Origin of the sequence: Haloterrigena sp. H1 (genome assembly GCF_005938085.1) — an archaeon.
GTDB lineage: Archaea > Halobacteriota > Halobacteria > Halobacteriales > Natrialbaceae > Natrinema.
The window spans coordinates 57,672-171,097 of record NZ_SMZK01000002.1 but is presented as its reverse complement, the minus strand read 5'-3'; the positions used below and the strand labels follow the sequence as shown (position 1 = coordinate 171,097).

At 55.3% G+C, this 113,426-nt stretch carries 109 protein-coding genes, 16 pseudogenes and 1 CRISPR repeat array (2 of these 126 cut by a window edge); of the genes and pseudogenes, 46 read left to right on the top strand and 79 right to left on the bottom strand.

What is annotated here, in order from left to right; genetic code table 11:
- The 3 genes and pseudogenes from E2L06_RS22040 to E2L06_RS22035 form a co-directional block, all read right to left on the bottom strand.
- Positions 1-31 carry the 5' end (the start) of a hypothetical protein gene (locus E2L06_RS22040; RefSeq protein WP_171052410.1) on the bottom strand. It extends 134 nt beyond the left edge of the window, so 31 of the gene's 165 nt are visible here — the first part of the coding sequence; it begins with the start codon at positions 29-31; its stop codon lies off the left edge, out of view.
- A 158-nt stretch (positions 32-189) separates the two neighbouring features.
- Positions 190-749 (bottom strand): annotated as a pseudogene (locus tag E2L06_RS16175) (hypothetical protein).
- Between the two features lie 437 nt (positions 750-1,186).
- Positions 1,187-1,363, bottom strand: a complete 177-nt coding sequence (locus E2L06_RS22035) for a hypothetical protein (RefSeq protein WP_212750792.1) — start codon at positions 1,361-1,363, stop codon at positions 1,187-1,189.
- A 95-nt stretch (positions 1,364-1,458) separates the two neighbouring features.
- On the opposite strand from E2L06_RS22035, the gene E2L06_RS16170 reads away from it, so the two are divergent.
- A protein-coding gene (locus E2L06_RS16170) for an IS630 family transposase (RefSeq protein WP_212750790.1) occupies positions 1,459-2,588 on the top strand; the annotation gives its coding sequence in 2 pieces (ribosomal slippage) (positions 1,459-1,894 and positions 1,894-2,588; 1,131 coding nt in all).
- A 329-nt stretch (positions 2,589-2,917) separates the two neighbouring features.
- Here the strand turns inward: E2L06_RS16170 and E2L06_RS16165 are convergent.
- Positions 2,918-3,193 (bottom strand): hypothetical protein, encoded by a 276-nt coding sequence (locus E2L06_RS16165; RefSeq protein ID WP_138782702.1) that lies wholly within the window; start codon positions 3,191-3,193, stop codon positions 2,918-2,920.
- 158 nt (positions 3,194-3,351) lie between these two features.
- Between E2L06_RS16165 and E2L06_RS16160 the strand changes: the two are divergent.
- Positions 3,352-4,172 (top strand): annotated as a pseudogene (locus E2L06_RS16160) (IS5 family transposase).
- A 317-nt stretch (positions 4,173-4,489) separates the two neighbouring features.
- On the opposite strand, the pseudogene E2L06_RS23015 reads toward E2L06_RS16160, so the two are convergent.
- Positions 4,490-4,669: pseudogene (locus E2L06_RS23015) on the bottom strand (hypothetical protein); the annotation flags it as partial.
- 226 nt (positions 4,670-4,895) lie between these two features.
- Here E2L06_RS23015 and E2L06_RS16150 point away from each other — a divergent pair.
- The 3 genes from E2L06_RS16150 (at position 4,896) to E2L06_RS16140 (ending at position 6,752) form a co-directional block, all read left to right on the top strand.
- Positions 4,896-5,570 carry a TrmB family transcriptional regulator gene (locus tag E2L06_RS16150; RefSeq protein ID WP_138782700.1) on the top strand — a complete coding sequence of 225 codons (675 nt, stop codon included), beginning with the start codon at positions 4,896-4,898 and terminating at the stop codon, positions 5,568-5,570.
- A gap of 232 nt (positions 5,571-5,802) precedes the next feature.
- Positions 5,803-6,294 carry a DUF3592 domain-containing protein gene (locus E2L06_RS16145; RefSeq protein WP_138782699.1) on the top strand — a complete coding sequence of 164 codons (492 nt, stop codon included), beginning with the start codon at positions 5,803-5,805 and terminating at the stop codon, positions 6,292-6,294.
- Positions 6,295-6,479: 185 nt separating this feature from the next.
- A complete protein-coding gene (locus E2L06_RS16140) occupies positions 6,480-6,752 on the top strand; it encodes a hypothetical protein (protein WP_138782698.1) in 273 nt (90 codons plus the stop codon).
- A 209-nt stretch (positions 6,753-6,961) separates the two neighbouring features.
- On the opposite strand, the pseudogene E2L06_RS22800 reads toward E2L06_RS16140, so the two are convergent.
- A pseudogene (locus E2L06_RS22800) lies at positions 6,962-7,174 on the bottom strand (TRAM domain-containing protein); the annotation flags it as partial.
- Positions 7,175-7,309: 135 nt separating this feature from the next.
- On the opposite strand from E2L06_RS22800, the gene E2L06_RS22225 reads away from it, so the two are divergent.
- Together E2L06_RS22225 and E2L06_RS22220 are read left to right on the top strand one after the other, a co-directional pair.
- Positions 7,310-7,795, top strand: a complete 486-nt coding sequence (locus E2L06_RS22225; protein WP_212750788.1) for a helix-turn-helix domain-containing protein — start codon at positions 7,310-7,312, stop codon at positions 7,793-7,795.
- Positions 7,743-8,456 carry an IS630 family transposase gene (locus tag E2L06_RS22220; RefSeq protein ID WP_212750810.1) on the top strand — a complete coding sequence of 238 codons (714 nt, stop codon included), beginning with the start codon at positions 7,743-7,745 and terminating at the stop codon, positions 8,454-8,456. The genes E2L06_RS22225 and E2L06_RS22220 overlap by 53 nt, the downstream gene beginning before the upstream one ends.
- A gap of 1,107 nt (positions 8,457-9,563) precedes the next feature.
- On the opposite strand, the gene xseB is transcribed toward E2L06_RS22220, so the two are convergent.
- From xseB to E2L06_RS16075, 11 genes are all read right to left on the bottom strand, one after another.
- On the bottom strand, positions 9,564-9,764 hold the full coding sequence (gene xseB, locus E2L06_RS16125) for an exodeoxyribonuclease VII small subunit (protein WP_138782697.1): 201 nt from the start codon (positions 9,762-9,764) through the stop codon (positions 9,564-9,566).
- Positions 9,761-10,798: an exodeoxyribonuclease VII large subunit gene (xseA, locus tag E2L06_RS16120; RefSeq protein ID WP_138782696.1), complete on the bottom strand. Its 1,038-nt coding sequence runs from the start codon at positions 10,796-10,798 to the stop codon at positions 9,761-9,763. The genes xseB and xseA overlap by 4 nt, the downstream gene beginning before the upstream one ends.
- A gap of 16 nt (positions 10,799-10,814) precedes the next feature.
- Positions 10,815-15,336: a CRISPR direct-repeat array (repeat unit 30 nt; unit sequence GCTTCGACCCCACAAGGGTCCGTCTGAAAC).
- A gap of 112 nt (positions 15,337-15,448) precedes the next feature.
- Complete coding sequence (gene cas2 / locus E2L06_RS16115; protein ID WP_138782695.1) at positions 15,449-15,712, bottom strand: CRISPR-associated endonuclease Cas2; 264 nt, start codon at positions 15,710-15,712, stop codon at positions 15,449-15,451.
- 2 nt (positions 15,713-15,714) lie between these two features.
- Entirely contained in the window at positions 15,715-16,707 is a 993-nt protein-coding gene (gene cas1b, locus E2L06_RS16110) for a type I-B CRISPR-associated endonuclease Cas1b (protein ID WP_138782694.1), read from the bottom strand.
- Between the two features lie 2 nt (positions 16,708-16,709).
- Positions 16,710-17,270 carry a CRISPR-associated protein Cas4 gene (gene cas4 / locus E2L06_RS16105; protein WP_138782693.1) on the bottom strand — a complete coding sequence of 187 codons (561 nt, stop codon included), beginning with the start codon at positions 17,268-17,270 and terminating at the stop codon, positions 16,710-16,712.
- Positions 17,267-19,846: a CRISPR-associated endonuclease Cas3'' gene (locus E2L06_RS16100; protein WP_138782692.1), complete on the bottom strand. Its 2,580-nt coding sequence runs from the start codon at positions 19,844-19,846 to the stop codon at positions 17,267-17,269. Before E2L06_RS16100 ends, cas4 begins: the two co-directional genes overlap by 4 nt.
- Positions 19,846-20,634, bottom strand: a complete 789-nt coding sequence (gene cas5b, locus E2L06_RS16095; RefSeq protein ID WP_138782691.1) for a type I-B CRISPR-associated protein Cas5b — start codon at positions 20,632-20,634, stop codon at positions 19,846-19,848. The genes E2L06_RS16100 and cas5b overlap by 1 nt, the downstream gene beginning before the upstream one ends.
- A gap of 3 nt (positions 20,635-20,637) precedes the next feature.
- Complete coding sequence (gene cas7b / locus E2L06_RS16090) at positions 20,638-21,693, bottom strand: type I-B CRISPR-associated protein Cas7/Csh2 (RefSeq protein WP_138782690.1); 1,056 nt, start codon at positions 21,691-21,693, stop codon at positions 20,638-20,640.
- Positions 21,686-23,806 (bottom strand): type I-B CRISPR-associated protein Cas8b/Csh1, encoded by a 2,121-nt coding sequence (gene cas8b / locus E2L06_RS16085; protein WP_138782689.1) that lies wholly within the window; start codon positions 23,804-23,806, stop codon positions 21,686-21,688. Before cas8b ends, cas7b begins: the two co-directional genes overlap by 8 nt.
- The gene (gene cas6 / locus E2L06_RS16080) at positions 23,799-24,605 is read right to left on the bottom strand and encodes a CRISPR-associated endoribonuclease Cas6 (RefSeq protein ID WP_138782688.1); all 807 of its coding nucleotides are present in this window, start codon (positions 24,603-24,605) and stop codon (positions 23,799-23,801) included. Before cas6 ends, cas8b begins: the two co-directional genes overlap by 8 nt.
- A 505-nt stretch (positions 24,606-25,110) precedes the next feature.
- The gene (locus E2L06_RS16075; RefSeq protein ID WP_249361473.1) at positions 25,111-25,353 is read right to left on the bottom strand and encodes a winged helix-turn-helix transcriptional regulator; all 243 of its coding nucleotides are present in this window, start codon (positions 25,351-25,353) and stop codon (positions 25,111-25,113) included.
- A 174-nt stretch (positions 25,354-25,527) separates the two neighbouring features.
- On the opposite strand from E2L06_RS16075, the gene E2L06_RS16070 reads away from it, so the two are divergent.
- The 3 genes from E2L06_RS16070 (at position 25,528) to E2L06_RS22030 (ending at position 26,872) form a co-directional block, all read left to right on the top strand.
- Entirely contained in the window at positions 25,528-25,833 is a 306-nt protein-coding gene (locus E2L06_RS16070; RefSeq protein WP_138782687.1) for a hypothetical protein, read from the top strand.
- A complete protein-coding gene (locus tag E2L06_RS16065; protein WP_138782686.1) occupies positions 25,830-26,459 on the top strand; it encodes a hypothetical protein in 630 nt (209 codons plus the stop codon). Before E2L06_RS16070 ends, E2L06_RS16065 begins: the two co-directional genes overlap by 4 nt.
- A 260-nt stretch (positions 26,460-26,719) precedes the next feature.
- Positions 26,720-26,872 carry a hypothetical protein gene (locus tag E2L06_RS22030; RefSeq protein WP_171052399.1) on the top strand — a complete coding sequence of 51 codons (153 nt, stop codon included), beginning with the start codon at positions 26,720-26,722 and terminating at the stop codon, positions 26,870-26,872.
- On the opposite strand, the gene E2L06_RS16060 is transcribed toward E2L06_RS22030, so the two are convergent.
- Entirely contained in the window at positions 26,861-27,718 is an 858-nt protein-coding gene (locus tag E2L06_RS16060; protein WP_394348734.1) for an IS5 family transposase, read from the bottom strand. The two genes, E2L06_RS22030 and E2L06_RS16060, sit on opposite strands and share 12 nt — an antisense overlap.
- Before the next feature lie 123 nt (positions 27,719-27,841).
- Here E2L06_RS16060 and E2L06_RS16055 point away from each other — a divergent pair.
- From E2L06_RS16055 to E2L06_RS16040, 4 genes and pseudogenes are all read left to right on the top strand, one after another.
- Positions 27,842-28,534 (top strand): annotated as a pseudogene (locus E2L06_RS16055) (hypothetical protein); the annotation flags it as partial.
- A 330-nt stretch (positions 28,535-28,864) separates the two neighbouring features.
- Positions 28,865-29,203, top strand: coding sequence for a DUF6516 family protein (locus E2L06_RS16050; protein WP_138782685.1), 339 nt, complete (start codon positions 28,865-28,867; stop codon positions 29,201-29,203).
- A 24-nt stretch (positions 29,204-29,227) separates the two neighbouring features.
- Complete coding sequence (locus E2L06_RS16045) at positions 29,228-29,677, top strand: hypothetical protein (RefSeq protein ID WP_171052409.1); 450 nt, start codon at positions 29,228-29,230, stop codon at positions 29,675-29,677.
- Positions 29,678-29,760: 83 nt separating this feature from the next.
- On the top strand, positions 29,761-30,033 hold the full coding sequence (locus E2L06_RS16040) for a hypothetical protein (RefSeq protein WP_138782684.1): 273 nt from the start codon (positions 29,761-29,763) through the stop codon (positions 30,031-30,033).
- A 271-nt stretch (positions 30,034-30,304) separates the two neighbouring features.
- On the opposite strand, the gene E2L06_RS16035 is transcribed toward E2L06_RS16040, so the two are convergent.
- Both E2L06_RS16035 and E2L06_RS16030 read right to left on the bottom strand, forming a co-directional pair.
- On the bottom strand, positions 30,305-32,032 hold the full coding sequence (locus E2L06_RS16035) for an ATP-binding protein (RefSeq protein ID WP_138782683.1): 1,728 nt from the start codon (positions 32,030-32,032) through the stop codon (positions 30,305-30,307).
- Positions 32,033-32,073: 41 nt separating this feature from the next.
- Entirely contained in the window at positions 32,074-34,332 is a 2,259-nt protein-coding gene (locus E2L06_RS16030; protein WP_138782682.1) for an AAA domain-containing protein, read from the bottom strand.
- Positions 34,333-34,529: 197 nt separating this feature from the next.
- Here E2L06_RS16030 and E2L06_RS16025 point away from each other — a divergent pair, with 197 nt between their 5' ends.
- On the top strand, positions 34,530-34,850 hold the full coding sequence (locus E2L06_RS16025) for a hypothetical protein (RefSeq protein ID WP_138782681.1): 321 nt from the start codon (positions 34,530-34,532) through the stop codon (positions 34,848-34,850).
- Between the two features lie 98 nt (positions 34,851-34,948).
- On the opposite strand, the pseudogene E2L06_RS22460 reads toward E2L06_RS16025, so the two are convergent.
- From E2L06_RS22460 to E2L06_RS16000, 5 genes and pseudogenes are all read right to left on the bottom strand, one after another.
- Positions 34,949-35,172, bottom strand: a pseudogene (locus tag E2L06_RS22460) (HalOD1 output domain-containing protein).
- Positions 35,165-36,100 carry an ArdC-like ssDNA-binding domain-containing protein gene (locus tag E2L06_RS16015; RefSeq protein WP_138782680.1) on the bottom strand — a complete coding sequence of 312 codons (936 nt, stop codon included), beginning with the start codon at positions 36,098-36,100 and terminating at the stop codon, positions 35,165-35,167. Before E2L06_RS16015 ends, E2L06_RS22460 begins: the two are co-directional and overlap by 8 nt.
- 180 nt (positions 36,101-36,280) lie before the next feature.
- The gene (locus E2L06_RS16010) at positions 36,281-36,715 is read right to left on the bottom strand and encodes a PIN domain-containing protein (protein ID WP_138782679.1); all 435 of its coding nucleotides are present in this window, start codon (positions 36,713-36,715) and stop codon (positions 36,281-36,283) included.
- Entirely contained in the window at positions 36,716-36,967 is a 252-nt protein-coding gene (locus E2L06_RS16005) for an AbrB/MazE/SpoVT family DNA-binding domain-containing protein (RefSeq protein ID WP_138782678.1), read from the bottom strand. It abuts the gene before it with no gap.
- Positions 36,968-37,150: 183 nt separating this feature from the next.
- A complete protein-coding gene (locus E2L06_RS16000; protein WP_138782677.1) occupies positions 37,151-38,356 on the bottom strand; it encodes an FAD-dependent monooxygenase in 1,206 nt (401 codons plus the stop codon).
- A gap of 84 nt (positions 38,357-38,440) precedes the next feature.
- On the opposite strand from E2L06_RS16000, the gene E2L06_RS15995 reads away from it, so the two are divergent.
- A complete protein-coding gene (locus E2L06_RS15995) occupies positions 38,441-39,097 on the top strand; it encodes a helix-turn-helix domain-containing protein (RefSeq protein ID WP_138782676.1) in 657 nt (218 codons plus the stop codon).
- A gap of 164 nt (positions 39,098-39,261) precedes the next feature.
- Here E2L06_RS15995 and E2L06_RS15990 read toward each other — a convergent pair whose 3' ends face one another.
- Both E2L06_RS15990 and E2L06_RS15985 read right to left on the bottom strand, forming a co-directional pair.
- Positions 39,262-39,681, bottom strand: coding sequence for a transcriptional regulator (locus tag E2L06_RS15990; protein WP_138782675.1), 420 nt, complete (start codon positions 39,679-39,681; stop codon positions 39,262-39,264).
- Between the two features lie 32 nt (positions 39,682-39,713).
- Positions 39,714-40,019: a DUF6516 family protein gene (locus E2L06_RS15985; RefSeq protein ID WP_138782674.1), complete on the bottom strand. Its 306-nt coding sequence runs from the start codon at positions 40,017-40,019 to the stop codon at positions 39,714-39,716.
- A gap of 136 nt (positions 40,020-40,155) precedes the next feature.
- Here E2L06_RS15985 and E2L06_RS15980 point away from each other — a divergent pair.
- The 3 genes and pseudogenes from E2L06_RS15980 to E2L06_RS22025 all read left to right on the top strand — a co-directional run.
- Positions 40,156-40,405 (top strand): annotated as a pseudogene (locus E2L06_RS15980) (restriction endonuclease); the annotation flags it as partial.
- A 411-nt stretch (positions 40,406-40,816) separates the two neighbouring features.
- Positions 40,817-42,262: an IS701 family transposase gene (locus tag E2L06_RS15975; RefSeq protein ID WP_138779080.1), complete on the top strand. Its 1,446-nt coding sequence runs from the start codon at positions 40,817-40,819 to the stop codon at positions 42,260-42,262.
- A 243-nt stretch (positions 42,263-42,505) separates the two neighbouring features.
- The gene (locus tag E2L06_RS22025) at positions 42,506-42,670 is read left to right on the top strand and encodes a hypothetical protein (RefSeq protein ID WP_171052408.1); all 165 of its coding nucleotides are present in this window, start codon (positions 42,506-42,508) and stop codon (positions 42,668-42,670) included.
- Positions 42,671-42,734: 64 nt separating this feature from the next.
- Here E2L06_RS22025 and E2L06_RS15970 read toward each other — a convergent pair whose 3' ends face one another.
- Together E2L06_RS15970 and E2L06_RS15965 are read right to left on the bottom strand one after the other, a co-directional pair.
- Positions 42,735-43,736 (bottom strand): potassium channel family protein, encoded by a 1,002-nt coding sequence (locus tag E2L06_RS15970; protein WP_138782673.1) that lies wholly within the window; start codon positions 43,734-43,736, stop codon positions 42,735-42,737.
- A 341-nt stretch (positions 43,737-44,077) separates the two neighbouring features.
- Positions 44,078-44,863, bottom strand: coding sequence for a sulfite exporter TauE/SafE family protein (locus tag E2L06_RS15965; protein WP_138782672.1), 786 nt, complete (start codon positions 44,861-44,863; stop codon positions 44,078-44,080).
- A 288-nt stretch (positions 44,864-45,151) separates the two neighbouring features.
- On the opposite strand from E2L06_RS15965, the gene E2L06_RS15960 reads away from it, so the two are divergent.
- The 4 genes and pseudogenes from E2L06_RS15960 to E2L06_RS15945 all read left to right on the top strand — a co-directional run bounded on the left by E2L06_RS15960 (position 45,152) and on the right by E2L06_RS15945 (position 47,569).
- The gene (locus E2L06_RS15960) at positions 45,152-46,936 is read left to right on the top strand and encodes a bifunctional metallophosphatase/5'-nucleotidase (protein WP_138782671.1); all 1,785 of its coding nucleotides are present in this window, start codon (positions 45,152-45,154) and stop codon (positions 46,934-46,936) included.
- Positions 46,937-46,947: 11 nt separating this feature from the next.
- Positions 46,948-47,106: pseudogene (locus E2L06_RS15955) on the top strand (MBL fold metallo-hydrolase); the annotation flags it as partial.
- A 15-nt stretch (positions 47,107-47,121) separates the two neighbouring features.
- Positions 47,122-47,250 (top strand): annotated as a pseudogene (locus E2L06_RS15950) (multicopper oxidase domain-containing protein); the annotation flags it as partial.
- A 130-nt stretch (positions 47,251-47,380) separates the two neighbouring features.
- Complete coding sequence (locus E2L06_RS15945; protein ID WP_138782669.1) at positions 47,381-47,569, top strand: hypothetical protein; 189 nt, start codon at positions 47,381-47,383, stop codon at positions 47,567-47,569.
- A gap of 209 nt (positions 47,570-47,778) precedes the next feature.
- Here the strand turns inward: E2L06_RS15945 and E2L06_RS15940 are convergent, their stop codons facing one another.
- Positions 47,779-47,970 carry a hypothetical protein gene (locus E2L06_RS15940; protein ID WP_138782668.1) on the bottom strand — a complete coding sequence of 64 codons (192 nt, stop codon included), beginning with the start codon at positions 47,968-47,970 and terminating at the stop codon, positions 47,779-47,781.
- A 136-nt stretch (positions 47,971-48,106) separates the two neighbouring features.
- Between E2L06_RS15940 and E2L06_RS15935 the strand changes: the two genes are divergently transcribed.
- The 4 genes from E2L06_RS15935 to E2L06_RS15915 all read left to right on the top strand — a co-directional run bounded on the left by E2L06_RS15935 (position 48,107) and on the right by E2L06_RS15915 (position 51,910).
- The gene (locus tag E2L06_RS15935; protein ID WP_138782667.1) at positions 48,107-48,463 is read left to right on the top strand and encodes a helix-turn-helix domain-containing protein; all 357 of its coding nucleotides are present in this window, start codon (positions 48,107-48,109) and stop codon (positions 48,461-48,463) included.
- A gap of 1 nt (position 48,464) precedes the next feature.
- Positions 48,465-48,812: a hypothetical protein gene (locus E2L06_RS15930; RefSeq protein WP_138782666.1), complete on the top strand. Its 348-nt coding sequence runs from the start codon at positions 48,465-48,467 to the stop codon at positions 48,810-48,812.
- 164 nt (positions 48,813-48,976) lie between these two features.
- Positions 48,977-49,516 (top strand): twin-arginine translocation signal domain-containing protein, encoded by a 540-nt coding sequence (locus E2L06_RS15925; RefSeq protein ID WP_138782665.1) that lies wholly within the window; start codon positions 48,977-48,979, stop codon positions 49,514-49,516.
- Between the two features lie 1,887 nt (positions 49,517-51,403).
- Positions 51,404-51,910, top strand: coding sequence for a helix-turn-helix domain-containing protein (locus E2L06_RS15915; protein WP_138782663.1), 507 nt, complete (start codon positions 51,404-51,406; stop codon positions 51,908-51,910).
- A 379-nt stretch (positions 51,911-52,289) separates the two neighbouring features.
- On the opposite strand, the pseudogene E2L06_RS15910 reads toward E2L06_RS15915, so the two are convergent.
- The 6 genes and pseudogenes from E2L06_RS15910 to E2L06_RS15885 all read right to left on the bottom strand — a co-directional run.
- Positions 52,290-52,896, bottom strand: a pseudogene (locus tag E2L06_RS15910) (Cdc6/Cdc18 family protein); the annotation flags it as partial.
- Positions 52,824-53,681 (bottom strand): ArdC-like ssDNA-binding domain-containing protein, encoded by an 858-nt coding sequence (locus tag E2L06_RS15905; protein WP_249361471.1) that lies wholly within the window; start codon positions 53,679-53,681, stop codon positions 52,824-52,826. The pseudogene E2L06_RS15910 and the gene E2L06_RS15905, both read right to left, overlap by 73 nt.
- 178 nt (positions 53,682-53,859) lie before the next feature.
- Positions 53,860-54,369, bottom strand: a complete 510-nt coding sequence (locus tag E2L06_RS15900) for a hypothetical protein (RefSeq protein WP_138782662.1) — start codon at positions 54,367-54,369, stop codon at positions 53,860-53,862.
- Positions 54,369-54,872, bottom strand: coding sequence for a winged helix-turn-helix domain-containing protein (locus E2L06_RS15895; protein WP_138782661.1), 504 nt, complete (start codon positions 54,870-54,872; stop codon positions 54,369-54,371). Before E2L06_RS15895 ends, E2L06_RS15900 begins: the two co-directional genes overlap by 1 nt.
- 139 nt (positions 54,873-55,011) lie before the next feature.
- Positions 55,012-55,260 (bottom strand): annotated as a pseudogene (locus tag E2L06_RS15890) (hypothetical protein); the annotation flags it as partial.
- Positions 55,261-55,777: 517 nt separating this feature from the next.
- Entirely contained in the window at positions 55,778-56,245 is a 468-nt protein-coding gene (locus E2L06_RS15885) for a hypothetical protein (RefSeq protein ID WP_138782660.1), read from the bottom strand.
- 257 nt (positions 56,246-56,502) lie between these two features.
- On the opposite strand from E2L06_RS15885, the gene E2L06_RS15880 reads away from it, so the two are divergent.
- Positions 56,503-57,474 (top strand): hypothetical protein, encoded by a 972-nt coding sequence (locus tag E2L06_RS15880; protein ID WP_138782659.1) that lies wholly within the window; start codon positions 56,503-56,505, stop codon positions 57,472-57,474.
- A 93-nt stretch (positions 57,475-57,567) separates the two neighbouring features.
- On the opposite strand, the gene E2L06_RS15875 is transcribed toward E2L06_RS15880, so the two are convergent.
- The 4 genes from E2L06_RS15875 to E2L06_RS15860 all read right to left on the bottom strand — a co-directional run bounded on the left by E2L06_RS15875 (position 57,568) and on the right by E2L06_RS15860 (position 59,240).
- Positions 57,568-57,786, bottom strand: a complete 219-nt coding sequence (locus tag E2L06_RS15875) for a hypothetical protein (protein WP_138782658.1) — start codon at positions 57,784-57,786, stop codon at positions 57,568-57,570.
- A 124-nt stretch (positions 57,787-57,910) separates the two neighbouring features.
- Positions 57,911-58,234: an ArsR family transcriptional regulator gene (locus tag E2L06_RS15870; RefSeq protein WP_138782657.1), complete on the bottom strand. Its 324-nt coding sequence runs from the start codon at positions 58,232-58,234 to the stop codon at positions 57,911-57,913.
- A gap of 133 nt (positions 58,235-58,367) precedes the next feature.
- Entirely contained in the window at positions 58,368-58,733 is a 366-nt protein-coding gene (locus tag E2L06_RS15865; RefSeq protein WP_138782656.1) for a hypothetical protein, read from the bottom strand.
- Positions 58,734-58,739: 6 nt separating this feature from the next.
- Entirely contained in the window at positions 58,740-59,240 is a 501-nt protein-coding gene (locus tag E2L06_RS15860) for a hypothetical protein (protein ID WP_138782655.1), read from the bottom strand.
- A gap of 494 nt (positions 59,241-59,734) precedes the next feature.
- Here E2L06_RS15860 and E2L06_RS15855 point away from each other — a divergent pair, with 494 nt between their 5' ends.
- From E2L06_RS15855 to E2L06_RS15835, 5 genes are all read left to right on the top strand, one after another.
- A complete protein-coding gene (locus tag E2L06_RS15855; RefSeq protein ID WP_138782654.1) occupies positions 59,735-60,154 on the top strand; it encodes a hypothetical protein in 420 nt (139 codons plus the stop codon).
- A gap of 244 nt (positions 60,155-60,398) precedes the next feature.
- Positions 60,399-61,085 carry a CPBP family intramembrane glutamic endopeptidase gene (locus tag E2L06_RS15850; RefSeq protein ID WP_138782653.1) on the top strand — a complete coding sequence of 229 codons (687 nt, stop codon included), beginning with the start codon at positions 60,399-60,401 and terminating at the stop codon, positions 61,083-61,085.
- Between the two features lie 79 nt (positions 61,086-61,164).
- On the top strand, positions 61,165-62,082 hold the full coding sequence (locus tag E2L06_RS15845; RefSeq protein ID WP_171052406.1) for a CPBP family intramembrane glutamic endopeptidase: 918 nt from the start codon (positions 61,165-61,167) through the stop codon (positions 62,080-62,082).
- A gap of 288 nt (positions 62,083-62,370) precedes the next feature.
- Entirely contained in the window at positions 62,371-63,060 is a 690-nt protein-coding gene (locus E2L06_RS15840; RefSeq protein WP_138782651.1) for a PH domain-containing protein, read from the top strand.
- Between the two features lie 13 nt (positions 63,061-63,073).
- Positions 63,074-63,646, top strand: a complete 573-nt coding sequence (locus E2L06_RS15835) for a PH domain-containing protein (protein WP_138782650.1) — start codon at positions 63,074-63,076, stop codon at positions 63,644-63,646.
- Here E2L06_RS15835 and E2L06_RS15830 read toward each other — a convergent pair.
- Entirely contained in the window at positions 63,643-64,392 is a 750-nt protein-coding gene (locus E2L06_RS15830) for a hypothetical protein (protein WP_249361470.1), read from the bottom strand. The genes E2L06_RS15835 and E2L06_RS15830 overlap by 4 nt on opposite strands.
- 196 nt (positions 64,393-64,588) lie before the next feature.
- On the opposite strand from E2L06_RS15830, the gene E2L06_RS15825 reads away from it, so the two are divergent.
- Positions 64,589-65,473, top strand: coding sequence for an IS1595 family transposase (locus E2L06_RS15825; protein WP_138782648.1), 885 nt, complete (start codon positions 64,589-64,591; stop codon positions 65,471-65,473).
- A gap of 70 nt (positions 65,474-65,543) precedes the next feature.
- Here E2L06_RS15825 and E2L06_RS15820 read toward each other — a convergent pair whose 3' ends face one another.
- Together E2L06_RS15820 and E2L06_RS15815 are read right to left on the bottom strand one after the other, a co-directional pair.
- Positions 65,544-65,870, bottom strand: a complete 327-nt coding sequence (locus E2L06_RS15820; protein ID WP_138782647.1) for a hypothetical protein — start codon at positions 65,868-65,870, stop codon at positions 65,544-65,546.
- Positions 65,871-65,957: 87 nt separating this feature from the next.
- Entirely contained in the window at positions 65,958-67,082 is a 1,125-nt protein-coding gene (locus E2L06_RS15815) for a M48 family metallopeptidase (RefSeq protein WP_138782646.1), read from the bottom strand.
- Between the two features lie 299 nt (positions 67,083-67,381).
- Here E2L06_RS15815 and E2L06_RS15810 point away from each other — a divergent pair, with 299 nt between their 5' ends.
- Both E2L06_RS15810 and E2L06_RS15805 read left to right on the top strand, forming a co-directional pair.
- Positions 67,382-67,711: a hypothetical protein gene (locus E2L06_RS15810; RefSeq protein ID WP_138782645.1), complete on the top strand. Its 330-nt coding sequence runs from the start codon at positions 67,382-67,384 to the stop codon at positions 67,709-67,711.
- Between the two features lie 2 nt (positions 67,712-67,713).
- Positions 67,714-68,253 (top strand): metalloregulator ArsR/SmtB family transcription factor, encoded by a 540-nt coding sequence (locus E2L06_RS15805; protein ID WP_138782644.1) that lies wholly within the window; start codon positions 67,714-67,716, stop codon positions 68,251-68,253.
- 103 nt (positions 68,254-68,356) lie between these two features.
- On the opposite strand, the gene E2L06_RS15800 is transcribed toward E2L06_RS15805, so the two are convergent.
- The 7 genes from E2L06_RS15800 to E2L06_RS15765 all read right to left on the bottom strand — a co-directional run bounded on the left by E2L06_RS15800 (position 68,357) and on the right by E2L06_RS15765 (position 75,056).
- On the bottom strand, positions 68,357-68,902 hold the full coding sequence (locus tag E2L06_RS15800) for a hypothetical protein (protein ID WP_138782643.1): 546 nt from the start codon (positions 68,900-68,902) through the stop codon (positions 68,357-68,359).
- Positions 68,902-69,189 (bottom strand): thrombospondin type 3 repeat-containing protein, encoded by a 288-nt coding sequence (locus E2L06_RS15795; RefSeq protein WP_138782642.1) that lies wholly within the window; start codon positions 69,187-69,189, stop codon positions 68,902-68,904. Before E2L06_RS15795 ends, E2L06_RS15800 begins: the two co-directional genes overlap by 1 nt.
- Positions 69,173-70,042, bottom strand: a complete 870-nt coding sequence (locus E2L06_RS15790) for an FAD:protein FMN transferase (protein WP_138782641.1) — start codon at positions 70,040-70,042, stop codon at positions 69,173-69,175. Before E2L06_RS15790 ends, E2L06_RS15795 begins: the two co-directional genes overlap by 17 nt.
- Before the next feature lie 2 nt (positions 70,043-70,044).
- Positions 70,045-70,344 (bottom strand): hypothetical protein, encoded by a 300-nt coding sequence (locus tag E2L06_RS15785; RefSeq protein ID WP_138782640.1) that lies wholly within the window; start codon positions 70,342-70,344, stop codon positions 70,045-70,047.
- Positions 70,345-70,486: 142 nt separating this feature from the next.
- Complete coding sequence (locus E2L06_RS15780; RefSeq protein ID WP_138782639.1) at positions 70,487-71,377, bottom strand: hypothetical protein; 891 nt, start codon at positions 71,375-71,377, stop codon at positions 70,487-70,489.
- 1,026 nt (positions 71,378-72,403) lie between these two features.
- A complete protein-coding gene (locus tag E2L06_RS15770) occupies positions 72,404-73,300 on the bottom strand; it encodes a replication factor A (protein WP_138782638.1) in 897 nt (298 codons plus the stop codon).
- A gap of 898 nt (positions 73,301-74,198) precedes the next feature.
- Positions 74,199-75,056 (bottom strand): IS5 family transposase, encoded by an 858-nt coding sequence (locus E2L06_RS15765; RefSeq protein ID WP_394348734.1) that lies wholly within the window; start codon positions 75,054-75,056, stop codon positions 74,199-74,201.
- 785 nt (positions 75,057-75,841) lie between these two features.
- Between E2L06_RS15765 and E2L06_RS22020 the strand changes: the two genes are divergently transcribed.
- Positions 75,842-75,979, top strand: a complete 138-nt coding sequence (locus tag E2L06_RS22020) for a hypothetical protein (RefSeq protein WP_171052402.1) — start codon at positions 75,842-75,844, stop codon at positions 75,977-75,979.
- A gap of 200 nt (positions 75,980-76,179) precedes the next feature.
- On the opposite strand, the gene E2L06_RS15755 is transcribed toward E2L06_RS22020, so the two are convergent.
- The 21 genes and pseudogenes from E2L06_RS15755 to E2L06_RS22445 all read right to left on the bottom strand — a co-directional run bounded on the left by E2L06_RS15755 (position 76,180) and on the right by E2L06_RS22445 (position 97,822).
- Positions 76,180-76,626, bottom strand: a complete 447-nt coding sequence (locus E2L06_RS15755) for a peptidylprolyl isomerase (protein WP_394348747.1) — start codon at positions 76,624-76,626, stop codon at positions 76,180-76,182.
- A 795-nt stretch (positions 76,627-77,421) separates the two neighbouring features.
- Entirely contained in the window at positions 77,422-77,694 is a 273-nt protein-coding gene (locus E2L06_RS15750) for a PadR family transcriptional regulator (RefSeq protein WP_138782579.1), read from the bottom strand.
- Positions 77,695-77,882: 188 nt separating this feature from the next.
- Positions 77,883-78,176 carry a PadR family transcriptional regulator gene (locus E2L06_RS15745; RefSeq protein WP_092936115.1) on the bottom strand — a complete coding sequence of 98 codons (294 nt, stop codon included), beginning with the start codon at positions 78,174-78,176 and terminating at the stop codon, positions 77,883-77,885.
- A 153-nt stretch (positions 78,177-78,329) separates the two neighbouring features.
- Positions 78,330-79,459 (bottom strand): IS630 family transposase gene (locus E2L06_RS15740; protein WP_138778477.1). Its coding sequence is split into 2 segments (ribosomal slippage): positions 78,330-79,033 and positions 79,033-79,459, totalling 1,131 coding nucleotides; the frame shifts between segments, so codons are not numbered across the junction.
- A gap of 69 nt (positions 79,460-79,528) precedes the next feature.
- Positions 79,529-80,658 (bottom strand): IS630 family transposase gene (locus E2L06_RS15735; RefSeq protein ID WP_212750783.1). Its coding sequence is split into 2 segments (ribosomal slippage): positions 79,529-80,223 and positions 80,223-80,658, totalling 1,131 coding nucleotides; the frame shifts between segments, so codons are not numbered across the junction.
- A 120-nt stretch (positions 80,659-80,778) separates the two neighbouring features.
- Positions 80,779-81,291, bottom strand: coding sequence for a hypothetical protein (locus tag E2L06_RS15730; RefSeq protein WP_138782637.1), 513 nt, complete (start codon positions 81,289-81,291; stop codon positions 80,779-80,781).
- Positions 81,292-81,594, bottom strand: coding sequence for a hypothetical protein (locus E2L06_RS15725; RefSeq protein ID WP_008452507.1), 303 nt, complete (start codon positions 81,592-81,594; stop codon positions 81,292-81,294).
- Positions 81,595-81,686: 92 nt separating this feature from the next.
- Positions 81,687-82,012 (bottom strand): annotated as a pseudogene (locus E2L06_RS22455) (hypothetical protein).
- Positions 82,012-82,302 carry a hypothetical protein gene (locus E2L06_RS15715; protein ID WP_138782636.1) on the bottom strand — a complete coding sequence of 97 codons (291 nt, stop codon included), beginning with the start codon at positions 82,300-82,302 and terminating at the stop codon, positions 82,012-82,014. Before E2L06_RS15715 ends, E2L06_RS22455 begins: the two are co-directional and overlap by 1 nt.
- Before the next feature lie 142 nt (positions 82,303-82,444).
- Positions 82,445-82,888, bottom strand: coding sequence for a hypothetical protein (locus E2L06_RS22450; RefSeq protein ID WP_249361469.1), 444 nt, complete (start codon positions 82,886-82,888; stop codon positions 82,445-82,447).
- 6 nt (positions 82,889-82,894) lie between these two features.
- A complete protein-coding gene (locus E2L06_RS15705; RefSeq protein WP_138782635.1) occupies positions 82,895-83,449 on the bottom strand; it encodes a hypothetical protein in 555 nt (184 codons plus the stop codon).
- 376 nt (positions 83,450-83,825) lie between these two features.
- The gene (locus tag E2L06_RS15700; RefSeq protein ID WP_076611011.1) at positions 83,826-84,230 is read right to left on the bottom strand and encodes a transcriptional regulator; all 405 of its coding nucleotides are present in this window, start codon (positions 84,228-84,230) and stop codon (positions 83,826-83,828) included.
- A gap of 23 nt (positions 84,231-84,253) precedes the next feature.
- Positions 84,254-84,559, bottom strand: coding sequence for a DUF6516 family protein (locus E2L06_RS15695; protein WP_138782634.1), 306 nt, complete (start codon positions 84,557-84,559; stop codon positions 84,254-84,256).
- Between the two features lie 127 nt (positions 84,560-84,686).
- Positions 84,687-85,151, bottom strand: a complete 465-nt coding sequence (locus tag E2L06_RS15690; RefSeq protein WP_138782633.1) for a hypothetical protein — start codon at positions 85,149-85,151, stop codon at positions 84,687-84,689.
- A 282-nt stretch (positions 85,152-85,433) separates the two neighbouring features.
- Positions 85,434-86,654 carry a hypothetical protein gene (locus E2L06_RS15685; RefSeq protein ID WP_138782632.1) on the bottom strand — a complete coding sequence of 407 codons (1,221 nt, stop codon included), beginning with the start codon at positions 86,652-86,654 and terminating at the stop codon, positions 85,434-85,436.
- A gap of 414 nt (positions 86,655-87,068) precedes the next feature.
- Positions 87,069-91,151, bottom strand: coding sequence for a conjugal transfer protein (locus E2L06_RS15680; protein WP_138782631.1), 4,083 nt, complete (start codon positions 91,149-91,151; stop codon positions 87,069-87,071).
- Positions 91,138-93,330: a VirB4 family type IV secretion system protein gene (locus tag E2L06_RS15675; RefSeq protein ID WP_171052405.1), complete on the bottom strand. Its 2,193-nt coding sequence runs from the start codon at positions 93,328-93,330 to the stop codon at positions 91,138-91,140. The genes E2L06_RS15680 and E2L06_RS15675 overlap by 14 nt, the downstream gene beginning before the upstream one ends.
- The gene (locus E2L06_RS15670; RefSeq protein ID WP_138782630.1) at positions 93,327-94,427 is read right to left on the bottom strand and encodes a hypothetical protein; all 1,101 of its coding nucleotides are present in this window, start codon (positions 94,425-94,427) and stop codon (positions 93,327-93,329) included. The genes E2L06_RS15675 and E2L06_RS15670 overlap by 4 nt, the downstream gene beginning before the upstream one ends.
- Positions 94,428-95,573 (bottom strand): hypothetical protein, encoded by a 1,146-nt coding sequence (locus tag E2L06_RS15665; protein ID WP_138782629.1) that lies wholly within the window; start codon positions 95,571-95,573, stop codon positions 94,428-94,430.
- A gap of 94 nt (positions 95,574-95,667) precedes the next feature.
- Complete coding sequence (locus E2L06_RS15660) at positions 95,668-97,347, bottom strand: hypothetical protein (RefSeq protein WP_138782628.1); 1,680 nt, start codon at positions 97,345-97,347, stop codon at positions 95,668-95,670.
- 64 nt (positions 97,348-97,411) lie between these two features.
- The gene (locus E2L06_RS22445; RefSeq protein WP_138782627.1) at positions 97,412-97,822 is read right to left on the bottom strand and encodes a hypothetical protein; all 411 of its coding nucleotides are present in this window, start codon (positions 97,820-97,822) and stop codon (positions 97,412-97,414) included.
- A gap of 480 nt (positions 97,823-98,302) precedes the next feature.
- Between E2L06_RS22445 and E2L06_RS15650 the strand changes: the two genes are divergently transcribed.
- Complete coding sequence (locus E2L06_RS15650) at positions 98,303-98,980, top strand: helix-turn-helix domain-containing protein (protein ID WP_138782626.1); 678 nt, start codon at positions 98,303-98,305, stop codon at positions 98,978-98,980.
- A 70-nt stretch (positions 98,981-99,050) separates the two neighbouring features.
- Positions 99,051-99,407, top strand: a complete 357-nt coding sequence (locus E2L06_RS15645; protein WP_138782625.1) for a HalOD1 output domain-containing protein — start codon at positions 99,051-99,053, stop codon at positions 99,405-99,407.
- 88 nt (positions 99,408-99,495) lie between these two features.
- On the opposite strand, the gene E2L06_RS15640 is transcribed toward E2L06_RS15645, so the two are convergent.
- Positions 99,496-100,839: an ISH6 family transposase gene (locus E2L06_RS15640; RefSeq protein ID WP_138782593.1), complete on the bottom strand. Its 1,344-nt coding sequence runs from the start codon at positions 100,837-100,839 to the stop codon at positions 99,496-99,498.
- A gap of 184 nt (positions 100,840-101,023) precedes the next feature.
- On the opposite strand from E2L06_RS15640, the gene E2L06_RS15635 reads away from it, so the two are divergent.
- A complete protein-coding gene (locus E2L06_RS15635; RefSeq protein ID WP_138782624.1) occupies positions 101,024-101,365 on the top strand; it encodes an ArsR family transcriptional regulator in 342 nt (113 codons plus the stop codon).
- 100 nt (positions 101,366-101,465) lie between these two features.
- On the opposite strand, the pseudogene E2L06_RS15630 reads toward E2L06_RS15635, so the two are convergent.
- The 4 genes and pseudogenes from E2L06_RS15630 to E2L06_RS15615 all read right to left on the bottom strand — a co-directional run.
- A pseudogene (locus E2L06_RS15630) lies at positions 101,466-101,918 on the bottom strand (DEAD/DEAH box helicase family protein); the annotation flags it as partial.
- Between the two features lie 258 nt (positions 101,919-102,176).
- Positions 102,177-102,527: a calcium-binding protein gene (locus E2L06_RS15625; protein WP_138782623.1), complete on the bottom strand. Its 351-nt coding sequence runs from the start codon at positions 102,525-102,527 to the stop codon at positions 102,177-102,179.
- Between the two features lie 105 nt (positions 102,528-102,632).
- Positions 102,633-103,730, bottom strand: a complete 1,098-nt coding sequence (locus tag E2L06_RS15620; protein WP_138783006.1) for a CNNM domain-containing protein — start codon at positions 103,728-103,730, stop codon at positions 102,633-102,635.
- A 94-nt stretch (positions 103,731-103,824) separates the two neighbouring features.
- Complete coding sequence (locus E2L06_RS15615; RefSeq protein WP_138783005.1) at positions 103,825-104,931, bottom strand: CNNM domain-containing protein; 1,107 nt, start codon at positions 104,929-104,931, stop codon at positions 103,825-103,827.
- Between the two features lie 97 nt (positions 104,932-105,028).
- On the opposite strand from E2L06_RS15615, the gene E2L06_RS15610 reads away from it, so the two are divergent.
- A complete protein-coding gene (locus E2L06_RS15610; protein ID WP_138782622.1) occupies positions 105,029-105,460 on the top strand; it encodes a universal stress protein in 432 nt (143 codons plus the stop codon).
- Positions 105,461-105,589: 129 nt separating this feature from the next.
- On the opposite strand, the pseudogene E2L06_RS22440 reads toward E2L06_RS15610, so the two are convergent.
- Both E2L06_RS22440 and E2L06_RS15605 read right to left on the bottom strand, forming a co-directional pair.
- A pseudogene (locus E2L06_RS22440) lies at positions 105,590-105,729 on the bottom strand (IS5/IS1182 family transposase); the annotation flags it as partial.
- A 61-nt stretch (positions 105,730-105,790) separates the two neighbouring features.
- On the bottom strand, positions 105,791-106,624 hold the full coding sequence (locus E2L06_RS15605; protein WP_138782621.1) for a universal stress protein: 834 nt from the start codon (positions 106,622-106,624) through the stop codon (positions 105,791-105,793).
- Between the two features lie 299 nt (positions 106,625-106,923).
- Here E2L06_RS15605 and E2L06_RS15600 point away from each other — a divergent pair.
- Positions 106,924-108,180: pseudogene (locus E2L06_RS15600) on the top strand (RNA-guided endonuclease InsQ/TnpB family protein).
- A 230-nt stretch (positions 108,181-108,410) separates the two neighbouring features.
- On the top strand, positions 108,411-108,854 hold the full coding sequence (locus E2L06_RS15595) for a potassium transporter TrkG (protein WP_343192873.1): 444 nt from the start codon (positions 108,411-108,413) through the stop codon (positions 108,852-108,854).
- A gap of 87 nt (positions 108,855-108,941) precedes the next feature.
- Here E2L06_RS15595 and E2L06_RS15590 read toward each other — a convergent pair whose 3' ends face one another.
- Positions 108,942-109,139, bottom strand: coding sequence for a hypothetical protein (locus tag E2L06_RS15590; RefSeq protein ID WP_138782620.1), 198 nt, complete (start codon positions 109,137-109,139; stop codon positions 108,942-108,944).
- A gap of 139 nt (positions 109,140-109,278) precedes the next feature.
- On the opposite strand from E2L06_RS15590, the pseudogene E2L06_RS23010 reads away from it, so the two are divergent.
- From E2L06_RS23010 to E2L06_RS15575, 3 genes and pseudogenes are all read left to right on the top strand, one after another.
- Positions 109,279-110,403 (top strand): annotated as a pseudogene (locus E2L06_RS23010) (TrkH family potassium uptake protein); the annotation flags it as partial.
- 175 nt (positions 110,404-110,578) lie between these two features.
- Entirely contained in the window at positions 110,579-112,312 is a 1,734-nt protein-coding gene (locus E2L06_RS15580; RefSeq protein WP_138782619.1) for a cation:proton antiporter, read from the top strand.
- A protein-coding gene (locus tag E2L06_RS15575) for a cation:proton antiporter (RefSeq protein WP_138782618.1) crosses the window boundary here: on the top strand, positions 112,305-113,426 show its 5' portion. It continues 540 nt past the right edge of the window; 1,122 of the gene's 1,662 nt are visible here — the first part of the coding sequence; the start codon lies at positions 112,305-112,307; the stop codon falls past the right edge of the window. Before E2L06_RS15580 ends, E2L06_RS15575 begins: the two co-directional genes overlap by 8 nt.

Below are 113,426 nucleotides of genomic sequence, written 5' to 3'. Positions count from 1 at the left end.
TCGGCATCCGACACTCGTCGCGGTCAGTCATCTGGTGATCCCTCGGTTCAGGAGCCGAGTTGTTTCAGTGGCTGTCGATGTGATTGCTGTCTCTCTTTGTCTCATGGGTTACTACGGTGGACTCCCTTCGAGCCCCCGCACCCCTTCCGGGGGATACAAACCGTCTCGAGTGAGGAGATCACTCGACAGTCAGCGGCTGAATGTACCATCCGGCGCAGGGACAAGTCCCGTCCGAATCTCGAGGTCGACACGGCGAAGATGCTTACAGCCGTTGTCTGGCTGGCGCTGCTCGAAATCAGGACAGGTACACGTCGCTGCCTCAATATCGACCTCGTAGGTGTCGCGCTCTCACTACGGACCACGTAGACCGGACCCACTGCCCCGAAGCGGACGTCCAACTTCTCGTTCAGTGCACGGCGAGTTCGTGGGTCGTTGATCGAGTAGCCACCTGCCTCGAGGGCAGTCGCCGGCTGGGGGTTGTCGCAGGGGACGGAGAACTCGTTGCGATGGTTGCGTTCTTGGCCGCACTTCCTGCAGAGCCAGTAGCGTGTCCGATACTCGTAGCCATCAGTGAGATTGAGTTCGTACGGTGTTGGCTCCGCGCCTGGAAGCCACTCGTCGATCGCGACGAGCTCATGTCCGTTCAGTCGGGCAACGTCTCCTGGATAGCTGCGGTCACGATCGCTCGCGTACTTGTTTGTCGGGCTATCTCGATGCGGGTCGCTCTGGAGTGGTCGGTCTGTACTCATTCGTGGCCTCGAGGCACACGAGTATGCGCCTCACCCTCTCAGGCGCAGAAAAACCGAATACGATCCGCTATGGGGTTCCGTCGGCAGCCTTGAGAAACCGCTCTACTTCTTTTTTGTTGAGCCAGATTTCATGTCGTCACGGTTCGCGTGCTGTTTGAGAGTGATAGTGTCTGCGATGCCTGCCTATCAGACAAAAGCCGACAGCAACCGAGCTTGTAGTGGTGCTCGAGAGAGGTCAGGCCTAGTCTGTCCGAGGCCACCCAAGTTCTCGGACACCGCGCTCGCCGTAACTACAGATGCGAACTTAGCGCTGGCACTTCTGCTACCTATTAGAGATGTTGACGGAGTCGTGCTGAATAGAAGGCGCCGATCTTGCATGATAGCGGTGTTTAACTGCGATGCCTAGTAGTGATCACTTCCAGAGAAGTGCCTTCAATTCATACTGTGAAGACGCCGAACACGCCGAGGATTGCCACGAGAAGCCCGACGATCCCCAGCAACCCGAGATACTTCAGAGGTTCCCACCGGTATCGGAAGAAGGAGAAGAAGCTGGCAAATGAGAACCAGAACAACCAGAGCGGCTCGCCGAGCTGAAACGCCTGGAAACCCATCATCGATAGCAGACCTAGTGCCGCTTCAGGTCTGAGCTGCTAGATTTATCTACTCAGCGCGCGTCTTAGTACCATTCAGAAATATTCTGAAGCCCATCATGCCACGAACTCAGGAGTACGTTGTCGATCTGTCTGCCGATGAACGAGCCGAACTGAACGCATTGCTCGCCTCTGGAACGCACAAAACGCGTGTTCTCACGCGTGCCCGGTGTCTCTTGCACGCTGATGACGGCTTGACTGATGACGAAGTCAGTCAAGCCGTCGGCTGTCACCCTGGTACCGTTGGCCGTTACCGCAAACGCTACACCGAAGACGGCCTCGCGGCGATCAATCGCCGCAAGGCCGACCGTGTCTACGAGCGTAAGCTCGATGGACGCGAGGAAGCTCATCTCATTGCTTTGGCGTGCAGTGACCCACCGGAAGGATACTCCCGCTGGTCACTGCACCTCCTTGCAGAGCATCTCGTTGGACTTACCGAGATCGACGTTGAGTCGATCTCTCACGAGACCGTTCGGCAGGTGTTAAAAAAACACGACTGCACCCTCACCGATCCAAATCATGGGTGATCGAACCCAAAGAGAATGCCTCATTCGTCTGCAAAATGGAGGACGTCCTCGACCTCTACCACGAACCGTACGATCCACAGCGGCCAGTCATCTGTTTTGACGAATCCAACAAGGACCTCCACAAACACGTCCGCGACCCGCTCCCGGCGCGTCCGGGAGCGGTCGCTCGATACGACTACACCTACGAACGCAACGGAACACGGAATCTGTTCATGATGAGTGAGCCACTCACGGGATGGCGCCACGTCGATGTGACGAAGCGCCGGCGCAAGCAGGAGTTCGTCGAGCAGATGCGGTCACTCGTTGATGAGCACTACCCGGATGCGGTCCGCATCCGGGTGGTGCTGGATAATCTTTCGTCACACCAACGGTACGCTTTCTACGAGTTTCTACCACCAGCAGAGGCGAATCGACTGCTGTCAAAACTGGAGTTTCACTTCACACCAGAGCACGGCAGCTGGCTCAACATGGCTGAAATCGAATTCAGCGCACTCACCACAGAATGTCTTGACCGACGCATTCCCGACGCAGCGACACTCCGAGCGGAGGTCGCTGCGTGGGAACGTACCAGAAATGACGATAACTCTGACATTGACTGGCAGTTCACGACCGACGATGCACGCATCAAACTCCGCCAGCTATATCCAACAAATCACGATTGAAGCGGCACTAGGAAGCCGAGCATCCATTGCTGGTTGATCGATTCGTTCTCCCCGAGTTCGGTTTCTGAGGCGGTATTCATACGCTTTATAGGTTGACAGACGACATATAGCGAGCTTGTAGTTCTCGGAATCCAAGAACGGTAGCCGGAGTGCTACATACGCCCCTGTACTTACTGCTAACTTGCGCTCGTCTGTCCGATCCAGTAGCAATTCTCGGACGGTACTTTCGGCCTGTGCTTGCCCAAAGTCGTTGTTCAATACAGGCCAAGCAGATAACGGAGCAGCCACTGACCTCACCGATAGCTATCAAACTGAGTGCCGTAGATCCGCTACGGTTTCAATGGGAGGCTAGTTCTTCCGTTCGAGCGCATAACTTCTCTGTTGCGATCGGGCCACGCCAATAACCGATTACGAAGCAACTCGCCGTCAGCAGTTTCCGGATCGTATCCCCCGACTTTGGCGGTGAGCGTCAAGACAATCCAGCCGCCGTACCCGAGAATGACAGTCACACCAGTCAGTACGATGACCGAGACAACCACCCTCACGAGACGCTTCCTGAATCGCACCTCTGACTCTGAATTCTTTCCCCCATCTATGGCTGTCATACTGCTAATCACTATAGTTACTGTCAAAAACATCAGGGAGAATATCTCTTGGTGACACAGTGCTATATTCAGCCCGTCCACTCACAGACATCAATTCCCGATAAGCGGCTCTGTCGAAATCCTCAGAAGGTTACAGATTCACCCGATAGTCTGACTGGATGCAGGCCGTCCCAAAGTCGCGGTTGCTCAGATTCGTTGAGCATGTGTATCACTTGGCTCGCCGAGCTGTCGCTCGCTACTCGTCAAAATTCTCGAAACGCCGGTACACACTCCACCAACACATCGTCTTGCTCTGTCTCAAGGTGCGGAAGAATACGGCGTACCGGACGCTTCTTGACGAACTGATCGAGATGACCCGGATTCGAAACGCCATCGACCTTGAGGAACTCCCGTCTTCATCGACGTCATGTAAGGCGTTCAATCGGCTCGATATGGCGGTTTGGCGCGTCCTGCTCACCTCTCAGTCACACTCATCCCGACCAACGGTGTCGTCGGAATCGACGCTTCTGGGTTTGACCGGAGTCACGCCTCGAAGCACTATACAAAGCGAGCGAAGTTGACGATTCAGCAGTTGAAGGTCACGCTCCTCGTGGACACAGGGTCGAACGCGATTATCGACGTACACGTAACGACGACTAGGAAACACGACTCGCAGATCGCGCCGTCACTCATCAAGCGGAATACTGGAAAAGTAGCGGTTCTCCTCGGCGACAAGGGATACGATGACCAGAAGGTTCGCGCGTTAGCCCGTGAAACTGGTGTTCGCCCGCTCATCAAACACCGCGAGTTCTCCTCACTCCACAAAGCGTGGAATGCTCGACTGGACGCCGACCTCTACGGGCAGCGCAGTCAAAACGAGACGGTAAACTCTCGCCTCAAACGAAAGTACGGTGCATTCGTCCGCTCACGCCACTGGTGGAAGCAGTTTAGTGAACTTGTTGTCGGCTGTCTCACCCACAACATCGACAAGGCACTCTGAATGTTAGATGTAGGTGATATACCCTTAGAGAAATCCTGTCATTCCGATGAATAAAAATAGTATACCCAATCCGCGATAAAGCCAGACAGGAGTGTTAGACTCCGTAGATTGGTCGGATGATGAACGCCGAAGGAACTCAAATCCAAATGTATGAACTCTCTTCGGAAAGCTGACGTAGGCAAGACCAAGAATGATAGCTATGACGTATCCGGCTTGCCACAGAATATTCATACGTTATTTCTAACAAGTGGCAATAAATGTCTAATGGTCAGTACGCAGTTCTAACTAACGGTTGTGTCAGCGGAGAAGGTGTCGAACCAATAGGATTTCAACAGAGCCCGATAAGCGTAATCGTATGGTGTTGGATCTGTAACTGGTAGCCGCCCGTCGATCGCGACGAGTTCGTGTCCGTTCAGTCGGGCAACGTCTCCTAGATAGCTTCGGTCACGGTCGCTCGTGTACTCGTTTGTCGATCGATCTCGATAAGGGTCGCTCTGTACTCATTCGTGGCCTCGAGGCGAGTATGCGCCTCGCCCTCTCAGGCGCAGAAAAACTGGCTCGTCACGACGACTATGTAGAAAATCTGATCAGGTAAGGTGAGTATCGTAGCTACTGTCTTTTATTCGCCACAGGTTCGGCTGACTCCAGTGGTCGGTATTCGTGCTCACGCATTACACACACCACAAGTTTCACATGCACGAACCTGATTTTTAAACATGTAGTATGGTCCCCCGTATCGCGTCACTCCATAAGAACAAAGTCCTCCACATTATTGGTGGAACAATCGGTGTACTCGCCGCTTTTGTGCTGTTCACCGATGCGACTCTCCATACAATTGCTCCCGTAGCAGTTATCTTTTTCACACTCATATTACATGACGTCATAGACGAATCGTACGACCTTCCGAAGGGGTCGAAATGGATAGTTTACGGTGGCTCTATCTTCGCTGCAGGTGCATACTTGGTGGTCACCAATTTGGACACGTGGGTTGGGGGTCTCTTGGCCCTCGCAGGTCTCTGGTTCATCTTCGATGGTGCCACAGTCATCCGATATGAATCGTGCCAAGCGGAAACGGAACACGAGTACGTGTCTGGCCTTGATGACGAGACGGGTGAGGTGATGTTCCGACTGCAGACGTTGAACGTTGTGTATCAGACGCTGGAAGAGGCCTCTGAACCGCAAACCGCTGCAGAGATTGCAACCGCACGTGGCCTCACCGAATCACGCGCCGAAAGTGCTCTTGGGTATCTAAAAAGTAAAGGTCGTGTTGAGGAGATCGGAGACCAATATCATGCGAAGCCACCCCGATGGGGGAAGGTAACTCCTATTGTTGAGTTCCTCATGTGGGTCCCACGTCGGATTTTTCGCCCGTTCCATCGGGTAGCCGCGAGCGCTTAGCTCTCAACTCAAAGGGTGATAAAGAAGAAGTAATAGTAAAACAACTATTGAACTCTTCCTCATGACTATTTTGCCCGACCACAAGTAGCACTCAATGCAGCAAAACATCACATGATAAGAAGTAAACAAACAGGGCTCCGGAGACTCCCATATGTTCTCCGGTATACGGTCTAGCTGGTCACGAACTCAGCGCAGGTGTGGTTACTCGCCGCTCTCTTGGGAGGTGTGTTGAATGGCTGATGACTCAGAGTTCTCTTTCAATGGTCCAGACACCCTTCGTGGGGCAGTGATCATGCTTCTCATCGGGCTTTTGGCGACTGGATATGGCGCATACGATTACGTCCAGCAGTCTGAGGCACTCACGAACGCAGAAGAGGTCACTGCTGAACTTACTACAAAGGGCGTTGACACTGACACAGGTGGAAGTAGTTCTGGAGTCGACTACCGGCCGACGGTCCGGTTCACCTACGAATACGATGGGACATCGTACACGAGCACAAACGTGTTTCCGACAACCATTTCACCGACATACGACACGGAGTCGGAGGCTCGGTCGGTTCTAGATGGGTATGAGACCGGTGACACAGTCACCGCATACGTCCCACCAAGCGACCCTGATAATGCCTATCTGAAGCATCAATCCTCGAACGCGCCGCTTCTGGTTGTTGGTATCGGACTGTTCTTCGTAATTGGCGGCGGCGTGTCGACACTGAAACGCTATTAGGCAAGCGAATTGATGTTCTCCCGGTTTGCAAAAGCGAAGGTGCGTTTGGTCGCTATGTTTGGGCTGGCAAGGATGCTTGAAGACAGCGTTTGACGGTCGGCTCAGACATGCTCACTGAACGTGCGAATGGTGCGAAAGAGCACGATTCCCTCAGCTATTAGTGAGCAAGTCTTGACACAGCGCCTATGGAACGGCTGTATATCTATAACGGCGCTCTTGCAGTAATTGGGTTTTTACTTGGATTCCCAGCAGTGCGATCGCTCATTGATGGAGACCACAGCATTCCGGTACTGCTTCTGGCAATCGGTGGAGGTGGGATGGTTGTCAGTGCTGGCTACGAATCATTGCGAACCGATCCTGAGGAGTTTAATATCTCCGCCACCGCCCTCTTTGTGGTAGTTGGTGCTGCCTGTGTGGTTCTTCTTGGAACCATTCTCTCTACGGTGTCTGGTATCTGAGTGACCTGTACTTACATTCCCTAGGCGTCAATAAGCGTGTGACCGGTTCTATGATACGCTATTAAGCACGGAGAATTGTACAGAACACGAGTTTGCATCGAGATATAACGGCTGGAACTAATGTTCCTCAAACGGTCACTAACTCGAGCGGAGCTATCTCAGTCCCAGTAGTTTACCGAGAAGGAGGTCGGCCTACGGGGTGACGGCAGTTAGAATGTCCGCGGGTCGCTATCGACAACACTCGCAAATGCAACGTTCTTCTGAACCTGCTCGATTTCGATGGTAGGTTCGTCACCAGGTTGGGCTCCAGAGACGATCACGACGTAGCCACGTTCGACTTTTGCAATGCCGTCGCCCTGATCGCCGACAGTCTCGATTGTTACAGTACGTACCTCGCCTTCCTCGACAGGAGGTCCCGATGGGGTGTGGCTTACGGTCTCCTGAGAGGGAGATTGCTGTGTCTCCTGTTGTATCGATGACTCTGTTGAGGCAGGAGACTCAATGTAGCTTCAACAGTGAACGTCTAACGTATCTTCTCTGAGCGCGTCTCTTACTGAATGGGAGGGAAGAAATACATTGTTGAGCTCAGCGACGAAGACCGCAAGACGCTCGAATGGTTCATCTCTACCGGTGAACGGAGAGCCCAAGACAACACACGCGCACGTATCCTTCTGAAAGCTGATGACGGGCTCACTGATGCGACAATCAGTGAGCACGTCGGCTGTCATCCCCAAACCGTCCACAACACACGCAAAGACTACACTGAACGAGGGATTGCGGCGATTCATCGCCGCAAACCCGACCGTGAATACGAACGCAAGCTTGACGGAAACGCCGAAGCCCACCTCATCAAACTCGCCTGCAGCGAACCGCCAGAAGGACACTCTCGATGGACACTACACCTCCTTGCCGACGAACTCGTTACCCTCGACGAGATCGACTTCGAGTCGATCTCTCACGAGGCCGTCCGACAGCGATTAAAAAAACGCCCTGAAACCTCATCTTTCCAGCTACTGGGAGATACCTCCAGAACAGGACGCTGACTTCGTCTACTACATGGAAGATGTTCTCAATCTCTACCACGAACCGTACGACGAAACCCGTCCGGTCATCTGTTTTGACGAATCTAGCAAGGCTCTACGAGGACACGAACGCGACCCGCTCCCGGCCCGACCGGGAGCGGTCGCCCGATCCGATCACCGCTACAAACGCAACGGGAAACAGCGAATACACCTCTCGACAGAACCGCTGACTGGCTGGGTGAACGTCGAAATTACTGAGAAGAGGCGGACAACAGAATGGATTGACCGAATGGTCGAACTCGCAGATATTCACTACCCGGATGCGGACTGCATCCGGGTAGTGATGGATCAACTCAACACCCACAAGCCTGCTGCCTTCTACCAGTTCTTTCCACCAGATTATGCTCAGGCGTATCTTGATCGGTTCGAGTTTCACTACACTCCCAAGAGAGGAAGCTGGCTGAATATGGCCGAAATCGAGATAGGCGTCCTCAAACGACAGTGCCTTGATCGCCGGATCTACCACGCAGCGACCCTCCGAGCGGAGGTCGCTGCGTGGCAAAGGCGCCGAAACATGACCAATCGTTCCATCGACTGGCAGTTTACTACTGACGACGCCCGACTCAAGCTACGCCAGCTATACCCAATTGAAATTGAAGAGAATCTACAAATTCAGACTTGAAGCTACACTCAAGAACCGCTACGCGATATGTTTCGTCAGCTGACAACGCCTCGTGATCGACTTCACTCGGGGGAACTTCAATAAGGTACGTTCCATTTCGCTCTTCGATTGGAGCGCTGAACAGAGAGCAAAGGGAATCGGGAATCTCGACCATTGAGTTTCTAGTGTTTAGTACCCACGAGACAAGTAAGTTTCAGTACTTCACAAAGCTGGTCCTCGCGGATTGCGTCGTATGCTTGCTCGATAGTAGACTCACCCAGTACAGCTGAATTAGTTATCGGTCAGTCGCAGAACGATAAGAATGACCAAGGCGAGTGGGAGAATATACATAAGAAGAATAGCGGCTAACCCGATTGCCATATTAACTGCACTACCGCCCCCAGAATCTGTCTGTATGAATATGAGGATAACAAACCAGAGAGTTGCTAACTGAGTGATCGATATATCGTCCATCGGGTGTGATGTCAATAAATAGTAGTTTATAGAACAAGATATTTTCGATAACAGTAGACAGTAGTGCGATTTCTTTATTCAGAATCATGCCTGAAACTGAATTGGGCAGTTCGGTCACTACACGTGCGAACCTACCACTACGAATCCTATCAGATAACCCTGTGAACAACGGAAATACTTTATATTTATATAAAATATAATCCTATATGAACGAAATACATCTTAGTCTTGTTGGTCTGAATATTTCGATAGTAGGTGGGTTTTGGATGATTTTTACACTTTTTGATACTGTTGGTTCAATAAGTATTTTTCATCATATACTAATCTGGGGTGGACTCGTACTCTCACTTGTAAGTCTTCTTCTTCCCCCCAATAGAGGTGAGAAAAAATAATGTGCAGATGTCTCGCTGTTCTTAGTACAAATAAAATACAGTACCATCAACCAGTATTGCTTGCCTATACTGAACGCGAGTTTCACGAGCTACTCTGAATAAAGAAAGCGTATTACCAACTACCGATAAATACACACAGCTATCTGGATGTAATCAACACTGGAGGAAGTGTTACACGGCACTCTCTTCTTTCTGACCAAGCAGGTCGACGAAACAGATTGACCTGGTTCCGATCCGGTCAGGTTCAATGGTAACTCCGAGGCTATCGATTTTCGGTGATTGCTCCGTCGCCAATATCCAGATCTTCTCTCAAGTCTTCTAAAAGATGAGTTCCTTCTGTGTGAAGCTCATTTGCACGCTCGAGGGAGACCTCTCCATCCTCGAGCTGTGCGATAATTTCTTCGAGGCGCTCTGTCTTCTCTGAAATCGATGCATCGTCTGGGATGTCTGGTGTGTCGCTCATAGGTTTAACAGAAGGATGCCGAGCAACAGCAACACGAGAATCACGAGTACGGCGATCGTGATCTGCTGCCGGCGTTGTGACTCGCTGTACTCTTGTGCAACTGCTTCTTTCTCTTCCTCGTGGGCTTTCTGCTGTTCGAAGGACTCTAGTGCGTGATCGAGGTCTGTCTCAAGTGTCGTGAGCCGTTCAGCTGTTACCGCTTCAAACGCGTGGTCGAGGTCTGCTGAGGACGTAGCGAGTTCGCTGGTTACATGCTGTTTGTAGGCATTGTCGAGCCTCTCCTCTGTGTCCTCGAGTTGTGTCTGGACTGTCCGCTGGTACACACTGTTCAATCGCCCCGTGAGCTCCCGAACTTTCTCTTTCTCGTGGGCTTTTTGTTGCTCGAAGGATTCCAGCGCATGCTCGAGTTCTGTCTCAAGTGCCGTGAGCCGTTCAGACGTGAGCGCTTCAAACGCGCGATCGAGGTCTGTTGAAAACGTCGCGAGGTTGCTGTCGACCTGCTGTTCGTAGGCAGTGTCCAGGTTATTCACAGTCGCCTCGAGTTGAGTCTGGACGGTTCGTTCGTATGCACGGTCCAATCGATCAGTGACGTCCTCAAGTTCGGTTTCGAGATCCTCCTTTTTGGGTACGATCTCGCCTGCGTGTGTCGGCGTCATAACGCGCTTGTCTGCGACCTCGTCAGCCAGTGTCCGATCGTTCTCGTGGCCGACACCGACAACGAATGGCGTTGTGGTGTTGTGAATCACTCGACAAAGTGGCGTCTCGTTGAATACGCGGAGGTCCTTTTCTGATCCGCCACCACGGGTTAGCACGATCACATCGATGTGGGCGTTATCATCGAGTTCACTGATCGCTTGCATCATCGACAACATCGCATCGTCGCCCTGGACGGTCGTATGGTGGATGACGATATCCACGTCAGGGTGGCGGCCGTGAAGGCTTGTGACGGCATCTTCACGGGCATCGCTGTCTGCGCTTGTGACGAGTCCGATCCGGCGAGGGAACTCTGGGAGTGATCGGATCGAGCGCGTCATCTTCCTCGAGCAGGTCGTTTCAACCCCACAAGGGTCCGTCTGAAACACGAATCTGGACGATGACATCGCGAGCGATGTTCTGGCTTCGACCCCACAAGGGTCCGTCTGAAACATACCTGAAGTGTGCACGTTACGACTTCGAGTTTGCTGCTTCGACCCCACAAGGGTCCGTCTGAAACGACTTCGTTGAGGAACGCCTGGTCGTCGCCAACATCGCTTCGACCCCACAAGGGTCCGTCTGAAACCGACTGTAGACCGAATATCTTGGCTGATTTCCTCTGCACTTCGACCCCACAAGGGTCAATCTGAAACGATGGTGATTATGATCCTGATGAACAGGCGACGTTCGCTTCGACCCCACAAGGGTCCATCTGAAACTTCCAAAGAAATTGTCCGAGAGAGAGCTGTCTCCTTGGCTTCGACCCCACAAGGGTCCATCTGAAACCAGACAGCTCTTCGACCTCTTCCGAACTCACGCCGTCGCTTCGACCCCACAAGGGTCCATCTGAAACTAGTAGTGGTGTCACCAGGCTCTACCGAGGACAGGCTTCGACCCCACAAGGGTCCATCTGAAACGCAAGCAACGGACCACTGCGTACTACGATCGATTAGCTTCGACCCCACAAGGGTCCATCTGAAACCTCGAGTCCGGATCGTCGACGACGTCGCCGTTGTCGCTTCGACCCCACAAGGGTCCATCTGAAACACGGCGAAAGCGAATGGAGGTAACGGTCTTGGTGTCGCTTCGACCCCACAAGGGTCCATCTGAAACCGGGGAGCGGATCGGCGGCCGACCCGTCCGAGCAGGGCTTCGACCCCACAAGGGTCCATCTGAAACCAAGGGTGTTAGCGTGTTCTCCGTCGGCGACTACTTGCTTCGACCCCACAAGGGTCCATCTGAAACACGCCCGCGACTTCTGGGACCCAGAGGATGGCGGGCTTCGACCCCACAAGGGTCCATCTGAAACGACGTTACCCTTCGGGATATCTCGATGGAGATCGGGCTTCGACCCCACAAGGGTCCATCTGAAACGATGGGGCAACGTGCTGGATATGAGTATTAACGCTCTGCTTCGACCCCACAAGGGTCCATCTGAAACCGACCTCGAGGACGACGAGGTCCTCCGGTCGCGATCGCTTCGACCCCACAAGGGTCCATCTGAAACGCTAATAAACCTAACCGTCTACCAGAGTTGGATAGTCGCTTCGACCCCACAAGGGTCCATCTGAAACCAGTCTGTTCATCATCGTTCTGTGCCTTCTCGGACTTGCTTCGACCCCACAAGGGTCCATCTGAAACCCTCGGCTAACTCGTTGATGTTCGAGCTATTCATGCTTCGACCCCACAAGGGTCCATCTGAAACTATGAGTTTAAGAACGAGGGTATCGGTTATCGCTGGCTTCGACCCCACAAGGGTCCATCTGAAACATACACATCTCACAGACGATCCAGTGGCGGGTGAAGCTTCGACCCCACAAGGGTCCATCTGAAACCATGGTTTCCGAGTGTACAAAGTCCGAACCGAAGACGGCTTCGACCCCACAAGGGTCCATCTGAAACAAGTCACGCTGTTTTGATGCGCTGCATCGCACAAGCGCTTCGACCCCACAAGGGTCCATCTGAAACAAGTCACGCTGTTTTGATGCGCTGCATCGCACAAGCGCTTCGACCCCACAAGGGTCCATCTGAAACAAGTCACGCTGTTTTGATGCGCTGCATCGCACAAGCGCTTCGACCCTACAAGGGTCCATCTGAAACCAAAGCTCGAGCGAAGCACGTGACGGATAGCGACTCGCTTCGACCCCACAAGGGTCCATCTGAAACTCCGACTCTCGTCGATTCCAACGTCGTAGGTGTTCGCGCTTCGACCCCACAAGGGTCCATCTGAAACCCCGACTCTCGTCGATTCCAACGTCGTAGGTGTTCGCGCTTCGACCCCACAAGGGTCCATCTGAAACCGGTCTTGTTCTCCGTTCCATCGCCAAGATCAACCGCTTCGACCCCACAAGGGTCCATCTGAAACCAGTGCGATTGATATCCCGCTGACTGCCCCTGGAAGGCTTCGACCCCACAAGGGTCCATCTGAAACCCGAATCTATCTAATGATGGTGGGGCGCGGCTTAGCGGTGCTTCGACCCCACAAGGGTCCATCTGAAACACGGTCAACAGCCCCGGCGGAAGTTCGTTGTCCGAATAGCTTCGACCCCACAAGGGTCCATCTGAAACTCGCTCGGATACTGCGAGATGGACCCGCCGACGTCCCAGCTTCGACCCCACAAGGGTCCATCTGAAACCCTCCTGTCACAGTGAACGTTGCATCTCCATCCTCAATGTGCTTCGACCCCACAAGGGTCCGTCTGAAACGCAATCTAAACATCGCGCTGTCAAACTTCGCGAAGCAGCTTCGACCCCACAAGGGTCCGTCTGAAACTGGGTCCGCGAGGCCGTCGTCGCGCGCATGCGTGACGCTTCGACCCCACAAGGGTCCGTCTGAAACCAGTCAACTCCTCAGCTAGGAGGTCACTGGTACAGCTTCGACCCCACAAGGGTCCGTCTGAAACCGTACCTGCTCGTCTGGGCTGGCATGTGGTATCTCCGCTTCGACCCCACAAGGGTCCGTCTGAAACCATTTTGATCGAACGGACTGTCGTCATCGAAGCGGAGCTTCGACCCCACAAGGGTCCGTCTGAAACCCGGAACTCGCCGACGCCCTGGAGCGCGGGGAGCAGCTTCGACCCCACAAGGGTCCGTCTGAAACCGTCTCGTTTGCGAGGAGCGTCTCGGCGACTTGATGCTTCGACCCCACAAGGGTCCGTCTGAAACCCGGACGAGCTCACCCAGCGCGACCAGTGGCTGTTCTGGCTTCGACCCCACAAGGGTCCGTCTGAAACCCTTCATCGGGGTCGTAACTGCTACCAGACCAATTCTCGCTTCGACCCCACAAGGGTCCGTCTGAAACTTGTGCTCGAGGTCCCGCCAGAGTAGACGACGATCTCGCTTCGACCCCACAAGGGTCCGTCTGAAACTGTTGGACGTGACTTCACTCGAGGACCGATATAGGTCTGCTTCGACCCCACAAGGGTCCGTCTGAAACGAGGCCACCACCGAAACCATCGACTGACACTGTGTCGCTTCGACCCCACAAGGGTCCGTCTGAAACCGCGATAGACGCCCGGCGCCGAGCCGCCCGATCGGGAGCTTCGACCCCACAAGGGTCCGTCTGAAACGCGAATCCGAACCCTGGGGTTCCCTACGAGATACAGCTTCGACCCCACAAGGGTCCGTCTGAAACCCAACAGTCCAGGACCCGATCTTGGGTAATGGAGTCGCTTCGACCCCACAAGGGTCCGTCTGAAACGATGACCCGGAGACGGCGAGTGCCTGCATAGGGTCGCTTCGACCCCACAAGGGTCCGTCTGAAACTCGTCAGCGTATTCTTTCGCATCACCCTCAGAGAGGCTTCGACCCCACAAGGGTCCGTCTGAAACATTAGACTGAGCGATATTCAACAACGCACGCGCGCGGCTTCGACCCCACAAGGGTCCGTCTGAAACTTTGAGCACAAACCGAATGCCTTTCCCGATCAACCTGCTTCGACCCCACAAGGGTCCGTCTGAAACTCCATCTCGTCGTTCGTCGTAAAGTTAGCGTTAGCAGCTTCGACCCCACAAGGGTCCGTCTGAAACACTGGCTCGCGAGCGTGCCAGTTCCTTCGGGATCGTGCTTCGACCCCACAAGGGTCCGTCTGAAACTCGGTGACGTTTGTCGGTCAATTCTGGGATCCCCTGCTTCGACCCCACAAGGGTCCGTCTGAAACGTCCTGCATCGTGACGATGCCGTCGAACCGAGAGAGGCTTCGACCCCACAAGGGTCCGTCTGAAACAATCCACGTTTTCAGAAATTAAACTCTCGGTTGGCTTCGACCCCACAAGGGTCCGTCTGAAACGGTGGGTAAGACACGCCTATGAGTGCCCAACCGTTCGGCTTCGACCCCACAAGGGTCCGTCTGAAACACAGACACCGAGGGATACCTACAATTCGATAATACTGCTTCGACCCCACAAGGGTCCGTCTGAAACACCACATTGGCCGACTGAAATCAGTCCGTTTGCAGAGCTTCGACCCCACAAGGGTCCGTCTGAAACGGCATTCAGTGCCGGTGAGTTGGGCCGCTAGTCGCTTCGACCCCACAAGGGTCCGTCTGAAACACCCGACAGAGCAGACACTGCAGCCCCTCGTGCTCGCTTCGACCCCACAAGGGTCCGTCTGAAACGTGGGGTGATGGACTTGATAATACTATTCAGGTAGGCCGCTTCGACCCCACAAGGGTCCGTCTGAAACGATTCTCTTGAGACTTGTGCTTACACTCGGTGGAACAGCTTCGACCCCACAAGGGTCCGTCTGAAACCGATCTTGGCATGACCCCACAGGATCTTATCGAAGCTTCGACCCCACAAGGGTCCGTCTGAAACTCAATCTCTCCGCTCGGAATTGTATAGTCAAGCGTGCTTCGACCCCACAAGGGTCCGTCTGAAACCATGGCCGGTTAGACCACGTAAATAGCTCTATTGACTGTTTACACTTCATCGTTTCCGTCGACCTGCGATAACCTCTGTACCCCCAGGGGTCGATGGAACAACCGAGGACAGTCAGAGGAACTGATCGTCTGCGGCAGGATCGTCACCAAAGACGGTTCTCTCGACCATCTTTTCAGAGGAGACGTGGTAGATGATAGTTGATTCTCCGGGTTTGAGTATTTCGTCGACGCCGGATCGGATCTTTTCGAGGTCGCCTTTGGTCACATCTCCTTCGAGTACGGAGTTTTGCACGTGTGTGAGATATCTGCGGAGGAACTTCAGCATCTTGTGAGTACGGTCGGCTTCCATGTCGTAGACCACAACAATGTAGACCACACTCACCACCACCGTCGGAACGGGACGTACTCCTCGCCGGTCAGGAGGTGTTTTTTCAGTTTGTACGCTTCGACACGAAGGAGATACTGGTAGCTCACCTTCTTTCCCAAGTCCGGGTGGTCAATCGTCTCGTCGAGAGTCTCCTCGTATGCTTTCGAGTAGGTCTTTCGGCCGCCTTCGTTCAGGAGACAGGAGTTCATGTCGTCTTCAAAGTCGTCGATAGTTAGCTGGCCGCGGTTGACGAGTCTGAAAATGATCCGATCGGCCAGCAGCGGCTTGAACAGGTCAGCAATGTCCAGCGCTAGCGAGTACCGTCGTTCGCCGGGTTCGTGAAGGTAACTGACCGTCGGGTCTAGTGCAGTCGCACGGATCGCCGAGACGACGTTCGCGTAGACCAGCGAGTTGCCAAAGGAAATCAGGCTGTTGACCTCGTTGTTCGGTGGGTTGTACTGTCTGCCGCCGAAGACGAACCCCTCGGGAAGGATGTCGTCGAAGGTCGAATAGTACGCCTTTCGAGCGCGCGCTTCGACACCCATCGTCTCGTCGATCGTCCCCATTCTGTCGAGCGACGCCCGCGCATCCTCCAGTTCCTCCAGCACATGCTCAAAGTCGTGTCCACGCCCATTGTAGTAGGTGACGTTCGAGCGCATGTTGTGGATACTGCCGTCGACGAATGCCTTCGCAAGCTCGAGGCGGTGGTCCGGATCGTCGTAGGCTCGGACCTGATCGACAATCGTCTGACCGGAGGTTTGGCCCCGCTTTGGCATGATCGAGCCAGCGTAGTGGTCGTGCCAGCCGAAGACGTGGACTGCGACTCCTTCCTGATTGAGAAAGGAGACGAAACGAGTGTTGTAGTCGATCTGGCCGTGGAGGAAGATCGCCTCGGCGTTCTCGATCGGGAGGTACTTTTTCTCGCCGTCGTCGGTGACGACACGCACCGTGTCGTCTTGGCGTTCGATCCGTCCGTCGGAAAACACGTGGTAGTTGTCGTTCATGATCAACAGCTCCAGCAGAAATCGTGATAGGCACACGAGTCACAGACCGGCTTCTCTTCGGCCGGTGGCGGCGATTCTGCGCTGACGACCTCACGGATTCCACGGATAGCCGATTCGACCTCGGCGCTGGTTTCCGGAGTCAGTTCGATCGTCTCGCGTCGTTTCTCTGTCGGATGTGCCAGAACGCCGGTCTTCTCGACGCCGGTGACCCGATCGAGATACCAGAGGTAAAACAGCAGTTGCAACCGCGCTGGTTCGGTCATCGACGACGAGGGTTTGACCTCTAAGATTTCACCGCTGTCCAGTACGTCGATCGCGATGATCCCGTCGACACGAACGTCCCGGCGCTTGTCGGCGTATGCCGAGTCGTCCACATCGCTCCCGCGGACGATCGCTGGCGTGTCGCGATCGATCTCCACGTCGCGGCTGAGGAACCAGAGTTCACGCTCACAGACGACGTAGTACTGGAACATGACGCCGGTCAGTCGGAAGGGGAGTTCGGCGGTCTCGTCTCTGGCAGCGTCGAGAAACCGGTCGACGGGGTCGGCCGACGAGTCGGTCATAGAAACCGATCGTCGACGCTTGGCTCGTCCACAGCGAGACCTTTCGTCGTGTCGAAGTACGAGGTTCCCTGTGGCCGCCTGAGTACACGGAGGTCGGTATCACCAAGCGGTTCGAGGTGTCGAGCTGTCTCGGCCTCGGACGAGTCTTGGCTGTAGATCGGGAGCGAAACGGTGATGTCCTTAGCTTCGTCGCGACGGTTGCCGAAGGCGTCGTAGTCGAATTCTCTCACGGCCGACTCCATCGCATCGACAAGCTCTCGGTCGGCGTCCGTTCGGCAGACGATCACGTCCACGCTCTCGCGCTGGCCGATCAGTGAGAGTGTCCCGAGTTCGTCTGCTTTCGCCTCGTCGACCCACTCGACGTACTGTGGTGATCCCGGATTCCGGCCAGCGACGAGTCCGTAGTAGTGTTGAACGGCCTCGCGGGTCATCGTCCGCTCGGCGACGGTTCCATCGTTCGCACCGATCGCGTCGAGCGTTCTGGAAGTCAGTGAGATCGTACTCACTCCCTCGGAGTCGTAGACGGCTTGTGCTGGAGTCTTGGTCGTGCCCGCTGGTGGAGCGAGCCACCAGAGCGTCACGATCCCGCGGTCGCGCTCGAACGATCGGTTACACCGACCCGCCGCCTGAACGACGCTATCGATCGGTGCGATGTCGCGGTACACTCGATCGAAGCTGATGTCTACCCCGGCCTCGATGAGTTGCGTCGACACCGCCACGAGCGGAACGTCGCGCTCGGTGAGTCGCTTCGTCGCTTCGATGAGCACGAGGCGGTCGTGCGGGCGAAGGCGAGTCGAGAGGTGGACGAGTGCCCGTTCGTTCGAACCGAGCGTCGCCTCGACCCGTTTGACGAGAGCGTCCACGTTAGCTCCGTCATCGTCGAGTTCCAACTCGAGACACCGACCAACGTCGACGACCGCTTCGCGTTCCTCGATCGCATCCGTGAGTTCGGTGGCGCTGTCGATGGTGTTACAGATCGCGAGTACCGACTCGGTCTCGCCGGTCTCGTTAAGGATCGTCCGGCCAGCGGTCTCGTAGTCTACTGTCGCGTCGGTGTCGTCGAACGCGAGTACAGAATCGTGAATGTCGTACTCGACTCGTTCGAAGTGATCGAAGTATCTATCCACGTCGTTGACCAGTTCGAACGCGTCGTCGAACAGGGCTTGAGACGCCGCATCCTCGTCGTTTGCCGCCGGCTGGGTCGCAGTCATCGCGATGATCGTCGCGTCGTACTCTTCCGTGAGGATCGTCGTGATCCGGCGGACGAGCTTCCACCACTCCATTGGCAACGCCTGGGGCTCGTCCAGCACGATCACGGAATCGTACAGCGCCGGCAGTTTCATCGACTGGGTGTTGCTCGGGCCAACGAGGCTCTCAAAGAGTTGGACGAACGTCGTGAGCGTCATTCCGGAGCGCCAGCTCTCGGCGACCATCTCCGCGAGTCGGGCATGCTCGTCGGGATCGTCATCCGGATCACCGAGTTTCGTTACCGTCTCGGCCAAGTGGTGGTGGATCGTCAACAGGTCGTCTCGAGCGTCGGTGTCGAACACGTCCGTGAGTTCGTCGGCAACCTGATCGATGACGGAGGTAAAGGGCAATGCGTAGACGACCCGTTTATTCTCGCTTCGGAGCGCGAGAGCAGCATTGAGACCGGTCAGCGTCTTTCCCATTCCGGTTGGTAGTGTCAGCGTTGCAATCGACGTATCCGAGTCGCGGAACTGCTCGACACCGTTGAGTACGTCGTCTCTCGCCTCGTCACGGAGCGTATCGAGAGCGTCTTCCTGACTGTCTTCGTCGGTATCTCCTCCCAGGTCGGCGATGTACTCCGAGAGCGTACGAGCGTCCGGTTCGGACGCGTCGAGATTGCCGTCTTCGATACCGGCAGCCACCGTTTTGTCGGCGAGAATCAGTCCACTCCAAAGCTGGAGAAGCAGTTCGTAGAACTCGTCGGAAGGTGCCGAGCGGTCGTTACCGAAACCGAACATGGAGACGTGTTCGTAGACGGTCTCGAACAGGGAGTCGTCCTCCTCGTCGACCTCTTCGGCGAATTCATCCCACGACCCGTTACCATCGGTGGCGTCAGAGACGAACGATCGCGCGAATTCCCGGCGATGGTCGTCGACGTTCGCTACCTGTTCGACTAGGATTCGCTGGCGTTCGTTACTCGCCTCGCTCGTGTTGTCGAACCGAGATACTTTTTCGACGTATTCCTCCGTATCGGGGAGGCGACCGTGGTGTTTCGCGAGTGCGACGAAGGCCGCGAGACAGTCCTCGCTGTCGTAGCCCAGCCGGTCGAGGACGTAGTACCCGAGATAGGCCCCGAACAGGGAGTGGTTCGTCCGCTTACTGGTGTCTCGCTCGTCAACCACGTACTCCTGAAACCACGTCGTCGCCTTCCCGAAGTCGTGACATCGTGCCACGATCGCCGTCATCTCAGTGAGCGGGTCGCCGCCGATCGTCGTTGCGTCCGCGGAGACGACGTATTCCGCCCGTTTAGCTACCTCGTTCAGGTGATCGAGGAGCAACGTCGCCTCGTCGCCGTCCTCGGCGGGATGAGAGATCGGCGCATCCACCATCAGGTGAACACCACGGTTCGGTCATCGACTGAGTATGTCGACAGGTCAGCGAACGTGAGCGAGCCACCGTCCGGGTTGTAGGCGTAGGAGACGAACGCGCTGGTCGTCCGACCACCGTCGTCGCGTTCCATGAACGCGGGCGTCTGCTCGATCTGGTAGCGCGTCTCCGGCTCGGGAACGATCGAGTCGACGGCTTCGGGGACGGTCGAGTCGATAGTAACCGTGTCACCGCCGGGCCCCTGCTCGATCGAGAACTCACCGTGGTAGTCGACTGTCGCCAAGTACTCAGAGAGACCGAGGCTCGGAACGTAGTACGACTTCCCCGACTCGAGCAACGAGCGAAGTTGGTCGTACCGCTCGTCGTCGTCAAGCCATACGTCGATCCGATAGGCAGGATCGACGAGGACCTCGTAGTTGTGCTGCTGTCGAGGCTTGGACGGATCGGGGAGCTTGATGGAAAGTTTTCCACGAGGGTTCAGCGACGCTAGGTGTTCGTCGGCGGTCGAGAGCGTATTCATCGGTAGCTTCATCGTCCGCAGTTCGCTCGTCGGCTCGATTGCGACCAGCGACTCGCCCGGGGCGAACAAATCGTAGTAGCCGTCGCGTTCGATGCCCAGCATCGCAGCGATCAAGCCGGCGACAGTGGTCCGCGGGATGACGCGGTACGTCTGTTTCACGATGTTACCCTCGATACGCCGGAAGTGCCCCCAGGGTCCGCTGACCGTGAACGACAGGCACGTCTCAGCACCATCGGGGAGTCCTGAACCGATCGGTGCGTGCTCGGTCACAGCTCACTCCTCCGGCGCGGTCGCTTTCGCGTCTTCGTACACATCGATCACCCGGACGGCTTCACTACCGACCGCCGACTCGAGGGCGTCGTAGAGGAACTCGTGGTCGCCAGTCTCACCGTTGACGGAGACCTCGAGGACATCGCTGGCGACGACATGGACGGTGTCAATCCGATCGGATGCACCCTCGAGTCGCTCAACCAGTGCCGTCACGTCGACACAGATGTCACGGACGTTCCGGAGTTCCTCGACGGGGTTGGATTCCTCACTGTCAAGCTCGAGGTCCTGATCGAGCCCGCCGAGGTGGAAGCTCTCGTCGGCGTACTCGACTCTGAGGTAGAGCCGGGGCTCCTGTCCGACCTTGCTCCGGCTGATCGTCTGATTCTTCAACGCACGCCAGCACAGCGTGTCCAGTCGACGCACGTCCCGATCCGACAGGAGCGTATCTTCGGCCCCGTGTTCGTCGACAAGGCCGTGGAATCCGATAAAGGCATACTGGATACGGTGGTCGTCGAGGTCGAACCCGCCCTGTGCCTTGTCGTCGCCGGTCGCGATGACGCTGGTGAGGCTGTTGTACTCCTCGTTTTCCATGACTCGATGGAGCGACTTGCCGGGCGAGAACTGGACGGGACCAGTGAAGTGGTCCGGAAGGTGGTCGATCCTCTTGTCCTCCATGTCGACGCTCATCGTCGCGCCGAAGTAGCGAATATCGGCGCTGTTTTCGAGGAACTGACTGAAGACAGCGTTCTCGATGTCATCCTCGTCGACATCGTCGAGGTTGATGTCCTTGAGCCGGTCCTCGAGGAGGTCTTCGCGGGTCGCCTGATCGCCGTCGTCCTCCTTGACGTTACGAATGTAGACGCCGTGGCCGTCGTCCTGTAGTTGATCCCGCAGGTAGCGCTTGAGGCGAACGTCAGTGACGATCGCCTGATCCGTATGAGGGTCGATCCGCGGTCGGTTCGCACCGCTGAGGGGGTTGCCGTTGGGGTTCGCGTCGACTGCGTCGTACGCGAAGACGATCTCGGATCTGTTCGAGACAGTAGGGTAGTGTTCACTCATTGGTATTGGGGGATTCGTCGGTGGTTTCGTTGTCGGTCGTTGCGTCGTCCTCGTTCGTCGATCGGTCGTTCATGCCGTAGGTCAGACCAAGGGCGTAGTAGAAGCGAAGATCGTCGGTGCTGATCTCCCAGCCCGATGGATCGTTTCCGGCCATGGTTTCGACGATGGCGTTCGTGACCTCCTTATACATCGTCGAGTTGATGTTCGATCCTTTCTTGGCCATCTCCCGGGAGTAGATGACGTCTTTGTCGATTACCTCCTGGGTGATACGCTTGATCTTGGTTTTGGTCATCGACTTGATCGGGTACTGGTCGATGACGGTCGTCGACCGGTCGTGGTAGCCCTGCTGGTAGGTGCCGACTTGGCCGACGAGCGTGCCGAGCAGGAACGCACCCTTCCGTTCGGGGTCATCCAGACCGTCCGTCTGTTCGATGAACGATTCGAGCTTCTCGGTGCGATCGAGGGCGGCCGTGCCGCCGTCGGTTCGCGCGTGTTCTGGTTCCATGGTGTCGTAATCGGGACCGTCGATCAGTGTCGATTCGGCATCGCCGGCGTCCGTCGTGACGAGATCGGCGTTTTCGAGCGCGCACAACTGTGCGAACTGGGAGGCGATCAGAAGTTCCGGTACGTCGTCGCCGTCCCGATCGAGCAGTCGTTCGACGTAGGCGCTGACGAGCTGGGTCCGCGGTACAGGGTCGCCGGCAAGTATCGAGACGTGGACATCGATTCGCTCGTCGTCGACCGTTGCATCGGTGTCCTCGTCGGTGAAGGGGAACGTCCGGTAGAGATAGGCTCCCGATCCAATCATCTCTCGGAAGTCCTGGTACGTGGTGAGCGACCACTCCTCGTGGGAAGGCATCGGTGGTGTTCGATCACCGTTCCTGTCGTCGTTCTCGTCGAAGACCCAACTTCCCGTGATTTGTTCGTGTCGCTCCCCGACCGCAGTCGGGTAGTGGATCCGCCCGTTCAGCGTCTCACCGTACACGTCGAAGCGGGACATCTGGTGTTTCATGACCGCTGCGACGTAAAATCGAAGTCGACCCTCGGAATTCGCTTCGTGATCGCCCAACTCGTCGTAGAGCGTCTGGACCGGACCCATGTCGTCGGCCTGTGTGACGCTGTGAAGCGCCGCGTACAGGTTGTAGGTCTCCGCAGGCGTCGGTCGACCGAGGAAGTACGGGAGGTAGTACACGTCGGCGTTGAACGTCCGGTAGGAACAGGCGTCGACGAACTCCTCGGCGTTCATCAGCGTGACTGCCCCGTCCTCGGAGATGGGGTGGCTCCGCCACGCTTCGTCCGGATCTAATCCCGGGAACTTCTCCATCTGCTTGCCGAGGAAGTAGTTGAGCGGATCCTCCGCAGTGCCGACGGTTCGGGTGCGCTCACCGCTGATCAGATCGGTGGCCTGGCCAGCGGAGTTCGTCGCCTGTCCCTTCGAGACCAGTTTCGAGAGCTTCCGTGCACGCATCGCCTCGTTGAACACTGGCACGTCGCCGGGCCACTCGTAGTCCGCGCCCGCTTCTCGTCGAACCTGTACGGTTAGGAGTGCTGTAGTCGAACCGCCGAGTTCGGCCTTGACTACAGACCGGATCCGGTCGAGGTTCGATTCCTCATCGCCGACGGTTGCTAGCCCGCGAATGACCTCTCCATCCGGGTGTTCGTCGACAACATCCTGAACGACATCGTCAGTCGCCCACTTGGTCAGGCGCTCGCAGGCGTAGCGGGCCAACTTCTCAGGATCGCTGTTGCGTCCCGAGCGGTGCGTGACGCTGTGGTCAATCCCGCGCGCGGCGTTGTACTTGCAGTGGGCGACTTTCTGGACGAGGTCTTCGGTGTACTGAGTGATCTTGACGGGCCCATCTGCATCGAGTGCGGGTCGGTCGCCGGAGAGATCGACCTGGACGACGATCAGGCTTTCTTCTTCGCCGATCAGGTCGTTGGCCTGATCGGGTGTCAAATACGCCGCGTAGTCGCCGCCACCAGCCGTCGACAGCGTGTACAGTCGCCCGTAGAGGTGCTGGATGTCCCGGAGTGACGAAATCGGTCGATCTGGGAGTTCGTCTTCCAGTTTTTCGGGAGGGTACTTCTCGTGGAATTCGTCAGGATCAAGCATCGACGCGCTCCTTCCGGCCCGATCGCTGGTCCTCTTTCTCGGTGATGTTGACGAACCCGAACCCGAGCGAGTTACGCTCGCCGATGCCAGTGTCGAGCGCGAGATTCAGGTGGCGTCGGTGGTGGTCGTCGCGGACGGTGTAGTCGAACCGCCATTTGCTCAACACCCACGTCTCGCGTTGGCCCTGTGTCACGGTTACTGGGATCGAGAACGTCTTGATCAGGTCTGCCCCGTCGAACAGATCGCCGTCGGTCTCGGACGGGCCGGGCAGGTAGTCGGGACAAAACAGGTCGTGTTTCTTGTCGAGGTTGTTTTCGATCTGGTTGCGGAACGGCTCCATCGTATGTTGGGGTCGCCAGAACTCTGCCTCGTCGTGGTTGGTGTCGATGCCGTACTCCTCGAAGCGCCACGGCGGAATCCGAACCAGTACACCTGTTCCCGTCTCGAGCGTGCCTGATGTCTCCGGTTCGCCCACGTCGGTCGCCAGCCCGTTGACCGAATCGACGTGGAAGGGCATCTCGCCGATATTCAGCTCCCGGTCGTCTTTGAGATCGGCGGCGACGTTGGCGAGTAGTTCTTCGTGCGGCGACGCTACGAGTAACGTTCGCTCGTCGCCCTCCCGCATATCTCCCGGAGGGAACGGATTGCTGTATGTGAATCCTTTCGGGCGATCCTCGTCGTGTATTTCGTCGTATTCGGTCCCGTCAAGCGCGTTCCAGATTCGGCCTCGAAGCTTGTGGTGATACGTATTATCGTAGGCCGTGTCCGCACGTGCTCGCAGGTGTGCTATCACTCGCATTCGTGTATCTCCCTATTCCGTGTCATTATGTCATTGCGATATTCTAACTAATCGTATCATGATAAATGTGATTATAATAGAGTGACACTCAGTATTCTTGGAACTTCTATGAAGACCTCGACTCTGCACGTTTATATGTAGGCATCGTCAGAGGCGTACAGAACCGCTGAAGACTGAGATTTCTGATAGCGTTTTGTCGATGCTTCCTGTTGGGATCACCAATCTGGTTCGGGTACTGGCGGAAACAACGGCTGCAATCGAGGTACAGAGCAATTGGTCGTCTTCCGAGACGGTTGAAAACAGATGTTTCAGACCCTCTATCGAACTCACTGATAAATGTGCAGAGCCGAGTAAATCATTAAAAAATGGTCTTGTGGCCGGTTGGGGGATGTCGTTCATTGGCTTGAGGTGATGTTCACAGTAGTTTCAGTGTAAGGACTCTGAGCTATGTCAAAACAGTGACTTGATATCGAATCGTGCCTCGAGGTCTGACAGCGGCTGCTGGTCACTCATTGTGATCGCTCTCTGGCACTTCGTCTTCGTTGATCTCATAGATGCCATGCCCCAGTGGCTTGACGATATCGTCCTGTTTTAGACGCCCAAGTCGCTCTCGGACGTACTGTGAAGAGTAGCCCGCTTCTTCGGCGATAAGCGGTGCATTTGCACGCCCTTCGCGAAGCACGTTGAGGATCGCCCAATCAGCATCGCGCATATCGTCTGCGTCCATGGATTTGGTTGCTATACTCATCGGTGTATGATAAGTTGATGGCAATGGCCAAAAACCTACTGGTGATAACCTACAACCAATAGGTTTAATATATTGGTTGATAGAGTAGTAGCTGTGAGGCGCAGGGGGCCGGGAAAACCGATTCTCGGCCGGCTGTTGGAGCAGCCGACCTGCGTCCTCCGTGCTAGAAGGACAATGAGTGTTCAACCGCGAACCCACGAAACGGTTTCGGAAGCACAGACCACCGACCCACGTGCCAACTACATCTCCGTCGGCATCGACAACGAGGGCGCACACCACGTCTACCGGACGATCGACGAGTCCGTTCATGTTATCGAGAACGGCGAGCGCACCGTTCGCTACGACCTCGAGGACGTCGAGAAGACGATCGACGACTGGATCGACTACATCGCCGACCGTCGCGGCGGCTTCGAAGTGCAGTACCTGTTCAAGACGATGGCTGACGCGATCGTCGGCGCTGTCGAGGTGGGCGACCAATGACAATCGTCACCGATCACGAAGCTATCGCAAAGCGTGCCGAACAACTCGAGAGCGAAGGCGCTCGCGAGATGCGCCTGCGAGCGGAGGCCCGCGCCGTCGCCGGCTACGAACCGGGCGACATCGAAGCGACCGACGGCTCGGAGATTATTATCGCCGACGACGATATCCGTGCCTACAATCTCGAGACCGAGGACGGAATTTTACTCGTCGATACTGATGACGACCCACGTATCGCAACTGACGGCGGCTGTGACCAGTCCACCGAAGCGACCGTCGAATTCGTGTTCGAGTACACGACGATCAATGGCCGTTGCCGACGGGTGATGGTTGTCCCCGATACCGGTGGCGAAGCCTGGCGGATCGAACACGAACGCCGCAATAGTACGTGGAGAGAAACTGGTCGTGAACCGATTACCGAAGTCGATCTTCACGTCCAGGGACGGCCCAGTGAGCACGATTCTAGTGAAAGTGATCAAAGACAGTCTGCCGTGCCCGATGGCGGCCACATGAACCGTGAGACGTTCCTTACGGGACAGAGACACTACTGCGATATCTGCGAGTGTCCGTTCGACTCGCTCACCAAGCTGGCGAGCCATGACTGTCGACTCCAACCCGAGGGTAGCTAGCTGAGCCAGCACGCTAACTCGGGATTGCGTTGACTTATCCAGCGAAGTAGACCGCCGCACCTCGCTACTCGAGACGGAGCTACCAACCCCGGTAGACCGACACCGGACTTTCGAACACAAAGACGTCTTTCGGGGGAGACGACCACTGCGCTTTCTCGAGACGGCTCTCGAGTCGGTCGTCTACTGCTCTACCAGCGTTCCCGATATCGAACAGCAGCGCGAGTCGAATCGCCCGATAATGACATCGAATCCAGAACCAAATGAGCGCGAACACAGACTGTCCCGAACCTGACGCACAGACACTCCAAACACTTGCCGACGAACTCGAGCGCCTTCACGAGCGTGTCACAACGCTTGAGAACGAACTCTCTCGAAAGGACGACCTCATCAGTCGGCCGTGTTTAATCGCATGAGGGGAGCGGAATTTCCTGTTTTGCGGCCTTCTTGATGTTGTAAACCGCACACATCAGCGCGATCTCACGAAATTCTCGGTACCAGGTTCGCGCTCGCAGGGCGACGCCCAGCGAGCGCTTGACAGAAGAGAAGACGGTTTCTGACATTGCCCGTTGGCCGTAGAGTTCGTCATCGATCCGCGCGTTGTGCGCGTGATCGTACGGTGCATGGACGCAGTGCTTGATCAACGGCCGAATGTCGAGCTCTCGGAGGTCTTCTCGAAGCCAGTTACAGTCATAGCCCTTGTCCGCCGTGAGGACGCGCAACTCGCCCGCGTGCTTGCGGGCGAGTTGCTCACAGATCTCTGCATCACTCCCTTCCCACGTCGTAGTACAGTGCAAATCGAGAATCGCTTGCGTCTCTGTATCGACGAGCTTCGTCACTTTCATCGTCTGAACGCGGTAGTTTGTCCGTCGGCAGTAGTGGCGACTTGCACGGGAGCGGTCGAAGTACGTTGCGTCGATCGCGCCGATCTCACCGGTCTCGTGCAGCTGCGCTGAATAGCGCAGCAGCACTCGGCACACACGCATTTCGAGCCTATCGAACGCTAGACATAGCGTGGATGGATGAGGGAGATCGGCCGGTTCAAGGCCGATCTCCCGGGTTATTCGTGGCATCTCCGTCAGTATGTCAATGGTCATTCGATAGGACGTCCCAAGGTAAATTCGCAAGCAGTGAAGCGGAATCATCGCATAATCGGCGAATCTGCCGCCACCTTCCGGGGCGGCGGATTCGTCCGTATCGTCAGCAACTCTTTTAGCAATCCAGACACAGCGTTCGGTGAAGCGGAAGATTTGGGTTGGCACAATTTCCGGTCTTCCGCTTCAACACAGTGATTCTAACGACTCAACTCGACGCCGTCTAGCGATTAAACAGAGCCCATCAGTCACCTCGAAGCCGAACTCGAGGAGGCCCACACCGAAACCAAGGATCTCGAAGCACGGCTCGAGAACTTAGAGCAATCACAGACACCGATCGAAGCACGGCTGGACGCCCACGAGAAGAAACTCAACGCCAACAAAGACCGCGTCGGTGAACTCCAGGCACGAGAACTCGAGAAGGGGGCACACCTCCTGGAGGAACATATCGATAATGGGGAGATCGACGTTGTGGATGGCTGCCTCGAGCGCATCCAGAAAGACAACGGTGAGAGCTACTTCCGATTACCCGAGAGTGACGATCCACTCGATCGTGGTGGCGATGTCTCCCTCTCGTATGGAGATCTGCTTCCACTCCAGCAGCTCGCGAAGATGGACGAGGATATGCTCCGGGCGACGACATCGGCGCTTCCGTCACGGCTCGCTGCAAAGCTCTGGAAGGCACGTACCGATCCGGGAGTTGGAGACAACCCATGGAGGAAAGGGAGTGCAAGCGTTCGAGAGTACGTCACCGCCGGCGATATGAAACACTGGATTCGACGGCAGGAGAAGGGCATCAGTGACGACTACGCGAAGAAGTTGGTCTCGCGAACGATCGACGCGTTACTCGATCTCTCAAAGAGCAGGCTGGCAGTCAAAAAGCGAACACAGCGCAAGAACGGCCTCGAGTACACGGAACGACGTGTCTTGTTGATGGACGATGTCGACATCCCCGGTGAAATGGCCGGTTCCGGAGACACCTGACGTCGACAGGTGAGGGTGTCTCCCGACTACCCACAACCCCTGGGAAGGGTCTCACTCTATCCGCCCACCTAATATCCAGCACAAGAGCGGTTGTACGCAGTGTACTGTTAGTCTGTGGTACGTCGTTTGATCGGTCGTTGTCGGTCTTATTCCAAGGACTTCCCTGTGGGTGTGTCTGAAGACGCCAGCTGTCACCGGGACCCTGTCGTCTCGAGAATGTGAACTTGTAGATAAGAACGCAATTAGCGCTTCTCTCTACCCAAGAGCGAACCACTATTGTCCTCTGGACCAATAGCCTTATTGCATTGGTCCACGTACCAATGGGCGAGGATGGCCTCACTGACTGACGATGACCTCGATGGCGTGAGCGAGGGGAGGAAGTATCCCGACGGGACTGTTGTCCGCGTGTTTTGCATGCGGACAGACCGTGACGCGTACCCGTCTGGGTGGGCCTACAAGCTCCATTACGGTGCGACGGAGCCGGACCCACCCCGCACGCTTGACGATGGGACGATTCGTCGGTACGACAACTCGCACGAGGACACCAAAGGGCACGAACTGCACGTTGCACCGGATCCCGTTCCGGATATAATCTCGTTCCCCGGGATGGTCGAACTCTGGGAACGATTCTGGAGCGAAATCCCGAAATCCGAACTCGATGTCAAGTGAGGCCATCACACCACGGTGATACCCATGAACGATACCACGCCGCCGCTACACCCGATGGAGCGTGAACAGCTTCGGGCCGAATCAACCCTCGTTGTGACTGTAAAGTCGTCCAGTGAGTTTCACGATGATGTCACCGATGGCATCAAGGCGCTCGAGCGGGGCGACGCGGTGGATACCCCGCCAACGCTCTCGTTCACTAGCTACGACGACCTCATGGAGACGCTGACGCCGCGCGTCCTCGATCTCATTGAAGCCATCCGCCAGGAAGAGCCATCCAGCATTAATGAGACCGCACGGGTTGTTGACCGGGACGTGAAGAACGTCCACGAAGAACTCAGTCGGCTCGCCCAGTTGGGCATCATCTTCTTCGAAGAAGAAGGTCAGAGTAAGCGCCCAGTCGTCTGGTTCGACGAACTCGTCATCAACCTGCCGTTTGACCCAGAGACTGGCGACACGGCAGCCGCCGCACCATAAAATCTCACTCGATTGCGAGCAAAACCCGTATTCAACGGGTACTGTTAAGCGGATGACTGTCGAAACCACCATACAGAACTGCAATGGCTCGCGTCACAGATCCACGGCCACCACTTCCGGAGTGGATTCTCGAGTGCTACGACCGGCTGTGTACGCAGGCATGTCGGCCAGATGCTGGCGAAGACAGTGTTCCGCTGATCAATTATGACGATGCCACTGACATTCTGGCCGCCGATGCAGAGTTAGCACTCGAGCAACGGGACGTCGAGTACGCACTGACGCGGCTCCTCGAGCGGGGCTACTTCTACGAAGTTGAAGACGAACTTCGGATCACATCGCCGGAAGAACAGTGTTAGCGACTGCTGGTTCTATTCGGAGTACAAATATGGCGTGTTCTATCACATCGGGAGTACGTCAAGGAGAGGGAACGGTCATTTCGAGTGGTGCTGGTAGCGAAATATCCCGGTCCCGCCGGGACCGACACCACGGGAATCGCCCTCCCCAATCACCTATCGTTTCAGATCCAACATAAAGTTGTTAGTCTTGTATTTCATTTTCTACTGAATGTAATTCGAACGTATACTTAATGAGTGAGTAAAAGCGACTCTATCTTCTAACTCTGTTACTCTACCAGCCAGAAGCGACGGCTTCGCTCTGCTGGATATCTACCTCATACTCGTCGAACACGGACACGAAACCCTCGTCGACGACCTGCTGGACAAGCTTCGCAAACGAACTTCGATTACCCGGATCCTCCACGAGCGATCGGAATGCACTCTCGAAGTGATGCCCGTGCGAGGGTCGCTCACGACTCGAGGTTTCGTGGGCTGCCTCGTGTAACATCACGAGATACAGGTCGTGCATCCAGACGGCACGCTGCCTGCTCGTCACGGCTGAGTCGGTGATCACGATGTACGTCCTGCCGTCGGTCCAGGCATCGGCACTTGCCTCACCGTAGTACACGTCTCGTTCAATCCCAAGCTCCTTTGCGAGCACTCGAGCGAAGCGGAGATACCGTCGCTGATCAGCGTTCAACTGCGATTCGTCCTCGATGCGATGATAGCCTGTCCACACACCTTCTGACTCTGCTTGTTCGCCAACATCGAACGTCTCCGGTACCGCTATCGATGTATCCTCATCGATGGCGAGGTCGCGAAGCCGCTGTGTTGCTGCATCGCTCGTATCGAGGACGACGTAGCCGCGTTCGACGAGTTTGTCTGCGCCTTTCTGGGCTCCGTCACCCCATCCAATCTTTGGGGCCGTCTGGATCTCGTCAAGGCTGATACGGGACTCGGTTGCCAGCTGGAACAGCTTGCGCTCGGCCCACTGCTCGTCCGATGACTCGGACGCCATCGCCTCGATCATTACCTCCCGACTCTCAGCAGTCAGCCGATCGTCCGAGACCTCGGCATATAGATCGTCACGTGCCTGCTCGAGTGCATGGTCGATTCGCTGCCAGCGGTCACAGCCGGACTGGATATCGTTGCGCGCAAAGTTCAGCGTCAAGTTCCCCTTCGAGACGACGACCCCGCCGAGTCCGTACTCGCGCTTCGTTGTCACGTACAGCCCATTGCTGTAGATGTCGAGCCCTTCGTGGGGCGTGTACTCGAGTGCGAGGATCGCATCCTCAGTTTCGCGCGTGAGTGACGGATGTGGCGAGTTAGCCACTGCCTCGAGTGGATCGCCCTTGTCGACCGATTCGCCGTTGATCACGACCGAGACGCCGGTTCGTGACTGCACGTACGCGAACCGTTTGCGAAGATCACGAACGTAGCGCCGCCAGCGGTAGCTATCTGAATCGGGAACCTCGTCTTCGTAGTGATCGATCTCGACGAGCATCCCCTCGAGATGATGCTCAGCGTCCACGAGTTGGCCATTGCGCCCGCTGACGTCTGCCCACGGCCCAGAGTCGCGTTGATCTCGGTAGTCGAAACACAATGCGGTGTCGTGACTCCAGATGCGAACGGCTCCCTTTGCGATGATCGCACCCTTGCCGATGCCCCACTCTCCGATCGTCTCGTCATCAGCTCGTTGCTTGCTTCCCGCACCCAGCACCGAAAGGTTGCGTCGTCCCTCGGTCGACTCGAGGTCAACACCAGTGCCGTCATCGAGGATGAGCGACCGCTCAGGTGAGATGCTGACCAGAACCCGAGTTGATCCAGGACTGTCGATGCCGTTTTGGACCGCTTCGCGGATCGCGTCTGTGAGATCCGCCATCTGATCTTCGATGAGATACGTTGCAACCCGCTCGTCAGCGGTCATCGTCACGGTCTCCTCAGTCGATTGATGACTGGCCGGCCTCGAGTCAGTCGCTTCGTTCGTTGCGAACTCCGATAACGTCGGATGCTCTGTCATGGTGTCCACCCCTGTGGCACCACAGAAACCGCACCGAGCGGTTACTTGGGAACTGGAATGAATTCCGGTTCGACCTGACGTAGTCTTCCGGTGTTCTCGAGGAATGAGTAGAGGTCGTCGTACAGGCCAGTGTCTTCGTCAGTGCCGTCTGCGGATGAGCGTAACGTATACCAGTCACCGATGATCGCACAGAACCGTTGGGCGCGAGTCATCGCGACGTTCAATCGCCGAGGGCCGTCAATGGGACGCCCGAGGAAGCCTGTTTCGCCCGTTGTGTTACTCCGAACCAACGAAATCACGATTGCGACCTTTTCGCTTCCTTGGAAGGAATCGATCGTGTTGACCGTGATGTCCCGTCCAGAATCAAGATGTCTCGCTAGCTTCTTTCGAATCGCGTTAGCCTGAGCCGTGTATGGCGTAATGACGCCGATTTCGGATGGGCTGAGAGCTGCATCGGCGAGCAGTTCACCGACGATATGGGCAACGAGTCGCACCTCTGCGTCGTTGCGCTTGGAGTGGTCGATCGTCGTCTCGCTTCCACCGATATCGTAGCCGACGAACGCCGGCTGCTCCTCGAGTGCGGTAACGTCACGCCCTTGCCGCAGGGCCCGGTCGTAGAAGCGGCTGTTGGGAAACCAGGAGATGTCGCGATGCATCCGGTACTGCGTTCGGAGCTGGATACCGACACCCTCGTAAATACCGCCGTCAGCGTAGAGGTGTTCGAACAGGGAGAGGCCGGCTGCAGACTCCGGTGGTTCTTCGGTTGCACTGAATGGCGGCAATTGCTTGTGATCGCCTGCGAGAATCACTTTGTCCGCTCGCGCAAGCGGAATACACGAGGCGGTGCATGTCGCCTGTGTCGCCTCGTCGAGGACGAGCACATCGAACTCTCGCTCGAGGGTCGCTGCACTGCTGTTCGTCGCTGCGACGACATCGGCTAGTCCGTCACAGGTGGCATACTGGGTGCTGACGACTTCGTTCGATGATCTGCTGGCGTTCACGCGTCGGAGTACGAACTCGCCAGCACCGTGTTGTGCATGGGCGTGCAGTGATCGGTCGTCAGTCTCAGTCGTTGTGCTCGAGCCAGCAACGAGATTGTCGACTGCTTGGTTTGAATCGGCACAGACGAGGACGTTATCTCCAGCTTCGACTGAGCGCCTGACGACTTCGACGAGCGTTCGCGTCTTGCCTGTGCCTGGTGGCCCATGGATGCAGAAGAGGTGATCAGCAAGGAGAGCACAGGACACTGCAAGCTCCTGTTCTTGATTCAGTTCGACGTCTTGCTGACTACTCTTGACACCAGCCGTGTCCCCGAAGGTGACTGCTGTGTCGCCTGTCAAGAGCGCACGTTGATCATCACGCTCGCGAACGCGCCCAATCGCAGCAAGTTCGCGCTCGTACGGAACGGGATTCAACAGTTGGGTGAGTGCAAAATCCCGTCGCTTCTGGCGGAGGAACGCACCGACAGCCGACCGGTTCTCGATCGTATACCAGTCGATAGCGAGACTGACGGTTAGTCCCTCGATCGCATCGACTGTCGCTGGAATCGGGAACGCGTCTGGTGGGTGCTCTTTGTTTGGTGGGTGGAGGAGTACTTCGTTTCCTTCGAAGATCCGGAATTCACTCTGGACGACTCGATGCGTGCCATGCTGCCGATCTACTTGCCCGCCATCGATTCTGAATCGATAGACACCATCTTCTGGGTGGCCAAGGGATGCAAGCGATGGAATCGAACCGAACTCCTCGGCACGGAGTGCTTCGGGCGTCGACGCGGCTGCTTTCGCTCGGTTTTCATCACGTTGTGCATCCATCTCCGCTTGGACAAACGACTCGAGTTCGTCAAAGAAGGAGTCCGTGTCGTTGTCGTCAGAAAGCGGATTTCGCGGTGGTTCCCGCTCTGCAATGGGTGAGTCGAAGTACGACGGCGGATCGTCAGGCGCGTAATCGGAGTGCCAGAAGCGTACCCGGTTGGCTAGCGATGAGACGGCAAACGTGTCTTGATCGACCGAAGCATAGTCGTCGCCATCATCGTAGATGAAAACATCGCCATGGAGTGCGTGTTCTGTGAAGGCGAGATACTCGCCTGAGAGTGCTGCGCTATTGCGTGAATGGAGCGGAATTACGATCCAGTCGTCTCTCTCGGGGTGTGCGAGTTGGTCGTGGTAGCTCGCATATTCAACGATCCCATCGATTGGAATGGGGTCATCTCGCACCGGTTCGAACGTCTCGTCTGCCGGTGAATGGAGGGCAGCACTCGAGAGGTCGAACTTGCCGATCGCACTCTCGAAGAGGAGAGACATGTCGATCAGAACGAAGCACTGAGTCCTAAATCTTCCCGTTCAGTGAAGTCATCACATGACTAGTAGTTTTGATAGAGTGTGTCACAAACTACTTCTCATGAGGTTAATCACCTCCACTTCTCGATGAATCGGCCGACAAATGGATCTGCGAACGGAACACCAGAAAGAATATGTGAGCCTTCTACTCCAGTGTTATTATGAAAGACAAGTGGAAATATCTGTATGGTGGAATTATGTTCTTTGTTCTGACAGCGGTTACTGTCGGGTATTCCTTCTACGATATAGGTCTTCTAATCCCTGTAGTCGGACTAATCGTATGTTTTGGGATTTCACTCATAATGTTACGTCCATTGATGTACGGCTATGTGATGATTGGATTCGGAGTGATGCTCCTCGCTCTTGTTGCAGTACTTATCCTCGGCGAATCAAGTCTTCTCATTAGAGGACTTACCGCCATCATTGGAATCGGAGCAATTATTCGTGGATTACAGGCACAAAGGGCAATAGCAGCTAAGTAGTCGTGGCCGTTACCTGCTTCTCCTGTACTTATCATTTATTGCGATTACCAGCTCAACAGATCAGATAATCTATGACGGCCTTGTTTTAGCATCCCATTCTACGAAACCTTGACTGTGACCTCATCAGATGGTGTCACTACCACACAGAACTCACCAACCGAGTATCGAATCTCGAGATTAGTATCAGTCTGTGGGCCCGTCGAGTTATAAGCCGCTCAAGTGCTTCGGCGTCGATCATCCTCTGTAGTTGGTACTCGTCTCGATCGAGGCCCTGTTCCTCGAGTGCAGTGATGATCTCGAGCAGAAGCGGTCGATCACTCATCGTCGACCTCTTCACTGACGATGTCGATGATCTCCTGGGCGGTCGAACTGATCCGCTCAAGCCGGTCGAGGATCGTTTCGGGCTCGTCACCGTGCCACGCGGCGAGGTAGAACGCTGACCCACTGGTATCCAACTCGAAGTGCCGTCCAACGATGTAACCGACCGCTTCGGCCTCGAGCTCACGTTTCGATCGCTCAGCCTCGTCGTCGACGCCGCTGTGTAACAGCGCATGGGCGTACTCATGAACGAGCGTGACGGCGAGGTCAGCATTGTTCTCGCGATCTCGGACGGCGACGCGTGGCCGTTTCGCTGGCCGATACTGGCAGACGCCCTTGGCGTTCCCATGCGACCAGCCCTGGGGTGGCACGACCTCTACGTCTACCTCAAGTGTGTCTGCTGCCTCGAGGAGTGCGGGAACCAACTCATCAGCCTGTCCCTTTGCTTCGGTCTTGAGGTCGGGCAGTGGTTCACCGTCAGTCTGAGAGATATCGAAGACGGGCGCTGGTCGAAAGCCCACGAGTCCTTTCTCCCAACTGTCTGGCGATGTCTTGTTGTACTCACAGTCACTGCGCTCGTGGTACGACGGGGAGTTCCCACAGTCAGGGCACTGCTTTGCAATGATGGGTGCCCAGATCCAGATCGCTGTCTCCCCTTCTTTCACATGTCGGTCGAACTCGTTTTGCCACGTTCGGTAGCCAGCAACACGTGTTGCCTGCGGACACTGGAGTTTGATCAACAGCGTGTTTCGGTGCGAGTAGTCGTGGAACCAACTCTGAACGTCTAACCACTCTGTGAATTGCTCGCTCGAGACGGCGTCATCGACTTCGTCGACGAGGTCTCGGATCCATGCTTCGATCGTACTGTGCATCTCATCGTGTCGGGTGTCCGAATCGTCGAACGTTTCCCGGGAGCTGTTGCTCGTAGCCATATTCGATTACTGCTTCTCGAGTCGAGTCGAATCGAACTGAACTCGAGAAGACCTCCGCCCCTCAGAGGGTCTCAAAAATACGCCAGACTCGAGCAGTTGGAGAGTTATTAGTTAGTGGGCACCGGCGTCTTGTTTTTCTGAAGACAGTGACTGGTAGCAATTCACCACCGCCTGTTGGCGTCAGTCAGGATCGTAGGGGTTCGTAGCTGTGTCAAGTCGATAGACATCCTCTGCTGCATCGAAGTCATCGTCGAATGCATACAGATAACCGAGCCCCTCGGTCTGCATATACGCAATAATGCAGCTATCGACGAAGGACAGTGGTTCGTGCTGTCGGAATAGTGCTTTTCCCGTTGCAAGGGCGTCGGCAGTGAGCGAGTCGATATGGAAGCGAGCGTTTTCCTCAATACGGTCGAGGAGGTCGACAGCTGCGTCGTGGCCGGCGTGGGTAACAAGGCCGTTGAGCGTTTCTGCAAGGACGTAGTCGAGGACCACTGCCTCTGGAAGGGACCCATCGTCGATGCCATGGAGTATCGGGAGCGCGGCTTCGTGGGAACTGTCTCGTCTGTATGTTGCTGCGAAGAGGACCGTTGTATCGATGAGCGCGCGTGGCATTTATTTCACATCGACGCCCCAAGCGTCATGATCGGTCGTGACGTTGGTATCCGTCTCGCCCTCGTAGCCATCGAATTCAGCGAACGTGCCTGTTTGCTGTTGGATGACTTGGATGCGAACGCTCCCATCATCTTCGATATGCCACCGGAGCTGGTCACCGTCGTCAATACCGAGTTCACGCCGAATTTGTGCCGGGATGTTCGCTTGATTTCCTGACACCTTGCTTTCGGCGTCGATCCGTTCACTGCTCATATCTATCACTATGAGACTGGTCCTGAAAAACCTAGTGTGTCGCCACACTACTCAGAAATACGTCTAATATATAACAGAATGAACCGCCCGGCAGCGTAGCTCTTCATGAGTTACTTCCGCACACCCGTCTCATCGAATTCGACGGTATCAGCCCAGTAGTCTGGTAAAATGCCAGAGTTGATTTCAGCGGAGGTCGATCCCGTCCTTCGTTACAGGGAGTGAGGTACCAGTCGTTCGCCGGTGGCGAAATCGGCGGAAAATGCTGTCTGGAAGAAGGTTGACTGCGTGATTACGCGCTCGGCAACCAAGATCTGATTGTATCGTCGCGAACTTTCCAAGCCAGTGTGACTCCGAGCGGATCCGCTCGGCACGGTGCTTTCGCTTGCGTTCATATGTTTCTAGTGCCGTTGTGTAATCAGAATACCTACTGAGTGCGGCGGCCAACGCGAGTGCGTCCTCGATCGCCTGTGCTGCACCTTGGCCGGCGAACGGTAACATTCCGTGAGCGGCATCTCCGGCAAGAACCACTGACCCGCGTGACCACTGATCAAGTGATGGCACACTCATGAGGCCAGTCGTGATTAGGTCTTTGTCAGGGGCGAACGAATTGATGACAGTTGGAACTGGTTCCGGGAAGCTATTGTAGTATTCGCGTAACTGTTCCGTGATGCTCTGTCGGCCAGTAGTCGCCGTTTCGAACGGACTCGGACTTGGTGCTGTAGCGAACCAATAGAAGCGATCGGAGTCGATCGGAGCGCCGCCAGTGTAGGTTCCCTTTCCCCAGACTTCTACTCCTCGAGTGCGGTGTTGCTCTGGCAACTCACAGGTTGCAGTGGCACGATAGACGGTGGCGTCGAGCGTCTGCAACTCGGTGTCGGGAGCGATCACGTCACGCACAGTCGACTTGATGCCGTCTGCACCAACGAGAAGATCGGGGTGGATACGCGTCCCATCTTCGAATCGGGCCGTTGGTGGGTCCGTGTCTTCAATTTCTGCACAGGCTTTGTCTGTTTTGACTCGTGAGTCGAGTTCATCAAGGAGGAGTCGCTGCAGGTCGCCGCGGTGGATTGCGACATAGCCGTAGTCGAAGTGAGCCCGTTCAATGCCATCCAGATCGAGTCGCTGCAGGGTTCGACCACTCGTCGAGAGGATCCGACCACTGTCGAGTGGCACTCCTGTTGACTGGATTTGGTCTGCGATTCCGAGCCGGTCGAACACCAGCAACGCGTTCGTCTGGAGGAGAATGCCGGCACCGACCGGTTGGTATTCGGATGCTGCTTCGTATACCGTCGGCGACAGCCCCCGCTGCTCGAGCGCGAGTGCAGTCGTGAGACCGCAAATTCCGCCGCCGATGATCGCGATCTCTGTTGTCTCTCCGAGATGCTGCATGGCTATCAGCACGGCCTTGAAAGTAGAAGCGTAACTGCCGGTCAAACATGGCTTTTTAAGTTATTAGGGTTGATTCTTCGGTCAATGCGATATCTCACTGTCAGAATAACTCCTGCTGAAGGTGAGGCGTTTCACCCAACTGCGGCGGCGCTGCGAGACGAACCGGCGATCACTCGAGAGGCGATTCACCACGTTGAACTGCTCGCCGATGATACAGTGCTGGTGTTTGCTGAGGGGAGTGGCGATTCGAGCCGATATGAGGCGATCATGAGAGACTCCTCTCTTGTGGAGGAATATCTCGTCTCCGGAGAGGACCGGTGGATGGCGGTGAGTCAGTTCCAGCCCTCGGACGTGATGCGGCGATTCTTGGAGTTCGAACGCGAGTCGGACATCGTCATCGAGACGCCGATTACGATCAACTCTGATGGATCGGTTCGAGTTACCTACGTAGGGAGCGATTCAGCATTTCAAAAGACTCTTCGACGCGTCGATGAGGAACTCCCGCTGACGTACGAGGTCATGGAAACGGGAAGCTATGACCCGGACGTGAATAAGCTTTTGAGAGTGTTAACAACGCGTCAGCAAGAAGTACTCGAAGCGGCTGTCAAAGTTGGGTATTACCGCTCTCCCCGGGAGGCGACTCACAAGGACGTGGCTGAATGCGTTGGGATCGCATCCACAACCGCGGGTGAACACCTTCGGAAAGTCGAGGAACAAGTCTTTGACGCGCTCGTTCGCTAAGTCGTTAGTTAGCGGACGCCGGGGACTCTCCTTTGATCAGCGCATCGTCTGGTATTCCACTCTTGTTCAAGAGAGACGCTGAGTATGCATCGTGCGCTGCCCCGATCAGCAGTGGTTCGACCTCTGCAAGGGATTCATGTTGCTGACAAACGAAAAATGGATAACTAATCTGCGCTGGCGGGAGTACTGTCGACGTCGCCGTCGTCAAGGAGGGGGTAGTCGATATGCATCTCGATTTTGTCGAATGGGACAATCGGTTGTATCGCGCCACCAGGGCCACCTTCTTCAAGTTCGAGAATGCCAAGCACTTCGAGATGCTTCAGGTCTGCATGGACATCAGAGACATCGCGATCGACGAGCCGTGCAGCTTCACGCATACTCGAGGGGTGCTCTTTAGCGATCGCTTGAATGAGAGTTAGACGCAGTGGTGTGAGACTGTCAACGAGATCGTCGTAGGTACCGAACTGGAGGACTGCCTGCTCATCACTCTGATCTAGTTCATCAGCTTCGGCGTCTTGGATGAACTGGAGAGTGTCCTTACGAACCTGTGCTCGATCGCCGACGGTGATGTGAAGTGTGGTCATCGGTTGGTGTGGTGATGTGGTTTTCAATAGGGTCATGGCGGATTGCCGCCAGCGGTGTCCCAGTATTCGTCAGCATTGGCCCAGAACTCAACAAGGAGTTCCTCCATTCCAGGAAAGTCGAGACCAGTATCGCCAGCAGCGGTGTGGAGTTCATGGCCTTTGGTGTCTTCGTGGGCGTTGTCGTAGCGGATGAGCGTCAGGTCTTGTAGCGTGCCCAAGTGAAGTGTGTATTTCCAGCCGGACGGGTAGGCGTTTGTATCAGTCGTGCGTCGTATGACGGCGTTTTCAACGAGTCCGCCTTCGACGTGGGTATACCGATTCGTGAGTTCATGACCCATCCCTCATCTGTTGGGATGTTGCCCAACAGCAAAAGTATGTTGGGTGAATACCCAACACCACCCATAGCTATCTGACACACTCAAGCGACTCAGAACATATTTAGCAATTGAGTAATGTGTTCTGGATATCTCCGAAATGGCAGTCTTGGATGATTTCTCTGGGTTCGAGTTCGAGGATTTGATGGAGGATGTCTTCCGAAACCTCGGTTACGAAAACGTCCGGCAGGCCACAAAAACGGCTGATGGGGGGCGGGACATTCTGATGGAGGAGGTCGTCGACGGGGACTCGACGAGCGATTGTTGTCGAGTGTAAGCATACAGGGTCTGTCGGACGGCCGGTCGTCCAGAAACTTCATTCGGCCATTGCAACGTTTGACTTCGACGGAGAAGGTGTCACAGAACTCTTCCCACGGTGTTGATTACACTCACTTCGATGGTGAATTGGCCGATAAGTGGGGATGCAAACTGAGTGTTGACTTCTATCCGTTCATACCAAATCACTTTGCGAAAAGAGGCATGTAGAAATAGGACTAATATGCATCTAGGATTGGACGGATACATCGAGTGCGATAGCTGTAAGTTCGTTTTACAGGCGGCGAGTAGTATCGACCCTCTACCGAAAAATTAGGACTCATGTCCCGACTGTGGTGGTACTGATTTCAGTTTCATCAATAAGTGATTTACCTGTACTTATCGAATCTGAGTACGGAATAGTAGGCGTGAGACCCATTCTATCTGTACTTCCGAGGTTTAGCTTCGGCAGTTGATTTTCGGCCAGGGAACGCCTCAGCAGAGGTATGACGAACAATGTGACACGCAGTCAGGCCGAAGGACTACAGTTTCTCAGTAGCTACCGTTCAGCATTCACGACTCGGGTAGATGGATCAACATGGCCGAAAAACGAACGGACATGGCTGAACGCAGGCCGGTACTTCCGGGGCCTGCTGCGCCCCGGAAGTCCCAACACCATCACTGACATCGCCGAGAAAATGCACATCGATCAGGAACGGCTCGAACGGTTTGTCCGTGAGAGTCCATGGGAACACGAACGCGTCGAGGCTGAGCTTCGGGAACGCGTTCCCGAAGCGATCCAGGGGCACGAAGCTGCACTGATCGTCGATGGTATGGGCATCCCGAAGACGGGACAGGACAGTGTCGGTGTCGCTCGTCAGTGGTGTGGCGTGACTGGAAAACTTGACAACTGCCAGGTGACGGTCAACTGCACGCTCGCCAGACCTGGCGAGCGGCAGAATGCTGACCAACTTACCTGGCCACTGGGGATGCGGTTGTTCCTGTCCGAAAAATGGACTGACGGTGATGATGCAGACTACGAGAGCCAGCAAGAACGAGAACGCTACGCCCAGCGGCGGAAAAATACAGCTGTCCCTGCCGACACTGAACACCAATCGAAGCCTGAATTAGCCCTGGAACTCGTCGAACAGGCAGTCTCAACCGAGATCAATCATGGCTGTGTCGTTGCCGACAGATTCTTCGGCGAAGCCCGGAGTTTCAGACGGAAACTCCGGGCGATTTCTGAGCCATATGTCCTAGAAGTGTCGCCGACGGAGTTCCGGACCGTTCCTGAGGACACCGACCTTATTCATCCAGACGCACATCCCAATCGGAAGCACGCTGCTCATCCTGAAGACGTAACGTCAGAGACACCAGCGGAAGTCGCCGAGACACTCGGCGACGACGCTTGGACTGAAATTACGTGGAATGAAGGGACCAAAGAATCCCTCTCCAGTGAATTCTATCGAACACGAGTTCGAGAGGTGAAACGCCGGGATACAGGGTGGGTGAGTGATGAAACAGGCTGGTTGCTCTTGAAGAACGAGAAGAACGATGACGAAGACGAAGAAAACAGGGCACTCAGAGCATGGATATGCTGGGGTGTTGACGAGGCATCTCTGGAAGAGTTAGTGTCCTGGGCACAACTCCGCTGGTGCGTAGAGCAGTTCCACAGAGATATCAAGCAAAACCTCGGTGCTGACGAGTACCAAGGGCGAACCTGGAAGGGCGTTCATCACCACCTCGCGGTGGTGATGTTAGCCCATGCATTCGTAGTACGGCGACGGCTTGAGACCGGTGCGAATCACTCGGACTTCTCCTCATTCGAGGACGTGATCGGCCAGATCGTTCGAGAATCAGCGATTCAAGGGCTGATGGAAGACAAGGGGTGTGATCGAGACCGAGCAGAGGAGTTAGCGGAGTATATGCTTCAGAGCTACTCTCCGTGGTAGCTACTCCCTCGACGAGAGCGCCTGCCGCTGGAGCGGCAGCGCTCTCTTGGTTTCTCTATACCGACAGAACTCTGTCACATAGTACACGCGTATGCGCGACCGCAGCTCTGGGTGCCGCTTCCATTCACCACTGATCCCGCCGTTCTTTTTCTCAATCAGTTCAACCTGTAGAATCTGGTCGCTCACCGTAAACTGTGGCGTTAAACCACGGAAGTACAGCTATGACACCCTCACCTAGAGGCAGTGCCGATAGATACGTGGACGCGCCGACTCGTTGAACGCTACTTCCCGGATAACATGGGGGACTCCTACGAGACGGCTGCCGCTGCATTCCGAGACCGGTTCGGAAAGTACGCCCGGTACGCCCAGACCTGCCTCTACCACTACGAACGCTCTGGCGCAGAGTGACTTCACGGAACCACGACGGTGTTCCTCTTGATGAGGCCCAGAGGAGGAGCCATTTTTGGATCAATCAATCATCTTCCGAGAGGGGCCAGTCACGCGCATCAGCCTCTACAAGTCCAAGCAATTTCTTTCGCCGTTCCTCTGACCCAGTAAGTGATTGGGAAAACGTCTCGTCAGAAACGGTGGGGACATCTACGTCACGGACGATATCGAAGCCGGGAGCAGGCGGCTCCTGCACGGCTGTATGACCGAATGACGACGTGACCAATTGGAGGTAATTCCCTACACTCGCCCGGGCGTTTTCGAGGATGGCTTTACTCGGCGGCTCGTCCACCAACACGCCGAACCGCAAGAGCGTCAAGGCCTCGTCGAGGGCGACGATACTGAGAACGGTTGCGTACTCACGCTGGTCGGTATAGAAGTAGTGTAAGACCGGGTAGGCCTGATGGTTCGTCGTGAGTTTGTTGATCTCTGTAGTAAACGAGTTCAGTAGAAGTTCGAGGCCATCGAATTTCTCACCGTTCCACGCGGTACGGACGATCGTCTCGCCTCGCTGGCCGAGGCCACTGACGTTGCTGGCGAACGCCCGTTTCTGCACGACGGCGTCAAGGACAGAGATCACGTAACTGACGATCAGCGTGATGAAGAGCATCCCGCTCGCAGTTGTGAGGCTAGTCACGATCTGCCAGATTCCGTCTTTCGGCGTGAAGTCCCCATTCCCCAAGGTGAATAACGAGTAGCCGACGAAGTAGAAGCGCTCGGTCCAGGAAATCGGACCTGGGTCGCGCGTGTCGATGAGCGAGTTCTCAGCCCCTGCGAAGACGAAGGTCCAGCCCGCCCAGAGGAGTCCGATCCATACCGTTAGACCGAGGAGGAGAGTGATAGGACCAGCGAGGGTTAGAACTCGAGAGCGTCGACTGCCGAGCTTTCGAGCCGTCCGCCACGCCCACTCCATCACTCGCGTTGTCAACGGGCCCGCTCCACCCTCTACCCAGAGTGTTGTCCAGAGGAGATCACCGACCGCAGCGACGAGAAAGACGACACCCAGGACTAATGGAACAGGGTTCATCGGCTCTCCCCTCGTTGCGTCGGCTGAGTCACCTGCGATGTCGATGTGCTGGTCGATCGATGCTCACTCTCCGTCACTGATCGCGTCCTGAATGGTGTCGTTCTGAGCAATCCCATCGTAGTGGTGTCTCTGCTTCTCGGAAACTGCCTTCTCAATCGATCGTCGGTGTTCCGGTCGACAGAGGTACGGTGTACCTATGTCTTCCAGTCGGAAAGTCACTGGTTAGCTCGGGCTAAACCGGCCGGCGAGTACGTCTCGCTGAGTGCTGATTTAGCGAGTGAAACCAGTTCGGTAAGGAGGCACCGGAACCGCCTCCCCGAACTGGCGACAGTTTGACGCGGTTAGAGTTCCGGAACTGCTGTAAACAGGAGGACAAACGCGTTCACGGTCAGTAGCGCCAGCACGAGCCACTGGAAGATACGCTCGGGGATGTGGTCGAAGATGTATACGCCGACCCACGCACCGAGGAACACCATCGGAACAGCTATTGCGGCCTCAATCATCAGCGGCGTCGTCACGGCCCCCGTGTACGTGAGACTCCCGAGACGATACAGCATGAGCGTCCCGAAGAAGGCCGTGAAAGTGGCCTTCATTTCCTCATCACTCCAGAACCCGCTTGCCGACATGAACGCCCCGTAGACGATCATCGGCGGGCCGGGGACGGCGACGGAGCCGCCGAAAATCCCGGCGAGCAGGCCGGCCGTCGCGCCGACTGTCTTCCCCGGCCGGTAGTCCATGTCCTCGATCCAGTCGGTGACGACGTCGAGTTGCTGGGTCGCGCCGACGATAATAACCGCGAGCACGAGAACTGCGCCGATAGCGACGCGCATCTGTGCTTTGTTGAACTGGCTGAACACGTAGATGCCGAGCGGCATCCCGACGACGAGGCCGCCGACAGGGACGATCCACTTCTCCCAGTCGAACGCCTCTCGAACGCTCCACCAGACGCGGGCGTTACTCACGACCGCCGTCGCCGTGAAGATGATCGAGGCACTCGAAGGCGACCGGAACAGCGGCATCAGGCCCATCGACACTTGTGCGAAGCCGAATCCGGCGATCCCGTGAATGGCGGATGCCACCAGAATGACGACCGTAGACAATCCCGTCGTCACCCAGTTACTAGTCATCGGTACCGCCTCCACGAGCGAGTCAGCGGTCGCATCTTTACAGACGATATTATGCCTTCCTCGCTTAGGCTAATTGTCCCTAAGAACCGCAAGGAGATGTCCCCTATCACATTTTGAAATCACACTTCGACTGCGCCCCGAGTTTCTGTTTCCAACTCGGGGATAGTGCTTCTCGGCCGTCGTGTCCAATCTTCTGCGACACAGTGTTCGTAGAGGATCTTGTTCGGTATTTCGAATAGTAACCACAACCCATGAACAATAGGAGGACGTATCTGCGACTGCGCCACGATGAACGGGAACGAGACGTCCATCAGTGAGTGGAAGTCCCTCGGTGGCGATCCTGTCAGCGACGGCGCGGGCGACCCAGACGTCGTCTTCGCGCACGTCAGCGACCTCCACGGGCAGCTCACGCCACGCTACCAGGTATACTACGATAACCCGACGTCGAAACCGAGCTTCAAGTTCGGAGACGACGACCGCATCATCAAGCGCGGGGGCGGCGTTCCGCTCCTCGCAGCCAAACTCGAGGAACTCCGCACGGGCCACGATATCTGTACGCTGATGAGCGGCGACACGTTCCACGGCTCCGCCGTGACGACCTACACCGACGGGCGGGCGATGCTCGATCCCATCAACGAGTACATCGACCCCGACATCTACGTCCCAGGAAACTGGGATTACTCGAACGAGGCTGCCGAGGACGGCAACTTTGTGGAACTGATGGACGAACTCGACGCCCCCGTCCTCGCGAACAATCTCTACGACTGGGGGACCGACGACCGACTGTACGACGCCTACGAACTCCTCGACGTTGGGGGAGTTTCGGTCGGCGTCGTCGGGATGACGAACGTCTACGTCGACCGAATGGCGCCCGCGTTCTACGAGGGAAAATACCGCTTCGGCAAACACCCCGCGCTGCTCGAAGAGTCAGCGCATGCCGCCCATGAAGATGGTGCAGATGTCGTGGTCGCCGTCACCGAGATCGGCCTCCCGTGGATGGTCCAGGCTGCCAAGGACTGCCCGAGCGTCGACGTGATGTTCAGCGCGCACACCCACGAGTACACCTACGACCCGATCGTCGTCGAGGAGACCGAGACGGTGGTCGTCGAGTCGGGGATGGGCGAGGCACTCGGCCGTGTCGACCTCCGCGTGCGCGACGGTGACGTGCAGTTCCGACACCACCTCTACTGTCTCACCGAGGACGGCGAGCACACGCCGGAACCGGACGCCGATGCACAGGAGACGGTCGAGGCTGTTCGCGAGCCGTTCTTTGCGGACGACCCCGGGTTCGAGCGGGGAGCCGGAACGCTCGACCGTCCCCTCGATACGATCGTTGGGGAGACGAAAACGCCGCTCTACCGGCAGTCGTTCCTCGAGAGCGCCTGGAACACGCTGTTCAACGACGCACTGCAGGCGCATTTTGACACCGACCTCGCCGTCTCACACGGATTTCGGTACGGGACCGCCATTCCGCCCGGCGAGATCACGCTCGGCCAGCTGTACACGTTCTTCCCGATGACCACGCCGGTCGCTCGCGGCGTCGCCTACGGCCAGCAACTCACGAGTCACATGGAGGAGTTCCTCGAGGACAACTTCACCCCGTATCCCTACGACCAAGAGGACGGTCGAGTCCGGAACTTCTCCTCGAACGTCGAGGTGACCGTCGACCCGACGGCCAAGCGTGGGCGTCGCCTCGTCGAGATGAGAATCGACGGCGAGCCGGTCGATCCCGAGGAGACCTACTCGGTGGCGACGTTTCGCCGGCCCGGCGACCCCGAACGTGATTTAGGTAATTGCGGGTTTCCGTTCCAGGACGTCCAGGTGGACAACGGGACGATTCCGGTCGACGTCATCGTCAAGTACCTCGATGAGCGCTCGCCGGTCGACTACGAGGTGATGGGACTGGTCAAGACGGCCGATGACAGCGGCCGCGCACAGAACACGCCCGCCGACGGGCCGTATCCGTTCATCCAACCGGGCGTCGATTATCAGAGCGGTGAGGCCTACTGCGAGACGGCGATGATTCCTCGTGGGAACGCCTTCCCTGAAGAAGGGCGTAATCGAAAGCGCTAGGCGGCGACGAACTCGACCGCGAAGCGTTCGTCGAGCGGTTGACTGAGAACGCTCCGGAGAAGCCCCCGAACTACGAGACGGTCATCGCCATCAACACCAGCAACGAGACAGTCGTCGACGAGGGGGAGGCGACGGAACTTAAACTCGGACCGAACAACTGTGCCACCTAGAGGACAGAGACCGCTCTCCCGTCGCACATGGAAGAGGTCGTCCTCCACTTCATGGCCGACAACCCCAGCGATTGGCTGTTCCACTGCCACAACATCTACCACCTCGAAGCCGGAATGGCACGCGTCCTGCGATACGTCCGATGACGATCGTTGGAATCGTGTTCCGTCGTGTAACCCGTTGTCGTCCGGTGTATAGACACGACGGAGTTTCGTGTACTTCTAACCGGCGTCGATTGAAGCAACCATACATACACCTTGGGGACGACTAGCATCCATGGGCGAAACAGAGGAGAACGAGTTCGTGGCCGACGACTGGGCGACGCTCCAGCGGCTCCTGTTCCAGGACTCGTGGAACGAGGAGCTCGGACGCCATCGGTCGCCGTACGTGTTCCGCGGCATGATCTCCTATTCGTACTCGCGTTTGGCGTCCCCTGAGGGATCACCGAGTTCGCCACCGGTCTAGTCGACGAACTGTACGGCGGCTAGACCGTGTTCGCGCAGTACGGCGCCAGCGACATCGCGCTGGACCTGCTGTTCAACGCAGTCAGCGCAACGATCCTAGTGCTCTGAGGCACAGATACTTTGACGAGCTGGCCGCCTGCTGGCGCGGCGGGCCGACTAGGCCGAGAAAGCAATAAGACGGATCGCAGGCGAGTGGAAAAGCGGCCCGGATTACGACGGCCAGTTCCGCTTCTTTCGCACGCCCTCGGGCTTAAGCGAGATCGATTCCACCTCGACGCCGTATTCCTGCAAGCGTCGGAATGTTTGCTCGTTGATCTCGCTGCAGGCTCCTTCGACCGAGAGGTGGAGTTCGTTGCCATCGTCCGAAAGCTCGGCGTCCCAGATAATGGTGTCCCATTTCATTGTGAACACCGGGCTTTCGCCCGTCCGCAATCGAGGTGTAGTCCCCCGACGCGGATAAACCCGAGACTCATTTGCAGGTCCTGTGAATGCGACGCACCCGTCGTTTTTAGCGCGTTGGTGTCGATATGACACTCGAATGTCGATGGATGTCGACACCCAGGAGATCGTCGAGGCGATCGAGAGCGAGGACACCAGGAAGATGCTCGCGCTTACCAGTCTTGAACCGATGTCAGCCGACGATCTCGAGGCGGAACTCGACGTGTCGCTCGCAACTGTCTACCGGCACACGGAGGAATTGGTCGAGCTGGAGTTCCTGAACGAAGAGACGGAGATCTCTCCAGACGGGAACAACTACAGCATATACGAGACGGCCGTCCGTGAGATCACGTTCGAGATCACCGACGGCGAGTTCCGCCTCGATCTGCAGTACCGGGACGACATGATCGACCGGTTTGGGCGCCTGTGGCGCTCGCTGGGAGGCGATACTACGTAGCATGTCGTCGGTAGGCGAGGCGGCAGTGCTCCAGACGGTCCAATCGCCCGAGGTCTGGCTGTTCACGGTGATCAATCTCCTCACCTTCGCGCTGGGGCTGCTTCTGACAGTCATCGCGTTTCAGGCCTACCGCCGCGAGGGCATTCGGACGTTCCTGCTCGTCAGCGCCGGTTTCTCGTTCGTGACGATCGGCACGATCATCGAAATGGTGTACGAGTTCGGTGTCAATGACGCTCTCAACACTGGACTGACCGCATTCGGACGGGAACTGTATCTCCTTCGGACTGTCGAGGGGCTATTCATCGCACTTGGACTGTTGCTGTTCGTCCACTCGCTCAGGAAGATCTGAGTCGGAGTGCCGACGGCCGCGGTACGTGCTACGGTTGCAGTTCTTCGTGGTCAGGGTCTGGGTTGGCGACTAATTGGTTTATTTAGTAAAATAAATCGGGATTATATTGCAAGGCCGTGGCTTACCCGTTCAGAGGGTTGACGTGTCGACGGAGGAACCCTGTAATGACAGAAGAGCAAACCAGCATGTTCAGCGTCGATTTGGACGATTCGCGGCGATCGTTTTTGAAGAAGGGCGCGATCGCATCGAGTGTGCTCGCCATTGGTGCCTCCGGTACCGCGATGGCGCAAGACGGTGACATCCTTGACGAGGAGTGGAAGGCACTCATCAACATCAGCAATTTCTACCCGGATGCCCGGTTCACATTCGTGTCGGGTGTCGTCGAGTGGGTGCCCAACTACGGCGACGTCACCGATAGCTGGTTCTCGGACTACAACACCTATCAGATTCGGTGGCTCAATAACGGCGAGGTAGTCCCACTATTCGTCGCTCACGATGCTGACATTGGTGAGTATGACGAAAATCTCGGCTTCATCACTGACGCCGATGATGATCAGAACCAGCCGCAGGTGTTCCAGATGAGCCGCGAATGGTCACCCCTCGGCGATAATGAGGAGGTCATCACTGTCAACGCGAGCCCTGTCGATGAGGAGGACGAAGATGAAATCCTTGAGGGTGACGACTGGTGGCAACCTACTAACTGAACGCCGAGGACAGACGTTAGTCAGTTGTTGAGAATTATATGGTGTTGGGACTTCCGGGGCGCAGCAGGCCCCGGAAGTACCGGCCTGCGTTCAGCCATGTCCGTTCGTTTTTCGGCCATGTTGATCCATCTACCCGAGTCGTGAATGCTGAACGGTAGCTACTGAGAAACTGTAGTCCTTCGGCCTGACTGCGTATCACATTGTTCGTCATATCTCAGCTGAGGCGTTCTCTGGCCGAAAATCAACTGCCGAAGCTAAACCTCGGAAGTACAGATAGAACTCTTTCCACGGTGTTGGTTACACCCACTTCGATGGTGAATTGGCCGATCAATAGGGATGCAAACTGAGTGTTGACTTCTATCCGTTCATACCAAATCACTTTGTGAAAAGAGGCATGTAGAAATAGGACTAATATGCATCTAGGATTGGACGGATACATCGAGTGCGATAGCTGTAAGTTCGTTTTACAGGCGGCGAGTAGTATCGACCCTCTACCGAAAAATTGGGACTCATGTCCCGACTGTGGTGGTACTGATTTCAGTTTCATCAATAAGTGATTTACCTGTACTTATCGCTAACGCGAGATCGCCTGCTGTCCCTGTCTGTGATCTCGGACACCGAGTTCACGTAAGTACATGTGTGTACTGATCATCTCTCCGTTCGTTCTCTTCACACATAGACAATAGTTAACACAAATGCACGCAATAGGTTCTGTAGAGATGACCGAAGACAGCGAGAACCAGCGGGCAGCAGCCGTATGTGAAAATTGTGGAACCGCTCACGCAGTCCGGCTCGGCCCTGACGGCGAAATCCGGCCTATTGGGAACGGGAGAGATGGCACTTGTACATGTGGCGACGGCGATTTTCGTATTCTCAGTAACGATGCAACAGTTCTCGAAGACGTAGAGATGTAGGAGCAACAGCTAAGCGCTTAAGGAACTCGTTCAACAGCAATCTTCGATTTCTATTCCCTTCACTTACTGCTTATTTGGGATTTCTGGCTCTACTGCAGTTCTCAGACACCGCGCTCGCGGTAGCTACAGATACTTACTGTTCGCTTTTAATTTCGACAAGGGATTTAATCCCACACCGACAATGCGGATACCTTCCCTTACGTCTTATTTTCTCATCAGGCAGCCGAATAGCTGGATAAACGGCCTCACAGTTAGAACAGATGGCGACGATCTCCTGTCCAGTCCGAATGTTGCTCATTCAATATAATTGGGCCGCAACGCCCACACAGATATATCAGTGCGTATAGACTCATAAAGAGAAATCACTATTATTGTCTTAAGACCTGCATCTTATTGTTCATATGTAAGGTTTTTCACCTCAGGGGGCGTGTGCTGACATGACATGGGTAGAATACCTGAAAACGTCCCTTCAACCGACACTTCGGACCAAAATGAACTTATCCATGTCGTAATCGAAGACCCGGGTGAAGCTGACAAGTGTGTGTTTTTCCCAGGAAATGCAACAGGTGATGAGCTACATACAAAGTGGATCCTTGCTCTCGAGGATTCGTACGTGCACCGAAAAGATGCTCAATAGTCCGCTTGTACTGACCGTTCACTACAGCGTCAAATGGGTCCGTGACCGATTCTATGCCCCGCTCGGTTAGGAATCAATGTGGGTATCAGTAGGTTCACCACGCTCTGGTCGAGTGAGAAGACTCACTTTCTCCAAGAGCACCGTGCTATCTCGATTCGTTCTCTGTCTGCGTCAGTCAGCTGATCGCCCTCAAGATCATTGAGTTGACTGAGTGCACGATGCAGTCTATATCCTGGTGTGCATCCGTCTTTAGTTAATACTCACAGTAATACTCAGCAGCATCGTTTTTCGTCCAGATTCAACTCTCTCAAGTCGGCTACGAGGAGAAAATAGAGTTTGCGAGGAGCACTTATCGACCGCCTCGATACCGGAGGAGAAGCGTTTGAACTCCTCAGGAACGCCCGGAAAGCGTGGATCTACACCTACATTCGTCATAATGCGGACACCACCATCGACGATATCGTCGACTCCCTTGAGATTCCACAGCGGACTGCCTACGACTATATCAACGATCTCGAATCTGCAGGATTCATTGAGCAGTCGAACGAGAGACGACCGGCACGATATGCAGCTCGTGAGATCGATCTCCAACTGGTACAGGATGATGTTCAGCGGCAGATCGCGCCAGCATTGATCGAGGCGATTGCACGCCGAGAGAGGGATAATGATATTGATACGTACATCGAACGCCACGGCTTGGATGGGCTTGCGGTCGCTCTCGAGTATGCTCGGGAATATGCTGATGGATCAGTAACTCATCGAATTGTGGCCCGAGAGCAGGAGATCTCATCGTTAGAAGCAGGTATTATTCTGGACACACTTCGCCCCATTGTTGAGAAATAACAACCGTATGCGACTGAAAACAGATCTATCTGGTAAGCAGTTCACCACAATTGATGTGCTGACTCACTCACCCCACTGCTTCCGCTGTTAGCGATTGAACAAGGGCATATCCTCCATGTCAGGAGGATAATTTATTGTTCGGTGTTGAGCAACCTACGGTTCTGGTTATTACTGTTTATACTTAATACTACCGTAAGAATATAGATGGTTGTTCGACCGTAGAAGAGCTACCTGCACAAGTCCATCAACTCTTAACAGCGGAAGCAGTGGGGTGGGGGTAAGCTCACCTTCTCTCTCATTGACTGTGAAAGGGGTGTGGTAGATTACATTCTGTAACTGAACAGTCAGTCCTAACAACGGAAGCAGTGGGGTCTGTCTATCACGGTGTCGTTTCTATCAACTCTTCAAGACCTGCTTTCACGCTCGAGGTCGACTGATTCAATTCGTGTTTTTTTGAACTTTCCGCCACTTTTACCGCGATTGATCTCTGCCGATTTGATGATTCCCAATGTCTCGAGTTCGGCAAGATACTCACGAACAGCTCGGTCTGAGACGGGATCGTTACCTTCCCGTTCACAGAGCATCTCGTAAGGTTCGCGAATCTCTCGTGTTCGAGACGGTGTTTTACCCTGTTCTTGGAGCAACGTTAGTGCCCACAGAACCAGTTGTCCGTGGTATGAGTAGTTGATAATGCCTTCTATTACTTGATCAGTCTGTAGTCGCTCACGAGCTTGGGCGACATACTCCTCTGCTACATGATCCACGTTCCTCTCGCGAGCGATGTCGCCACTTTCGAGCAGCAGGTCCAGTGCCTGCCGGGCGTCACCGGAATCTTTCGCTCCGTACGCGGCACACATCTCAATAACGCCCTCCTCAAGGACACCGTCGTGAAAGGCAACTGACTCACGCTGTTTTAGGACTTTGGCAAGATCAGTCGCATTGTATGCGCTAAATGACACCTCTTTCTCGCACAAGCTTGATCGGACCGTCCAACGATGTAGCCGACTGCTTCGGCCTCGAGTTCGCGCTTCGATCGCTCAGCTTCATCGTCGACGCCACTGTGTAACAACGCATGCGCGTACTCGTGAACGAGCGTGACGGCGAGGTCAGCGTCGTTCTCGCGATCACGGACGGCGACGCGTGGCTGCTCTTGAGGGTGGTACTCACAGATTCCCTTGGCACTCCCATGCGACCAGCCCTGGTGTGGTACGACCTCTACGTCTACCTCGAGTGAGTTTGCTGCCTCGAGGAGTGCGGGGACCAACTCGTCAGCCTGTCCCTTTGCTTCGGTCTCGAGGTCGGACAGTGGCTCGCCGTCAGTCTGTGAGATATCGAAGACGGGTGCTGGCCGAAAGCCCACGAGTCCTTTTTCCCAACTGTCCGGAGGGGTTTCATCGTATTCACAGTCACTGCGCTCGTGATACGACGGCGAGTTTCCGCAGTCGGGACACTGCTTTGCGATGATGGGTGCCCAGATCCAGATCGCTGTCTCCCCTTCTTTGACGTGTCGATCAAACGCGTTTTGCCACGTTCGATAGCCGGCAACGCGCGTTGCCTCTGGACACTGAAGTTTGATCAACAGCGTGTTCCGGTGGGAGTAGTCGTGGAAGCGGCTCTGAACGTCCAACCACTCTGTGAACTGCTCGCTTGAGACGGCGTCATCGACCTCATTGACGAGGTCCTGGATCCATGTTTCGATCGTGCTGTGCATCTCGTCGTGCCGGGTGTCCGAATCGTCGAACGTTTCCCGGGAGCTGCTGCTCGTAGCCATGTTTGATCAGTGCTTCTCGAGTCGAATCGAACCGAACTGAACTCGAGAAGACCTCCGCCCCTCTGGGGGTCTCAAAAATACGCTGGACTCGAGCAGCTGAAGAGCTGTTAGTTAAGCAGTTGTGTCGATCTCTACAGGCGGAACAGGTCGGATGTGTTGGGGCCAACCCCGTGACGGTTCACTTGGTGACAGGGACAGATGAGTCGAGTCCAGCAGGGTGTCCGTTCTCCCACTCAACAGCTGAGACTGCATCTGGAAGAGCTGCAAGCCTGTGTGCGACGACATCAAGCGGATGTGAGTCAACAAACTGCGCCGGTTGATGAGTGACAGCCATTGAGCCATCGTTGACTTGCAAATGAACCGGCCCAAGGCCGTCATGCGTATCGTCCTGATGCCAGCCGACGAGTAGGTTTTGTTCTGGTTCGATCCAGTTGAACCAGTAGTACTCGTATGGGTCTCCGGTCTGCAGTTGAAAGCCGATCTCGATGCGAGCTACTGTTGCTGGATAGTTGCCGTCGCCAAGGTGCTGTCGTGGGTTTACTTCGCCGACGACCCGATACGGGCCAGCTTCACGCGGTTCGGAACGTCGTCGACGAACATTGTCGAACTCGCTGCTGAGTCGATTCTGGATACGGTCGTGAAGCCGCTTACTCTGCAAGTTCTTCCGGTTAGCGAGAAAGACAACCATTAGACGAGTGCCGAGTGTGAGTCTGTTTTGGGTGAGGAGAGTTCAACCACATCACCATATAACTGCAATGCATGCTTCACGAGCCCGAGTTCCGTGTTGATCGACTCCCACGTCGCGATCACGTTGCGGCGTTCACGAAGCTCGTCAGCCGAGAGTTCGTCTGCAGCGAATTGCTCCCGAAACTCGTTGAGTGATTGGACGGCATACTCGTCTGCCAACTCTTCCTGCTCTTGTTTCAAATCTGTGAGTTGGCTCTCCAGTTCGTCGCGTGAATGCTTCTCGATTAGATTGGTGACCTCATCGAAGAGCATCCGAACGGGATTCAGATCATACGCTTTTGTTCCATTGACAGTCGTCTCTGTAACCCAGTCATCGCTCTGCAGTCGCTGGAGTTCATCGTCGGCTGTTGTGCGTGAAACGTTCGCCCGGTCTGCGATTTCCTGCACTGGCGTAGGCTCTTCCAATAATTCTACGACGTACCGGATACGCTCACGGCCACTCATGTCTTCCTCCCATGACCTTGGATTTGATTCAGACATCGTACTACCACTTGTACTATACGACTCAAATAATTTTCCCTAGCTCAAATAATCAAACAGTAGCGATAGCAGTCTAATACCTGAACTGCGCTTTTCGTGGTGATTGCCCTTCGTCAACGTAGAGGCCCATACTCGAGAGCATCTCGAGGAATATGAACTGCGCAGTAGCGTAGCTGGGTCCACGTTCCGTTCGTGTCTTCTCGAGCAGGTACTTGAGTTGAGCGAGGTCTTGGAGGACGCTCTCGGGATAACCGTCGGAATGCCGGTAGACCTGTGCGATGCGATTGATTGAATCCTGTTCTGCTGCAGACTCGTTTCGGTGGACGAATCGGAGTTGACTTCGGGTTGATATCGATTTCTCCGGCGCGAGTGCGCCGGCATCCATCACCGGCGTATACCAACTTCTGCGGACGGGGTGGTCTGGCGTCACATTACGGTTCTGTCACTTTCTGTACCAGGTGGGATACATCTACGTGTTCGTCTGTGTTGGACTCGCCCTGCTCAATAAGTTCTCTCCGTAGAGAGTCATCGAACTGTTCACACTGTCCATATTGAGGGCTCTGAATCGACAAGTACAGACGGTGGACTTACCACCTTCTAAAGTCACGTGATAGTACATGAGCGAGGAAAGTGAGACAGCATCGAGCGGAAAAGACGTGGGGGTAGGAATGGCGATTGGGATCGTAATCGGGGTCGCTATCGGTTCTGTTACGGATAATATCGGACTGTGGATCGCACTTGGAGTGGCATTTGGTGCTGCAATCGGAACTGGATTGAGTAACCGGGTATAGAGATGTATGATCCCTGATTGAGGAGTACGCATACCTATTTATCGGTCGGTTTTTCTGTGACTCTCTATAGGTTCGCACTTAATACCACCAAGAATTTTCGCTACACACGTTCTGGTCGAATAAAATCGATGGGTGCTGATTATATTCTTCTTCTTTAATATTAATATAGAGGGCCTCTGATGACTCGCCGCTTTCATCACAATCCGGATAAAATCTGTATTCTTCGCGTATTGCAGGCAGATCTATCAGACTAACACGAACAATATACGGTTGGCTCTTAACCACATTCTGCTTTTTTAGAGTATATGTAGGACGATCTTCTGGGCGTGCCTGGAGTTCAAACTCCCGATCAAACGCGATTGCTTCGCTTCGTTCATTCTGATTCTCTCTATAAAACTCAACCCTCACCCAGTGTTTTTCATCATCAAAATTATTTATTCTTAATGTAAGCATTGGGTAATTAGGAATGTGAGTTAAACATCCTCCAAAGAGAGTTGAAAGCAAACTACCTCCCGCAGCCATGAACTTGCGCCGAGATGAAGTCATCTTTCTGTGGTAATTATCAAAACAAACGTAAATTATTTTGCTGTTGTGGGAGACTTAGGTTTTGGCGTCTTTCTGGCGATAGAGATCAGGTCTCTGTTCTCTAAGTTATTTATACTGAATCGAGAAATGTAATGTTCAGTTCGCACATCTACTTACCGTCTAATTCACCGCAGCAGTCGATGAACCAAACCAGTAGAGGTACTCTCTGCTACCCGCCGAGAACAAGGTTTAGTCGGGACGGCGCGTAATTCCCCCGTATGCCATTCAGCGTCAGTTGGCACACGCTTCTCGAGCATCTGGATGAGCTGCCGGCGGACGCGACACTGATCACACCACTGTCGCACTCCCGCATCCATATCACAGATGCCCAAGAACACCGCGTTATCGTCCAGTTTGACGAGTCGAACGAGAAGCGTCCGCTCCAACGCGATCAGTTCGAGACACTCTACCATCAGATACAGACCGCGCACGATGGGTTCGATCTCGACCGGCTGCCGCCAGATGCGGACCCGTATCCAGCGGTGTTGAGCGTCCATCCTCGGTTCGAGATCGACGAGGACGCGGGTGTGATCGCCGAGACAGACGGGCCGACAACGACCCAATTGGCCGACACAGCACACGAACCAGACACCGACGATGACCGCACCGAACCCGACGGTCTGGACGTCTACTCGGATGCGCTGCTACTGATTGATGCGCTCGAGCGCCACGACGTAACTGACCTGCCTGGGTTGGAGACGGCCACACTGGTGAATCTCTACACGCTGCTGTCGGATGTCCAGCGTGATGCTAACGACTTTCGCCAGGAGGTCGCCGATGTGCTTCTCTCACGGCTTCATCACGACCGGCCTGTTGCTGGTCAATACGGCTCGGTCCAGCGCACGAGTCGCCGCAATCGCTCACTCAAAGACGATGAGGGCGTCCTCTCAATGCTTGAGGCGGAAGGGATCGACCGTGAGCGCGTCATGAGCGTTGATCGCCAGAAGGTTGACGAAGCACTCGAGGTGACGACACTCACTGAGTCCGATGTTTATGAGATCGATGAGAGCGAGTATGTTCGCAAGGCGGAGGTCGACGACGATGTCAAGGAGTCACGCCTTCAGGGATTGAAAGATCGACTTGCTGCCAGCGAGGAGACAGAAGCTGAGGAACTGCGACAGGAAATCGAAGCGCTCGAAGAGCGTATCGATGACCTCACGAGTTTCCGAGCAGGTACTGAAGTTCAATGACGACTGTTGGTGACCTTCTTGTCATCATATACGATGCAAGAGACTGGCGGGGTATCTCTCGGTTGTTCTGCAACTGTTAGCAGGAGTTCCGAATCAGTTATTCTTGTCCTGTGAACGGAGTTTGTTGGCCCGCTTCTCGAGTAGCCGGAGGATTGGGACGCGTTGTTGGTGCTGGTTTTCGTAGGCGATGCAGGCTCGCAGCGTCTCCATATCGTTGATCGTCGCGATGCTGGCATCGATGAGCCGTGTGTTCGGTGCTTCGAGCCGCTGTGCTGGTGAGAGTTTGCTCGAGTGTTCTGATGTGTTGCTCATTGGCTGTTGCCTCTACCCCTGTTGAGGCACAAAGAACTGTGTCGACGCTATTGGAGGGATTTCCGTGAGTGGACCAGTAGTATTTGGTAAGCACAGGGATTCTACTTATCTGGAAGACTCACGGTCAAATCCACCCATCAGGGAGTTCGTCCTGATGATTAGAAATCAATTCAAGCAACGGACGAATCTCGTCAAATTCAGGACCTTTAACAACTTCGTGTGAGTCTTTTTTCCACCTGATGTACCCTTCTGACTCCAATTTTGGAAGGTGCATATGGAAGAACTCTGATTGCAACGCTTCCAATTCTTTTTCACCCATGTGGATATCTTCGGGAATATTCACCTTGTCTTCTTGTGGGTTGTGCTCAATTAGACTCATTAATAAACGACGCCGGCTCTGGTCCGCAAGTGTTGTGAGAATCGTCCCCAAATCTGTGGACTCACTCATGTTTTTGAGTGTGGATGAGTAGTTAGGAAAGCTTTGGGGGAGACGAACACACAGATAAGTTTGGAGATTAACTTACTGCATCGGTTGTTTTAGTCAAAACTCTACTCTGAGTGAATATCTCACTCGCCTGCTGCTATCGTTCTGCATCGTAGACGATCTGGGAAGGAGCTTCGTAGCCACAGTCCGGACAGTCGAACCATCGCTGGACCTTCGCACCAGCAGCAGATTTCTGGCCGACGATTACATTATCGTTCGGACACTCCGGGCAAGCGAGTTCGGGGGCTGGGCGGTCCCGGAGTGCATCCCGAACGCTGGTCGCTTCTTTTGTCTCGAAGCCTCGTGACCACACCGGATAGCCGTCGACGAGGATCGCTGCCCTCCACTTGTACGCGTAGGAATTCGGGGCACGATGCAGGACCGCTCGCGCTCCAGTCACTGTGTTTCGATATGCTAGCGTGGGTGTTCGACTCTCTCGTGTCCAGTTGGTGATTCGGGGCATGAGTACTCAGAAATGGACGTCTGCTGGCACGATCCAGCACGTCTCGCGCTCGTCAGTAGCCTCGAGGAGGTGATCGAGGTGTCCGCGATGGCGGATGCCTGTCGCGTGTTGATCATACAGGCAGATCGACGGGCCACGGGAGGCACCGACCTGCTGGAAGGCGTGCCGAGCGAGACCCTCGTCGCGCATGATCTCGTCGTTGTTGTGTTCCTCGAGTGCTTGTTTCACCCGATTCAGATTTCGTTGGAACGTTTCCGTCGTAGTCTCCCAGGCCCGCTCGAGGAGTTCTTCACCTTCGTCGGACGTAACGGGTGCAGCTGTCGGCAGGTCGCCCCACCGTGCTTTTTCAGCCACTGTCGTGTCCTCTTCGTCGAAGGTGACGTAGTAGTCGAACACCGCACAGGAATGCGGCTCTGCGCCAACCAGTCGATCGAACACGGTCTTTCCGGTTGACAGTGCCTCGTCTGCTGTCGATGCCTCTACCAACGAATAAATGATCATATGCATCTGGGATACCTCACTGTGCCGCCGCTCTGGTCAGTGTTCGCTTGATCCGACCCAGTGCGCCGGCACCCATTACCGGCGCAGAAAATCACTGCTGGAACGCACCTGTCTCACGGAGGAGAACGATCCGGATCGGTAGTAACATCCAACATAGACAGCGGTCATCAAGTTGCTCGACTCGTCGACAGCTTCGAATTGACTGCGAGTGCCTTCGGAAACTTGCACCTCTGCCTCGAGTGAGTTGCTGATTGGGGTGCATATGACTGACAGACTCGCAAGTGGTTTGTTTCAACCCTCTTTGATCGAATTAGACGGAAAGTAGATGTTCTTACTTGTCATTAAAGATTCTATCAGATACAAGCGGTTTTATGGGTGTGTGCTAAGTCAAGTAGATGATTTGATGCGAAATGGCCATTCACTGAGAAGCGCTTAATTTGCGTAGCACGGGTGCCCGGTGAGCCGTAATAGTTTAATCAGCATAATTGACAATTCATACTATGCCCTCCCGACGTGAAGTGCTCCTCACTGGCGGAACCATCCTGAGTTCGACGTTCGCTGGTTGTCTGGATACATTCAGAACAACTGGCTCACTTCAGGAAGTGGACGTTGAACTCCACAACGGAGATGACGAAACTCACACCTTTCACCTCGCTCTCGAACTCGAAAGCGAAATCATGGAATGGAAATCGCACTCCGTCAATGCAGAAACCAGAAAACCGATTGTGATTACGCCACCTGAGGATACATCACCCGTAGCGTTACATGGGGCTGTTGACGACTTCGCAGATGGTGTTGAGTTCGTTGGCGTAGATGACGTTAATAGAGATTTTTGTCTCCAAGTGGCCTTCTGGTATCAGCTTGACAATGGTAATGATACACTCACTGACCTTATGCAATCAGCCGATAGGAGGTGCTGATATTTGATAGCAACCGAAGAGACGAGATGTTGCCCCAATAACTGTCCCACTTGGACTTATCGTTAAGGTTTGTTCGTGATCTTCTAATCCTCGCTTCGAGGATGCACCACTACTGGTAACCAGATCAATGGACATACAAAAAGTAGTTGACTGACATAGTCACTTACACGGTGCTTCTCACAATTTAAGAACCCTTACCGTCGTTTATCTCGCTCAATTGCTTAGTTGACACGAGGAGTCAACGATGTTTACGGACACAAACTGGGTGCAGTCGCGTTCGTCGATCTCGCTCGCAGTTATTGTGGGCCTCATCGTTGCTCTCTTCGGGAGCCCGATAATTGGGCAGTTGAACCTTTTAGATCGGTTTAGCACGTCACCGACTGGCTCACTGCTGCTGAACTCGGCGATCATGTGGTTCTTGGTCGTGGCAGTACTCGCGATTGTCCTTTTCTGGGAGAAGCGTTCTGTTACGTCGATTGGACTTGAAATGCTGAGCCGTCGCCAAGCAGGTGTCGGAGTGGCCGGAGGTGTTGGAGGACTCGCGCTCGGACTTTTGGCGACGGGGATAGTTGTTGCCGCGTTCAATCTGGATCAACCGGAGACGCTCTCAGCGATTAACGAACTCCCCTTGCTGGTGAAACTCGTTATCGTCGGGACGGCAGTTATTACTGAAGAACTGCTGTGGCGGGGCTATCCGATTGAGCGGTTGACTGAAATCACGGGTAGTCTCTGGATCGGGGCTGCCACGAGTTTCGTCGTGTTCCTCGCTGTCCACTATCCGGAATGGGGGCTTGTCGGTGCGATTCCACAGACAGTGTTCACACTGGCGCTTGTCGGTGTGTATATCAGGACTCGAAATGTCGTCGCCTGTATCATTACTCACACTATCATTAACGTCGTCATGGTGCTGGTGTTACCAGCAGTCATCTGAGTGTCTATTTAGATCTGACAACTGTCATATTTGGAGTGAAGTATGAACGGAATACAATACGAGATATGTACAACCAATGATGGCTGAACCGATTCACAATTCGACTGTTAAAACGTGGATTGACCGTCATCGGATCGGTGCCTTTCTCGCAATCACGTACGCGTTCACTTGGACCGTTCAGGGAGTACTGCTGGCCAGTGGCATGGAGCCCTCGTGGACGCACTCAATTCTCATTGGATTTGGTGGCTTTGGCCCTCCTATCGGGGCTGCGGTTGTTCTCTGGGCGAGCGGCGGCGACCTTCGCCAGTGGATCGGCCAGTTTTTCCACTGGCGAATCGGCATCAAGTGGTGGGCAATCGCTTTGGGACTGCCATTCGTCATTCTAGCTGTCGGTGTGGGGCTGTTCATCGCACTTGGCGGACCGATCGATCCGCGTTCACTCCCGTTCCCAGGCGTCTACCTCTTCGTACTTGCGTGGGGAACCGTCTGGGGAGGCGGCCAGGAAGACCTCGGTTGGCGGGGATTCATGTTGCCACTTCTCCAAGAAAAGTATAGTGCACTCGTCTCGAGCGTGCTGGTTGGCGTTGCGTGGGCCGGGTGGCATCTCCCGTTGTTCATCAATCCGACCACGACGCACGGTGGGTGGCCTCTCTCGCAACAACTGCTGTGGCTTGTATCCATCTTGGCTGGGTCGGTCCTCTGGACGTGGATGTACAACAGTACTGGTGGGAGCGTCCTCGCCGTCGCGGTGTTCCACGCTGGCGTCAACGGGATGGGTGTCTTCCATCCCGCTGACACAGAAGCAATGGCGCCTGGTGGAGTGCCTGATCCATGGTTGAGTCTCCTGTCAGAAGTGACAGGGACGATTCCCCTCGTGGCTATTGCAGTTCTTCTGATCACGGTGTACGGCGCAGATCGTCTCACCAATCGAAAAATCCCCGGAAGCGAGATTGTCGGACTCGGTCCACAGAACAGTGAAAAAGACAAGCATGTCTAATTCGATTTTCAGCATCAGCCACCGCCACCTGATAAGTCGCGCGTGAACCGTGCTCGTCTTGCGGATTATCGTTGAACCACGAGAACAGGTCGTCAATCACGAACCATAATATCCTAATGCGGTCGAGATTCCCGCGACTTTACGCGCGGAGGGACGTCAACAGCTTCATCGTTCTTCCCCCTAGATCGCGACGCTCGAGGCCCTGGAATAGTCGTGTGACCGAAACGCGTGGTGGATGTATCTTGGTCTGTCGAGAGTTTAATACACCTAACTATTGAATAGTTACGTATGTCCAAGTCCCCTGTTATCGATCCTGAAATTGACGACTGGTTAACCCTTGATCAGGATGAGGAGATTGTCTGGTCTGGGAAACCCCATGAAAGTAGTCTGATTCCAGCACTCATCATTGGTCTGCCCTTGGCTCTCGTCCTCGTTGGGTTATTCATCATCGCGGGGGCCTATCTTCACCGTGAGAATATGCAGTACGTTGTGACGACCGATGGACTGTATAAGAAGACGGGAATCATCTCTCGTGATGTCCAGCGCATTGATTTCGGCAAGGTCCAGAACACCTCCTACAGCCAGGGTTTCTTTGGCTCCCAGTTCGGCTACGGAAACGTCGATATCTCGACTGCTGGCGGATCCGGTATCGAGATGCAATTCCAGTCGGTGCCCGAACCACGTGAGGTTCAGGAACTCATCAACAAGCGCGTGAAGGCTAGTCGTGGTAAATCGGCTACGGAATCCGGCGAAACCAAGCGTGATGTGCTTGACGAAATTCTCATCGAGCTCAAGGAGATTCGCTCTACTCTCGAGGCACAACAGGATTCTGTGGGCGACACTGCAGCCACAATGCCTAATGTCGACAGTTCAGAAGAGCGGCACTCGAATAACGAGACTGACTCCGAATTGAACGAGTCTGAGGGAACTAAACAGCCTACTGACCCCTCTGAAACCGACCAGGGACCGAGCCGATGAACGATAGAAAGCAATGACGGAGTCAATCGACCCGGCTGTCCCACTCGACAGCCACGAGTCAGCCACGTGGACTGGTCGTCCGCGAATTACGACCGTACTTCCAGCACTCGCAACGGGATTGCTGCTCGTCGCCTTCGGGGTCGTCAGCAGTCTGTTGGAGGAGACACTACTCTTTCTCGCAGTCGTTCCGGTCGGTGTAGCAATCCCCCTCTGGAAGTATTTGGCTGTACAGGGCACGCAGTACGTGATAACGGACCAAGCACTCTACGTGAAACATGGGGTAGTGACCAGGCATGTCACACAGGCCAATCTTGAAACGGTCCAGAACAGTGCCTATGGCCAAGATATTACAGGATCGATGTTCGGGTACGGCTCCGTCGAGTTCGAGATCGCTGGTGGGGATGACCTCTCATTTCCGGCGATAGATGATCCCCGTGAAATTCGGGCACTCGTCGATCGAGCAGCATCGAACAACGACGGACTTGGTGGGAACGATCAGCAAGAGTCGGATATTCCTGGCACTTTGACTCAGTGGCAGCGGATCCGGGATGAGATCCGAGAGATTCGCACGACGATCAAAGATTAGAGTAATACAAGTACGAGACCGAGTAGAACAACGAATACTCCAATACAGAGCCCGATAAGTGAAATCTTGGCCATCCGAAGGAGCGTCCGACCAGCCGAAAGATCAGAGACGACGAGTGGGTCAATGCCGTCACCTGTCTCAGTAATGCGGCCGACGATAGTGACGTCATCACCGGGCCTCACACGCTGTTCGCTGTAGCGGCGGGTCCCAAGCGAAAGAGCTCTTGTAATCGGCCGAAAGAGCGATGGTGGCGATCGCCAGTGGGTTACCACCGGTACTGCGGCGGTGTTCTGCTCGAATCGTGCGATCCGCTCCGGTGGCTCATCGCTCGACGGAACGGTCGCGACAATAGTGCGTTTGAGTGTTACTGTATGTGCTGGCTCGACGATGTCAACTGCAGCCTCGGGTGTACGGACACGGAACGCGTCCGAGCCCGCCAGCTCATGTATTGTTACAAACCACGGAAGCAAGTACGGACTCAGTCGGCGTTCTTCAACAGCGTACCGGAGAGCCAGACAGTCGTCTCCACTAAAGGGTGCGGTTAGGAGATCGGCGTCGCCCTGTTGGGCTGTTCCGGAGACACGAACGAGTTTCCCAGATGACGCTTCGTTGAGTGCCGAGATGGGCTCCGATCTGTAGATGCTGGTCGAACGCCAGACATACCGCCCACTGAACGCAAGAACGATCGCCCCGACAACAGCGAGACCCCCGCCGAACAGCTGACTTCCGGAGAGTCCGAAGACCATACGAAACATGAAACAGTATTCCGTATGGATCTGTTGACTATTTGGTTGATATTCAGAGCGGCAATCGATAGACGAACCGTGTTCACCACAGTCGACAAACAAACAACGCTCTTCTGTAGGAGATTGTTGATGGCGCTTAGCTGTCGCTGTAGAATCGAAGAGAGCAAGGACACCGCATCAGCGGTGTCCGTTAGGCATGATTCCGCTAGATGTGTTTGGGTCGGAATCGGTCGCAGCGGACCTGTTGGAGCAGGTTCGCTGGCGTAACGGTGTTACTTGCCCTCGCTGCCGTTCTGACCGAACGGTCAAGAACGGCAGCTATGGGCACTTTCAGCGCTATCTGTGTAAGAATTGCGACCGCACATTCAACGACAAGACCGACACGATTTTCGCCCATTCGAAAGTCGCGCTCAGGAAGTGGTTGTTCTCGATTTACGCGTTTCTCCGGTTTAACACGAGTCTTCGCCAACTTCAGCTAGAAATCGACGTTCAGTACAAAACGATTTACCAGCGCGTCGAGCGCTTCACGAAGGCGCTCGACGCGCCTTCGCTCGACCTCGTCGGTCCCGTCGAAATCGACGAAGTCTACGTTTCTGCAGGGCTGAAAGGCCGCGAGCGCGACCGACCGTCGCGCTCGCGTGGCCTGTCCACGCGTGGACGAGGATCGTACGATCAGGACAAACCGCCGGTGTTCACGATCGTCGATCGCGGCACCGGAAATCGGTACGTGATCCCCGCGAAATCCGCCGACGAATCGACGGTTCGGCTCCTTCTCGCAAACCGCGAGAAGGAGCCACTGACCATCTACACGGACGGATTTCGTGCCTACGACCCACTCAACGAGGACGACGCATTCGACCGCGAATACGTCGTCCACAGCGACGGCGAATACGCGGATGAAGATGTCCACGTCAATACCTGCGAGAGCCACGGATCGCTGCTGCGACCGTGGCTCTCGCCTCATCGAGGCGTCTCAAAAGATAAGCTCACACAGTATCTCCGAGCGTTCCAGCTTCGACGAAAACTACTGCGGAAACCGGGGAGAGAAGCGCTCAAACACGCTATCAAAGCTACGCTGTGAGATCAACAAAGTGCTACACAAGAGCGAACAAACAAAGACACTCAGTCGTCCTTGCCAACCCGGGTTCGCCTCAGGCGGTCTGTGGCGGCGACCAGGTATTCAATCGGTAGAGTAGACGGAGCACGGCTATCACGATTGCTGCCCCGATAATTAAGCCAAGATACGACGGTGGTTCTATCACAGACGCGAGCACGCCGAACACAAAGACGGTGATACCGACACGGAGAATGGTGTTACCAGCCATATCCTGAACCACATCGTCAGGTACCGGTGAGGTTGATTTGCTGTACCCGGCTAGCAACCATGTCCAGCCGGCGAATTTAATGAGTGCGCCCAAAACTGTGATGAAGAGGCCACTAGCTAGCCATTCGAGGGCAAGGTGATCGGGCGTGACCATATCTGAACTGTAGGACTGTCAAACGATAAATGATTGATGGGTGTACTAGAGATGCCTGAACTTACTCGATCTATGAATATTTTTCGCCTATTTCCGTCGATCTCGCTCGAGAGCCCGCAACTGATCGATCCGCGTTTCGGTCGCCGGGTGGGTCGAAGGTCGCCAGCTGAGCATCCGACGTACCTCCGCGATCACTGGCGAGACGAGCCTCGCATAGAGCCATACCAAACCCCGATTCAGTCCGCTTGGATCCTCCGGCCCTTCGATCGATACCGCCGGCAAATACCGTTCTATCCAGTGCTCTTCGTCGTCTTCCTCCTCGTCGAGTAATAGCGGACGTGGCACGATTCCAAGCGTCGCACTCGCGTGCAGCCGTGCGTCCCGTTTTGGGCGTTCGTCCTCGAGTGTCTCGAGTGCACTTGCCACTGCGGACGGATCGCCAGTGAGCTGACTGGCTCCACGATCGGCGGCAAACTCACGCGTCTTCGAGAACAATCCGAGCGCGATTGCGTTCACCCCGAGTAGTCCTCGTGCAACGAGACTTACAACGAGGTACGCCAGCCCGAGTACCAAGATCGGAATCGCGAGTATGAAGATTCCAACCCCGGTGAATATGCCTATCATCACTGTATTCTCGAGAACGCGGCGGAGCAGTCGCTCGCGCCCGAGCAACTGATCCCCGAGCGCGACAGTCGCGGCAACAGCAGTCGCAACTGGGAGATCACGGTTTGCGATGTGGGCAACCTCGTGAGCGAGGGCTGCATCGAGTTCATCGTCGTCGAGTTGCTCGAGCAGCCCAGTTGTAACCACGATCGTCGGCGACCGTTGCGTCCCAACGGTCAAACAGCCCGGTTCGACTCGGTCGGCAACGGCCACTGACGGGGCCGGGACATTAGCTTGCGTTGCCAGCCGTTGGACCCGCCCAGTGACGTTTCGTGGACCTCCTCTATCGAATTCGTTGAGGCAGAGTCTTCCAACGGCTTTTTGTGAGCCGTATCGCCCCTGTAGAGCGACGAGTCCGACTGCACCGAGGAGAACTGCACCAACAGTAAGCGGAAAACCAACTTCAGTCGGTAGTGACCATTTGCTTGCAGACACCACATGGAGACCACTCCAGACGAGAACTGAGAGGACAATCACGTTGACACCGACCACCAGCGCAAGTGCGCCAGCAATTCGAACCTGGAGCTGTCGATCTGGTGAGAGTGACATATTGTTGTATCATTTGCGAGTTTGTAACAAGGTTTCGAAAGATACGGTTTGAAATTTCGCTCCACGGACAGACGTATTCTAACGTTCGTGACAACTCAAGTCGACAATTCTGTTAGGTTCGGTCTGTCTGTAATCTCGCCGCGCTTGGGGACTGCATTGACGGAAGACTTTCCATTAAATTTCCCACACGTTCCCGTCGCCTGACGAGGGTCGCATAGACAGTGCTGGTCCAACGACACAATTCGATGATTGGACGACAATTCTTTTTCTCGACCGATCCTTCACTCTATCCAGACTGAATGGCAGCACTGGCTTCGGATTTCGTCGCGACGGTCGTTGCGCTGACGCTTGCTCAGCAACTCGAGCAGACGATCAGTTTCGGGATCTTCGTTCTCGGTGGGGCGCTGGCGGTGCTCAGTGCACTGGCGTGGCGACGGGAACGCGATCGGCGCATGGCCGTCGTCGCCGTCGGCTATCTCATGTTCGCGATCTACGGCTTCGTCGTCTTCCTCGAGTACTACCTCCTGCCGTATCTCTCCGTTCAAACCGTCGAATTGCTGGAACACAGCGCGGCGGCACTCATCCTCGTCGGACTGCTCGCGTTCTTCGTTGCGCTGAGTCGGGACTGACCATGACGGACGCTGACCCGGACGCGGAGCCGGAACTGGAACTCCAATCACGGCGAACGATTTACCAGCACGTCCGTGACAATCCAGGGATTCACTTCCGTGCCCTCCTTGGGGACCTTGAGTACGCCCAAGGGACGCTGCAGTATCACCTCCGCTGGCTCGAAGATAAGGGATTACTCGAGGAGTCAGACGACGGCAAGTACACGCGCTACTATCCAGCAGAGGTGTTCGACGAAATCGATCAGGCCGTCATGAACGCGCTACGACGCGAGTACGCCCGTCGGATTGTGGCCCACCTCGCTGTTGAGGGGGCGCTTTCGACTGCCGACCTGAGTGACCGCCTCGAGCGGTCGCCCTCGACGGTGTCGTGGCATCTCTCGAAGCTCGAGGATGCGGATCTCGTCACCAAGGAGCGACAGGGCCGGAGCATCGAATACGAATTGCGCGACCCGGAACGCGTACAGTATCTCTATACCGTCCATCGACGGACGTTCACCGATCGGGTCGTCGACCGGCTGTTCAACCTATGGGATAGCTACTGATAGGGATCAGCGTGAATATTCAGAAATTCTCACAAGGAAAACAGTCTACTGGGAAAAACGCACGACGAGAGAAACTATGAACTAGTCTGCTGATCCCTATGAGTTACTGCCGCGTCGGGTCAGGCGTCGACAGCCGCCCGCTGGCCACCAGCAGGCGCAACAGCAGGACGTAGCCGAGGAACGCGATCGCTGGGCCGAAGACCGGACGGATCAGCCCTGCGACGTCGGTCCCAATGGCGACGGCGTGAATCGTCGCGAACACGAAGCCACCGTAGGCGAACGCGTGGACGACTCGCGGTCCCCAAGGACGCTCGAACCGCTGTGCGTCGAGAAAGCCAAGCACCGCGACGACGAGTACCTGAAGCGCCCCAACGCCGACGACGACGCCGGCGAGCAGGTACGTCGTCGAGTACGCGGGCTGGGGGGCCGATCCAGTGACGATGAACCAGGTGTCGAGGACGCCGAGGACGCCGTGGAGTAGTGTCATGAGCATCGCGAACACCGACACCTCGATGTGGACACGGCGGGAGAACCGGTAGAGTGGGCCAAACGACCGCGCAGTGTAGAGAATCCCCGTCAAGACAGACATATACAGCGCGGGATAGGCGACCAGCGCCGCGCCACGGTCGAGATACCAGATGACCTCCATTATGAGGCCCCCGTCGTCTCGACGACGTCCGGACAGCCGTCGCCATCTTGGAAGCCGTTCGTCGTCTCCGCTCGCGTCGGACACTGGTCTGCGTTGTCACGAATCCCATCGCCGTCGTAATCATTCGGAGCCTGTCTTGTCGGCACTGTCGAGTCGACGAGGTCCGACTGCTTGCGGTCGACCGCTTGCGCTTCGCGAACGTCAGCGATCCCCCACAGCACCGGCACCGTTGCGAGAAGTAACACAACAGCGACGACTGTGATCGTCCCGCTATGCGACGTGCTCATCGAATCCCTCCGTCGTCCGAAAGACACCGTCGTGAACCACGAACGCCTCGAGGTCCGGCCACGCGGCTGCACGCTCGAGCGCATCCGCAAGCGGCAGTGCAGCCAGCGTCGTCGCGAGCGCGTCAGCTTCCATGCAGTCGCGTTTTGCGACCACGGTGACCGACTCGTGGCGTGCACCCAGCCGCTCGCTCGTCGGATCGTAGACGTGATCGATGCCATCGCGCTCCCGGTGATAGTTCCCGGAGGTGGCGACGTTCCAGTCGGTCTCGAGGACTTTGAGCGGACGAGAATCGCCGTACGGACTCTCGACAGCGATCGGGCCAGTCGGCGGCGACATGTCGCCACCGCCGCTGACGAAGCCGCGTCGGCCCGGCCCCGTCGCCGCAGCGGCCGCGTGATCGACGATGTAGCCCTTCGCGAGGCCGTTGAGGTCGAGTTCCGTCTCGGTGACGACAAGATCACCGTCGACGCGCACCGACCCGGTCTCGAACGTCGCCGAAACCGTCTTTCGGTCGCCGCGAAGGTACGCCTTCAGGTCGTGTTCGACCGACCCCTGCTGGATGTCGAAGACGCCGTCGGTGCGCTCGCTGTACTCGAGGCCGCGTCGAACCAGCCGGGCGACGTGTTCGTTCTCGACGCGTCCTGTCCGGTTGAGACGTGCGACCGCACTCTCTGAATCGAACGCGTTGAGTTCGGACTCGAGCGACAGCGCAGTTTGCCGCGCTCGCTCGGCTGCAACCTCGGCGCGGTAGCCAGTCATCTGAACGGTGAAGTCGGTGTCACAGCACCGAAACTCGAGACGAGCGTCACCGAGTCGTGTACGGGCGGAAGTGAGAGTATCCGCCAGGCTCATGACTAGTCGTCCTCCTCTTCGTGCTCTTCGTATTCGTCTTCGTACTCCTCATGCTCTTCGTACTCCTCGTGTTCTTCGTACTCATCGTCCTCGTGTTCACCGCCGCCACTTTGGACCGCCGGCGTGAAGTCCTCGTTCGGTGCTGGCGCGTCGCTTGCGACCGTCGGGTTCTCATTATCGGCCAACGAATCAATGCCGACTCCAAGCCCGGGGGCCGCCAACGCGAGCGCGACGAAGCTGGTCAGCACTGCGCCGGCGAGCGTGAGCGAAACAAGTCTGTTCGTCGGAACTGGGGTTCTCATGGGACAAGTACAGATAGCTCACTGCCTTATCTATCGTTTCGCGTCCATTAATCGAATGTTCGTCCAACCATCGAATCGTCTTTTGTCAGCGAGGGGACCCACTCTGCAACTCGCTGTCTGGGGATCAACAGCTCTTAACAACTCATTCTGGGCTCGGCCCATAGCACGGCGTCCCGCAGACCTGGCACTCCCAGATTGCGTGGCCGGTCCAGGTTTCGTCGGGAACTGATTCATGACCGCTGAATCGATGATCGGTTGTGCGTCCGCACTGGTGACACTCGAGGCGTTCTTTGGTCGGAATCAGACTGTCCTGATGCTCAGGTTCACTCTCTTGAGGTGCCCGCTGGAGGGCAATTGCGGGGACTAGCCACGCATCATCAACGGCGCTATCGAGCAGCGCTGCAAGTTGCTGCTCGTCGCGAATACCAGTTCCACCTTCGTCGTAGAGATACGTTGTCGGCTCGTGGTCACTATCTGCGGCTGGGTGGAGTTGGTCACTCCACGCTGTTCGATCGCAGGCGGCCGCGAGAAGTTGCTCACCGTCAGTGGACGAGATCCGTGCTGCAGCGGGTAGTACAGGCCACCGATCGGTCAATTGGGCTGCAGGCTCGTCTTCGAGATCATAGATAATTGTGCAGTTGTCGACAGCCTGTTCAGTCGCATTCGAGGCAAGGAGCGTCGCAGCGGCCGCACCTTTCGCGACAGCGCCGTAGAACGTCGACGACTCGACAAACATGTGGACGACGCCGAGGAGTGTCCACTCTGTTGCTGGTGCGTCTGTCTCAGAAGCGGTGTCCTCGAGATGGTTGGTGAGACAGAACAGGCATTTAGTCTGATCAGTTGGGATCGGTGCGCTACAGGACCGACACTCGGTATCCGTTTCCGTTGGAATGTCTGGGTATCCAGTCGTCACCGTCGCAACTCGCTGTCGATCAGGCTCACCGTCATCATCCTCGCTGAGTGTCTCATCTGGGATATGCGACGCTTCTCCGGTCGGACGAAGCTCTTCAAAGTCAGAATCTCGATCGGTCATTGAGTGGGTAGTGGGCTGTATTGTCTCACGTCTCGATGCAGGTTCCAGTTCGATAGAGAAAATCTGGAAATGAGATCACTGAGACGCTATTGCTGGCGAAGTCCTGCTTCTCGAGCTTCACGGTTGCTGGCACAATGGATACATGCTGGCAGATCACCATCAACGGCGAAAACCCGGAAATAGGTCTCGGTGACATGAGAGCCACAGCCATCACATTCTGGCATTATACAAACCTATGTTGTTACTCCAGTAAATATCTTGTTCCAATACTTGTGTGATTTTAGCTAATAGCATTCTATCTAAGTGTGATTGATCCTTTCTGGGTCTGGTAGTGTTGTGGTTCAATAAGGAGTCCGCAGTCCTCACAACGAGTTTCGACTGCGTTGGTGATCACCCGTCCGTTGCAGTTGGGACACAGACTGGTGCTCGAGTTGGGCTGAACGTCTTCGTCGAATGTTGTCTGGTAGATCTCTCTGAAGATTATGTGTTCACGAGGGACAATGAGTCTCCGACTGCCCCTCACCTACTCATGGGGCAGAGAAACTTATCTCGAAGTAGACCGTAGCATGGTTTCTTTATTCAGGATTCCTTGCGAAACTCGCGGTAAGTACAGGTAAATCACTTATTGATGAAACTGAAATCAGTACCACCACAGTCGGGACATGAGTCCTAATTTTTCGGTAGAGGGTCGATACTACTCGCCGCCTGTAAAACGAACTTACAGCTATCGCACTCGATGTATCCGTCCAATCCTAGATGCATATTAGTCCTATTTCTACATGCCTCTTTTCGCAAAGTGATTTGGTATGAACGGATAGAAGTCAACACTCAGTTTGCAGATGTAGTTACCGAATGGGTCGCCTCCGTTTCAGGCATATTTCTGAATGAAGAAGTCGTGAGATGGATTCACGCTGTGGCGAAAGCCCGGCAGCGCAACGGCCATCGGCCGTAAGCAGCCCGGACCGTGGAGGTGGTGGGAGGTGGCGGTGACTCGTTCACACCAGCAAAAAAGGGGATTCGCCCCGGCTATTCCCACCAGCGGCCGCGCTCCGGGAAGTGGATCGTCGTCCAGCCGGTCACAGCCAGTGAGACACGGCCTTCGTGCCAGTTCCGGGCAGCCTTGTGAATGCGCACCTGCTCACCTTCCTCGATCCACGGTGCGTCTGAGGACTTCCAGATCGTCACGCGTGTCTGGCCACTATCGTCCTCGATGAGCCCAACCTGTGCGATGCTTGGATGCGATGGGTCCCACAGGGTTTCGACACGCCCTTCGATGCTCACCTCCTTCCGAGAGACCTCCTCGAGTTTTCCGATGGGGATGACGTGTCCGGGCGCCGTCTGCAGTTCCTCGAACACGTTGACGACCGCACTTGTCAGGTCTTGGCCACCAACGACGGCCTCACTCAACCGCCGGCTGATCGCCGCTCGAGACCAACCATCTAACTCCTTCGCGAGTCGCATCGACTGCTTGTTCACGGCCGCCAACTGCTCCTGCGTGAGTTCTATCCGGGGATCCGCCCGCTCCGGGTCCGCCATTGGGTCCACGCTTGCCGCCCGTTTCTGGAATTCCACACGCCGCGCTTTGCTCTGGTTCGCAGCGATCGTTCGCGTTCGTTTCTCACGACCTTCTTGTGTTCCTATCTCGGCCTGTGCACTGATTCGCTCAAGTTCATCCTCTCGTGCTCGAATGCGCTCTTCCTGCTCGAGGGTCGCACCGTGGATCCGCTCATCATCTGTATCGACGATTCCGTCCGGGTGGTTCGCATCCACCTTTGCTTGGACCTCTTGCTCGACCGTTGCCTCGAATTCCGGCGTCTCCTCGACGACCGGGAAGCCATCTTCATCGACCGCCTGTTCATCCGTCTGTTTGAGTGCCTGTTCATCGACCGTAACGACCTTGCTACTCGAGTTGTTACTAGACATTGGAGTTCCACTCCTGAAGGCGTTCACGCGCCTGCCACCGCGATGCTGTGACATCGCGGTTTTCCGACGACACCGACCGACTAGATCTATCTGCGCGCTCGCGCTCGCGCCTTCGTGAGCGCCCATTTGGGCGCGAGCGAGAGCGCGCCTGAATGAGGTGCTCCAACCAGCACCGCGCGGCGTCCTGCCCGAAGCGAGCGACCAGCTTTAAGCCGTTTCTCGTGTCCGGCCCGGACTGCGGGTTCGTGTCCAGCGCGACTGTCGTCGAGAACGCGCGCTGCGATGTGGCGCGCGACAGCGCAGGCGGCACCAAGCGCTGGAACGCGAAAGCCCGCGAGGGGCGCAACCGAAAACGCGCTTAATGCTGGCGTCGAGACCAGATTCATTTTAGCCCGGAACGGTGAGCGATGCCAGGAGCGAACCGCAGCCCGGAATGGTCGGTCGCGAGCGACGCGGAGGGCAGCACGCGGCGAGCGGGGCGGGCCGATACTCGCAAACGAGCAACCAACGCAACAGCATCCCGATCAGTCTACGTGGGCGGGTCTGAAAGGGGCTGGTGCGCTCGAGGAACCCCGCCGACGCAAGCACTGCAACCTGTGAGGAGCGCAGCGAGGTCTTCGCGAGTAAAACGAGCGAAGGGCAGCGAGACGCGTGCGTCTCGCCAGGCGCGGGACTCGAGCGTGACAGGGGCTTTCATCCTATTATCGAAAGTGATGATTGCAATTCACTCGCCGAGTGCTACTTCATCACCAGGGTGTCATAGAACAGTTCTCATACCCATCATTAGACACCTCGGCAAATGGTAAGTACAGGGGAAGCAGTTACCGGAGTCGCTGCTCACTTCTCGGATAGGCGTCGGAAACAAACTGCTGAATATAGAGGGTATATTCGGCCGTGTTTAATCGCATGAGGGGAGCGGAATTTCCTGTTTTGCGGCCTTCTTGATGTTGTAAACCGCACACATCAGCGCGATCTCACGAAATTCTCGGTACCAGGTTCGCGCTCGCAGGGCGACGCCCAGCGAGCGCTTGACAGAAGAGAAGACGGTTTCTGACATTGCCCGTTGGCCGTAGAGTTCGTCATCGATCCGCGCGTTGTGCGCGTGATCGTACGGTGCATGGACGCAGTGCTTGATCAACGGCCGAATGTCGAGCTCTCGGAGGTCTTCTCGAAGCCAGTTACAGTCATAGCCCTTGTCCGCCGTGAGGACGCGCAACTCGCCCGCGTGCTTGCGGGCGAGTTGCTCACAGATCTCTGCATCACTCCCTTCCCACGTCGTAGTACAGTGCAAATCGAGAATCGCTTGCGTCTCTGTATCGACGAGCTTCGTCACTTTCATCGTCTGAACGCGGTAGTTTGTCCGTCGGCAGTAGTGGCGACTTGCACGGGAGCGGTCGAAGTACGTTGCGTCGATCGCGCCGATCTCACCGGTCTCGTGCAGCTGCGCTGAATAGCGCAGCAGCACTCGGCACACACGCATTTCGAGCCTATCGAACGCTAGACATAGCGTGGATGGATGAGGGAGATCGGCCGGTTCAAGGCCGATCTCCCGGGTTATTCGTGGCATCTCCGTCAGTATGTCAATGGTCATCCGATAGGACGTCCCAAGGTAAATTCGCAAGCAGTGAAGCGGAATCATCGCATAATCGGCGAATCTGCCGCCACCTTCCGGGGCGGCGGATTCGTCCGTATCGTCAGCAACTCTTTTAGCAATCCAGACACAGCGTTCGGTGAAGCGGAAGATTTGGGTTGGCACAATTTCCGGTCTTCCGCTTCAACACAGTGATTCTAACGACTCAACTCGACGCCGTCTAGCGATTAAACAGAGCCGTATATTCAGTACACCATTCATCTGCTGTTCAACCATCGAGTAAGTGTTCAGTAGGACTACCGATTGTCCAACCAGTCAAGGAGGACAACTCATACTAGCTTGGCTGCTGGGCTGACCGAAACACAAAGAGCATTGTGAGCAGAAGGAAGGCTACTGGACCCCAAAATCCCAGACTGGTAAACAGCGAGATAGAGAGCATTTCAGGTGCCAAGAGAGCCATCCAGAGAGGAACTCCAATCAACAGGCCTGCGCCAGCAACAAGAAGGAACCGGAGAGACGAATCCATCTATACACATGTATAGATTCGGCCCGCTAATAATATTCATCCCCCAGCGTTAGCATTCTTTGCCTCATTCACATCGGTACACTCTCTTGACCGACTTGCGCTTTGTATCTTGCACGGCAGCAAGAACATCTATTGAAACTGGTAGAATGTCCAGCGGTCAATACGCACATCTACTTATTGGATGACTCACTCAAAGAGATTGAAACAAATTACTGTGACCCCTTCTATGACAGGCTCTCCGTCACGGGTTAGTGGAGAATGCGTCAAGTGTGGAATTGAGATGGTGTCGTACCTGCAGGCCTGTGCGGAACCGGGCGAGTACGTCTGACTGATGGGTTGAGCATGCGAGTATAGCCAGCCCACCGCCCCCAACTGGGATGATCGGTTGTTGTGGCTTGTGCGGTGCATGGCGACAACTTGGACAGTGAACTCCGCCGGCCGGACGGTGGTTGAGAAGTTCGGCGCGATCTTCAGTAGCGAGGCCGCAGAGAGAACAGAACTCTTCGAGGTGGTTGTCACACCCGACGAGTGGAATAGTAAATTGGTCAAGAAGCAGGAATGAGATGCTTTCTCTTCCCGGTGACTGTAGAGCAGACTCACAAGCAGTGCATTGAATTGATTGATCCCTATTGGGAGAATCTGCCGGTGACTGGAGAGTATTTCTCTTGTCCATAATCAAGGCACACTTCCGGTTGGTAGGCCAAGCCAGTAAGTTGCGGGAATGATGCTTATATCGCTCTGCTGGAAATGCCCCGCTCGAGGTCAGTTGACGTCGATGATTTCGACTTCGAACGTCAGCGTTTCGCCGGCGAGACGAGGGTTGAAATCCACTCGGACAACCTCCTCATCGACGTGGACAACCTCGCCTTGGCTGCCGTTCTGGGCCTCAAGATAGGAGCCCTCTTCAGGCGTCTGGCCGCCGAGCATCTCTCGGAGCTCCTCGGTTTCAAACTCCTGAATATTATCGTCGCTGGGCACACCGTAGGCCTTCTCCGGCGGGATCGTCAGGGTTTCAGTCTCCCCAGCCTCTAAGCCGATCAGTCCCTTCTCCATTCCCTCGATAACCTGCTCGTCACCGATATTAACCGTCAGCGGCGCGTACTCCCGGTCGGGCTGGGCCTCGGCGAGGCCCGTCTCCTTGGCGACGGACTTCCGGGAGGTATCGAACACTGTTCCATCGTCAAGTCGCCCTGTGTACTCAAGCGTCACAGAATCGCCAGTGTCTATCGTCATACAAGTAGAAAGTGTGCCACACGGAAAGTCTATTGCATCAAGAGATAGCAGTCACGCTCGTTCTGAGTAGGGTCCACCTCTCCTAAGAGGCACGGCGTCACCGACGTGTCCGCGAGGTTGCCCTCGCGCTCGAGCGCAACAAGCGTCTCGCAGTGCGGAGAGTAGTCTATTTTAGTGATCTATCCGTATACCACGGCTGCGAACTTATTCTACACTATTGCAGTGAGTGTCCATTTAGCGTTCTAAACTCGGCCTGATATAGGATACTCGTCCAGAAGTGATATCTTTCTTACCTCCTTTAATTACCTAAGGAGATGTGTAGACAGAACTATTTTGCTTGCTCCCCTCCTTTAGGACATGAATCCCCATCTCTCTTACCACGACAGCGATAGTCCAGAAGATCAGAAATCGATGCTGTTCTGCTGGGAGTGTGACTATGCAGACTCTGTTGAGGGTAATTGGGTTCTCCAGACTCAAGATAACTATATCCAGTATGTGTGTCCACAGTGTGATACCGTTCTTACTGAACGTCCATGTTCGACAAGTACCCCTGTCTTTCGCAGACGCCCATCTGAACACATGGTTACTGCGTGGCAACATTTATTCCAGGCATCGATAGAACTCTGGAACATGCCATTTGAGACTGAGGCAGTCATGACTACTACGCCAACAGATTCCCTCAGTTGTGGCTGATATAACTTCTCAGTCCACATCTTATAATTACTAGTTTAAGGAAACAAAGGAATGATCAAGGGCGATTCCGCTCTCAATTCAGTCAACGTACTGGGATTCCCACTCACGGCGATCCTCAATCGCTTGTTCTCCCTCGTCTGTAATCGCGTAATAGTTCGTTCGCCTGTCGAGTTGTCCTTTCTCGACAAGGCCCTTATTCACAATCGTATCGAGATTGGGATACAGTCGCCCGTGGTTGATCTCTGAACTGTAGTACTGCTCGATCTCGTCTTTGACATCCTGTCCGGATGGCCTGTCAGCGCCCGCGATCACGTACAGCAGATCTCGTTGGAATCCTGTGAGGACGTCCATGGGACAGCCATTCAGGCGAGGTGATATTTGTTATTCCACACGTACGTAGATGTAAGCTGATCCAACTAGTCGATTTTTATACCACTAACTGATTCTCTTTCCAGTCACGATATCCTGACACTGTGATCGTAATAGAACGACACTCGAGGGATCCGATCTAGCGCGCACGCTCAGCGGCCGAGCCCGTCTCACTCCGAATTCGAGAGAAGTTCACCGACGTACTGGTCTTCCCACTTGCGACGGTCCTCAAGTTCGCGTTGCCCACGCGCTGTGATCGTGTAGTAGTTCGTTCGTTTGTCGGCCTCGCCTTTCTCGACAAGCCCTTTGTCGACGACCTCGTCGAGATTCGGATACAGTCGTCCGTGGTGGACCTCGTTCTCGTAGTACTCCTCGAGTTCGTCTTTGATCGCGAGCCCATGTGGGTCGTTCTGGCCAGCAATCACGTACAAGATGTCACGTTGGAATGCAGTGAGATCGTACATATATGAATGTGAGTATATCGACTGATGAAGGTTCCGAGAGCAAGTGACTCCTTAGAAATTTCTCGTATGTTGAAGATGTGGGAACGACGAGACAGACTCGCGCACGGTCTGCGCCGAACAGGGGCCCAGGTACGGACGGGTTCTAGTGCTCTGTCAGGCGTCAATTGAAGGATATAGGCGTTTCAATTTGATGCGAGCATCGTCGGTCGTAAATCGCCAGTCAATATCCGTTTCACCGCTGTTTCGTTCCTTTTTCCATGCGGCGACCTCCTGACGGAGTGTCGCCGCATCGGGAATACGTCGGTCGAGACACTGCTGTTGCAGCGTATTGAACTCGATTTCCGCCATGTTGAGCCAACTGCCATGGACTGGCGTGAAGTGGAATTCGAGCTTGTCGAGTAACCGACGTGCTTCAGCCGGTTCGAAATATTCGTAGAAGGCAGCTGGGTTGTGCGTGTTGAGATTGTCCAGCACCACCCGGATGCAGTCCGCATCCGGGTAGTGCTGATCCACGAGATGCTGGATGAAATGCACCCAGTCTTCGGTGGTTCGTCGGTCTTTGACCCTTACCGCTCGCCAGCCGGCGAGCGGTTCGGAGGCCAGAAACAGGTTCTTGGTGCCGTTGCGCTCGTAGTGGTAATCCTCACGGGCAACCGTGCCCGGCTCTGCCGGGCGCGGTTGCTTGACGTGCTTGATCAACTGTGTCGGGTGCTCGTCGAAACAGACGAGAGGTCGGTCTGGATCGTATGGTTCGCGGTAGAGCGAGAGGATGTCCTCCATGTGATAGACGAACTCGGAGTCTTGACCCGGCGGAATCACCCACTGTTTGGATCGGTGAGGCTGGAGTTCGTTTTTTTGAGGACTTGACGAATGGTCTCGTGGGAGATCGACTCGTGGTCGATCTCCTCGAGGACAACGAGTTCGTCGGCAAGAAGCCGGAGCGACCACTGGGAGTAGCCTTCGGGCGGTTCGCTGGTCGCGAGGGCGATAAGGTGAGCTTCGTCCTCACCGTCGAGTTTGCGTTCGTAGGTGCGGTCAGGATCCTTGCGTTCGATGGCTTCGAGCCGGTCACGTTCGTGGAACTTCTTCCGTGTTCGCCACGGAGTACTCGGGCTACAGCCGAGTGACTCGGCGATCGCCGAGTCACTCTTACCGTCGTCGGCTTGGAGGAGGATACGTGCGCGAGTAATCTTCTGCGCCCGGTGGACGCCGTGCGATGTAATGCTGTTCAGTGTATCTCGCTCTTCTTCGGTCAACTCGATTGGATACGTCGACTGGGTCATTGCCACCAACCTACTATCCACGACAATATGAGCCTTTCAACTCACGGCTGACAGTACACTAGTGCCGCTTCAATCGTGATTTGTTGGATATAGCTGGCGGAGTTTGATGCGTGCATCGTCGGTCGTGAACTGCCAGTCAATGTCAGAGTTATCGTCGTTTCTGGTACGTTCCCACGCAGCGACCTCCGCTCGGAGTGTCGCTGCGTCGGGAATGCGTCGGTCAAGACATTCTGTGGTGAGTGCGCTGAATTCGATTTCAGCCATGTTGAGCCAGCTGCCGTGCTCTGGTGTGAAGTGAAACTCCAGTTTTGACAGCAGTCGATTCGCCTCTGCTGGTGGTAGAAACTCGTAGAAAGCGTACCGTTGGTGTGACGAAAGATTATCCAGCACCACCCGGATGCGGACCGCATCCGGGTAGTGCTCATCAACGAGTGACCGCATCTGCTCGACGAACTCCTGCTTGCGCCGGCGCTTCGTCACATCGACGTGGCGCCATCCCGTGAGTGGCTCACTCATCATGAACAGATTCCGTGTTCCGTTGCGTTCGTAGGTGTAGTCGTATCGAGCGACCGCTCCCGGACGCGCCGGGAGCGGGTCGCGGACGTGTTTGTGGAGGTCCTTGTTGGATTCGTCAAAACAGATGACTGGCCGCTGTGGATCGTACGGTTCGTGGTAGAGGTCGAGGACGTCCTCCATTTTGCAGACGAATGAGGCATTCTCGTTGGGTTCGATCACCCATGATTTGGATCGGTGAGGGTGCAGTCGTGTTTTTTTAACACCTGCCGAACGGTCTCGTGAGAGATCGACTCAACGTCGATCTCGGTAAGTCCAACGAGATGCTCTGCAAGGAGGTGCAGTGACCAGCGGGAGTATCCTTCCGGTGGGTCACTGCACGCCAAAGCAATGAGATGAGCTTCCTCGCGTCCATCGAGCTTACGCTCGTAGACACGGTCGGCCTTGCGGCGATTGATCGCCGCGAGGCCGTCTTCGGTGTAGCGTTTGCGGTAACGGCCAACGGTACCAGGGTGACAGCCGACGGCTTGACTGACTTCGTCATCAGTCAAGCCGTCATCAGCGTGCAAGAGACACCGGGCACGTGTGAGAACACGCGTTTTGTGCGTTCCAGAGGCGAGCAATGCGTTCAGTTCGGCTCGTTCATCGGCAGACAGATCGACAACGTACTCCTGAGTTCGTGGCATGATGGGCTTCAGAATATTTCTGAATGGTACTAAGACGCGCGCTGAGTAGATAAATCTAGCAGCTCAGACCTGAAGCGGCACTAGGCGATGGCTGAGAACCGCTGGGCGACAGCGTCGGTATCAGGGCTCCTCAAGCAGTGACCGGGCACGTTGCACGTAGCTGTTTGCGTCCCAGCTGCGGGCATCGCTGATCTCGTCGAGAATAGCACGAGCATCGGCAGCTGACAGCTGTTCGGTGCGAACGAGTACTGAGAGCAGCGTTGGCGTCGTGACGAGCCGGGTATCGGCGAGCGAGGCGTGGACCAGGCCGAGTTGATTGAACTCATCACAGAGCAATAGTGTGGCGTCGAGATCATTCGCGAGGGTGACAGCAGCGTTTTCGCCGTCATCAAGCGGAAATTCGGCGTCGAGATCGACCGATCGTGCCTCGAGCGTCTCAGTTCGGTCGAGGACGGTCGTTGCAGCCCGACCGTGTACGTCATCATACGAGGCGATCTCTCGGAGTTCCTCGATGACCACTGTTGGGACGATGACCTCGTAGCAGGACAGACAGAGCTCGAGTGGATCGGGGTCGTCGTCAGCAACGACCCCGAGACTCACGAGGGCAGAGGCGTCAGCGACGAGTGTCGACATTTATGCGTCGGCGACCTCGTCGATGAAGTCCTCGTCCAACTGCTGTTTCAACACCCGGAGGTTCGCCGCCTCTTCGGCACCGACGAGCGCTTTGAGTTGCTCGAAAGAGATCTCGTCGTCGTAGTAGGCAGCTGCGATTTCCTGCGTGAGCGCGTCGTCATGGGCCGCCTCTTGGAGGTACTCTCGCAACGCAGTTACGAGGACATCCGTCCGGTCTTCCCCAAGGACGTCTGCGAGGGCGTCGGTCCGGTCGATAAGTCGGTGGGGCGCCCGGAACTGAACGCGCTTTTTGTCGCTACTCATTATGTGTACATTGTGAGCCAGTCCACTTAGCATTTGTCGTGTGTACAATGTGAGCCACGCTCCCCTCACATCGACGACCGGTCGGCCGGTCGTCAGTCAGATACGATATGCTTCTCGAGGTCGCGTGTCCAGTATGTCGCCGGGCCTCCGGGACTACACCTCGCACACAGCTGTAGCGAGCCCTCAAGATGGCCGAGTTCGACGCGAAACCGCGTGAGTGCTGCGAGCGCGTCGACGACGAGCCCACAGCCGTCGCAGGTGCAGTGATCGCGCTCGTCAGGGTCTGGCTCTGCCTGGATAGCGCAGTCGACACAGATGTAGTGAGAGACTCGCTCATTTTTCCCCACGTATGTGCCTCACCGGCCTCGGTGCCAGGCAGGGCGTCGCAGAAGGCACAGCCAGCGAGCGTCTGCTGCATCACTCACGCACCTCGTCGGCGTTGCGAGCAGCCGTCCAGCCTTGATGGAAGACAGCAAGCTGAGTGCTCGAGTCAAAGGCAGTCCCACTTGGCTCGTGGATGAATACCCGCTTGCCAGGAACCGGCGTCACCACACCGGTATCGATGAGTTCCGTAACGAGCTGTCGGGCGGTTGTCTCGCCGAGATCTGCTGTTACAACGCGAGTTGCATCCTGATCACGGGCAACGAGTCTGGCCTCGAACCGGCTGTAATCGTCTGCAGTGTCGTCAATCGGATTTGGATCAGTCATTGGAAATTTCATGACGGCTCACTGTTGAGCGCGCCTCGTGCCTCACGGCGCCAATAAACTCGCTGCTGGAAGTACGGTCAGAGGGACTGTATCAGAATGTGCATACAGATATTAGGCAATCATTCGATGGGAGTAACCGAGCTCACTCTGGAATCGTCTTCTCGAGTTTTGGAGGAAGTCGCTGAAGACAGGTTTCCAGAAAGCTTAGCGGCGCTTCTGCTTCGAGATGCCCTGGTTCGTGGGTTAATTCCTCATCGGTCTCGATCTGGAAATGGGTTGTCCCAAGTTCTTCATGATCATCGTCTTTGTGCCACCCCAAGCAGACTACATCATCAGCCCACTGAACACGCTGAACATCAATGTCGGCACGTGGCCGCCATGTGACCTCGAAGGTGGCCTGTTGCCGTGGGAATTCTTCGCCTAAGAATATCTCAGTCTTGACGTCAGCAACGACAGACCGAGGACGGAGTCGAGATGGTCGATACCGAACATCGGAAAACCCCGGTTCTTTTTCGAGTCGTTCTTTGAGGCGACGAAGTCCTTCGCGCCGAGTGAATCCTCGGCCACCAGCAAGAAAGAGTACCATCTTTCCCTAGCCCTCTTGGGGAAGTGTGTCTGAACCACGATTTGCGAGACGCAGATCTGCATCAAGTCGCGTTAGTGAACTCTGAAGGCTGATCGCAAGCTGAAGTGCTTCACGCACCTGAATGTTGTATTCCCATTCTTCGATTACTTCAAGGCGCTCGCGTCGATCGTCAGCCGACAGATCCTCACGTCCAATGCTCTGTCGAAGTTTTTCGAGAGATTCAACATTATACGTTGACTTCCACGAGTCGAGTTCCTCACCAATCGCACGCAGTTCATTGGTGAGTTCGTCTACTGACTGCTCTTCAGCAAGGGACCGAACTTCGCGGAGGAAGTGCGTAATCTCATCGGGCTTGTAGCATGTGCCGTCGGCTGTTTCAATGGCCTCGAGCTCTCCTTGATCAGCCATTCGATCAAGGTATTTAACAGCCGTATCTCTCGAGACATCCGCCTCTTCGGCTATCCAGCCAGCATTCCGTGGTGTCGTTCGCGTCAAGGCGACATGCCTGACACGATCTGCACTATCCATCTCTTCTGGCCACACCTGTGATCGGTCGCTCATTACTCGCTTTATGACCCCCACGAACTAATAGTTTAGTGCCGGTCAGAATTATTTTGTACCCTGATGCTGGGAGCGCGGTCGAGTGGAAAGTACTAGGTGATGCGTACTGGAGTCAGTGATCGATATTCAACAGCAGGCTCGAGTACTGACGACTGCTGATTACTTTTCGCCGGGCCGTCGACCCATTCGAAGTTGCCACGTCGGCTTCACCCTGAACGTATCTGGTTCCTCAACAGAATGGGGATGGCTCTGATTCGTCGCTAATGACGCGGGACGTGCGAGGCGGTTGATCAGTTCATCACGTACGTCCGTCAACCACGTGTAGCGAGAACAGAGAGCGAAGGGTTCGTTTCCAGATGGCTAAGAACAGGATCTTTCAGGGTGCTGCTGCGCCGACACTCCCGTTCGATCCTGCGAACGGGATGTCGATTTCAAGACCATCGTAGGCCAGTTTCGGTTTCTTTGCCTGACCAGGTCCGCCATTTTCAAACTCAATGACGCCGATGTCTTCGAGTTCGGAAAGGTTTCGATGGACCTGTTTGTAGTCCCGCTCCACTAGATCAGCGGCTTCGCGGATGCTCTCGGGCTGGTGTTTGGAGATTGCTTCCAACAGCTCTAGATTCTTTGGGCTGAGCAGGCGACTGAGTTCTGCATACGATCCGAAGTTCAACACCGGCTGGGCATCGTCAAGATCTTCACCCTCCTGGGCGGCCTTGATGCGGCTACGCGTGCGCTGGTTGAGGCGATCACGTTCACCGACGGTGACTTTGAGCGTGGGCATGGTGTATACCTCCTGGAGACGTCCTACTCCGACCAGTTCCATGAGACAGGCGACATTTCCTCGGTTTCGCGTTGAAAGCGATCGTAGAGCGTCAACATCCCGGGGAATTCGATGATTTCAACACCGTTTCGGGTGTGACGCTCATGGCCTTTCGTCAGTTCATGGGCGTTGTCGTATCGAAGGATGGTGTCGCCGCCGACTTCCCCGTGGTGGAGGCTGTAGTCCCATCCACACGGGTACTTCTTATCCTCCGTCTGCCGGATGGTCACATCGATGACGTACCCATCTTCGACATCCTGCCAATCTTCGATGGTAGTGTAGGACGCCATCCGTCATCTTATGTGATGACCTCCATAGGCATAAACCTATGGACTTCATAACATAGGTATGTGATTTGCTTCTTTACAAGAGCATGAGCCGCTTGACTAACCGGACTCAGAGACATTGAGAACGAGTTCACCTCTCGCTGGCCCGCAGATCTGTTCGAAGTTGCCACGTCGGCTTCACCCTGAACGTATCTGGTTCTTCAACAGGATGGGAATGACTCTGATTCGTCGCCAGTGACGCGGGCCGTGCAAGTCGGTTGAGTAGTTCATCACGCACGTCCTGCCGGGACATTGTCTGTTCGTGCCAGCCAAGCCGTTCATCATAATGGCGCTTCTCGAATCTCTCGCCAACCGTATCGGCAGCGATGTACTGCGTCAGTTTAACTCCCCAGACGTTCGACGATCGATACTCGGCACCGACGTCTGCATGTGTGAGTTCGACGAGAACACACTCGACGAATGAAATGAGTGATTCCCGACTTCGGTCGTTCGGAACACGTAACTCGAGGCCAGACCAGGGTTGCTTGGAGGGCTGCCGGTGAGTTGGTGTCTGATCAATTCCACGGTCTCGTGGGTGCTGTCGCTCAGTAGTCATTCGCTATCTCGGGACAGTTCAATCGCCCCGCACCCATCTGGGGGTGAGAAAATACTCCGACAAGATGTTTTAGGGTGTGTGCAGCCTTGACTGTACCGAACGCTACGAATCTCTCTGAGGACCGTCCTGCATTAGTCAGTCAGCGTTCCGACTCAGTCGCTCAATATGGCTAATTCAGTCGCCTATCGGAGGATATGTAGACACTATGCGTGTCCAGCAGTGGCGGATTCGGCGTATAGTCCTCTCGTATAGCGTTCTGTCAATAAATTATATTTCCTCAAATTAATTGCGTTGCCATAACTGCTGAATTCGTGTGCGAAGTGATTGTGAACCTTCATCCTTTTCTGATGCAGGCTCAGTGATGTCCTCGGATTCGTTTTCCAGTTGCTCAACAAGCGATCGCAAGTGCTGGCGTTCTGCTGTGAGCTGTTCAATATGGTTTCGTTGGTCAGCAATAGTCTGCTCTAACTCATCGATACGCTGCTCGAGAAGCGAATTCCTCTCCTCGAGATATACTTGTTCTGTCTCTGTAGACTTTGATTCGGCGGTACTAGTCTCGGGAGTGAAAGCAGCAGTAGCAGCGGCTGACGACTCCACATAGGATTTCGGCGGCTCATAGAAGTCATCCGTCGCAGCAATCGCTCGCTCGAGCGTCTTCTCACCGTAGGTTGACCCATCTGCATAGTGGACGTCATCCCACTTTGCTCGGATAAGTCCAGACTGCCGAAAGAGCCGATCCATCTGTAGTTGATCCCCACCGGTCCAGAACGCAAGCAAACAACAGAGTGCCATATCGGCTTCCGACTGGCTATCGTACCCTTGGATATTCCCTCGCCATAGTCGATCGAACTTTGTTCCATTACCCGCTGAACGGGCTTTTTCGAGGAGTTTCGCATCTTCGAGGCTACGTGTCTGTTTCTGCGTTGTATCTTCGCTCTGGTCGACGTCGACGACAGCGTCTTCAACATCATCCGCTTCAGCGACGAACTCGCTATGAATCTCCTTGAGTGCTTCCTGGCGTTCGTTGATAACCGCCGGCGTTCCCTCAACATGATCAGCTGTGACGGTAAAGAAGCGAGACTGATCATACATCTCGATCCCACCTCGGCGGTTTCGCCCGGATGGGAGTTCTCCCTGAACGAGAACGTGATAGCCCGTTCCAGACGGTGAGATTTCAGTGTATGAGTCGAGTCGCTGAACGATTTCCTTCGTGTCCCCGTCTGGCTTTCCAGTCTCTGGATCGCGGCACTTGTCCAAGTCGATCCCGACGACCGGGTCTGTACTCGTAAATACAAACCCGATCCCGTCTGCTCGAGCAGCTGTCGCATATTCGAGGGCTGTCTCGAGGGAGCTCCATGTTCGATCGTCAGTCGACGAGGCAAAGTCACCAGTCTCTGGGTCAACTGGAACTTTCGTCATGTCGCCGTTTCGTTTTTCTTCTCGCCAGCAGATCCACTGCTCGCGAACACACATCTCAGTTGGTAAGGTATTCTTGTCAATCATAGATTCAATTGTAACTCTATTTCAGTAGGCTGACTACCACCGTTGTGCAGTCCAACAGATCGCACTCCTGATGAGTGAGTTACAGAAAGGTTTCGTGAGGGGTCACTGTCTATCGCCGTTTCTTTCCATCGCTGTCGATCAACAGCAGTCCCAATGGGTACCCCCCGTTCTTTCTCACTTGGTTTTTGCTGTAACAGAATCCTAGAATCAATTGAATTCTCGTTCTGTAACGGCTCTACAGAACGTACGGCATCGAGTCGTCGAAAGAGGGGTGTTACGGCAGATCTGAGATTGCCGTAACACCGCCCCGTCTGGCGATTTTGCGATATTCTGCTCGAGCACGAAGTGCTGTGTTGCAACTCGCCCAAGGAATGCCGTACAACGCCCTCTCGACTGATTTCAACAGGATTCACGTTACTCCTCGAGGAGACCTTGGTGATCAAGCTGGAGGCCCTCATAGCACCGGACAAGGTCACCGTCACGCCGCTCCGTTATTCGACCGAAGTCGACGTGGTTGCTCAATCGACGGGCGAACCAGCTTTTTCCGTCTGGATCGATGTCATGTTGTTTTGCCCACTGTTCATAGCAATCGTAGACCGTACTGGCCGCGACCGTACTGGCTGGCTCTTCAGTGAGGAACAGACTCGCGAATCGTCCAACAACTGCATTTGCATCATCAGCGATTTCTGCGAGGTGCAGTTCGCTGGAATCGAGAGAGGAGTCCTTCTCACCAAATGAACAATCGTCTGCACGTTCGAGCAATGTCTCAAGCGTAGCTGTCTCACCGTCGTTGTAGACGACTGGTTCATCATCAGGTCGGAGAACGACTATCGAGTAGTCGGAAGGTCCATAGCCGGGATAGGAGAACTCGGTTTCGGGAACAAACGGTTCCATGATGCGAGTCCACTTCTCCAAGAACGACTCTTTCGAGTCGTAGACATACTGCATACCCTGTTCGGAGACGATGTACTCATCAGTGGTCTGATCATAGCTGTACACTGCTGGGACATGATCTCTCGAGAGTTCAGCGATCGATTCTGTTTCTATAAGCGCCTCATCCTGACCATTCGCCAAGACAAATCGGCCCTGTTCTCGTCTCCAAACAGTCTGTTTGCTATGTTCCGTCGCTGGTCGAACTGCTGTTACACCACCGTCGGCTGTTGCACCGCCATTGAACGAGAGGGCCTGATTTTTGGTGTAGAACCGAATTTCACCGGATGAGAGCTCACGGACAGGCGAGGAGAGTATTCCATCGATCCGATCTGCCCAGGATAGCTCTGGATCGCCCGCTTCAACAACGAATATCGGATGCTCATCGCTGTCCTGTGCCTGTCGCAGGTTGGCTAAGACCTGTGCTGGGTTCTCGGGAGTTGTCGTTTCTACCTCGATCGAAAAGGTCTGGTCACAGCCGGGATGAACTGCTCTTGCGTCGGGTTGTTCACTCCCATCTTGCTTCGGAACCGAAACCGTGCAACCGATCTTCGTGAGTGCAGCTTCAACGTGAGAGATCGCCTCGTCATGACGGATACTACCCGATGTCTGGCTTGTACCGGTATCTGGTGTTAGAATCGACTCACCAGCAGCAGTAAGTCGAATGGCAGTGTTACGATTATCATCCAAACCCACCTCGATGAGTCGTGATCGTTGACGCACAGCAGCGATTTCATCGGGAGTGGGTGGTCCAGTATCCACTTCAGCAAAGGCCATTTGCAACTCGTTGTCGGCTGTTTTCGCATTGAGCCACCCGTTGCTTTCGCGGCAGTCCTCTCGCAACTGGAGATTTCGAATAACACGGACGAGTGCGTGATCAAGATCTGGATTATCTATACCGAGAACGTCTTGGAGAGCGACTGGGACATCTGAAATCGACACTGCTGACTCTTGAACACCGAACTCATGCCGTGTCCGATCATGGACTCGAGAAAGCGCCCTCTGGAATCGTTGCTCTTCATGCATCGAGAGCGGGTACTCACTCTCGGGATGTCCTGGCGGAATCGGGAGTGGTTTGATACTGAACGGATACGGACCTGTCTCTCCGAACAGCGGGCTTGGGAGTTGGGCAATCCACTCCCCTCGTGGCAGCGATCGCACCCGATTCGCGAAGGATGTCGGATCAAGATCCTCGTGAGCCATCGCCTGTGCAAGCTCGCGATCAACGTTCACTTTGCCAAGGATTGGACTCCCGATGTTATTGAGCGCGTTTAGGTAGACACGTCGGCCACCTTCTGCTTGCATCTGCTCTGGGAACTGCATCGACAGACCCACTGAGAGACGGAAGCTACGGCCCTTTTCGAGCAAGTCGTTGAGGACATCAGAAACGACAACGGAGGCTGCTTCGTCGATCAGGAGGTTCACGACATAGTCCTCTGGACGTCGATTGAGGTCGTCCTCGTGTGTCCGAAGTGCGTCTTCGAGAGATGTGAGGATAACGCCAGTCACCATCCGTGCAGCCTCTTCGCGTAGGTCACCAAGATCGAACAGGATAACCTGATTGGTGTCGAGAAGCTCTCTGAAGTCGAATTTCGGGTCAGTGTTGTTGAATATTCTTCGAAGATGCGAATCCTGTGAGATGTACGCAAATCGGTTACTGACCCCACCCATAACGTTCGCAAACGTTCGACCATCGGATTGCAACTGGCGGCGTATCGTTCGCGTGACTTCTGGATCACTCGATTCCGGAATGCCGTCTTCCTGTGGATTTGGTGGGCCGGACTCCCAGAGTTGATCAAGTGCGTGTTCAAGCTGGTGGTGAGCAAAGTAGTCTTCAGACGCCCGATGGCGTCCATTCTCTCGACCGTATTCCTCGTCGAACAGGGCTTTGATGAGCGACTCAATGATGAGTGGAGATGATGTCGCCCGGTCGTAGCGCTCCTGACCCATGACGAGTTTCAGAATCTCTTCATAGTGATCGGCTTTCCGCTGGACGGCATCGACTCGTCGTTGGCCATGTGCGAGTCCAGGCGAGAGGTTGAAAAACGAAAACCCGGGGAGAACGTCTGGAACCGAAAAATGGAGCACGTTTTCCTCAAGATCGGTGGCTCCAAAGCGCCGAGTGTGCGCTCGAAGATAGTTTTCGGTCATCCCATCGCCTTTCGGATCAACGAGAATAATTGGACCATCAGTACTCTCATAGAGCGAGAGCATATCGTTGATCAGCGCTTTTGACTTTCCAGCGCCAGTGGTTGCTGCTCGAAGATAGTGTGTCGGAAGGAGCGAGGGTGGGATTCGCGTTGGTTCGTCCTCCGGGGTTCCGTTTTCGTCGAGTGCATATCCAATCGCCATCCCCTCACGATACTGTTCCATCAGGTCGGGATTCGGCCGTGGCAATGGATTTCGGGAACGCTGTTCTGAACGTGCTCCACGAGACCCATCGACAGTCAAGTCCTCACCACCAGGAACGACAATCATGTTTGACAGTTCATCGGCATTAAACACGAGATCTTGCCGTGTTTTCCCACGACCGGTGATGATTTCCGCACTAAGCACTCGCTCGAGGTGACGCTGTGCTCGCTTTTCTTTCCGACGTGAGAGATATCCCTTCTCCCGAATACGCCGACCGGCAAGTTCGTAGAACGGGCCTTCAAGAGGATCCAGCGCTGCCTTTAGTTGCTCGAGTTCTGCGTGACCAGTCGCCTCTTCTGGATCGCCCATTGCGACTGCGCGAACGTTGGCCGTAAACGTTCGTCTGGGATGTTTATTCTCGATGCGACGGATTCGGTTACGAGTCTCTTGTGACAGTTCTCGCTCATTTGGATCGGCGTCAACGGGTTCGAACAACGAGCCGATGATCTCTTGTGTCCATGTATCACGACCTTCGCGAAGGTTCAGTTTGCGGAGTTCAGCGTCATCCAGCCAATCCGGTTTGCGTTGCCAGACAACTTGATAGACAACGGGAACGGTTATTTCGTGAACTGCATCGACAATAGCAGACAGTGGGGGTCGCTGTGCATCGTATTCCTCGTCAGGTTCATCAATCTCGAACGGCGTGATCGTTGTCATCCAGTCTTCTTTCCGCTCGGTTTTTCCTACCCACTCAATTCCAAGTGGAGACAACTCACGCTGCTCACTGTCATCACCAGACTTGTCTGGGGACTTTTCCCCACCCGAAGCGATCGGCTCGGCGCCGTCTCGTGTGGGATCTGTCTCACGATGAGACGGAGAATCACTGTTAGGGGAGAGTACATCCTCGAGATTGAGGTCTGCCCTGGTAATGGTGAAACTGGACGGGTAGATGGAGACGAGACGCTTCTCGAGTGTATTGAGGTGCATCTCTTGGTCAACTCGATAGTAGAATTCGACTGGGTCGTCAGCACCCTCACAGACAACGAGGAACTCGAATGTCGGTGGAGCAGTGTCCACTCGTGGATCTACTCGGTTCGAAACGCTTGCCGCAGCCGCGTTCGAGAGTTTGTGAAGACTCTCCAACGTGGCGGGGACACCCGTCCGATGCGTGGGTGTTGACGATGGCGTGATCTTCAGATACTCACGACTTGTCATCGAGTATCTCACCTCCATTTTCTCCGCCGTCAGTCTGAGTTGGGTGTGTGACCCGCGATGGACTGATGGACGTGGGAGTTGGACTCTCTATAAGATCTCGAGCGATCTCAGCCTCAGTAGAGCGCCCTAGTAGCTCTGCATGAGACTGTGATTTCGGATCGAAGTCGATCACTGCCGTCTCGTCTTCCATCGCTCGAACTTCGATACCACGCCATTCACCGTCGACGCCGACGAGTGCCTCTGAGTAGCCCGTCCGATCATTGCCGGGGACAGCTTCCTGAACGAAGCGCATTTGTGCCGAGTTGAGACCGAACTCGTTGGCCCACTCACGGTCCATCCCGTCGAGATGATGGAACTGCTTGATTGCACACTGATCGATGATCGCCTCTGATTCTGGGTGCTGGAAGAACTCGTCGACAGTCTGGGTGACGAGTCGAATCGAAAGGTTGTGATGGCGGTGGTGACGGAAAACGATCTCGAGGTACTCGAGACTCGCTGCATCCTGCATGATGTAGCGGGCCTCGTCGATAACAAAGACGACCTCTTTGTCCGTCTCCTTCGCGCGTTCATAGACCAGCGAGATCAACAACTGCATGATCAAGCTCGTACTCCCACCGAGGCTGCCCTCCTGCTGGGCAAGGTCCAGATAGATCACCTTCTCGTCGCGGATATCGAACGCTGTCTCTCGGCCTAAGTTCTCGTAGCGACCGTCTTCTGCGAACGGGCGCAGCTGATCGATCAGCCACGTTGCGTCGTCCTGAATCTTCGTTGCTTCCTCGTCCGTCCGCACAACGTACTCTGCTGGCGTGTCGACCATTTCCTCGAGAATGTCGAGGACGTCTCGCATCGTCGGGCTCTCGTTGTGGTGAGTCGCGATATCGTCGGTGATACCGTTCCGTGAATAGGCACGCTCAATTGCGGTCTCGAGCGTGGTCCGTCGGTCACCGAGTGAGATCCCACGGATCGCGAAGTAATTCGAGAGGAAGCTCATCACGCTGTCGAGCTTTTCACGATACGGGCTGGCGTCCTTCCCCATTGCTCGCTGGACGCGTTCGGGAGTGGGCTTGATCTCGAGTGGATTCAGTCCCATATCCCCGCCGATCGTGATCCGTTCGCCACCGAGTGCCTCGGCGACACCGGCCCAGTTGTTCAATGGCTCGAGGATGATTCCGATTCGGTCCTCGCTCTGCTCGATCGACCGGATAAAATTCTGCTTCGAGCCGAACGACTTGCCAGAGCCGGGATCGCCGATCGTGAACATCGCATACCCGTTCTCGCGGGCAAAGGGATCGATCACGACCGGGCTCTGATTCTTCCAATGAACGCCGAATTCGACGCCACCATCCTCGAGGATCGTAGCGTTATGCGGCGAGGCAAAGAGTGCACCAATAGCACCACCAAGCGCCGTTGCCTCTCGGCCAAACGGATTCGGCCCAATCGGAGCGGCAGCCTGAATTGCGAGATCCTGCTTACAGATCGCTGTCTTCGGTGACAGGCCGGCTGGCTGTTCGCGAAGCTGACTCCGGATCGTCCGAACGTCCTCACGGAGTTGATCACGAGAATCCGCTCGCACCGTGATGAACATCCCCTGGTCGAAGACACGGCTTCCGTTCTCGACGCTCTTGTACGTCGACAGCGCTTCGTTCGCTCGTTCTTGCAGATAGCTCCCACGGACAGTTCGCTCGAGGTCTGCGTCAGCCTGAAGATCGTCAGCGACACGCTGGAGTTCGTCGCGAGCCTGCTGCTGGCTCTTCGGTGTGATGTGGACGGTCAGATCGAACTCGACATCCGTGAGCTGGAAGAGTTCAGTCAGATAGCCGTCCTTCGGATAGTCCGGGTAATCTGCAATGTAGAGCGTCGATGTCCACTGGTCACCAACACGCGCAGTCCGTGTATCCCACTCGATTGCTGCTGGGGCGACAACGTGTTGGTGGTGTTCTGCGATATCGTCGAGGACCTCACCTTCACTGATGCCGTCGTCGACGGTCGCCTCCTCGAGGAGATCTGCGAGGTCAACCTCTTCGATGTCCTCAGCTCGCCAGTAATCCCATGCACGCTTCACCAGAAGCGTTACCAGTGCCGTTGTCCCGACGTAGATAGCAAGTCCGGACTGGGTACCCGGATCAGGGAGTGCATTCTGTATTTGCTCAACAGTCGAAAGAGCGAGTGGGTCGATCATTGGTCATCCCTCCGTTGATGATCGACCGCTGGATGATCGCGAATCGCGTCCGCATCATCGTCGTACTCGTGTTCCTCGCCGTTCCAGAAGTCCATCGAGAGCACAAACAATTCGACCGTTGTGAGCCGGTGGGTCGACCATCCAGATGCCTTCTGGATGAACTCTGTCTGAAGGCTATGACAGCGATTCTCGAGCTTCTCGAACATGGTTGCTCGAATCTCTGCATCGGTCATATCGTTCCGCCGAGTCACAAACGGGTTGAACAGGAAGCCGATCACCGGAAACGTGGTGAGCTTCTCTGCCGGCGATTGTTCATCCTGATACCGGTCGTAAACCTCGAACGGGTCCACCTGAACGCCGATGAAATACCGGATCTGCTGCGTGCCCTCGAGATCACGAGGGCGTTGCTCGCGATATTCCTCGAGTAACTCTTTGAAGATCGGGTTCTGTTTGACGTCACTGTCAGTGAGCCGCCCGTCGATTCGCTCGATCAGTTTCTCGACCGGGAACGGACGAGTCGTCGCATGGAACTTGAGCGTGAAGTCAAGCTCTTTGTTCGCGAACTCCTCGCCGAGTTGTTGGATCTGTGCCCAGTCACCGGACATCGCGAAGTCCATGTTCCCCGGATCGATCTCGAGATAGGCTTCCATCGCTCCATCTGACCGCTCGATCGCCCCAGTACCGGGCCATGCACGTTTGATGTTCGTAAGATCCTGTGTCCGCTCGTCTGGTGTGAACGGCGTGTAACTCACGAGACCGCCATCAGTACTCGGTTCATCGACATCGGCTGTGGCCGCCGTACTGTACGTGAACCGAGGCCGTTTGCAGTAGTGCCGATAGACGTCACCCAGCCAAGTCGACGCAGAGAGGTGATTCGGTGACGCGTAGACGATCGAACCGCCGAGAACGACACCGAGCAAGACAAACGGCAGAATTGCCCCATCGAGCCCAGTCAGCCCTCCGATAAGGAGACCAGCAATCGGGAACCCGAAGAGGACATAGACGTCTCCCTCCTCGATGTTCAGGATCGGAATTCGTGTCTCTTCGCCCAGTTCATCCATAATTCGACGGCCAGCTGTATCGTGATCTTGTGTCATTCAGTAATACCCCGGATCATTCTCGGTGCGACGGTACGCCGGAACACCCTCCTGACCGTACGCGTCTGTCGCAACGTTGTCGTGGTCGGTTCCTCCTCCAGTACTGCTGCTCGCGTCGTCTGGTGAAGTGGGCGACTCTCGTTGGCGCATCTTCGACGCAGCAGAGTAACCAGCAGCCGCTTTCGGTCCCCACATCGCAGTTGTTGCTGCAGCAGAGGGCCCAGCGACAGCACCAGCGCCAACGATTGCGCCGGCTGTCATCGCTCCCTTTGCAGTTGCACCGATGAGCTTCGTCGTCATCGGACTCGCATATGCGAACAGCTTCCAGACGATGATAATCGAGAGAAGCGGCAGTGTCACCGCAATCAGATAGCTCAGGAACGAACTGTCCGGAATGAGTGTCGAGTCCGCCCCCTCACTGAAGAGCAGTTCGTAGCCCTTGAACAGCAGCGCCACTGGAAGCGGCATGATCGCGAGTGGGACGAACTTCAGACAGACTGTTCTCGCAATGTGCGACACCACGGGAAGGTTGCCATAGGTCAGTGCAATCCCGATCGGCATCGCGTAAATCAGGATATACAACATGATTTCGCGCAGGAAGAAGAGAGCCTGAAGGGCCCACATCGCTATGGCACCAACGCCTGTGAGAAAGAGCGCAAGGAGTGGGTTCGAGATCGTCACTGAGAGAAGATCGATCATCGTCTCAGTCACTGTCGAAATGTCTGGAATGAGTGCGATCGTGAAGCCATCAACGAGATAGAGCGCCAAGACCGCAATCCAGTACCACGTGACAATCAGGAACGCACCCGTCCAAGCGCTTCGTTTCACCTTCCGGGCCTCGTATGCACTGCCGATATTGAAGATCCGGATCGCATGTCGGCCCTGAACACACATCACCAGCAGCAACAAAGCAAGCAACATGATTTCGCCAGCGACGAGGCTGCTGTGTATCTCGTCCCACGGCGTGTTCGATGGGGTTCCGAATACGAATCCACCACCCGTGTCCGGCGTTGGTGTCCCAAACACCTGAGCCGTGACTGCGTTATACCCATCTGCCAGCCCGTCTTGGAACCACCCGATGAGCTTGTCAATCGCGTCTTCGAACCACTTGACTCCGACTTCGGAGAGCGACCACGCGAGCGTCATGCGACCCCCGCGACGGACTGACTACGTGGAGAGGCAGTTCCGAGGGGAATGCCTCCACTAGCGGTGCGTCTGTATACTGTACTCTGTTGAATTGTCATTGCGAATCTTTCATTTTCAGGAAGGAGCCGATTCGTTTGGCGGCGTACAGTGCAACTGCAAAGGGAATCGCATAGCGGATGACGTCAACAACGAGCGTGAACCATCCCGTCGGCGTCGCCAGTGGATGCCACGTTTCAGTGGCTGTATCACCGAGATATGCTGGGCTGTGTGAACGCCACGAACCAGGGTGATACTCCGCAGTGTAGATGCCGGGCTGATTGACAGTCACCGTGGCAACGCCTTGCCTATTCGTTCGAACCCGCTGATCGCCGATCGTAATGTAGCCCTCACGGAACTCGTGGCCAATCAATGAGAAGCGAGGCAGACCGAACGGGTTCTCGAGCATGATCGGTGCGTCCGTCTCGGCGTCACGAAGCTCGATCTGAAGGGTTACTGCGGTCGCATTTGAGTCGACGATCTCGACAGAGAGATTGCTCTCACGGATTTCTCGTTCTGCTCCACCGTTCGGTTCGACGAGGTCTGCGGAGACGCCTCGAACGATCCCGTCGACGGCGACAGCATCAGAATCGATATCATCGTGACGGAGAGCAAGTCCGTACGACCGTGTGTAGGGTTCGGAGACGACCTCGATATCGACGGTCTCATCGATCGCTGGTTTCGGTGAGGGGCTCTCTGTTCCCCACACCTCGAGAATCTCGGGCCCGTCGCGAATTGGCTCTGCCCGCGGGCCTAATTCGGACGGATACGCGTGGACGTAGACCGGGAGCGCATCCGAAGCGACTGTCTCCGTCTGGTCTCGCGTTGCATACGTGAGGTCATCCCAGTTCGTATCTCGAGCGGTGTAGTATCGCCACACGCCACGGACTTTCGCATCGCCATCAGCAGACAACGTGTAGCCGTGCCACGGTTGCGCCTGATAGATTGCGATACCACTGTCGCCGTTCGGATACGACGCATGATAGACCGAGGCCTGGAGGTCATACACCTCAACATCGAGGTCCTGAGAAACGGTCACCTGATCAGTGATGATCTCGGTCTCGTTACCCCGGTCTCGCTCGACGCGAGCGCTGATATCCGCCTCGAGTGTGAGCGTTGCTGAGCCACCACGGTCGAACGAGTAGTCAAAGGTCGGGGTATGTGTCCCACCGGCAGTCTCGACAACATCGCCATCACGGAGGAGACGGACTTCGTCGATCCCGTGTGCTCGGATCGATGAGTCGCTATCGAGACGGACGCGATAATCAACGAAGCCACGCAGTGTTCCCGCTGGTGCAATGTAGTGAACTGTCTCATTTGGATCCAGATGTGTCCGCGTCGATGGCTGGACCGCAAACGTCGTCGCGTGTGCGTCGGCGATGAGAACAGAGTCGGTGAGCTCGGCATGCGTGGGATAGACCGATGTCGCTGTCCCACTGCCCTCTCCCTCGAGTGACTCGTAATAGTGCTTGGTCCACCGTTCAGCCGTGTCTGGCGGTTCTTTGAACGTGATGTCCGTGCAGTTGCCGAGTTCCTGCATGGCCGTTCGCGATTCGCCAAAGCGATTCTCGTACTCGGCATTACTGAGACACTCGTCTGGATCTTGTGACCAGAGAGTCGCCGTCTCGTTGACGTCCAAACCACTGTTATCAGAGCCCGGTTGCGGTGGAGTACCAGCACTCGCAGTGGCTCCCGAAAACACGAGTGTCGTGACTGCAAGAGCGGCAACAGCAATCATGATATAGGATTTCTGAGACACGGAGGTGACGAAGTTGGACACTATCTGACGGTGGGTTCAGAACTTACCACGGAACAAAGTCGACACACCCCGCAAGCGGTAGCCCCATTGCAGAGCCAGCCACCGTATACAGTGGACCGAGGACCAGCACGGTCACCGTAGACTTCAGTGCCACTCGTTTGTGCTGTTTGAGTTTCTTCTTCTGCTCGATATTTATCGTGAATATCTCAGCGAGTGAATCGGCCTGCCAGACAATAACGAGCCCAATGAGACCGAGCGCGGTTGTAATCTGGAAGAATCCGGAGATCATCTCTGGGAGTCCTTCGGCGTCACAGACGACACCATCCTGCGCAAGGACGGGGTCAACAGCCACAATCGAGAGGGAAAGAAGCGAGATAACGCTACTGCGTACAACCCGCTGGCGAAGATGCGATGAGTATGGCTGTTCGTCGGGAGTTGTATCGTTCACTGTCATTAGTGGGCAAGACCGTTGCTGACGTGATGCTGGTCACGGATACTCTGCCAGTGAAAGAGCAAACCACTATTTGGGGATAGACGGCTACTCGAGCAGGATTGAGCTAATCGACTATCTTGGATCAATGAACTTCGCATATGATTCCGACCGACGGTCTACCGAGATTGAGTAAATGTCTTCTGAATTTCTTAAATGTAGTCGTGAAATAATTGTTTTCAGTGAGTTATTTGTCGAGAGAGTCGAAATTAGGTGGAAGTAATGAATGTCAGGTTTAACTGCTATTCCGGTTGCGTTAGCATTCTACATAGGGTGTCACAGAACCAGACACACGCCTATTGAACCCGTAGGGAATGGCAAGTACAGAGCGTGAACTGAACAACTCAGAGTGTCTTTTCTTGAAGAACAGCAACCATTGGTCTACCCGTCTGGCCAGTTCAGCGTGGGCAGACTATTTTCCGCTTCGCAGTTGTGACTGCTGGTATGGCGACCATTGCAGAGTTCACTATCCCGGCAGATGACTTCCCATTAGGTCAAATTTTCGATGGATTTCCGAACGTAATGGTCGAGATAGAGCGTGTCGTTCCCACCGACCAAGGCAACCTCCCGTACTTCTGGATAAACAATATCTCTGTCTCTGACGACACCATCAAAAACGCTCTGACAACCGAATCAGCATTTGAGTCAGTAACGTGTGTCGATTCCCTCGAAAATCGGGGGTTATATCGCGCTCTCTGGAACCTTGAGGTAGAAGGCGTCCTCACAGCTATTCTCGATAGCGGTCTCACGCTGTTATCGGCGGTCGGCACGCATGAACAGTGGACGTTTGAGTTCCGCGCTGAAGATTCAGACCAAATCTCGGAGTTTCAGCAATATTGCGCCGACCACGACATCAATGCCCGGCTTACGCGGTTGAAATCGCTGGCAGAGATGCAGGCCGGTAACGAGTATGGACTCACCGCTAACCAGCACGAGGCGTTGCTTCTCGCTTTCAGCGAAGGCTATTATGACAGTCCCCGTGACACCGACCTTGAAACGCTTGCTGACCAACTCGGTATTTCACGACCCTCGTTCGCCGACCGCCTTCGCCGGGGGTACCGGAATCTTCTCGGAAGTACTATCGTACATCACGACTCCACGGATGATGGCAGTGGCAAGTGACACCCATATTAAATGGCCTCCATAATTGCAGGTAAGCGACAAACCCGTACTCAACCAATGGATATAGAGAATGAGCAACGAGACCGATGGAGGAGACTCCTCCATGATGGAATCACAAAGATTTGAATACAATCTGAACGACAACGAGACGTTGGTTCAAGCAGTTCTCAATGCAGTCAGCGCCGTCACTAATACCCCACTGTTACCGTCAGAGAGCCCTGCTTCGGCTGAGGGGAATGGTGAATCACTTCCACCGCTTTACGACGCCGTGGACCCTGACGCGCTCACCAGTCTGTCAACTAACGAAACCGACGAGGGCGCTGGCTGGCAGGTCACGTTCCCTTATGCCGGATGCAATGTAACAGTCACCAGCACCGATACTATTCTGGTGAACGCACAACCGTCAGTCGAGAGTTCTGGAGACTGATGAGTGGGCTGGGGGCTATGACCATCGTGGACAGATTCAGACAAAGACATCACAGCCACCTAATATTTTGGTCCCGTCCCAAACTCGTCTAGAGTTCGCCTCTGGTAGCGTCAACTGACACCTCCATTGTGATGGCTGTTTTGGCTGATCGCTCGAGCAGTTCGTCGGCGAACGCCGCGAACTGCTCGGGATCGGCATACTGCACCAAATTCAACCAGAGAAGTGACTCTAACCCTGCTTCTGACCACTGCATCCATTGATTCTTACACCGCTTCGAAACTTCACCCATGGCTCGTTCGACCACGTTTGACGTCCACGGAACCTGCTGTTGATCAAGCGCGAGTTCCGCGAACGTCACGGTTGCTTCTGCCCATTCCCGGAGGTACGCCGTAGCTTTCGGGGAGTCTTGACGCTCTAACCTCCAGGCTTCCTTCCCGAGATTCTCGAGCGTTTGGTCGATCCGCTCGCGGATCGCCAAACGCTCATTCCTCGGTGCATGGAGTGCGACAGAGTTCTTCAGATGGAACAGATCATCCGTAACGCCAGAGACGATCGCTTTCCGCTCGGAGAGCGGAAACGTATCGTCTTTCCAGAGCTTGTACCCGAGCGTTCGACCAACGTGAACGAGATCGAGCTGGTGAGATCGGTCACCACTCTCGAACGCATCGACGAGTGCCTTTTCGGCGTCACTGACGACCGTGGCGTCGTCAGTGACCGCCTCAGTCTCTTCGAGGGCTTCTGCTGTTTCATCCCAGGATTCGTTGACGTTGACGTCTAAGAGTGTGGTTTCTGTGTCGTCACCCTCGGCCGTCTGCCCGAGGGTGACGTTGACATCATGGTAGGTGCAGTGATCCTGCTGGCTATGACACTTCGTTCCGTCAGGAACGACAGTGTCTGCATTCGTCCCAGGAAGCCGATCACGAACGAAGTCACCGAGCTTGCTGCCGTATTCACGGACTCGGCGGTTGACCGTCGTGATCGAGGGCATGGGAGTGAAGCCGTCGCCGTGGGCGACGGCATCACGATAGCTGAGCGAAGTAGCGAGTTCGGCAGCCTGGAGCGAGATATCTTCTTGATAGATGCGCTGGCCGTCGAAGTCGATAAGATCCTCGAGCGGACGGAAATAGGTCGGGTTGCCGTCGGTGGCAGCAGTGTCTTTGACGTGGTGGAGGGTGAATTCGTGTTCTCCTGCGGTTGTCACAGCGGTTCGTGTGGAGGTTCCTGCGCGCTGGAAACGGCAGTCGCCGTTTCCGCGCGCGTGTTTCTCACCACAGTACGCCTCGACGAGGCGCTCGTCGAGGCTTCTGACGAGCTCCTCGAGGATAGTGGCCTCAAGCTGAATCTCGGTAAGAGATTCAGCGAGCGTGGCGAGCGGTAGCGTTTTGTCTTGGGCGATGCTAACTGCGAACCGCACGTTGATTTCGGCGTGCATGGGTCACTTCGGGCTGGATACCAGAGGTGACCCTGCTTCCACAGGAGTCAGTTACGACTCTAGACGAGTTTGAGACACGACCAATATTTTATTCTGACTAAATGTAAGTTTTTCATATATAAGTTGGACAACAGAATGAAGGACTTAAGATTGTTCTCCAATTTCTTTAGACAACTACTTGCCCATGTCTGAGCCAGATTCCAGAGATGGAGAACGCAGTGAAACCCTGAACCAGTCGCTCAAGGCACTCAGCTGTCCGGCCCGGCGTCGAATCCTACTGGCACTCGAAAGCCAACATCCACGTGAAGTAGGGGAGTTTCAATCAGAAGAGTTCAGGCCAGCAGAGACGGAGCCTGCATTCTTCACGATAAGACTTCATCACGAACACCTTCCCCATCTCGATGAGGCTGGATTCATCATCTGGAACCGTGCCGCCGATACTATCATGAAAGGTCCAGACTTTGAAGAACTTCAACCGCTCATGAGATGCATTCAAAATCAGTTCGATGTAGATTTCGATGGCTGACTGGAACCGACCGTCCGTGAGAGATACGCACATCTACTTACCGGCTAATTCACTTAAAGGAAGTTGAAACAAATTGTCTGCGAGTCTTTCTATGACAGGCTTCTCCAAAGGCGTTCGTGAGCGTCGCATGCCACTGGTTGAGCAGATCGATCGTGGGAACAACCACGAGCGTACTGACGCCGGCGTCGGCAATCGCCTGGATCGCGAGGAAGGTCTTTCCGCTGCCGGTCGGGAGGACTACACTCCCCCGGCGGTCGTGATCGAGCCATGCCTCGAGGGCGGCTTGCTGGTAGCCTCGAGGTTCGATCGCGACGGCAGGTGAGAGGGCAAGGTCACTGTAGGCTCTGGCATCGTCTTCAAGGGGTTCGCTAGCCATCGTGGCCTGCGCGAGGGTCTGCTGGTCGCGACTGGAGGGAGTTGCCCACTGATGGAGGTCGTGATAGCGATAGGCCTGCGCTCGATACTCATCGACGCGGTCATCCCACTCTGCGTAGGGAACACTGTCAGGGGCGTCCTCGAGTAGCAGCGTTCCATCATCGAACGTCAGGCGCATGCAACTACAAACGTCTACGATCGACGCCGTACTTGGGTTTGCTGGCTATCGCTCGACGCTATTCGACTGCCGGGCGTGCTATGAAGGCGTTCACCAAGATGACTCAAGAAGCGTTCTGAGAGTTGATGGTTATTCAACTACACTGAAACAAACGAGCGAGTTCGAGATGGCTTTGCGACGCGAGACCCTCATTACCGGGACGTGGTACTCCCTGTGAGTAAGGCTTGCTGAGGCAGCACAACTTTTTCTCATCACTCGTTATCGGTTGAGCCAGTAGTGCCAGTCGGCGACTGCCTGTTCAGTATCATCGCTGGCTTCGAGAGGCTCGAGTTGTTTCAGTGGGACTCCGAGTTCTCTGTCGTTCCACTCGATGGTTACGAACTGCTGACGGAGCGACGGCTCTATCGAGGGCATCCCGAGCACGCTCACTGTTTCGCCTTCCTTTAGCGGAGATACCTCGCGCTCCTCGATACACTGCGCTTCAAAGGGAAAGTCCATGGTCTCTTCCAGATAGGTTATCCAGCCCACGGCCTGCTCGTCTTGAGTATAGGCATCGACGACTATCTCCATCTCGATACGCTCCTCACGCTCTTCGTCTCTATCTGCCATGGTTAGCAGTAAGTCGGCTCGAAGGTAAGGCATTCTGGTGGTCTCTTCAGTTCTCACAGACTCGAGACGGCTTTGCAACGCGACCGAAGAATTATCGAAATCGTCTCAGGTCCCGGTCGAGTCCGCTCCACGGTACGCGCGTCCGGCCCGCTCGTCTATCGGGTCTTCGAGGTCGCCCATGACCTCCTCGAAGGTATCCGTCGAAGTCAGGAGACCAACGATCTCGTCGCCCTCGGTGACGAGGGCGAGTTCCTGATTTTCCCTCTGGAAGTGGTCGATGGCGTCGTTAATTTCTTCCTTGGCGGGGAGCGTCATCGGCGACGCAGCGATGTCTTCGATGCTGACTTCGCTGCTCATGAGGTCCTCGAAATGGTTCGTGATCGTCGGGAGATAGACGATGCCGCGGAAGTCGTCTATGTCTTCGCCGACCACTGGGTAGCGAGAACGGGAGTGTTCTTCCACGAGCGCGAGGTTCTCCTCGGGGGTGTTCTCAGTCGAGAGCGCGACGATCTCCTCGCGCGGAACCATGATCACCTCGATCGGGATGTCGCCAACGGCCAGCGCGTTCATCACCTCCTGCTGGCGTTCTGCGGGAACGTTTCCCGCTTCGAGAGTCGAGCTGAAGCGCTTGTAGAGCCCCGCACGCCCCCGCATGACGTCGGCTTCGGTTTCGAGCCACGCGCCGGTCATCTCGACACCGAACAGCGAAAGCGTCCATTTCGCCGCCCCGTCTCCAAACTGGATGACCGGCCAGATGCCCCGCGTCCACCAGTACAGCGGCGTCGCACAGTACCGACAGACCAGTTTCGAGCGCTCGACGCCGAGATAGGTAGGAGTCTGCTCGCCGTGGGTCAGATGGACGAGATTGACGATGAGAAACGCGAGGATGGCCCCTGCTCCGACCGATGCGAGAACGGTACCACCAAACAGCGGTTCGAAGATGGCCGTCAGCGCGGGTTCGGCAACGATACCGACCGCGATGCTTGAGAACGTAATCCCGATCTGACAACTGGTCAAGTAAATCTCCAAATTCTGAGTCATCTCCCACGCTCGTTCGAGAGCGGTTCTTCCGGGTTCCACGAACTCCGCTTTGGAATACTGTCGGGCGCGGGTCAACGCGAATTCGATGGCGACGAAAAACCCGTTGGCGAGAATGAGTAATAGACCGGCAATAAGCCTGATGGAGGCTTCGAGAGCGGTCATCGGCATAGCAAGTTATAGGAATAGCAACGCAGATAAACGATTTGTCTGCAAACCCATTTTCGCGCTATGACGAATTCCGTTCTCACGAGGAGTCTCAAGCCGGGTCGCTTTGGGAGTCCAGTCCCGATGCGTCGTCTCGGCGTTGTTCGCGCTGGTAGGCGTCAATGGGGTCTTCGAGTTCCCCCATCACTTCCTCGAAGGCGTCTGTCGAGGTTAGCAGGCCGACGACCCGTCCCTCCTCAGTGACGAGGGCAAGCTCCTGATTTTCCGTCTGGAAGCGGTCGATAGCGTCGCTGATTTCCTCGTCGGCCGGCAGCGTCATCGGCGACTCGGCGAGGTCTTCGATATCGATATCGCCGTTTTTGAACGCCTCGAACTGGTTTGTGACCGCCGCGAGGTAAACGACCCCTCGGAAATCGTCGATGTCCTCGCCGACGAGCGGAAAGCGGAGATGTGGATGTTCCTCGATGACCGCGAGGTTTTCCTCGGGTGTGTTGTTGGTCGAGAGTGCGGCGATTTCCTCGCGCGGCACCATGCTGTCTCGGATGGGAATTTCCTCGACCACCAACGCGTTCATCACCTCCTGCCGACGCTCTTCGGAAACCTCGCTGTCGTCAAGTATCGACCCGAGCTGTCGGTGGAGGTCCGCACGCCCCTCGATGTCTTCGCCGTCGGATTCGAGCCACGCACCAGTCATCTCGACGCCGAACAGCGAAAGCGTCCATTTCGCCACCCAGTCACCGACGCGGAGAATCGGTCGAATGACCCACGTGAACCAATACAGCGGCGTCGCACCGTAGCGGCAGACCTGTTTCGATCGCTCGACACCGAGATAGGTGGGGGCCTGTTCGCCATAGATCTTGTGTACCAGGCTCACGATGATGTACGCCAAGATCACGCCCGCGCCAATCGACGCGAGAACCGTCCCGCCGAACAGCGGCTCGAACAGCGCTGCGAGCGCGGGTTCGGCGACGATACCCAGTGCGATGCTACAGGCAGTGATGCCGACCTGACACCCGGTGAGATAGATTTCGAGGTCCTCGGTCATCTCCCACGCGCGTTCGAGACCGGGTTCCATGAACTCCGATTTGGAATACTGTCGAGCGCGGGTCAGCGCGAACTCGATGGTGACGAAAAACCCGTTGGCGAGAATCAACGCGGCACCCGCGACGAGACGGAGGAGTATTTCGGGTGCTTGCATTCGGTATTGGTCCATCGATTCGGCATTGAGGCAGAAAAGCATGAGGCCGTCGGACACAGGCTCATGCTTTTTGTTGTTCAGCCAGGAGGGCTTTGATATGTACCGCGACATCCTTATCCCGACAGATGGATCCGATGCGAGCGTAACAGCGCTGGACCATGGGATGGAAATCGCGTCGAGTATGGATGCCAAGGTGCATCTCCTGCACGTCGTAGATGTTGGGACGGAGATGTCCGCAGCCGCCGTTGGCGACATCGCGAATGACCTCACCGAAGCACTTGATGAGGAAGCAAAAGTGGCACTCGATCAGGCCGAGGAAATGGCCGATGAGGCTGGGGTTGCGTCCGAACGAGCCGTTCTTGAAGGATTTCCAGAAGACGCAATACCCAAGTATAGCGCCGATAATGGGATCGACCTGATCGTAATCGGAGAAAGCGAGGATTCGACCCTCACAGAACAACTCTTCGGGAGCACGACGGAGGACGTTCTCGAATCGGTGACTACTTCGGTTCTGGTCGCTCGAGAATGAGTCCCCGCTCGTATAAATTACCGTTATCGAACCAGTCCGCCAGAAAAAGAAAACCATCCACGGGGAACTGCCTCTCCAGACAATGATTTACGGCGAAATCGGTAGATCGTTATTCTGATTCGAATTTGTCAGACAGAACAGGACGAGGTGCTGGCGGAGTGTGAACCGCTTCCGTGAATAGCATATCGAGAACCGAGCTACTGCACGGCGAGCCAATACCATCGTACGTTCGCGAACTGGAGAAGTTGAGACTTCGGGAGACCGTCCATCATAACTCACGCTACTCACTCGTTATGTTTCTCAACAAGGGTTTCAACAAGGCCATAATTCTCACCCAGTGTCTTGTTGCACAGTAAGTACAGGTGCATCGCTCGTGCGTAAGACTCTCTCTGTGGTGCTTCCAAGGAGATGACGGCGTAGCTCTGAGCGACCGTGTGCCCCCATTGCAACGAGATCGATCCTTGATGCACTGACAAAATTACTGATAACCTCGTGGGGTGCCCCAGGCTGTACGTGTGTGGTCAGAGTAAAATCGTGTTCTGATTCTCGCTCTGCAACTGCTTCGACCACCTCAACAGCTTCGTCACGCAGAGGATCGCCAAGTGGTGGAAGTCCTCTTTCACCTTCAATTGCAAAGAGTACGCGCACGGAAGCACCCAACTGTTCTGCAATGGCTATTCCGTGATCAACTGCAGCAGTAGTAGCAGGACTTCCGTCTGTCGGAATGAGAACAGTATCGTATTCCGATTTCCCTCGGCCACTTGCACGCGGTGGGACTGCTAATACGGGATCGTTGCTTAACCGAATCACGCGTTCAGTGACACTCCCAAAGAGGGCACGACTCAACCCACGTCGTCCATGAGTTCCCATAACGATGAGATCGGTATCATTTTCCGATGAATAGGTAAGAATCGCTTCGTACGGACGACCTCGCTCAATGACTGAACGACAGGAGAGATCTGATTCTTGCTCGAAAAGTTTCTCGAGCGTAGATACGGCATCTTGGGCCTGTGCTTCCGCAAGTTGTTCGCTGCGTGCTCGATTAGCAACGACGCTTATGATATGGATGGACGCATCGAATGCCTCTGCGATCATCTTCCCATGGCGAGCAGCAACTTCTGCAGACTGACTCCCGTCCGTTGGAACGAGAACGCGTTCGTACATAGAAAGTTCTTGGAGATCCTTGTACTATGTTTTTGTGTAGCATGGATTAAAATGTGTATCAGAGTAGGTCATAAGATCTATCTCATAGCTTGAATTTCTCACGACTCGGATCACCTATCGCTCAAAGTCGGTGATTGCAACAATTATACGCTGAACAGGCGTAATACCACGGCCTTCAGGCCGTGGATACGCGCCGTCACTCAGTGACCCGTTCCACCGATACCGACAGGGCCGAATATTCCACGTCAAACATAGCCTCTAATATCCTCTGATCTATAACTGATTATGAGCACAGTACGATGCTGGAGACAACCCGCACCTACGTCGCACGCATCACGAACCACACGCAGGTTCGTGACGACCTCGACCAGTGCGGGTTCGCAGCATCGAAACTGTGGAACGTCGGTCGCTACTACATCCAAGAGCGGTGGGATGAAGACGGTGAGATACCCGATGAAGCCGAACTGAAGTCGGAGTTGAAAGACCATGAATGCTACAGTGACCTCCATTCTCAGTCAAGTCAGCGAGTTCTCGAAGAGCTTGCTGAGGCGTTTACCGGCTGGTACAACTCCAACGACGGCAACAATCCACCGGGCTACCGGAAACGGGGCAACCGACACCCGCACTCGACCGTCACGTGGAAAAAGCGAGCTATCAAGCACGACGACAAGCACGGCCAACTTCGCCTCTCGAAAGGATTCAACCTGAAAGAGTCACGGTCTGACTTCATCCTCGCGGAGTACGAAACCCGTCCCGACGTAGAAGTCGAGAACATCCAGCAGGTACGTGCCGTCTGGAACGGCGACGAGTGAGAACTCCATCTCGTCTGCAGGAAAAAGATTCCAGTCGAAGACGCGCCCGGCGACAACACGGCGGGTATTGACCTCGGTATCAGTAACTACCTTGCCATCGACTACGAAGACGGTGCAAGTGAACTATATCCGGGGAACGTGCTGAAAGAGGACAAGCACTACTTCACCCGCGAGGAGTACCAGACCGAAGGCGAGAACGGGCCGTCGAAACGTGCGTTGAAGGCTCGCCGGAAACTCTCCCGACGCAAAGACCACTTCCTCCACACACTCTCGAAACACATCGCACAACGGTGTGTCGAAGAAGGCGTGGCGAAGATAGCAGTTGGCGACCTCAGCGACATTCGAGAAGACGACAACGGCGACTCGCGAAACTGGGGTGCGTCGGGGAACAAGAAACTCCATGGATGGGAGTTTGACTGATTCGCCCGTCTACTTGAATACAAGGCCGAAGAATACGGCATCCTCGTTGACCGCGTAGACGAGAAGAACACCTCGAAGACGTGTTCGTGTTGCGGGCGGATTCGGGATAGCAACCGCGTGGAGCGTGGTCTATACGTCTGTTCGGCGTGCGAAACGACGATGAACGCAGACGTGAACGGTGCGGTGAACATTCGTAGAAAGATAACTCAGAGTCCCCCGACCGGGGATATGAGTAACGGCTGGTTGGCACAGCCCGGAGTCTTCCTGTTCGACCGCGAGAGCGGACGGTTCACACCGAGAGAACAGGGAGTCTGCAAACTCTAATATCCCAACGCTTGGGATTCCTCCGGCTTCAGCCGGAGGAGAATGTCAATCAGACACACAATACAAGAAAGACTGCTAAAGCAGATGATTTCTTAGCCGGGCAATTCCAGAGGTGGTAACATCGATCAAATATATCCGGTTCAGATTTATACGTGGGATTGAAACGGTTTCATCGATCGGTTCGAGCGAATGAGGGTCCAATCGGCCGACAAACGTTGGGGCCGGCACGAATGGATGCACCGCCCATCGAGAGGTGTTCGATGAGGGTGCGCGTTGATTGGCGGACTAGCTGTAGCCTTGTCGGAACGATCGCAAAGTGGCTTGCCGTGCCGCTTATCTTCCCACTCGCGCTCGCAGTATACGATAGGGAGGACGTCCTGCCATTTGTCCTTACGATTGTTGTCACGGTAGCGGTCGGACTCGCCCTCGAGCGGCTTGCAACTGACCGTGATCTGGGAACTAGGGAGGCCTTCCTGATGGTGTCGCTCGCCTGGCTGACTATCGCCTTGATCGGGGCAATACCGTTTATCACTGCTGAGAACGGGGCACTTGCTCACCCAATCAATGCGCTGTTCGAGAGCATGAGTGGAGTAACGACTACAGGTGCGACGGCGATGGTAGATTTTTCCGCCCACTCGAGAGCAGTCCTGCTGTGGCGACATAGGGTGTCATAGAACGCCACTCACACCTCTATGCGGGCATCCTGATTCGATAAGTACAGGGAAACTACGTATCGGTCAGTACATGCTCTCGATCGCTCATTACATTGAATCTATTTTATCTTCGAAACGATAGATGATTATAACCGCACCTATTGAGAGTGTGACTGTACTAATCATTGACCAAGCAAACATTTCATCAGGATTATTCCCCAACAAAGCGCCTACTGTAACCGCAACGAGTAGAATCGCTATCGTCCCAATACCGCCGACTACACGAACAAATAAATCTTCATTCATATTATGTCTGCCTGTTGAGTGAATTCTGTCCTCTTGTGTATATTCCCTTCGCCGTTCAATTCGCAGACCTACTTATCGGACAATTCACTGTAGAAGTGGCTGTAATAAGCAGCATGAGAAGACTTCTATGACACCCTCGTGGCGACAATTAATTCAGTGGCTCGGCGGTTTAGGGATCCTCGTGCTCGCGACGGCAGTGCTCACCCAGTTGGGAGTTGCGGGTGCCCAGTTGATGTGAACAGAGACCCAGACCCAGGACGTTACAAAGCTCACTCCACGTATCTCTGAGACTGCCCGTCTCATCTGGAGCTTATACATGGGACTCACAGTGTCCCAGATCGGGATTCTGTATTTGCTCCATCTCGTCGGTCTCGCGCCGAATATGACCCTATACGACGCGGTTACTCACCCGCTGACGACGGTGTCAACGAGCGGCTTCTCGCCGCGTCCCGAGAGCCTCGCCGCGTTTTCTCCTGCGGTCCAGTGGGTCACGATTGTTTTCATGATTGTCGGTGCGACGAATTTCATTCTTCTCTATCTTGTCCTTCAATGACAGTACAAACGTCTCTACCAGAGTGACGAGTTTCGGTTCTACATCGGCGTACTGGTCCTGTTCAGTCTTGGTGTCGCAAGCCTGCTCATACTTGAGGACGGCCTGACTGAAACGATAGGAACAACTGTTCGCCATGCCATTTTTTAGGTCGTCTCGATCACGACGACCACGGGATACGCAAGTACCGACTTCGATCTCTGGTCCGCGTCGACGAAGAACCTCTTGTTCATCTGTATGTTCATTGGTGGCATGACAGGGAGTACAACTTGTTCGATCAAAGCCCTCCGCTGGCTCCTCGTGGTGAAAGCATTCCAGCGTGACCTCTTCGTCGCGAGCCATCCGCAAGCTATCCGTCCAGTTCGGCTTAGTGGTGAGGTTGTTGATGAGGAGACAATTCGAGATATCTATGCATACATCCTTGTGAGCCTCGTTTTCTTCATCACCGCAACCGTATTCATTGTGTTTGACACGTTACGGGTCAGACTCATGATTGGAGAGTTCGAAGCGATGAGTGCAGCTGCGGCGACGTTTTTTAATATCGGACCAGGATTTGGCGTCGTCGGACCGTTCGCGACTTACGAGGTCTTTCCTTCGAGTACCAAACTTGTTATGATTCTGTTGATGTGGATCGGTCGTATCGAGATCATCCCCGTACTCGTTCTGCTCACGCCATCGTGTTGGAGTGAATTACATTTTATATTGGTTATATAAGAGAATTGATGCGGAGAGAGGTCAGACACCAGAATGGTGAAAAGGGACTCGGACGAATCGACACTCGGACCATATCGTGAGAGCCACGCTCACAACTCGAGGCCGACGTACCGTCTGGATCAGCAACCGCCACGTCGTGAATCGGACGGGGTCATCTTTCGAGATTTCGATATAGATGGTGGTTGAATCCGGGATCGCGACTGATCTTGCGTTAATCATCATTACTGCGACAGCCGTCGGTCTCGTGGCCCGCCAGAGCGGCCAGCCAACGATTATCGCATATATTTTGACCGGGCTGCTACTTGGCCCGCCAGTTCTTGGTGTAGTGACACCGAGCGAACTCACAGAATCGATGGCGGAACTTGGCCTCGCATTCCTGTTGTTCCTGCTGGGCGTTAAAATGCGGATCGAGGACATTAGACATATCCTCTCCTCGATCGTCAAGATTTCGCTGCCTCAAATGGCACTCGTGTGCCTGGCCGGAATGGGCACAGCATTATTGTTGGGCTTCCCAACTTGGCAGTCTCTCCTGATCGGACTCGCAGTGATGTATAGCTCGACAGCGGTCGTCATCAAGATGCTGACCGACAAGGATGAGGCGACGACCCTCCCCGGTAAGATCGACATTGGGGTGTTGCTTGTCCAAGACATCGTGGTCGTTGTGTTGCTCGCATTGCTCTCGACCGGACAGCCCGACAGTGCGGTCGAAGTTGCGATCACTCTGCTTACGATCCTCGCTTTGATCGGAGTGATTGGGATCGTCTCCATCGCTGCCTCTCGCTACCTGTTGCCGGCAGTGTTCAAACGGATCGCAAACGACAAGGAGGTCTTCTTTGTGGTCTCGCTCGCCTGGGCGTTCCTGTTCGTCTTCGTTTCGCTAGAACTCGACCTCTCCATCGAGATGGGCGCGTTCCTCGCTGGCGTCGCGCTCGCGCAACTCCCCTACAGCACGGAGCTTCAGGACCGTATTACCCCGTTGACCGACCTGTTCATCCTCATCTTCTTCGTCTCGATTGGCCTCCAACTTGAGGCATCCGAACTTGTCGCTTATTGGCAGGAGGCGGTTATCGCTGCGCTCGTCCTGATGCCAGTCAAGTTCGTTGTCTTTTTCCTTCTCATCGACTGGCAGGAGTTCAGCCTCGAGACGACATTTTTAGGAAGCGCCCACATGATTCAGGTGAGCGAATTCGCGCTCGTGTTCGGGGCCGTCGCACTCACGGGTGGGTTCATAGACGAGGCAGTTCTCGGATTCCTCAGCCTGATCGCCGTATTCACGATGGCCGTCTCTGTCTATGTCGTCAAATACAATCATCAGCTCTACGACCAGGTGCGGCCTTGGTTGACGACGGTATGGAGTGAGGACGGTCGCGACGGGGAGTCACACGAATACGAGGGGCACGCGGTTGCGATCGGACTCGATCCTCTCACCGAGCGAGTACTCCCGCTTCTGCAGGATACCTACGGCGAGGTCATTGTGATCGATCGAAAGACCGAGCACATCGACCAACTTAGAGCTGAAGGAAAGTACAAGTTTATTTTCGGTGACTTCCGTCATGGAAAGGTTCGAAAAGAAGCAAAACTCGAGAAAGCGGAGTTCGTCATCAGTTCGAGCGTCGAAGTTGACGTCAACGAAATGGTGATCGCAGAGTCGGCATCGGACGCAACAGTTTTTGTCGAGGCTGAACGGGCCGAAGACGCCACTCACCTCTACGAACAGGGAGCGGATTACGTCGTTATGAGCACGTATCTGACCGCCGAGAAGGTGTCTGCATATATCGCCGAATACTTCGAGGATCGAGAACAATTCTTCGAATCGATCCAGCCAGACCTCAAGCGTATCGAACGCCAAACGTTAAAACGGGACAGGTCGACTGAAATCGCTGATTCCGGGGGTGAGATCGATGGCTGAGATGGTAGCGACGCTGGCAATGGTCTTCGTAATCGCGGGTATCATACTGTTGCTCGCGAATCAGCTGTCGATCTCGACGATTCCATCTTACATCCTCGCAGGGATATTCGTTGGACCAGTTGTCGACCAGTTGACTATCCTTGAGCTTGCACAATGGGGAATCGCGTTTCTCGTGTTCGCCTTCGGGACGCGGATCGACTTTCAGGCGATCAAGGGCGTGCTCCGAGACAGCGAACTGGCGGCAATGGCCCAGATCGCGATCGTCGGCCCTGTTGGGTTTCTTGTCGCAACTCTCTTCGGATTTGACCCGCTTAATGCAGTGTACTTCGCGGCCGCCGGCACGCTCAGCTCAACGCTTGTCGGTCGGGAGTTGCTCGAACAGACTGCTGGGCCAAGACTCGTTCACGATCGACTGGCATCATCCATCCACCTGTTCGACGATCTTGTCGCAGTCGTTCTGTTGCTCGTGATTTCGGCGGACACCTATACTCCGGACGCGATCGCGGCGAACATCGGCTATGGGGTGATTCTCCTCATCGTCGCGCTGTTCATCTACCGATACGGGTTCGACCAGCTTGTTCGCCTGGCCGATGGCTCCGCCGAACTCATCTTGATGGGCAGTATCTCGATACTGTTCGCCTTCCTCGCTGCCGCTAATTTCGTTGGGCTCTCGATCGTTGTGGGAGCGTTTGCCGCAGGAATCGCGATTCGACGCGACGGTACAGACGCGCTCGAGGTTTTTAATGGAATCCAGTCACTCAGGGACTTTTTCGTCGCGATTTTCTTCGTGACCGTCGGTGCTCTCGTCTCGATACCGACGCTTGAGGTAGTCGTCATCTCGATCGCATTGATCGGTCTCGTCCTTGTCGTCAATCCCTTCATTACAATGTTATCATTACTTTATGAGGGATACGACGCTCGAACAGTGCACCTAGTCGGGACGAGTACAAATCAGGTGAGCGAGATGACTCTGATCCTCGTTATCGAGGCAGCCCTAATCGCGACGATTAACGAGATGCTGTTCGACGCCATCATTATCGCAGCAGCGGCGACGATGATCCTGATATCCGTGGTACGAAAATATGAACAGCCGCTATATGAGAGAGCTTTCAGT

Excerpts from the sequence above, each read along its gene's own strand:
- E2L06_RS15580 (WP_138782619.1), top strand. The coding sequence starts at position 110,579 with ATGGTGGTTGAATCCGGGATCGCGACTGATCTTGCGTTAATCATCATT.
- E2L06_RS15650 (WP_138782626.1), top strand. The coding sequence starts at position 98,303 with ATGGCGACCATTGCAGAGTTCACTATCCCGGCAGATGACTTCCCATTA.
- E2L06_RS16040 (WP_138782684.1), top strand. The coding sequence starts at position 29,761 with ATGGCTCGCGTCACAGATCCACGGCCACCACTTCCGGAGTGGATTCTC.
- E2L06_RS15805 (WP_138782644.1), top strand. The coding sequence starts at position 67,714 with ATGACGGACGCTGACCCGGACGCGGAGCCGGAACTGGAACTCCAATCA.
- E2L06_RS15845 (WP_171052406.1), top strand. The coding sequence starts at position 61,165 with ATGGCTGAACCGATTCACAATTCGACTGTTAAAACGTGGATTGACCGT.
- E2L06_RS15780 (WP_138782639.1), bottom strand. The coding sequence starts at position 71,377 with ATGACCGATCGAGATTCTGACTTTGAAGAGCTTCGTCCGACCGGAGAA.
- E2L06_RS15925 (WP_138782665.1), top strand. The coding sequence starts at position 48,977 with ATGACAGAAGAGCAAACCAGCATGTTCAGCGTCGATTTGGACGATTCG.
- E2L06_RS15605 (WP_138782621.1), bottom strand. The coding sequence starts at position 106,624 with ATGTACGAACGCGTTCTCGTTCCAACGGACGGGAGTCAGTCTGCAGAA.
- E2L06_RS15930 (WP_138782666.1), top strand. The coding sequence starts at position 48,465 with ATGTCGTCGGTAGGCGAGGCGGCAGTGCTCCAGACGGTCCAATCGCCC.
- E2L06_RS15865 (WP_138782656.1), bottom strand. The coding sequence starts at position 58,733 with ATGCCCCGAATCACCAACTGGACACGAGAGAGTCGAACACCCACGCTA.
- E2L06_RS15830 (WP_249361470.1), bottom strand. The coding sequence starts at position 64,392 with ATGGTCTTCGGACTCTCCGGAAGTCAGCTGTTCGGCGGGGGTCTCGCT.
- E2L06_RS15855 (WP_138782654.1), top strand. The coding sequence starts at position 59,735 with ATGCCCTCCCGACGTGAAGTGCTCCTCACTGGCGGAACCATCCTGAGT.
- E2L06_RS15670 (WP_138782630.1), bottom strand. The coding sequence starts at position 94,427 with ATGACACAAGATCACGATACAGCTGGCCGTCGAATTATGGATGAACTG.
- E2L06_RS15615 (WP_138783005.1), bottom strand. The coding sequence starts at position 104,931 with ATGCAAGCACCCGAAATACTCCTCCGTCTCGTCGCGGGTGCCGCGTTG.
- E2L06_RS15665 (WP_138782629.1), bottom strand. The coding sequence starts at position 95,573 with ATGACGCTCGCGTGGTCGCTCTCCGAAGTCGGAGTCAAGTGGTTCGAA.
- E2L06_RS16030 (WP_138782682.1), bottom strand. The coding sequence starts at position 34,332 with ATGTCTCTCCTCTTCGAGAGTGCGATCGGCAAGTTCGACCTCTCGAGT.
- cas8b (WP_138782689.1), bottom strand. The coding sequence starts at position 23,806 with ATGCTTGATCCTGACGAATTCCACGAGAAGTACCCTCCCGAAAAACTG.
- E2L06_RS15625 (WP_138782623.1), bottom strand. The coding sequence starts at position 102,527 with ATGGCAGATAGAGACGAAGAGCGTGAGGAGCGTATCGAGATGGAGATA.
- E2L06_RS15730 (WP_138782637.1), bottom strand. The coding sequence starts at position 81,291 with ATGTCGACACTCGTCGCTGACGCCTCTGCCCTCGTGAGTCTCGGGGTC.
- E2L06_RS15900 (WP_138782662.1), bottom strand. The coding sequence starts at position 54,369 with ATGGTTGTCTTTCTCGCTAACCGGAAGAACTTGCAGAGTAAGCGGCTT.
- E2L06_RS15685 (WP_138782632.1), bottom strand. The coding sequence starts at position 86,654 with ATGATTGACAAGAATACCTTACCAACTGAGATGTGTGTTCGCGAGCAG.
- E2L06_RS15660 (WP_138782628.1), bottom strand. The coding sequence starts at position 97,347 with ATGATTGCTGTTGCCGCTCTTGCAGTCACGACACTCGTGTTTTCGGGA.
- E2L06_RS15945 (WP_138782669.1), top strand. The coding sequence starts at position 47,381 with ATGGGCGAAACAGAGGAGAACGAGTTCGTGGCCGACGACTGGGCGACG.
- E2L06_RS15960 (WP_138782671.1), top strand. The coding sequence starts at position 45,152 with ATGAACGGGAACGAGACGTCCATCAGTGAGTGGAAGTCCCTCGGTGGC.
- xseB (WP_138782697.1), bottom strand. The coding sequence starts at position 9,764 with ATGAGCGACACACCAGACATCCCAGACGATGCATCGATTTCAGAGAAG.
- E2L06_RS15885 (WP_138782660.1), bottom strand. The coding sequence starts at position 56,245 with ATGACTTCATCTCGGCGCAAGTTCATGGCTGCGGGAGGTAGTTTGCTT.
- E2L06_RS15645 (WP_138782625.1), top strand. The coding sequence starts at position 99,051 with ATGAGCAACGAGACCGATGGAGGAGACTCCTCCATGATGGAATCACAA.
- E2L06_RS15850 (WP_138782653.1), top strand. The coding sequence starts at position 60,399 with ATGTTTACGGACACAAACTGGGTGCAGTCGCGTTCGTCGATCTCGCTC.
- E2L06_RS16005 (WP_138782678.1), bottom strand. The coding sequence starts at position 36,967 with ATGAGCAGTGAACGGATCGACGCCGAAAGCAAGGTGTCAGGAAATCAA.
- E2L06_RS15610 (WP_138782622.1), top strand. The coding sequence starts at position 105,029 with ATGTACCGCGACATCCTTATCCCGACAGATGGATCCGATGCGAGCGTA.
- E2L06_RS15680 (WP_138782631.1), bottom strand. The coding sequence starts at position 91,151 with ATGACAAGTCGTGAGTATCTGAAGATCACGCCATCGTCAACACCCACG.
- E2L06_RS15810 (WP_138782645.1), top strand. The coding sequence starts at position 67,382 with ATGGCAGCACTGGCTTCGGATTTCGTCGCGACGGTCGTTGCGCTGACG.
- E2L06_RS16150 (WP_138782700.1), top strand. The coding sequence starts at position 4,896 with ATGGTCCCCCGTATCGCGTCACTCCATAAGAACAAAGTCCTCCACATT.
- E2L06_RS15870 (WP_138782657.1), bottom strand. The coding sequence starts at position 58,234 with ATGAGTGAGTCCACAGATTTGGGGACGATTCTCACAACACTTGCGGAC.
- E2L06_RS15635 (WP_138782624.1), top strand. The coding sequence starts at position 101,024 with ATGTCTGAGCCAGATTCCAGAGATGGAGAACGCAGTGAAACCCTGAAC.
- E2L06_RS16015 (WP_138782680.1), bottom strand. The coding sequence starts at position 36,100 with ATGGCTACGAGCAACAGCTCCCGGGAAACGTTCGACGATTCGGACACC.
- E2L06_RS15640 (WP_138782593.1), bottom strand. The coding sequence starts at position 100,839 with ATGCACGCCGAAATCAACGTGCGGTTCGCAGTTAGCATCGCCCAAGAC.
- xseA (WP_138782696.1), bottom strand. The coding sequence starts at position 10,798 with ATGACGCGCTCGATCCGATCACTCCCAGAGTTCCCTCGCCGGATCGGA.
- E2L06_RS22450 (WP_249361469.1), bottom strand. The coding sequence starts at position 82,888 with ATGGTACTCTTTCTTGCTGGTGGCCGAGGATTCACTCGGCGCGAAGGA.
- E2L06_RS15995 (WP_138782676.1), top strand. The coding sequence starts at position 38,441 with ATGCGATATCTCACTGTCAGAATAACTCCTGCTGAAGGTGAGGCGTTT.
- E2L06_RS15940 (WP_138782668.1), bottom strand. The coding sequence starts at position 47,970 with ATGAAATGGGACACCATTATCTGGGACGCCGAGCTTTCGGACGATGGC.
- E2L06_RS16145 (WP_138782699.1), top strand. The coding sequence starts at position 5,803 with ATGGCTGATGACTCAGAGTTCTCTTTCAATGGTCCAGACACCCTTCGT.
- E2L06_RS16045 (WP_171052409.1), top strand. The coding sequence starts at position 29,228 with ATGAACGATACCACGCCGCCGCTACACCCGATGGAGCGTGAACAGCTT.
- cas4 (WP_138782693.1), bottom strand. The coding sequence starts at position 17,270 with ATGACCGACTCGTCGGCCGACCCCGTCGACCGGTTTCTCGACGCTGCC.
- E2L06_RS15835 (WP_138782650.1), top strand. The coding sequence starts at position 63,074 with ATGACGGAGTCAATCGACCCGGCTGTCCCACTCGACAGCCACGAGTCA.
- E2L06_RS16140 (WP_138782698.1), top strand. The coding sequence starts at position 6,480 with ATGGAACGGCTGTATATCTATAACGGCGCTCTTGCAGTAATTGGGTTT.
- E2L06_RS15825 (WP_138782648.1), top strand. The coding sequence starts at position 64,589 with ATGATTCCGCTAGATGTGTTTGGGTCGGAATCGGTCGCAGCGGACCTG.
- E2L06_RS15745 (WP_092936115.1), bottom strand. The coding sequence starts at position 78,176 with ATGTACGATCTCACTGCATTCCAACGTGACATCTTGTACGTGATTGCT.
- E2L06_RS15790 (WP_138782641.1), bottom strand. The coding sequence starts at position 70,042 with ATGAGCCTGGCGGATACTCTCACTTCCGCCCGTACACGACTCGGTGAC.
- E2L06_RS16035 (WP_138782683.1), bottom strand. The coding sequence starts at position 32,032 with ATGACAGAGCATCCGACGTTATCGGAGTTCGCAACGAACGAAGCGACT.
- cas6 (WP_138782688.1), bottom strand. The coding sequence starts at position 24,605 with ATGCGAGTGATAGCACACCTGCGAGCACGTGCGGACACGGCCTACGAT.
- E2L06_RS22030 (WP_171052399.1), top strand. The coding sequence starts at position 26,720 with ATGAGCGCGAACACAGACTGTCCCGAACCTGACGCACAGACACTCCAA.
- E2L06_RS15800 (WP_138782643.1), bottom strand. The coding sequence starts at position 68,902 with ATGGAGGTCATCTGGTATCTCGACCGTGGCGCGGCGCTGGTCGCCTAT.
- E2L06_RS15840 (WP_138782651.1), top strand. The coding sequence starts at position 62,371 with ATGTCCAAGTCCCCTGTTATCGATCCTGAAATTGACGACTGGTTAACC.
- E2L06_RS15750 (WP_138782579.1), bottom strand. The coding sequence starts at position 77,694 with ATGGACGTCCTCACAGGATTCCAACGAGATCTGCTGTACGTGATCGCG.
- E2L06_RS16000 (WP_138782677.1), bottom strand. The coding sequence starts at position 38,356 with ATGCAGCATCTCGGAGAGACAACAGAGATCGCGATCATCGGCGGCGGA.
- E2L06_RS15620 (WP_138783006.1), bottom strand. The coding sequence starts at position 103,730 with ATGACCGCTCTCGAAGCCTCCATCAGGCTTATTGCCGGTCTATTACTC.
- E2L06_RS15695 (WP_138782634.1), bottom strand. The coding sequence starts at position 84,559 with ATGGCGTCCTACACTACCATCGAAGATTGGCAGGATGTCGAAGATGGG.
- E2L06_RS15785 (WP_138782640.1), bottom strand. The coding sequence starts at position 70,344 with ATGAGAACCCCAGTTCCGACGAACAGACTTGTTTCGCTCACGCTCGCC.
- E2L06_RS15970 (WP_138782673.1), bottom strand. The coding sequence starts at position 43,736 with ATGAACCCTGTTCCATTAGTCCTGGGTGTCGTCTTTCTCGTCGCTGCG.
- E2L06_RS15770 (WP_138782638.1), bottom strand. The coding sequence starts at position 73,300 with ATGTCTAGTAACAACTCGAGTAGCAAGGTCGTTACGGTCGATGAACAG.
- E2L06_RS15875 (WP_138782658.1), bottom strand. The coding sequence starts at position 57,786 with ATGAGCAACACATCAGAACACTCGAGCAAACTCTCACCAGCACAGCGG.
- E2L06_RS15675 (WP_171052405.1), bottom strand. The coding sequence starts at position 93,330 with ATGATCGACCCACTCGCTCTTTCGACTGTTGAGCAAATACAGAATGCA.
- cas7b (WP_138782690.1), bottom strand. The coding sequence starts at position 21,693 with ATGAGTGAACACTACCCTACTGTCTCGAACAGATCCGAGATCGTCTTC.
- E2L06_RS15935 (WP_138782667.1), top strand. The coding sequence starts at position 48,107 with ATGTCGATGGATGTCGACACCCAGGAGATCGTCGAGGCGATCGAGAGC.
- E2L06_RS22035 (WP_212750792.1), bottom strand. The coding sequence starts at position 1,363 with ATGATGGGTTTCCAGGCGTTTCAGCTCGGCGAGCCGCTCTGGTTGTTC.
- E2L06_RS16050 (WP_138782685.1), top strand. The coding sequence starts at position 28,865 with ATGGCCTCACTGACTGACGATGACCTCGATGGCGTGAGCGAGGGGAGG.
- E2L06_RS15815 (WP_138782646.1), bottom strand. The coding sequence starts at position 67,082 with ATGTCACTCTCACCAGATCGACAGCTCCAGGTTCGAATTGCTGGCGCA.
- E2L06_RS15905 (WP_249361471.1), bottom strand. The coding sequence starts at position 53,681 with ATGGCTACGAGCAGCAGCTCCCGGGAAACGTTCGACGATTCGGACACC.
- E2L06_RS15965 (WP_138782672.1), bottom strand. The coding sequence starts at position 44,863 with ATGACTAGTAACTGGGTGACGACGGGATTGTCTACGGTCGTCATTCTG.
- cas1b (WP_138782694.1), bottom strand. The coding sequence starts at position 16,707 with ATGAACGACAACTACCACGTGTTTTCCGACGGACGGATCGAACGCCAA.
- E2L06_RS15595 (WP_343192873.1), top strand. The coding sequence starts at position 108,411 with ATGGATGCACCGCCCATCGAGAGGTGTTCGATGAGGGTGCGCGTTGAT.
- E2L06_RS16065 (WP_138782686.1), top strand. The coding sequence starts at position 25,830 with ATGACAATCGTCACCGATCACGAAGCTATCGCAAAGCGTGCCGAACAA.
- E2L06_RS15690 (WP_138782633.1), bottom strand. The coding sequence starts at position 85,151 with ATGACTACTGAGCGACAGCACCCACGAGACCGTGGAATTGATCAGACA.
- E2L06_RS15895 (WP_138782661.1), bottom strand. The coding sequence starts at position 54,872 with ATGAGTGGCCGTGAGCGTATCCGGTACGTCGTAGAATTATTGGAAGAG.
- E2L06_RS15860 (WP_138782655.1), bottom strand. The coding sequence starts at position 59,240 with ATGCATATGATCATTTATTCGTTGGTAGAGGCATCGACAGCAGACGAG.
- E2L06_RS15705 (WP_138782635.1), bottom strand. The coding sequence starts at position 83,449 with ATGAGCGACCGATCACAGGTGTGGCCAGAAGAGATGGATAGTGCAGAT.
- E2L06_RS15590 (WP_138782620.1), bottom strand. The coding sequence starts at position 109,139 with ATGAATGAAGATTTATTTGTTCGTGTAGTCGGCGGTATTGGGACGATA.
- E2L06_RS22445 (WP_138782627.1), bottom strand. The coding sequence starts at position 97,822 with ATGACAGTGAACGATACAACTCCCGACGAACAGCCATACTCATCGCAT.
- E2L06_RS22225 (WP_212750788.1), top strand. The coding sequence starts at position 7,310 with ATGGGAGGGAAGAAATACATTGTTGAGCTCAGCGACGAAGACCGCAAG.
- E2L06_RS16070 (WP_138782687.1), top strand. The coding sequence starts at position 25,528 with ATGAGTGTTCAACCGCGAACCCACGAAACGGTTTCGGAAGCACAGACC.
- E2L06_RS15820 (WP_138782647.1), bottom strand. The coding sequence starts at position 65,870 with ATGGTCACGCCCGATCACCTTGCCCTCGAATGGCTAGCTAGTGGCCTC.
- E2L06_RS15880 (WP_138782659.1), top strand. The coding sequence starts at position 56,503 with ATGCCATTCAGCGTCAGTTGGCACACGCTTCTCGAGCATCTGGATGAG.
- E2L06_RS16100 (WP_138782692.1), bottom strand. The coding sequence starts at position 19,846 with ATGGTGGATGCGCCGATCTCTCATCCCGCCGAGGACGGCGACGAGGCG.
- E2L06_RS16075 (WP_249361473.1), bottom strand. The coding sequence starts at position 25,353 with ATGAGTATAGCAACCAAATCCATGGACGCAGACGATATGCGCGATGCT.
- E2L06_RS16010 (WP_138782679.1), bottom strand. The coding sequence starts at position 36,715 with ATGCCACGCGCGCTCATCGATACAACGGTCCTCTTCGCAGCAACATAC.
- E2L06_RS16025 (WP_138782681.1), top strand. The coding sequence starts at position 34,530 with ATGAAAGACAAGTGGAAATATCTGTATGGTGGAATTATGTTCTTTGTT.
- E2L06_RS15715 (WP_138782636.1), bottom strand. The coding sequence starts at position 82,302 with ATGACTGATCCAAATCCGATTGACGACACTGCAGACGATTACAGCCGG.
- E2L06_RS15985 (WP_138782674.1), bottom strand. The coding sequence starts at position 40,019 with ATGGGTCATGAACTCACGAATCGGTATACCCACGTCGAAGGCGGACTC.
- E2L06_RS15700 (WP_076611011.1), bottom strand. The coding sequence starts at position 84,230 with ATGCCCACGCTCAAAGTCACCGTCGGTGAACGTGATCGCCTCAACCAG.
- E2L06_RS15725 (WP_008452507.1), bottom strand. The coding sequence starts at position 81,594 with ATGAGTAGCGACAAAAAGCGCGTTCAGTTCCGGGCGCCCCACCGACTT.
- E2L06_RS16165 (WP_138782702.1), bottom strand. The coding sequence starts at position 3,193 with ATGACAGCCATAGATGGGGGAAAGAATTCAGAGTCAGAGGTGCGATTC.
- E2L06_RS15990 (WP_138782675.1), bottom strand. The coding sequence starts at position 39,681 with ATGACCACACTTCACATCACCGTCGGCGATCGAGCACAGGTTCGTAAG.
- E2L06_RS15795 (WP_138782642.1), bottom strand. The coding sequence starts at position 69,189 with ATGAGCACGTCGCATAGCGGGACGATCACAGTCGTCGCTGTTGTGTTA.
- E2L06_RS15975 (WP_138779080.1), top strand. The coding sequence starts at position 40,817 with ATGACGAACAATGTGACACGCAGTCAGGCCGAAGGACTACAGTTTCTC.